At 41.1% G+C, this 81,955-nt stretch carries 72 protein-coding genes (1 of these 72 running past the window's edge); 29 read left to right on the top strand and 43 right to left on the bottom strand.

Annotated features, from left to right (window positions below; genetic code table 11):
* A partial coding sequence (gene envC / locus PR809_RS12015; RefSeq protein ID WP_272524530.1) for a murein hydrolase activator EnvC occupies positions 1 to 716 on the top strand: 716 nt, incomplete at its 5' end.
* A 48-nt stretch (positions 717 to 764) separates the two neighbouring features.
* The gene (locus PR809_RS12010; RefSeq protein WP_206276329.1) at positions 765 to 1,823 is read left to right on the top strand and encodes a divergent polysaccharide deacetylase family protein; all 1,059 of its coding nucleotides are present in this window, start codon (positions 765 to 767) and stop codon (positions 1,821 to 1,823) included.
* A gap of 67 nt (positions 1,824 to 1,890) precedes the next feature.
* Here PR809_RS12010 and tdh read toward each other — a convergent pair whose 3' ends face one another.
* Positions 1,891 to 2,916: an L-threonine 3-dehydrogenase gene (gene tdh, locus PR809_RS12005; protein WP_206276328.1), complete on the bottom strand. Its 1,026-nt coding sequence runs from the start codon at positions 2,914 to 2,916 to the stop codon at positions 1,891 to 1,893.
* 10 nt (positions 2,917 to 2,926) lie between these two features.
* Positions 2,927 to 4,123 carry a glycine C-acetyltransferase gene (locus tag PR809_RS12000; protein WP_206276327.1) on the bottom strand — a complete coding sequence of 399 codons (1,197 nt, stop codon included), beginning with the start codon at positions 4,121 to 4,123 and terminating at the stop codon, positions 2,927 to 2,929.
* 229 nt (positions 4,124 to 4,352) lie between these two features.
* Here PR809_RS12000 and rfaD point away from each other — a divergent pair, with 229 nt between their 5' ends.
* The 3 genes from rfaD to rfaC are packed head-to-tail and all read left to right on the top strand — an operon-like array spanning position 4,353 to position 7,326.
* Positions 4,353 to 5,291, top strand: coding sequence for an ADP-glyceromanno-heptose 6-epimerase (rfaD, locus tag PR809_RS11995; protein WP_166267118.1), 939 nt, complete (start codon positions 4,353 to 4,355; stop codon positions 5,289 to 5,291).
* A gap of 23 nt (positions 5,292 to 5,314) precedes the next feature.
* On the top strand, positions 5,315 to 6,361 hold the full coding sequence (gene rfaF, locus PR809_RS11990) for an ADP-heptose--LPS heptosyltransferase RfaF (protein WP_206276326.1): 1,047 nt from the start codon (positions 5,315 to 5,317) through the stop codon (positions 6,359 to 6,361).
* Complete coding sequence (rfaC, locus tag PR809_RS11985; protein ID WP_206276325.1) at positions 6,361 to 7,326, top strand: lipopolysaccharide heptosyltransferase RfaC; 966 nt, start codon at positions 6,361 to 6,363, stop codon at positions 7,324 to 7,326. The genes rfaF and rfaC overlap by 1 nt, the downstream gene beginning before the upstream one ends.
* 35 nt (positions 7,327 to 7,361) lie before the next feature.
* Here the strand turns inward: rfaC and PR809_RS11980 are convergent, their stop codons facing one another.
* Positions 7,362 to 8,822: a glycosyltransferase family 39 protein gene (locus tag PR809_RS11980; RefSeq protein WP_206276324.1), complete on the bottom strand. Its 1,461-nt coding sequence runs from the start codon at positions 8,820 to 8,822 to the stop codon at positions 7,362 to 7,364.
* 199 nt (positions 8,823 to 9,021) lie between these two features.
* Entirely contained in the window at positions 9,022 to 10,302 is a 1,281-nt protein-coding gene (gene waaA / locus PR809_RS11975) for a lipid IV(A) 3-deoxy-D-manno-octulosonic acid transferase (protein WP_166267124.1), read from the bottom strand.
* 191 nt (positions 10,303 to 10,493) lie between these two features.
* On the opposite strand from waaA, the gene coaD reads away from it, so the two are divergent.
* Positions 10,494 to 10,979 (top strand): pantetheine-phosphate adenylyltransferase, encoded by a 486-nt coding sequence (gene coaD / locus PR809_RS11970; RefSeq protein WP_166267218.1) that lies wholly within the window; start codon positions 10,494 to 10,496, stop codon positions 10,977 to 10,979.
* A gap of 10 nt (positions 10,980 to 10,989) precedes the next feature.
* Here coaD and mutM read toward each other — a convergent pair whose 3' ends face one another.
* Complete coding sequence (gene mutM / locus PR809_RS11965; protein WP_206276323.1) at positions 10,990 to 11,799, bottom strand: bifunctional DNA-formamidopyrimidine glycosylase/DNA-(apurinic or apyrimidinic site) lyase; 810 nt, start codon at positions 11,797 to 11,799, stop codon at positions 10,990 to 10,992.
* 107 nt (positions 11,800 to 11,906) lie between these two features.
* On the opposite strand from mutM, the gene PR809_RS11960 reads away from it, so the two are divergent.
* Positions 11,907 to 13,196 (top strand): O-antigen ligase family protein, encoded by a 1,290-nt coding sequence (locus PR809_RS11960; RefSeq protein WP_272524529.1) that lies wholly within the window; start codon positions 11,907 to 11,909, stop codon positions 13,194 to 13,196.
* Here PR809_RS11960 and PR809_RS11955 read toward each other — a convergent pair.
* Positions 13,183 to 14,202 carry a glycosyltransferase family 2 protein gene (locus tag PR809_RS11955; RefSeq protein WP_210848677.1) on the bottom strand — a complete coding sequence of 340 codons (1,020 nt, stop codon included), beginning with the start codon at positions 14,200 to 14,202 and terminating at the stop codon, positions 13,183 to 13,185. The genes PR809_RS11960 and PR809_RS11955 overlap by 14 nt on opposite strands.
* Positions 14,203 to 14,358: 156 nt before the next feature.
* Here PR809_RS11955 and PR809_RS11950 point away from each other — a divergent pair, with 156 nt between their 5' ends.
* Entirely contained in the window at positions 14,359 to 15,909 is a 1,551-nt protein-coding gene (locus PR809_RS11950; RefSeq protein WP_206277135.1) for a phosphoethanolamine transferase, read from the top strand.
* 45 nt (positions 15,910 to 15,954) lie between these two features.
* On the opposite strand, the gene PR809_RS11945 is transcribed toward PR809_RS11950, so the two are convergent.
* The 8 genes from PR809_RS11945 to radC all read right to left on the bottom strand — a co-directional run bounded on the left by PR809_RS11945 (position 15,955) and on the right by radC (position 22,535).
* A complete protein-coding gene (locus PR809_RS11945) occupies positions 15,955 to 16,932 on the bottom strand; it encodes a glycosyltransferase family 8 protein (protein ID WP_181489982.1) in 978 nt (325 codons plus the stop codon).
* Positions 16,933 to 16,946: 14 nt separating this feature from the next.
* Positions 16,947 to 17,951, bottom strand: coding sequence for a glycosyltransferase (locus tag PR809_RS11940; protein ID WP_206276219.1), 1,005 nt, complete (start codon positions 17,949 to 17,951; stop codon positions 16,947 to 16,949).
* A 24-nt stretch (positions 17,952 to 17,975) separates the two neighbouring features.
* Positions 17,976 to 18,773 carry a lipopolysaccharide core heptose(I) kinase RfaP gene (gene rfaP / locus PR809_RS11935; protein ID WP_206276220.1) on the bottom strand — a complete coding sequence of 266 codons (798 nt, stop codon included), beginning with the start codon at positions 18,771 to 18,773 and terminating at the stop codon, positions 17,976 to 17,978.
* Positions 18,770 to 19,891 (bottom strand): glycosyltransferase family 4 protein, encoded by a 1,122-nt coding sequence (locus PR809_RS11930; protein ID WP_195697943.1) that lies wholly within the window; start codon positions 19,889 to 19,891, stop codon positions 18,770 to 18,772. The genes rfaP and PR809_RS11930 overlap by 4 nt, the downstream gene beginning before the upstream one ends.
* Position 19,892: 1 nt before the next feature.
* Positions 19,893 to 20,957: a lipopolysaccharide core heptosyltransferase RfaQ gene (gene rfaQ / locus PR809_RS11925; protein WP_206276221.1), complete on the bottom strand. Its 1,065-nt coding sequence runs from the start codon at positions 20,955 to 20,957 to the stop codon at positions 19,893 to 19,895.
* A 198-nt stretch (positions 20,958 to 21,155) separates the two neighbouring features.
* The gene (rpmG, locus tag PR809_RS11920; RefSeq protein ID WP_004265124.1) at positions 21,156 to 21,323 is read right to left on the bottom strand and encodes a 50S ribosomal protein L33; all 168 of its coding nucleotides are present in this window, start codon (positions 21,321 to 21,323) and stop codon (positions 21,156 to 21,158) included.
* 11 nt (positions 21,324 to 21,334) lie between these two features.
* Entirely contained in the window at positions 21,335 to 21,571 is a 237-nt protein-coding gene (rpmB, locus tag PR809_RS11915) for a 50S ribosomal protein L28 (RefSeq protein WP_004265123.1), read from the bottom strand.
* A gap of 274 nt (positions 21,572 to 21,845) precedes the next feature.
* Entirely contained in the window at positions 21,846 to 22,535 is a 690-nt protein-coding gene (gene radC / locus PR809_RS11910) for a RadC family protein (RefSeq protein ID WP_375547321.1), read from the bottom strand.
* 159 nt (positions 22,536 to 22,694) lie between these two features.
* Between radC and coaBC the strand changes: the two genes are divergently transcribed.
* The 3 genes from coaBC to slmA all read left to right on the top strand — a co-directional run bounded on the left by coaBC (position 22,695) and on the right by slmA (position 25,165).
* A complete protein-coding gene (coaBC, locus tag PR809_RS11905; protein ID WP_181489985.1) occupies positions 22,695 to 23,906 on the top strand; it encodes a bifunctional phosphopantothenoylcysteine decarboxylase/phosphopantothenate--cysteine ligase CoaBC in 1,212 nt (403 codons plus the stop codon).
* Positions 23,893 to 24,348 carry a dUTP diphosphatase gene (gene dut, locus PR809_RS11900; RefSeq protein WP_166267142.1) on the top strand — a complete coding sequence of 152 codons (456 nt, stop codon included), beginning with the start codon at positions 23,893 to 23,895 and terminating at the stop codon, positions 24,346 to 24,348. The genes coaBC and dut overlap by 14 nt, the downstream gene beginning before the upstream one ends.
* 217 nt (positions 24,349 to 24,565) lie before the next feature.
* The gene (slmA, locus tag PR809_RS11895; protein ID WP_004265112.1) at positions 24,566 to 25,165 is read left to right on the top strand and encodes a nucleoid occlusion factor SlmA; all 600 of its coding nucleotides are present in this window, start codon (positions 24,566 to 24,568) and stop codon (positions 25,163 to 25,165) included.
* 50 nt (positions 25,166 to 25,215) lie between these two features.
* Here the strand turns inward: slmA and pyrE are convergent, their stop codons facing one another.
* Together pyrE and rph are read right to left on the bottom strand one after the other, a co-directional pair.
* Positions 25,216 to 25,860 (bottom strand): orotate phosphoribosyltransferase, encoded by a 645-nt coding sequence (pyrE, locus tag PR809_RS11890; protein ID WP_166267144.1) that lies wholly within the window; start codon positions 25,858 to 25,860, stop codon positions 25,216 to 25,218.
* Positions 25,861 to 25,972: 112 nt separating this feature from the next.
* Positions 25,973 to 26,686, bottom strand: coding sequence for a ribonuclease PH (gene rph, locus PR809_RS11885; protein ID WP_181489986.1), 714 nt, complete (start codon positions 26,684 to 26,686; stop codon positions 25,973 to 25,975).
* A 123-nt stretch (positions 26,687 to 26,809) separates the two neighbouring features.
* Here rph and PR809_RS11880 point away from each other — a divergent pair, with 123 nt between their 5' ends.
* From PR809_RS11880 to PR809_RS11860, 5 genes are all read left to right on the top strand, one after another.
* A complete protein-coding gene (locus PR809_RS11880; RefSeq protein WP_166267148.1) occupies positions 26,810 to 27,673 on the top strand; it encodes a YicC/YloC family endoribonuclease in 864 nt (287 codons plus the stop codon).
* Positions 27,674 to 28,172: 499 nt separating this feature from the next.
* Positions 28,173 to 29,483, top strand: coding sequence for an MFS transporter (locus PR809_RS11875; protein ID WP_166267150.1), 1,311 nt, complete (start codon positions 28,173 to 28,175; stop codon positions 29,481 to 29,483).
* A 44-nt stretch (positions 29,484 to 29,527) separates the two neighbouring features.
* Positions 29,528 to 30,175 carry an RraA family protein gene (locus PR809_RS11870; RefSeq protein WP_102140564.1) on the top strand — a complete coding sequence of 216 codons (648 nt, stop codon included), beginning with the start codon at positions 29,528 to 29,530 and terminating at the stop codon, positions 30,173 to 30,175.
* 9 nt (positions 30,176 to 30,184) lie between these two features.
* Positions 30,185 to 30,976 (top strand): carbon-nitrogen hydrolase family protein, encoded by a 792-nt coding sequence (locus tag PR809_RS11865; RefSeq protein ID WP_102140565.1) that lies wholly within the window; start codon positions 30,185 to 30,187, stop codon positions 30,974 to 30,976.
* A 161-nt stretch (positions 30,977 to 31,137) separates the two neighbouring features.
* On the top strand, positions 31,138 to 31,761 hold the full coding sequence (locus PR809_RS11860) for a GntR family transcriptional regulator (protein WP_102140566.1): 624 nt from the start codon (positions 31,138 to 31,140) through the stop codon (positions 31,759 to 31,761).
* A 75-nt stretch (positions 31,762 to 31,836) separates the two neighbouring features.
* Here PR809_RS11860 and PR809_RS11855 read toward each other — a convergent pair whose 3' ends face one another.
* From PR809_RS11855 to PR809_RS11845, 3 genes are all read right to left on the bottom strand, one after another.
* Complete coding sequence (locus PR809_RS11855; RefSeq protein ID WP_102140567.1) at positions 31,837 to 33,093, bottom strand: nucleoside permease; 1,257 nt, start codon at positions 33,091 to 33,093, stop codon at positions 31,837 to 31,839.
* Positions 33,090 to 34,007, bottom strand: coding sequence for a DMT family transporter (locus PR809_RS11850; RefSeq protein ID WP_102140568.1), 918 nt, complete (start codon positions 34,005 to 34,007; stop codon positions 33,090 to 33,092). The genes PR809_RS11855 and PR809_RS11850 overlap by 4 nt, the downstream gene beginning before the upstream one ends.
* 68 nt (positions 34,008 to 34,075) lie before the next feature.
* Positions 34,076 to 34,894: a purine-nucleoside phosphorylase gene (locus PR809_RS11845; RefSeq protein ID WP_102140569.1), complete on the bottom strand. Its 819-nt coding sequence runs from the start codon at positions 34,892 to 34,894 to the stop codon at positions 34,076 to 34,078.
* 297 nt (positions 34,895 to 35,191) lie between these two features.
* Between PR809_RS11845 and PR809_RS11840 the strand changes: the two genes are divergently transcribed.
* Positions 35,192 to 36,286 carry an ROK family protein gene (locus tag PR809_RS11840; protein WP_241098660.1) on the top strand — a complete coding sequence of 365 codons (1,095 nt, stop codon included), beginning with the start codon at positions 35,192 to 35,194 and terminating at the stop codon, positions 36,284 to 36,286.
* A 77-nt stretch (positions 36,287 to 36,363) separates the two neighbouring features.
* On the top strand, positions 36,364 to 37,134 hold the full coding sequence (thiM, locus tag PR809_RS11835; protein ID WP_102140571.1) for a hydroxyethylthiazole kinase: 771 nt from the start codon (positions 36,364 to 36,366) through the stop codon (positions 37,132 to 37,134).
* A gap of 67 nt (positions 37,135 to 37,201) precedes the next feature.
* Here the strand turns inward: thiM and PR809_RS11830 are convergent, their stop codons facing one another.
* The 9 genes from PR809_RS11830 to PR809_RS11790 all read right to left on the bottom strand — a co-directional run bounded on the left by PR809_RS11830 (position 37,202) and on the right by PR809_RS11790 (position 49,051).
* A complete protein-coding gene (locus PR809_RS11830; protein ID WP_102140572.1) occupies positions 37,202 to 37,906 on the bottom strand; it encodes a lipopolysaccharide core heptose(II) kinase RfaY in 705 nt (234 codons plus the stop codon).
* Positions 37,907 to 38,095: 189 nt separating this feature from the next.
* The gene (locus tag PR809_RS11825; RefSeq protein ID WP_102140573.1) at positions 38,096 to 39,262 is read right to left on the bottom strand and encodes a nucleotide sugar dehydrogenase; all 1,167 of its coding nucleotides are present in this window, start codon (positions 39,260 to 39,262) and stop codon (positions 38,096 to 38,098) included.
* Positions 39,263 to 39,306: 44 nt separating this feature from the next.
* Complete coding sequence (locus tag PR809_RS11820; RefSeq protein WP_102140576.1) at positions 39,307 to 40,308, bottom strand: NAD-dependent epimerase; 1,002 nt, start codon at positions 40,306 to 40,308, stop codon at positions 39,307 to 39,309.
* Positions 40,309 to 40,540: 232 nt separating this feature from the next.
* Positions 40,541 to 42,205, bottom strand: a complete 1,665-nt coding sequence (locus PR809_RS11815) for an LTA synthase family protein (protein ID WP_166267162.1) — start codon at positions 42,203 to 42,205, stop codon at positions 40,541 to 40,543.
* 69 nt (positions 42,206 to 42,274) lie between these two features.
* A complete protein-coding gene (gene selB, locus PR809_RS11810) occupies positions 42,275 to 44,143 on the bottom strand; it encodes a selenocysteine-specific translation elongation factor (RefSeq protein ID WP_206276223.1) in 1,869 nt (622 codons plus the stop codon).
* Positions 44,140 to 45,531, bottom strand: coding sequence for an L-seryl-tRNA(Sec) selenium transferase (gene selA, locus PR809_RS11805; RefSeq protein ID WP_272524528.1), 1,392 nt, complete (start codon positions 45,529 to 45,531; stop codon positions 44,140 to 44,142). The genes selB and selA overlap by 4 nt, the downstream gene beginning before the upstream one ends.
* Positions 45,532 to 45,553: 22 nt before the next feature.
* Positions 45,554 to 46,489 carry a formate dehydrogenase accessory protein FdhE gene (fdhE, locus tag PR809_RS11800; RefSeq protein WP_166267166.1) on the bottom strand — a complete coding sequence of 312 codons (936 nt, stop codon included), beginning with the start codon at positions 46,487 to 46,489 and terminating at the stop codon, positions 45,554 to 45,556.
* Between the two features lie 604 nt (positions 46,490 to 47,093).
* On the bottom strand, positions 47,094 to 48,287 hold the full coding sequence (uxuA, locus tag PR809_RS11795; RefSeq protein ID WP_102140031.1) for a mannonate dehydratase: 1,194 nt from the start codon (positions 48,285 to 48,287) through the stop codon (positions 47,094 to 47,096).
* Positions 48,288 to 48,304: 17 nt separating this feature from the next.
* Positions 48,305 to 49,051: an FCD domain-containing protein gene (locus tag PR809_RS11790; protein ID WP_206276225.1), complete on the bottom strand. Its 747-nt coding sequence runs from the start codon at positions 49,049 to 49,051 to the stop codon at positions 48,305 to 48,307.
* A 282-nt stretch (positions 49,052 to 49,333) separates the two neighbouring features.
* Here PR809_RS11790 and manD point away from each other — a divergent pair, with 282 nt between their 5' ends.
* The 4 genes from manD (at position 49,334) to PR809_RS11770 (ending at position 54,535) form a co-directional block, all read left to right on the top strand.
* Positions 49,334 to 50,548 carry a D-mannonate dehydratase ManD gene (manD, locus tag PR809_RS11785; protein ID WP_102140032.1) on the top strand — a complete coding sequence of 405 codons (1,215 nt, stop codon included), beginning with the start codon at positions 49,334 to 49,336 and terminating at the stop codon, positions 50,546 to 50,548.
* 24 nt (positions 50,549 to 50,572) lie between these two features.
* Positions 50,573 to 51,595, top strand: a complete 1,023-nt coding sequence (locus PR809_RS11780) for a Zn-dependent oxidoreductase (RefSeq protein WP_102140033.1) — start codon at positions 50,573 to 50,575, stop codon at positions 51,593 to 51,595.
* Between the two features lie 62 nt (positions 51,596 to 51,657).
* Positions 51,658 to 53,067 (top strand): MFS transporter, encoded by a 1,410-nt coding sequence (locus PR809_RS11775; RefSeq protein ID WP_102140034.1) that lies wholly within the window; start codon positions 51,658 to 51,660, stop codon positions 53,065 to 53,067.
* Complete coding sequence (locus PR809_RS11770) at positions 53,048 to 54,535, top strand: mannitol dehydrogenase family protein (protein ID WP_206276226.1); 1,488 nt, start codon at positions 53,048 to 53,050, stop codon at positions 54,533 to 54,535. The genes PR809_RS11775 and PR809_RS11770 overlap by 20 nt, the downstream gene beginning before the upstream one ends.
* A gap of 44 nt (positions 54,536 to 54,579) precedes the next feature.
* On the opposite strand, the gene PR809_RS11765 is transcribed toward PR809_RS11770, so the two are convergent.
* The 10 genes from PR809_RS11765 to fdnG all read right to left on the bottom strand — a co-directional run bounded on the left by PR809_RS11765 (position 54,580) and on the right by fdnG (position 68,739).
* A complete protein-coding gene (locus tag PR809_RS11765; protein ID WP_166267170.1) occupies positions 54,580 to 55,293 on the bottom strand; it encodes a YoaK family protein in 714 nt (237 codons plus the stop codon).
* On the bottom strand, positions 55,290 to 55,724 hold the full coding sequence (locus PR809_RS11760) for a potassium channel family protein (RefSeq protein ID WP_206276227.1): 435 nt from the start codon (positions 55,722 to 55,724) through the stop codon (positions 55,290 to 55,292). Before PR809_RS11760 ends, PR809_RS11765 begins: the two co-directional genes overlap by 4 nt.
* A 372-nt stretch (positions 55,725 to 56,096) precedes the next feature.
* Positions 56,097 to 57,830, bottom strand: a complete 1,734-nt coding sequence (locus tag PR809_RS11755; protein ID WP_206276228.1) for a nitrilase-related carbon-nitrogen hydrolase — start codon at positions 57,828 to 57,830, stop codon at positions 56,097 to 56,099.
* A gap of 225 nt (positions 57,831 to 58,055) precedes the next feature.
* Positions 58,056 to 59,312, bottom strand: a complete 1,257-nt coding sequence (frc, locus tag PR809_RS11750) for a formyl-CoA transferase (RefSeq protein WP_206276229.1) — start codon at positions 59,310 to 59,312, stop codon at positions 58,056 to 58,058.
* A gap of 75 nt (positions 59,313 to 59,387) precedes the next feature.
* A complete protein-coding gene (gene yfdV / locus PR809_RS11745; RefSeq protein ID WP_004906833.1) occupies positions 59,388 to 60,332 on the bottom strand; it encodes a transporter YfdV in 945 nt (314 codons plus the stop codon).
* Between the two features lie 105 nt (positions 60,333 to 60,437).
* Positions 60,438 to 62,141 carry an oxalyl-CoA decarboxylase gene (oxc, locus tag PR809_RS11740; protein WP_206276230.1) on the bottom strand — a complete coding sequence of 568 codons (1,704 nt, stop codon included), beginning with the start codon at positions 62,139 to 62,141 and terminating at the stop codon, positions 60,438 to 60,440.
* A 66-nt stretch (positions 62,142 to 62,207) separates the two neighbouring features.
* Entirely contained in the window at positions 62,208 to 63,458 is a 1,251-nt protein-coding gene (gene frc, locus PR809_RS11735; protein ID WP_102140041.1) for a formyl-CoA transferase, read from the bottom strand.
* Positions 63,459 to 64,079: 621 nt separating this feature from the next.
* Positions 64,080 to 64,739 (bottom strand): formate dehydrogenase cytochrome b556 subunit, encoded by a 660-nt coding sequence (fdoI, locus tag PR809_RS11730; protein ID WP_206276868.1) that lies wholly within the window; start codon positions 64,737 to 64,739, stop codon positions 64,080 to 64,082.
* The gene (gene fdxH, locus PR809_RS11725; RefSeq protein WP_102140043.1) at positions 64,736 to 65,680 is read right to left on the bottom strand and encodes a formate dehydrogenase subunit beta; all 945 of its coding nucleotides are present in this window, start codon (positions 65,678 to 65,680) and stop codon (positions 64,736 to 64,738) included. Before fdxH ends, fdoI begins: the two co-directional genes overlap by 4 nt.
* An 11-nt stretch (positions 65,681 to 65,691) precedes the next feature.
* A complete protein-coding gene (gene fdnG, locus PR809_RS11720) occupies positions 65,692 to 68,739 on the bottom strand; it encodes a formate dehydrogenase-N subunit alpha (RefSeq protein ID WP_102140044.1) in 3,048 nt (1,015 codons plus the stop codon).
* Positions 68,740 to 68,913: 174 nt separating this feature from the next.
* On the opposite strand from fdnG, the gene fdhD reads away from it, so the two are divergent.
* The 3 genes from fdhD to PR809_RS11705 all read left to right on the top strand — a co-directional run bounded on the left by fdhD (position 68,914) and on the right by PR809_RS11705 (position 71,262).
* The gene (fdhD, locus tag PR809_RS11715; protein WP_102140045.1) at positions 68,914 to 69,744 is read left to right on the top strand and encodes a formate dehydrogenase accessory sulfurtransferase FdhD; all 831 of its coding nucleotides are present in this window, start codon (positions 68,914 to 68,916) and stop codon (positions 69,742 to 69,744) included.
* A 161-nt stretch (positions 69,745 to 69,905) separates the two neighbouring features.
* Positions 69,906 to 70,310, top strand: coding sequence for a DUF6088 family protein (locus tag PR809_RS11710; protein ID WP_102140046.1), 405 nt, complete (start codon positions 69,906 to 69,908; stop codon positions 70,308 to 70,310).
* Entirely contained in the window at positions 70,297 to 71,262 is a 966-nt protein-coding gene (locus PR809_RS11705; protein WP_102140047.1) for a nucleotidyl transferase AbiEii/AbiGii toxin family protein, read from the top strand. Before PR809_RS11710 ends, PR809_RS11705 begins: the two co-directional genes overlap by 14 nt.
* Before the next feature lie 71 nt (positions 71,263 to 71,333).
* On the opposite strand, the gene mnmE is transcribed toward PR809_RS11705, so the two are convergent.
* The 5 genes from mnmE to rpmH form a co-directional block, all read right to left on the bottom strand.
* On the bottom strand, positions 71,334 to 72,698 hold the full coding sequence (mnmE, locus tag PR809_RS11700) for a tRNA uridine-5-carboxymethylaminomethyl(34) synthesis GTPase MnmE (protein ID WP_102140048.1): 1,365 nt from the start codon (positions 72,696 to 72,698) through the stop codon (positions 71,334 to 71,336).
* Positions 72,699 to 72,799: 101 nt separating this feature from the next.
* A complete protein-coding gene (gene yidC, locus PR809_RS11695; RefSeq protein WP_004906225.1) occupies positions 72,800 to 74,449 on the bottom strand; it encodes a membrane protein insertase YidC in 1,650 nt (549 codons plus the stop codon).
* 2 nt (positions 74,450 to 74,451) lie between these two features.
* A complete protein-coding gene (yidD, locus tag PR809_RS11690) occupies positions 74,452 to 74,712 on the bottom strand; it encodes a membrane protein insertion efficiency factor YidD (protein ID WP_102140049.1) in 261 nt (86 codons plus the stop codon).
* Complete coding sequence (rnpA, locus tag PR809_RS11685) at positions 74,676 to 75,035, bottom strand: ribonuclease P protein component (protein ID WP_102140050.1); 360 nt, start codon at positions 75,033 to 75,035, stop codon at positions 74,676 to 74,678. Before rnpA ends, yidD begins: the two co-directional genes overlap by 37 nt.
* A gap of 21 nt (positions 75,036 to 75,056) precedes the next feature.
* Entirely contained in the window at positions 75,057 to 75,200 is a 144-nt protein-coding gene (rpmH, locus tag PR809_RS11680; RefSeq protein WP_042846776.1) for a 50S ribosomal protein L34, read from the bottom strand.
* Positions 75,201 to 75,961: 761 nt separating this feature from the next.
* Here rpmH and dnaA point away from each other — a divergent pair.
* The 4 genes in view from dnaA to gyrB are tightly spaced (at most 18 nt apart) and all read left to right on the top strand, a layout consistent with a single transcriptional unit that may run on beyond the window.
* Complete coding sequence (gene dnaA, locus PR809_RS11675) at positions 75,962 to 77,353, top strand: chromosomal replication initiator protein DnaA (protein ID WP_102140051.1); 1,392 nt, start codon at positions 75,962 to 75,964, stop codon at positions 77,351 to 77,353.
* Between the two features lie 5 nt (positions 77,354 to 77,358).
* Positions 77,359 to 78,459, top strand: a complete 1,101-nt coding sequence (gene dnaN, locus PR809_RS11670; protein WP_102140052.1) for a DNA polymerase III subunit beta — start codon at positions 77,359 to 77,361, stop codon at positions 78,457 to 78,459.
* A gap of 9 nt (positions 78,460 to 78,468) precedes the next feature.
* Positions 78,469 to 79,563 carry a DNA replication/repair protein RecF gene (gene recF, locus PR809_RS11665; protein ID WP_102140053.1) on the top strand — a complete coding sequence of 365 codons (1,095 nt, stop codon included), beginning with the start codon at positions 78,469 to 78,471 and terminating at the stop codon, positions 79,561 to 79,563.
* An 18-nt stretch (positions 79,564 to 79,581) separates the two neighbouring features.
* A protein-coding gene (gene gyrB, locus PR809_RS11660) for a DNA topoisomerase (ATP-hydrolyzing) subunit B (RefSeq protein WP_102140054.1) crosses the window boundary here: on the top strand, positions 79,582 to 81,955 show its 5' portion. The gene runs 41 nt beyond the window's last position; 2,374 of the gene's 2,415 nt are visible here — the first part of the coding sequence; the start codon lies at positions 79,582 to 79,584; its stop codon lies off the right edge, out of view.

Below are 81,955 nucleotides of genomic sequence, written 5' to 3'. Positions count from 1 at the left end.
AACAAAAAACGACGCTGGCTCGCCAACAACAAGAAAAGCGTAAGTTGGATAACGCACGCACTTCGCGGCAAAAAACCTTGAATGTCCTTGAAAGTACATTAAAAGAAGACCAAAAAAATCTTGCTGTCCTAAAACAGAACGAAGCAAGATTACGCGATAAAATTGCCAAAGCCGAACGTGAGGCCAAAGCCAGAGCAGAACGAGAAGCTAAAGAAGCGGCCCGCATTCGTGTCCAAGTGGCAGAAAAAGAACGGCAAGCCAAACAGAAAGGTTCAACCTATAAGCCGTCAGAGAGTGAACGCTCACTGATGTCTCGTACTGGTGGTTTAGGGCGCCCTGCAGGGCAAGCTATTTGGCCTGTTCGCGGCTCATTGCTCCATAACTATGGCGATGTCATTTCCAGTGAATTACGTTGGAAAGGCATGGTTATCGCCGCTAACGAAGGAACCCAAGTCAAAGCTATCGCTGATGGGCGCGTACTACTGGCCGACTGGTTACAAGGCTATGGGCTAGTTGTCGTCGTTGAACACGGTAAAGGGGATATGAGTCTCTATGGCTATAACCAGAGCGCCTTAGTGAATGTCGGCCAAGAGGTTAGAGCAGGGCAACCAATCGCCTTAGTGGGGAGCAGTGGCGGCCAAGAACGCCCAGCACTCTATTTTGAAATCCGCAGACAAGGTAAAACCGTAAACCCACGTCCATGGTTAGGCCGATAAATATAGTTAGGGCGATAAATTTTAAATTCAATTAATTAGGATAACGTTATGCTGAAGCACTTACCCGTTCGACCACTCATTGTTTTCTCATTATTAATGATGTGTCTACCGGTGAGTGCGGCAAAGCTAGCGATTGTGATTGATGATTTTGGTTATCGCGTTAAAGAAGATAACCAAATTTTAGCCTTATCCCCCGCGGTGACTATTGCAATTTTACCGAGCTCTCCTCATGGCCGTGAAGTCGCAGAAAAAGCCCATCAGCAAGGCCGTGATATTCTCATCCATATGCCAATGAAACCATTGAGCAAACAGCCATTAGAGAAAGACACATTAGCCCCCTCAATGAATACAGAGGAAATTGACCGCATTATTAAAAATGCGATAAACCGAGTTCCCTATGCAAAAGGGATGAATAACCACATGGGAAGTGAGATGACATCTAACTTAGCAGGAATGCGTAATGTGATGCAGAGCCTGTCAAAGTCAAACTTATTTTTCCTTGATAGTGTGACCATTGGGAATACCCAAGCAGGTAATGCCGCTAAAGAATACGGTGTTCCCACGTTACGTCGCCATATTTTTATTGATAACCACCAATCGGAAGAAGAAACGCGAACTCAATTGAATAAAGCCGTTGCCTATGCACGTAAACACGGCAGTGCAGTTGCAATCGGCCACCCACATCCATCTACCGTTCGTGCGTTACAAAAATACCTTGCCCAACTTCCTGCTGATGTTGAATTAGTGGGTGTTAGTGCCCTGCTGAGCCCTCAACCTACAACGAAACAGCCAACATCATTAAGAATGTTATCTGAAGAAGCGAAAAAAACCTCAGCGCAGCCTAAAACTGAGCAAGCAATACAAGATGAGATCAAAACCCCTCTAACCGAAGATGCAGCAGTTGAGCAACCGGAAACAGCCAGCCAACCAGAAAATATGATTATTCCGCAAGAGCTCGGTATCTGTGAGTTTACATTACCCTCTTCGAAGCTACAGGGAATTGATTTTATTATGTTTGTTGTCGAGGGGATTTATAACGATAAGGCTTTACAACCTTTGTTGGTGCAGGGCGATAAAGCCCAAAAGCGCCCGCTTTTCAAACAATAGCAGTAGCTCATTTTCGATTCCCCTTCTTGGTTCAAAAAAGCCAAAAAGGGGAATTGAGATAATCAATTTAATCCCAGTTTAAAATCACTTTACCAGATTGGCCTGAACGCATGATATCAAAGCCTTTTTGGAACTCATCAATCGAGAATTGATGGGTAATTATCGGTGATAAATCCAAACCAGATTGAATGAGTGTCACCATTTTATACCATGTTTCGAACATTTCTCGGCCGTAGATCCCCTTAATAAATAGCCCTTTGAAGATCACTTGGCTCCAATCTGTTGCCATCGAGGATGGGGGAATACCTAATAAGGCAATTCTGCCACCGTGGTTCATGGTGTCTAACATGGTTTGGAAAGCTGCCGGGGCACCAGAAACTTCTAATGCTACGTCAAAACCCTCTTTCATTCCCAGTTCGTTCATCACATCTTTTAAATTTTCACGACTGACATTCACTGCACGAGAAACACCCATTTTTTTCGCCAATTCAAGCCGATAGTCATTCACATCAGTGATAACAACATGGCGTGCACCTACATGTCGGCACACCGCGGCTGCCATGATACCAATAGGGCCAGCCCCTGAAACCAGCACATCTTCCCCCACTAAATCAAAGGAAAGTGCCGTATGAACTGCGTTACCAAATGGGTCAAAAATAGCCGCGATTTCATCAGGGATATTGTCGGGAATTTTAAAAGCATTGAATGCGGGGATCACTAGGTATTCTGCAAAACACCCTTCTCGGTTAACGCCCACCCCAATCGTATTGCGGCAAAGATGGGTACGGCCACCACGGCAGTTTCTGCAGTGGCCGCAAGTAATATGCCCTTCCCCTGACACTCGGTCACCAATTTTAAAGCCTTTGACTTCCTGCCCAATCGCAACGATTTCCCCTATATATTCATGACCGACAACCATTGGGACAGGTATGGTTTTCTGCGACCATTCATCCCAGTTATAGATATGTACATCCGTACCGCAAATCGCAGTTTTACGAATTTTAATCATCACATCATTGTGCCCGAGTTCCGGTTTCGGAACATCTGTCATCCATATACCTGGTTCAGCTTTCAGTTTGGACAGTGCTTTCATAAAAGACCTTTTATTTGATTATTTTTAGTTTTCTACCAATGCGGGTGAATGCTTCAACAGCGTGTAAAATATCCTCCTCACTATGTGCTGCGGACATCTGAGTACGAATACGTGCCTGACCTTGCGGAACAACAGGGTAGAAAAAGCCCGTGACATAGATACCTTCATCAAGTAGCTCTTTTGCAAAAATTTGGGCAAGCTTGGCGTCACCTAACATCACAGGGATGATGGCATGGTCAGCACCTGCGAGGGTGAAACCTGCCGCTGTCATTTTTTCTCTAAATAACACGGCATTACGCCATAATTTTTCACGTAATGAATGGCCTTCTTTCATCATATCAATCACTTTGATAGATGCGGCAACAATCGCAGGAGCGAGTGAGTTCGAAAACAAATAAGGACGAGAACGCTGACGCAGCCATTCAACCACCTCTTTTTTCGCTGCCGTATAACCACCGGATGCACCACCCAAGGCTTTACCCAATGTCCCCGTGATAATATCGATACGGCCCATCACATCGCAGTACTCATGGCTACCACGACCATTTTCCCCAACAAAACCAACAGCATGTGAATCATCCACCATCACCAAAGCTTGGTATTCGTCCGCAAGGTCACAAATGGATTTCAAATCCGCGATCACACCATCCATCGAGAACACACCATCTGTTGCAATTAAAATATGGCGAGCCCCTGCGGCTTTGGCTTCTTCTAAGCGCGCTTTTAATTCCACTATATTATTATTGCTGTAACGGTAGCGTTTTGCCTTGCTTAAGCGAACCCCATCAATAATTGATGCATGATTTAATGCATCTGAAATAATGGCATCTTCTGCTCCTAATAAGGTTTCAAACAGACCGCCATTTGCATCAAAACAGGACGAATAGAGAATGGCATCTTCCATGCCCAGAAAATCCGCCAGTTTGCGCTCTAAAACTTTGTGGTTATCTTGCGTTCCACAAATAAAGCGAACCGATGCCATACCAAAACCATGGCTATCCATTCCTTGTTTAGCCGCTTCGATGAGCGCGGGGTGGTTTGCAAGACCAAGATAATTATTAGCACAGAAATTAATAACTCGCTGGCCACCTACAATTTCAATGTCAGCATCTTGTGAAGTCGTAATAATACGCTCGTTTTTAAATAATCCATCGGCTTCAATTTGTACTAACTGCTCTTGAATCTGCTGATAAAATCTTTCTGACATGATTTCTTCCTGAATAGTTTCTATTAATAGAGTTTAATAATAGTCTCTATGTGTGGCGATATTCACAGCATAAATAAGTCAAGTTTGTAGCCAAGATCACGATATTTACCTTGTTCTCATTTTAGCGCCAGTTCAATTCTCTTCTATCAATGCTACCGTCTGCGCCAAGAGATGTTATTATAGTCACCAATGACGATCCTATTTTCTTAACCCATTTGAGGTATACCCAATGATCATAGTCACTGGTGGAGCTGGTTTTATTGGCAGCAATATTATTAAAGCCCTAAATGCAATCGGCCGCACAGATATCCTAGTGGTCGATAACCTGAAAGATGGCACTAAATTTGCCAACCTTGTTGACCTTGATATTGCGGATTACGCAGATAAAGAAGATTTCATTGTTAGTATCATCGCGGGTGATGATTTCGGTGAAATTGACGCGGTATTCCACGAAGGTGCTTGTTCATCAACCACAGAGTGGGATGGCAAGTATATGATGGACAATAACTACCAGTTTTCTAAAGAGTTATTACATTATTGCTTAGAGCGCGAAATTCCATTCTTATACGCCTCTTCTGCAGCAACTTATGGCGGTCGTAGCGATAACTTTATTGAAGAACGTCAATTCGAAAAACCATTAAATGTTTATGGTTATTCAAAATTCCAATTTGACCAATATGTACGTGAAATTCTGCCAGAAGCCGATTCACAAGTCTGTGGTTTCCGCTATTTCAACGTCTATGGACCAAATGAAGACCATAAAGGCAGCATGGCAAGCGTTGCGTATCACTTAAATAAACAAATTAATGAAGGGCAGAACCCAAAACTGTTCGAAGGTAGCGATACTTTCCGCCGTGATTTTATTTATGTAGGCGATGTGGCTGCGGTAAATTTATGGTTCTGGGAAAATAATGTTTCAGGTATTTTTAACTGTGGTACAGGACGTGCAGAATCTTTCCAAGCTGTTGCTGATGCAGTCACTGAATTCCACAAAGACAAAAATGTGGCCATCGAATACATTGAATTCCCTGAGAAATTAAAAGGTCGCTACCAAAGCTTCACACAAGCTGACCTGACCAAATTACGTGCCGCTGGCTACACTGCGCCATTTAAAACGGTTGCTGAAGGTGTCACCGAATATATGCACTTGCTCAATAAAGACGCGTAACGCTTATTTCTGAAAAATCATTTATGAAAATATTGGTGATCGGCCCTTCATGGGTAGGGGATATGATGATGTCACAAAGCCTTTATCGCACGATCAAGGCTTTACATCCCCATGCACAGATTGATGTGATGGCGCCACAATGGTGCCGTCCTTTACTCGCCAAAATGCCTGAAGTTAACGAAGCTATTCCTATGCCGCTTGGGCATGGTGCTTTGGAAATTGGTGAACGTCGTCGATTAGGTAAAAGTTTGCAGGCAAATGGCTATGATCAAGCTATTGTATTACCAAACTCCTTAAAGTCTGCACTTGTGCCTTTCTTCGCAAAAATCCCCAAAAGAACGGGGTGGCGTGGAGAGATGCGCTATGGTCTACTCAATGATATTCGCCCATTGAATAAAGAAGCGTTTCCTTTAATGGTACAACGATATGTTGCTCTTGCTTATGATAAGCAAACTATTCAATCAGCTTCCGATATTCCGACACCCATTTTACCACCTAAACTAGTCACTGAACCGCAAGAAGTCACTGAAACTCTGCAAACCTTTGGGGTTGATGGCTCTCGCCCTATTATTGGTTTTTGCCCAGGGGCAGAGTTCGGGCCTGCCAAACGCTGGCCTCACTACCACTACGCTTCTCTTGCTCAAACACTGATTAGCCAAAAAGGCTATCAGGTGCTGCTATTTGGTTCGCAAAAAGACCACGAAGCTGGTGAAGCTATTCGTTTAGAGCTGACCGATGATGCTAGATTGCATTGCCATAATTTTTCAGGGAAAACATCGTTAGAACAAGCTGTTAATCTAATCGATGCCTGCCATAGCGTTGTCAGTAATGATTCGGGTTTGATGCATGTTGCAGCTGCACTCGGTAAACCGCTTGTCGCTTTATATGGCCCAAGTAGCCCTGATTTCACCCCGCCATTATCAGATAAAGCAGAAGTGATCCGCCTAATTACGGGGTATCACAAAGTGCGTAAAGGTGATGGTGAAAGTGGTTATCACCAAAGTTTGATTGATATCCAACCTCAATTAGTTATCGATGCGTTAGCTCGGTTAAATATAGGTATTCAATGATGAGAGTATTATTAGTCAAAACATCTTCAATGGGGGATGTTTTACACTCATTACCTGCACTGACCGACGCACAACAAGCCATACCCAATATCCAATTCGATTGGGTCGTTGAAGAAGGCTTCGCGCAAATCCCAACATGGCACAGTGCCGTTAACCAAGTGATCCCTGTGGCCATTCGCCGCTGGCGAAAAAATTGGTTTTCTGCACCGATCAGGGCCGAACGTGCGGAATTTCGCAAGAAATTACAAGCAACACATTATGACGCGATTATTGACGCGCAAGGATTATTAAAGAGCGCTTTTCTTGTCACCCGCTTGGCTCATGGTGATAAACATGGCTATGACCGCCATAGCATCCGCGAACCATTAGCCAGCTTCTTTTATGACCACCGTTACGCAATCAGCAAGCAACAACATGCCGTTGAACGTATTCGCCAATTATTTGCCAAAAGCCTTGGTTATACCTGCCCAACGCAGCAAGGGGATTATGCGATTGCTCAACACTTTTTGCAGTCACAAGAAGAGCCTCAAAGCCCTTATGTCATTTTTCTGCATTCAACCACCCGTGATGATAAACACTGGCCTGAAAAAAATTGGCGAGAACTCATCGGGCTAATGGCTGGGAGTGGTATCAAAATCAAGTTGCCCTGGGGTGCACCTCATGAGCAGCAACGTGCAGAACGATTAGCAAAAGACTTTGATTTTGTAGAAGTTTTACCCAAGCTCACTTTAGCCGAAGTTGCACAGCAAATTGCTAATGCTAAAGCTGTCGTTTCTGTCGATACTGGGCTTAGCCATTTAACCGCGGCACTTGATAAACCTAATTTTACCCTGTTTGGCCCCACTGACCCCGGCTTGATTGGGGGATATGGGCAAGGGCAGCATGAAATTAAGTCAGTTGATAATTCGATGGAAAGCATCAGCGCTGATGATGTTTATCAGCAGTTGACCTGCACAATTCTATAATGCAAGGAAGCGGCTAATAGCCGCTCTCTTACGTTTTACTTCTCTGGTGCAATAAACCCAAAGCACATGGTTTCAGGTGCGGCATCCGGTTCAGAACGATAAACCACATCTTCTTTTTCTATCGTAAATTGTGGCCAGAACTTACGTACCTTAGCGAAGTTTTCATGGGCGCAATCATCATATTTCTTACCCAGCAATAACGCCCCATGTTGGCGAATTTCAGCTTCCGTAATCTCACGGTTATAGATATTCGGTGGCATATGCTTTTCCATCGACCAAGGCTGAATGACATGTGGCCTATCCTTGCCATAAATAATAAACCATTGATATTGGTTATCTTCCCCGCCAACATATTTAACTGGCATACCATAGCGCTGATACCAGCGCTGCTCACCGTCTGCTATCAAGGTTTTCACGCCAATAAATTTTTGCCCTGCTCCGCGAATATTAGCTGCTTGAACAATAAGGTACCCCGCAATAACCACGCCACCAAAGATAGCCAAACCAATTAGCGATTTTTTCAATGGCTGTTTAGGCATCACTGTTATAGAGCCGACAAATAACGGTGCACTAATCGCCATAAATGGCTGCAGCCATTCAGTTATTCGGCCGCCATCGTGAAAAGAGAACCAACCGTAGATCACAATCAGAGGAAAAAGAAGAATAAAGTTAGCCATACGATTCGCTGCCGCTTTCGGCCACCCTAACTTTCCACCGCTGCAATAAATGATAATCGCTGCAATCACTAACGGATAAAACACGCTCAGCGCCGCTTGTGTGGTATGAAGATTAAACCCAGGGTCGATTTGTGAATCTACCCATTTGAAAGCCGAAAAGTCCGTTGCCATCAACCAAAAGAAATTTGGTAATACCAAAGCAAACCACAACGCAATCGCAAGGTAAAAAACAGGGTGGCGATAACTTTGGCGAACGTGTTTCACAAATATAGTTAACAAGAAAACAGACCCAACTAGCGCCAAAGTTGAGTATTTCCCCATTGTTGCAAGGCCAGCAAATAATGCAAACGGTAACCACCATGCAGGATTATCATCAACGGCACGTAAAAAGAAATAAATAACCCAAGGCCATAATGTCACTAAAATATAGTTATCATTATAAGGAATGATATCGAAATTAATGACACCTGATAAATTCAACATTAGCATTGCAAACCAAGCGAGGTCGCGGCGCCCAGTTAAACGAAAAGCCAGCTTCCACACGCCAAGTAAACCGAATGCAATACCCACAAAGTGGCTAAAATACCAATAAAAACTATAGGAAATATCAAGGTAAATTGCAGGCCACATCATGACGCCAACAAACCATGGGTTTTTAGGTGATCCCCACTCCCCGTTCATCCCCCAATTTACCGCTTCTACTGTGTCATAAGGTACGGTTGGGTCGAAATAAAAACTCGCTAAGATCCAAGCTATGGCATAGCTTATGACCCATACATAAACATATTTATTTGAAATTGATTGATTAGTGGCTGGCATATAGTCTTAGAAAAATAAACAAAAGTTCCAACATTCCATTTGGATACTACCCTAATAGTAATAAACCAAATCGAATGACTCTATAATAAGCAGGGAAGTCTACTATAGTTTAAATGCAATACTAGGATGTGCCAGAAAATATTCACAATCTATTGTTGTAATGTTCAAGTTAATATTCAAAAAAAGACATTACTTGGCATTATTGCTCTCGCGGAGGCAAATAGGGTTGCAATAATTTTAATAATCTTTGAAGGGCACCTTGGTTCTCATGAAGAACTTCGGCGGCATGACGTCCATAATATAAGCGGTAATCTTCATCAGAAAGCAAACTCGTCACGGCTTGAGCCATCGATTCACTGTCTGTTACCGTAATCAATCCATCGGCTTGAGTCAGTTTTCCGCAAATATCTTTAAAATTGAATGTGTGAGGCCCCATTAACACGGGGAGCGCATGGGCTGCTGCTTCGAGTGGGTTATGCCCCCCAGTTTCGACCAAGCTTCCCCCAACAAAGGCAATATCCGCAATTCCATATAACAGCATCAATTCACCCATCGTATCACCGATCACCACTTGGATATCTGCTGTAGGGATTGTATTAGCGCTACGACGAATAAACGTTAAGCCAGCTTTTTGGGTCAACTCTTCTGCTTTTGCAAAACGTTCTGGATGGCGAGGAACTAAAATTAAAAGCAAATCAGGAAAACGGGATAGCAATTTTTGATGGGTTTCTAATACAATGGCTTCTTCACCCTCATGAGTACTGGTCGCTATCCAGACAGGGCGATGTGCTGCCCATTGGCGGCGCAAAGTTATTGCCCTTACAGCTAATTCAGGCGTCACTGAGATATCAAACTTCAAGCTCCCCGTTACACTCAATTGCATCCGCCGTAACCCTAATTGAACGAAGCGTTCACCATCTTCCTGATGTTGTGCTGCAACCATCGTGACATTACGTAGCATACGTTTCACAAAGCTACCGAGCTTTTGATACCCCGCAGCAGAGCGCTCAGAAAGTCTCGCATTTGCAATAACCAATGGAATTTTACGTTTATGCAATTGATTAATCATGTTTGGCCATAACTCAGTTTCCATAATGATCACAAGTTTTGGGTCGACTTGTTTCAGGAAACGGCGCATTGAACCAGGGAGGTCATAAGGTAAATAGACGTGGTCGACATCATCACCAAACGCAGAAAGAACACGTTCTGAGCCAGTTGGCGTCATCGTGGTCACTGTAATTGGCAAAGACGGATAGTGATGGCGAAGTGCACGGACTAATGGAACGGCTGCGAGGGTTTCCCCGACAGAAACTGAATGTAATAAAATGCCTTGAGGTTTTACTTTTCCTGCACAAAAGCCATAACGTTCGCCCCAACGTTTACGATACGCAGGCGCTTTACGGCTGCGCAGCAATAGGCGAACCCATATAAATGGTTGGATAAGATAAAGAAGTACCTGATATAGACGCAGCAATAACATTCGATCTGATTCACTTACCAAAATTGGCGCTATCTTACCATAAAGCGCAAATAAAAGTGTGCAGAATATGCACCTAAAAATAGCGGTAAAATCTCATCTACAGTTGCAACCATGCTAGATAGCCGATAATGTTAGCGCTTATTCATGCTGTTTTTTCGAATAGAAAATACAAACAACGAGATACTATCGCCATGAAACATAAGGCTATTTACCCTGGTACGTTTGACCCTGTGACATCAGGACATGTTGATATTGTTACCCGAGCAGCAGCAATGTTTGACCATGTTTTGCTGGCTATTGCGAATAGTCAACGAAAAAACCCGATGTTTTCCCTTGATGAGCGCGTTGCCCTAGCTAAAGAAGTCACTTCTCACCTTGATAATGTTGAAGTTGTTGGGTTTTCTGAATTGATGGCTAGTTTTGCGCAAAAAAATGGTGCCAATATTCTTATTCGAGGGGTTCGTTCTGTAGCTGATTTCGAGTATGAGTGGCAATTAGCGAATATGAACCGCCATTTTGTTCCTGACTTGGAAACCGTATTTTTATTACCATCGCAAAGTTTATCCTTTGTTTCTTCTTCTTTGATCAAAGATGTTGCACTTCACGATGGTGATATTTCATCTTTCCTACCCCCAGTGGTTGCTGAGGCAATGCTAAAGAAACTCAATAAAAAATAGTAAAAGCGCACTATTTTTGACACTGTGGGCAAAAGAAGGTGCTACGTTGCCCCTGTTTAATGCTTTCTATTGGCGTACCACACATTGGACAGGGTTCCCCCTTTTTCCCATAGACAAACAACTCTTGGGCAAAGTAACCCGGCTTACCATCCGACTGTAAAAAATCTTTTAGTGTCGTGCCGCCTTGCTCAATGGAGCGTTGTAACACCTTTTTGATCTGTTGCACGAGCTCGGTAATTTCAACCAATGTTAATGTATTAGTGATTTTTTCAGGTGATATTTTCGTCGCAAATAATGCTTCATTGGCATAAATATTACCTACACCAACAACCACTTTGTTATCCATTAACCACGGCTTAACAGCCACTTTTTTCTTTTGCGCTAATTCATAAAGATACTGCGGGTTAAATGCGTCTGATAATGGCTCAGGGCCTAAGTGTGCAAGCACAGAACTATTTTCTAAATCATCACACCAGAGCCAAGCGCCAAACCGACGAGGGTCTGTATAGCGTAGCACTTTGCCATCTCGCATGACTAAATCCACGTGGTCATGTTTTTCCTCCGGTAATTCTTCGGTCAAAATACGCACACTACCAGACATGCCCAGATGAACAATAACCCAACCTTTTTGCAATTCAATCAGCAAATACTTAGCGCGACGTTGCACACTCAGAACTATTTCGTCTGATAAACTTTTAATCTGTTCACTAACCGGCCAACGTAATCGACTATTGCGTACAACTGCGTAAGATATTGTATTTCCGACTAAATGTGGCTCTATTCCACGGCGGCTGGTTTCAACTTCTGGTAGTTCTGGCATCTATACTCCTAATTCTTACCAAAAAATCTTACTTCTCTGTTTATATCACATAGGTTATCCTAATACAGTAGCCTTACTTATATTATAAATACAGAGTAAATATTTTGATGACTAAACAATTTTTTAAGAGCAATGGCCTACCGCAAGTACTAAATGGATATGTCCCAGCAACAATACTTTTGCTTTGTATCATATCCCTGATATTAGTCCCATTTAAGCCTAATATAACTAGCAAAATATTTAATTTAACAGGTTTCATTGCAATAGTAACTGTTTTGGCATCTCCAAAAAATTATTTTAAAAATAATAAATCACTAGTAATCGCTCTTCCATTATTTCTCATTGGGCTGTCCCATTTAGCTTGGGTTGAACTATATAAAACCAGCGACTCATTATATAAAAATGTTTATTATGGATATTTTCAAATGGGTAAAATTGCTATTTTTTGTAGTTTTATTTTATTATGTATAGATAAAATAAAGGGAACAATTAAATTAAGCCAGCTTCATTTTTACACAGCATTATTTACTCAACTGAGTGTTTTTCTATATGCGCTATATCAAGCAATTTACTTGAACTCCCCTCGCGTAGAACTATCATTTGGGAATGCATCGAATGCAACAGGAGCTGCTTATGCTATGATATTTTTATCACTGTATTTTCAAACTGTATTTCCACAATCAAAGATAAAATTTAATCACATTATTTATTTTACATCATTAGTACTTACTTATATATCTATTCTATTAACTGAAACCAGAGCTGCAATATTAGTTTATCCTTTCATTTCAATCTTCATATTTTTTCTACACTCAAGAGAAACAAATACTAGAATAAAGAAAAACAGAATTTATCTATTAATCCCAATTTTAGTTTTATTAATCTGTGGGTTATTCTTCTCAGATTCTATCTCTTCTAGAATGAACTTAGCAGCAAAAGAGGGAATGTTATATATAGAGAAAGGTAAGTCTTCTTCTGTTGGCGATCGATTATCTATGATAAAAGCTGGAATCTACTCTTCAAATGATAATTTCTTTTGGCAATCAGCAGAAGAACGAAATAATAAGATAAGTGAACTCGCTAAAATCGATAAAAGCTTACAAGGTGCGACAAAACACTTTCATGCACATTTGCATAATGACCTTGTGGAAAGTCTCTCGACCAAAGGTTGGATTAGCGGTGTAATACTAACACTAATATTTTATCTAGCTATTATCCTATATGGAATAAAAAGTGATAAAAACCCTTTTATATTAGGGGTCGCTATTAGTCTTATTACTTTAGGTTTTAGTGATGCATTAATCATATCAAAGCAAGTATCTTTAACATGGAGCTTAGCTTTAATATTAATAATAAGTTGTATCGCGATAAAAAATAATCGCATTACATCAACCTAACTTTTTTAAAGTTTAGCAGCCTAATTATCTTCCAGAGAGTGATATTATTTAACTGAAAAATTCTCACTCTTTTTTTATATTTACCTGATAAATTATTTAACTCAACACAGTCTTCTTTGCTTAAAAAATTATTTTCATATAACTCTTTAAGCTTATCATATTTTTTATTTAAAAATAGCTTCCAAATATATCTTAATTTCCTATCAAGAATATTATTTTTTAGCAAATTAAAAATTTCTTTTTTATCTTTTCCATCATAGCTTTTTTGTATTATTTCACTGAGCGTTTCCATTGCAAATATATCATGAAGATAATCTTTTTCACCCCATGCTGAAGTCGTTAAAGAACCCTCACGATAATTATGGTGATATAAATAATCTAAGCTCATTTTACATTTTGCCAATGTTAATAACTGACATATAAATAATATATCTTCAGCAAAGAATAATTTTTCATTAAACCGAATATTATGATAATCAATGAATTTTTTCTTAATTATCATTGAACCAATATGAAAAGAAATTTCACCAGATAAATACTTAGCTAACAAATGGTCATCACAATATAATGACGGCTGCTTATCTATACTATTCTTGTAATGTTTATAGTACCCACAAAGTTGTACATCTACATTATTTTTTCTTGCGTTATTTATTAGAATAGAAAAAAATTCCGTTTCAAGTTGATCATCACTATCTAAAAAACAAATGAATTCACCTTGAGCATTTTCAATGCCAATGTTTCTTGCTCTTGAAACTCCTCCATTTGGTACTGATATGATTCTAATCAATTGATTAAATTTACAGTATTCATCAAGCAAATCTAGAGTATTATCCGTTGAACCATCATCAACAACAACAATCTCAATATGATAATCGTCAGGAGCCAGGATGGAATTTATGGTATCTAAAATGAAATCACTGGAATTATACACAGGTACAATGACAGAAACGAGAGGTTTTTCTCTAGAACAATAGTTATCAATAAGAATATGTTGATTATTCATCATGTTTACCAGTAAGATACCCTTATACTTCCATATAAAATACTATCTTTATAGCAAGCTTCGTTTATAACAGCTAAACTATACTAAATCATTACAAATAAAACCATAACCTTATATAAAATTAATTGTTATCTTATAGGCCTTAGACACATAGCTATGACAAAAAAAATTGATATCAAAAAAATACTATTCAGCATATTAGCATTAGCTATTTTGATTATTTTTTCTAAAATGATGCTAAAAGGTTCAGGTATTTCTCACCCTAGTGTTCGAGATATTACACTAGTCTGCCTCTTTTTTATCATATTAAGCTCATCTCAAAAAGCCTATTGGGTAATCGGTTCGATAATAGTGGCAATATATGCATTGTATACCCCTATCGGGCTTACATTTGGAACTCCTACCTATCAATACCTTGCATCTTTAATTGCTACTGATGCATTAGAAACTGCAGAGTTCTTTACTCAGATCCCATTAAAAAATTACCTCTCTATTCTAGTTATTATTGGTGGTTTTATTTTATTTAGAAAAATAACTAATTCTAAAAAAATACAGTTTTATAAAAACAAATCATTAATTATATGTTTAATAATTATAGCTTTAATAGACCAAGTTCCTTTTAGAATATTTAATGAAGGTTATCAATCAATTAATAGTTTACAAAAAGAACTCGAAACACTTAGTCCTTATACCCAAAAAAGTAATTGGGGTGTGTCTACACTTAGAAATGATGAAAAACTTTATGATGATTACATATTAATTGTTGGTGAAAGTGTAAGACGTGATTATATGGGGATTTATGGGTATCCAATAAATAACACACCATTCTTATCTCATACAAATGGGACTATTGTTGATGGTTTAACCGCTCCAGGTACAAATACGATTTCTTCATTACGTCTTATGTTAACACTTCCTAATATAGCTGAGTGGACACCAAACTATGGCCTAAATTTTATTGATTTAGCTGAGTCTGCAGGTTTTAAAACATACTGGCTGTCAAATCAAGGTTTTATTGGAGAATATGACACACCTGTTAGTTTTATTGCAGCGAGAAGCTCCCTCAAAAGATTTATGAAAATTGGAGCTTATAATTCGAGTAATTCAAGTGATTTTGAATTACTCGATATTTTTAAAAAAGAGTTAAATACAACGGTATCGAAAAATCAAAAACGACTTTTCGTTATTCATTTGTATGGTTCTCACCCTGATACATGTGCTCGTATTGAAGATTTTGAAAATAAATACTTAACAGAGGATGATAAGTATACCAATATTTCTTGCTATGTTGCCAGTATTGAAAAAACAGATCAATTAATTAGCAAAATATATGATACACTGAAAAGCCAAGAAAATAAAAATAACCGTACTTTCTCTATCCTCTATTTTGCAGACCATGGATTGTCCCATAATCTTGTTGATAATAAGCTAAAAATGAGCTTGAGTAAGTCATCTACGAAGATATTAAACATTCCTCTAATTAAAATATCCTCAGATGATAAAGATAGAAATTATATTAAATCGAAAAAATCAGGATTATTTTTTACTGAGGGATTAGCTAACTGGTTAGGTATTAACAATGCTAAATTGAAAGAAAATTACAGCCTATTTTCATCATTAAAAGATGATGAAAAATATGATCCTATAGAGCAATATAAGGGATTACGTCAAGATAATGATGATGCAATTGATATTCGAGGAAAATGATATCTAAAATTAAAGGCCAGGGGGTATAAAACCCCTGGCCTTTAGTTATTTAAATCTTTTATATTCAAATAAGCTTTTTATACCGCTAATAAATTTACGTTGATGAAACTCGTGTTTATACCTTTCTTGATATTCTGGTTTTTTCTTCGCCTGCACTAACTGGCAATCTCGCCATGGAGAAGTATCAAAAGCAATCTTGAATGTTTCACTAGAAGGATATTCTGTTCCCCAGTAATGCCAAGGCTTAGTCGCCCCAGTATAGTGAATTAGCTTAGTTGAAGGTTTAATGAAATCTTTATAGTTAATTTTTTCTAATTCATTCTTTAATGTATATATACAGTTGTAATCTCTTGATAAATAAATATTATTACAATCAAATAAAATATTGAGTGCATCTTGATCTAAATATTTTAACGGTTTTCCTGTATGATTTTCTGTAATTAATTTAAATGCCTTTTTTGTGAACTGATTGGCATCCCACTTTTTTAGGTTTAAAAAAATCACGCCAGCATTAAAATATTTATTTTTTAGGCTTGTGATTTTTAATCTTGACTCACAAGACTCTTGCATACTAGGAACATCAGGAATTACTGCCGCATACTCACCTTGAAAAACAATATGAGTATAGTCTACTAAGCTTCCCTTACAAAATACATCAGCGTCTAAATAAAGAATCGACGGAATTACCTTACACAAATGGTCAAAAATAAAAAATCTAAAATATGTAGCATAAGACCATACGTGGGATGTAGGAAGCTTTTTTAGCTCTTCTGAATTCAAAACATATACATCAATACTTACCTTTTCATTTGAAGCTAACTTTGCAAGCTTCATTAAAAAGTCATCATCAATAAAATCTGTAAACAAATGAAACTTTAAATTGATATTTCTATTATTTATAATAATAGAGTTCATGGATATCCCAGAGCCAAACAAAAACCCTTTATCTACACCATAAGCGATATTTAGATCCGCTTCTATTTTGTTTTTCCCTAGCTCTATCTTTTCTTTTATTAAATCCACGTAACCACCTATTATCACTTTATTTTACTAATGAAGTATTGAATATATGAAATAAAACCTTTCATATATTTTCTTTGGTTTATTTGATGCTTAGCACAATAACGTAAATAATTGCTATTACTAGGAACCATTAAAGGAACCTGACTCCATGGTGATACTCGTCTTGCTCTATGAAATGGTTCTGCAGATGAGTAAGATGCCCACTCATGCCATGGTTTTGTTGGACCAACATAATGAATAAAAACAGTATTTTCATTCACAGGATAAACAAAATTATCCTTTAACTCATAATTCAAGCTAAACTGAGTATTAAAAATACCTTGGAGATAAATCACCTTTCCCATGAGTAAGATATTGAGTACATCCTGATCAGGATAACTGAGTTTAACAGCTAAATTTTCATCCATTAATAAATCAATTGATTTTTCAGTGATTTGTTGTTTTTGCCAGTTTAATAGGTTTATATACATGACACCACTATTAAAATAGCCCTCCGAAATTGCGAGAGTATCTAGAGAATTAGCTCGGTTTATCCACCATTTTTCATCTCGTTCAGCTACGACAGCTGCAACTTCTTCACTTAATGTTAGAGAAACCAGCTCATTAATTTTATTATGACAAATTATATCCGCGTCTAAATACAGTAAATAGTTAATTTTATTTTTAAAATACTCGGCGATAATAAACCGAAAATAAATTGCATGAGTCCAATTTTTGGTCGTTGGTAATTTATTGAGATTTTTTGCATCAATATAATACAAAGTAATCTTCGTGTTATAGGTTAAACAAATCTCTCGAAATCGCTCTATATTCTGATGATTCATAGAATCATCAATAAACACATGAAAATTAAATTTTTTATCTGGGTTTTGGGTTAAAATGGAAACTATTGAAATTCCGCAGCCATATAAAAAGTTTGTATCGATACCATACGCAATATTAATGTCATTAGGTATATACTCACCCTCATGCCCAAGGAATATTGCTTCTTTTATCATCCCATTAAATTCAATTTTCATAGCCATCTCTCGAGATTCAATTTCCTACAATCCACGCTTTTCTGTTCTGAGCCTAATTTTTTCAGCCTTACGACTAACTTTCTCGATAAAATTTTGCTCTTGCTTTAAAATCTTCTGCAAGGATAAGCCAAAATAAAACTTCATAAAACGAAAAATATCACGCTGAGTGAGCCCAATATTTAATGATGAATAATATAAACCAATTAAGTCTTTATTTCGCCAGCGAGTTGGAACAGAATTTCTGAGTTGTGCTCTGTGCAAATCAATAACCGATATTTTTAGCTGTTCTTCATTTCCCGCAAATGGCAAATGCAGTAAAAAATGGCAAATATAACAATCACGATGGTTAATACCAGCCGCGTGCATTTTACGCACCATCTGCGCGACTCGACGAATAATCATTTGTTTAGTACTAAACGTTGGCGGGTTATCTAGCCAATTCGCACAATAATCTTCTAAACTCACCGTCGGGGTTAAATCTTCAGTAATAATAAAGGAGTGGCGACGAAGAGGGTTAATCCCTTTTTGCCCAAAAGCTCGGCCATTCATAGTATCAACTCCCACTTGAGTAAGTCGATGAATAGCATTCCACTCTCTATCCGCCCCTAATACAGGCAACCGAAAAGATAATAAGTTTTTAAGGACTTCTTTCAGTGTAGTCCCATAATGAATTTTTATAAAATAGCTGCGCCCTTCAAGTTCAAAACGCAGCGTTTTACGCGTCTCTAACGCACGAAAAACTTCACCTTGTAACTTATCTGTCTCGATAAAAGGATCTTTGTTTTTCCACAATTCATTAAAAGGGGTTTTTAAGTCAATCATTTGTTTCCCCCTAAAATAATATCTGCGGCTTTTTCTGGTAAACTATACAAATCTTCTGTATCCGCAAAATGTCGCGCATTACTTGCCCATTGCGCTAATTGAACCGAATTCTTTAAGCTATCGACTAATGCCAAATTTAAAACCGTTTGTTCAAAGGGTTCGCTTATCACAATACCGCATTGAGCTTGGCTAATAAATGAAGCATATCCACACACTTCTGTGACAATAATCGGTAAACCTGCAGTAATCGCTTCTAATAACACAATACCTGCCGCTTCTTGATAAGCCGGGTGCATTAATATATCGGCTGCAGCCATTAATTCTGCAATATCATTACGGCCGCTAAAGAAAGAAACTTGCGAACCGATGCCCAACGTTTTCGCTAATTGCTGGTATTTCGCCGGTTTATCTTGGCCAACTACCATCAATAACGTGTTTTTCTTAATCTCATCGGGCAATGCCGCAATGGCTTTTATCGTACGGTCAACACCTTTGCGTTTGAAGTCAGAACCCACCTGTAATACTAAAAATGCAGACTCAGGTATTTGATTTTTTTCACGATAAACTCTTTTCGCATCTACAATTTGCTTATCATACTTTCTATCTTGGGCGATACCGGGAGGCAGCATATGGAAACGCTCATTTTCGGTTTCATAATGCTTTTTGAAATGACTAATTTGATGTGGCGTTAACATTAATAACTGTGTCGGTTTCCCCACAGCAAAAACGGCTTTTTCAAATTCGGCATAATGTTTATAGCGAGGTGTCAGCTTATAAAAAAAACCTTTTTCTTCAGCGACTTTCTGGGCATAGCAGACATCTGCTGCATAATACACATCCAGGCCTGGCATTTTATTGAAGCCAATTACCCGCTCAACAGGATGCTGCTTTAAATGCGCCAACACCCAGTCATAATATTGTGCATTGCGTCCGTGATTCGTCTTCGATGTCACCGGCACGATAATAATTTCAAAACCATCCGGCTTATCACCTTCCCATGATTGGGTATAGACACGTACGTGATGCCCACGTGATTGGCATTCGGTTGCAATACGTAGAAAATCCCGTTGTAACCCACCAAACGGAAAGTATTTATATAAGCAAAATGCCAAATTCATGTTAATACCTTGTCATCATAGAGCGAATATTCATCGGCAACATTTTCTCTGTTGCTTTAATTACATCGGATGCAGGGACAATAGATAAATATTTTTTACTGCGATCAAGTTCATTTCGCGGCGGCATGGGTTCATAGTCTCCCGCCCAAAATTGCACGCTATTATCGCTCCAAGGCCGCCAAAAAACATGATTTGTCGCACCGAAAAGGCACACAATGGGTGTATTGACGGCTGCTGCAATGTGCATTGGTGCAGAATCAACACCAATAAATAAAGCGGCATGAGCAATCAATGCGCCTAGCTCAGGAAATGAAGTTTTCCCTGCAAGTTCAGTAACAGGTTTTGTTTGGCAACCATTTGCAATCTCATCGATACATTCTAAATCTTCTTTACTCGGCCCCGAAGTTAAAACGACTTGATAACCACGAGATTGCAATGCATCGATGACGGCTGAAAATTTTTCATTATCCCAACACTTAAAAGCTTGGCGTGCTGTTGGTTGAATAACGACATAACTGCTATGAACCCCCAGTCTTAACAACCTTTCATCAATATTTTTCCAATCCTGCTCTGAATAAGCCATTGTTAGATGTGTTTTTAGTTCTTTTATTTCTAACGGCTTGAGCACTGATAAGTTATTTAGAACAACATGCTCGCCCTCAGGCTCTGTCAAATGCGTAAAACTGTTACGCCAATATTTAGAATCTCGATGGGCAAACTGATGGGAAATTTTTGTGCTAGCAGGAATAGCCCGAACCAATACACTCACCATCCATTGGTCTGCTAGATTAACAACTAAATCATATTTATTTTTACGCAGCTTTAGCAGCAACTTAATAAAATTACATGCTTTACTCAGCCCACCACTTTTTTTCCCAGATATGCCGTATAACGCGTTAATTTCAGCATTTTCAGAGAGAATGGGGATAGTATCCTGATAAAGTAAAACATCAATTTCAGCATCAGGATATCGGTGTTTTAATGAGCTGATAACAGGTGTTGTCAGCAACATGTCCCCATGAAACCTCATCTTGATCACAAGAATTTTTTTAAACTGTTTTTTCACCAGGCACTCTTAGTCAAGTCTATATGTAAAAGACGATAGTCATTCGACAACAAATATCATTATTAATTCAATGAATACTTACTATGTTACTACTTTCATAATCATGGTCATAGCTTCGAATGCACATATCAGCGACAACCCAAATTTTAGATAAAAAAAAACTCAGCCGAAGCTGAGTTTTTAACGCAGAAAGCAAAATTATTTGATTTTTGCTTCTTTGTAGATCACATGCTTACGAACAACTGGATCGAATTTTTTCAGTTCCAGTTTTTCTGGCATTGTGCGCTTGTTCTTCGTAGTGGTATAGAAATGACCTGTACCTTCAGAAGAGACTAGCTTGATTTTCTCGCGAATACCTTTAGCCATTTTTTAGCTCCTTAGTACTTCTCACCACGGGTACGCAGTTCAGCAAGAACAGCATCAATACCCTTTTTATCGATAACACGCATACCTTTAGCAGATACACGCAGTGTTACGAAACGTTTCTCAGACTCAACCCAGAAACGGTGAGAGTGCAGGTTTGGCAAAAAACGACGTTTGGTCGCGTTTAATGCGTGTGAACGGTTGTTGCCGCTCATTGGACGCTTGCCAGTAACTTGGCAGACTCGTGACATGTCTATTCTCCAAAAATCTAATCAGCTCGAGCTTTTTTGTTCTGGGTATGGCCGCCTCGTCAGGCTTAGGAGCCCATCTCAGCAAACTTTCATTGACTGAAAAAACCGTTGATACCTAAATAAAGATTTACTTTACTAAAACGTAAAAATTTACTGAGATAGGCCCTTCTCGCCAAACCCAAGATCCTTAAAGGTGGCGTAGTATACGCTTTACATCGTTTTCACTCAAGCCCAACGCAAAGAAAGTTGTCATTTTTTAGACAAAAAAATAATTTTATAACCATCCTCGCTCTACAAATGACACACATTGCTTGTGTCCGACGACAAAATGGTCAAGTAGTTTAATCCCCATAATAACGCAAGCACGCTGGATCCGTTCTGTCACCTGCCTATCTGCGGTGCTGGGTTCTGGGTTACCAGATGGATGATTATGGGCAAGTATAATCCCGTTTGCATTCATTTTTATGGCAAAGCGAATGATTTCTCTGGGGTGAACTTCAACTTTGTTCAAAGTACCTTTAAACAATTCCTCATGACAAATAATCTGATTTTTATTATTTAAAAATATCACGACAAAGACTTCGCGCTCTTGCCCTGCGAATAAATCCAGCAACTTTGCTTTCAATTGCTCAGGCCCAGTCATCACATCTTCATGTAAAAACTGTTCAGAGAAAAAACGGCGAGCCAACTCACTGACAGCCTGCAATTGGGTAAATTTACAGCTCCCCATTCCTTTACATTGTTTTAGTTTTTCGTAGTCTGCTTGTAAAAGCAAATAGACCGAACCAAACTCCTGTATTAAACGCTTCGCAAGTTGCAAGACAGGTTCACCTTGGCTCCCTGTACGCAAAAAAATAGCGAGTAGCTCAGCATCAGATAACGCAGCCGCACCGTATGCAAGTAGCTTTTCTCTTGGTGGTAAGTCTAGATGTTCACTCATCATATTCTTTGTCCCTAAATCCATTTCACCTTTTTTATCTAGCCTAAAAAACATTCACAACCCCTCGCATATGGGTTTGCGTAGCGCTTCGCAAAAATAGTACTGTGACGAAAAATCGAGCGCGCCACCTCTAGCTTCTCTGTGGTAATATGCCACCCATGTTGACCGTATTGGATAAAAATAATGAATCAACTATCACTATTAGGTAAGCAGATAGTTATTGGTATCAGTGGGGGCATTGCCGCTTATAAGATCCCTGAACTCACCCGCCGTTTGCGCGATAAAGGGGCAGTTGTGCGCATTGTCATGACTGACGGTGCAAAAGCCTTTATTACACCTTTAACCTTACAAGCCGTTTCAGGGCACCCTGTTTCTGATGACCTACTCGACCCAGCCGCAGAGGCCGCAATGGGTCACATTGAGCTCGCTAAGTGGGCGGATATTATTATTCTCGCGCCTGCTACTGCGGATTTAATTGCTCGCCTCAGTGCAGGAATGGCAAATGATTTGCTCACAACGGTTTGTCTTGCTTCCGCAGCGCCAGTTGCACTTGTGCCGGCAATGAACCAGCAAATGTACAGAGCAAAAGCAACGCAAGAAAATTTAATCAAATTGCAACAACGCCAATGTATGATTTGGGGGCCAGACGCAGGTAGCCAAGCTTGTGGTGATATTGGCCCAGGTCGCATGATTGACCCACTAGAAATTGTTCGTCTAACCAGTGAGTTTTTTACCCCTAAACTCGACTTACAAGGCATCAAATTAATGATCACTGCGGGCCCAACACGGGAAGCACTCGACCCCGTTCGTTTTATCAGTAACCATAGTTCGGGAAAGATGGGTTTTGCCATTGCTAAGGCTGCTAGCCAACGTGGAGCAGAAGTCACTTTAATTGCGGGCCCTGTAAATATTGGAACACCTGAAGGGGTTAACCGGGTTGATGTCATTAGTGGCTTAGAAATGTATGAACAAGTCCATAAAACGATTTCAACGCAAAATATTTTTATTGGTTGCGCAGCAGTTGCAGATTATCGAGCAAAAAACATTGCTGAAAATAAAATAAAAAAACAAGGTGATGAAGTTTCGATTACACTTATCAAAAACCCAGACATCGTCGCGAGTGTTGGAAATCTAAAACACAATAGGCCATATGTTGTTGGGTTTGCAGCTGAAACCCAAAATGTGGAAGAATATGCACGCCAAAAACGACAACAAAAACAACTCGACCTTATTTGTGCCAATGATGTATCACTAGCAGATAACGGATTTAATAGCGATAACAATGCGTTACATCTTTTTGATGCCAACGGTGATACCCGTTTGCCTCACTGTAATAAAAATGAATTAAGCCACTATTTACTTGACGAGATACTTCAACGTTATGAAAAAAATTGACCTAAAAATCCTTGATAGCCGTATCGGTAATGAATTTCCTCTACCAGCCTATGCCACCACGGGTTCTGCTGGTTTAGATTTACGTGCATGCATTGATGCACCAATTGATTTGGCGCCAGGTCAAACAGAGCTTATTCCAACAGGTTTAGCTATTCACATTGCTGATGAAAGTCTTGCTGCTGTCATCTTACCTCGCTCCGGTTTAGGTCATAAACATGGTGTTGTACTTGGTAACCTCGTTGGTCTCATTGATTCGGATTACCAAGGCCAACTCATGGTGTCTGTATGGAACCGCAGTGACAAAGCGTTTACCGTTGAACCTGGTGAACGTATGGCGCAAATGGTGTTTGTCCCAGTTGTTCAAGCTGAATTTAATATTGTTAATGATTTTGACGCAACAGAGCGTGGGGCTGGCGGTTTTGGCCACTCTGGCCGTCAATAAATAGAATATCCTGATAACGAATATGCTAGATAGAACCTGAATTAGGTTCTATCTTTATGAATAAAAACAATCAGCCGCATATTTTCTTTCAGGAAGCTTGCTCAACATTACTTACATTTTAAATATTGTTTAAATCCATTTTGCTTCGTAAGTCTCTTTACTAAGAGCAAAATTTTGGATAGTTTGTTTTGCTGTTTTAGCAGGGGTCTTATTAGACATGGCAGAAAAAGCGACAACACAAAAACGTAACAGGCGTGATGAGATTTTACAGGCTCTTGCGTTAATGTTAGAAAGTAGTGATGGTAGCCAACGTATCACAACAGCAAAACTTGCTGCTACGGTTGGTGTTTCAGAGGCTGCGCTGTATCGTCATTTTCCGAGTAAAATGAAAATGTTCGATAGCCTCATTGGGTTTATTGAAGACTCGTTGGTTTCGCGCATTAATCTGATATTAAGTGATGAAAAAGATACGATAATTAGAATTAAACTAATACTTGCCCTAATACTGGGTTTTTCCGAGAAAAACCCTGGGCTAACGCGTATAATGACCGGCCATGCTCTGATGTTTGAGCAAGATAGGCTGCAAGATCGTATTAATCAATTATTTGAACGTATAGAATCACAATTACGGCAAGTGCTAAAAGAGAAAAAAATACGTGATGGCCATGGGTTTATTCATGATGAGTCACTACTTGCTTCTCAGCTACTAGCCTTTTGTGAAGGAATGCTCTCTCGTTTTGTGCGTTCTGAGTTTCGTTATCGGCCAACCGTCGAATTTGAATCACGCTGGCCTTTAATTCTAGCTCAGTTACAATAACCGATTATTTATACTACTCACCCCGCCCATCATTGGGCGAGGGCTTTTTTTTATTCAATTCCGTATTGTTCACGGTAAGCCTTCATAGCCGCTAAATGTTCCTGCATACCTTCCTGCTCAGAGAGGTAAGTGATTAAATCGCTCATGGTAATAATTGAGTAAACTTTACAGCCATAGTCACGCTCAACCTCTTGTACTGCTGAAATTTCACCTTTCCCTTTTTCTTGGCGGTCAAGGCATAGCAGAACACCATTCAACGTAGCTTGTTGTTGTTTAATAATTTCCATTGACTCACGGATTGCCGTTCCTGCAGTAATGACATCATCAACGACTACAACACGCCCTTGCAAAGGACTCCCGACTAACATACCACCCTCGCCATGGTCTTTAGCTTCTTTGCGATTGAAACAATATGGCATATCGATATCATGGTGCTCAGAAAGCGCGACTGCTGTCGTCGTTGCGATTGGGATCCCTTTATACGCTGGACCAAATATGACATCACACTCGATGGCACTATCTTGTAATGCTTGTGCATAAAAACGACCGACAAGTGCCAGATCACGCCCTGTATTAAATAACCCTGCATTAAAAAAGTAAGGGCTTTTACGACCTGATTTCAGCGTAAACTCACCAAATTTAAGTACCTGTTTTTTCATGGCAAGTTCGATAAAATCGCGCTGATAGGCTTTCATTGGTCATTCTCCTCGTTGATGATTATTTATCTATATTCAAGGCTGGCTAATTGATTGATGAACCAGCAGGCATAAAAAAGGCGACTTTTCAGCCGCCTAATTAATGATTAACTTACTTCAGCGCTTCTCGCTGAGCTTCAAAAATGGTATTTAAACCTGTTTTAGCTAACGCCAGTAGGGCCAATAGCTCTTCATGACTAAATGGTTCGCCTTCTGCTGTGCCCTGCACTTCAATCATTCGGCCATCATCCATCATGACAACATTCATATCAGTTTCAGCCGCAGAATCTTCAACATATTCAAGGTCACATAGAGCGTCTTGATTGACAATTCCAACAGAGACGGCAGCGACCATTGATTTTAGTGGGCTTTTTGCAATTTTACCTTGCTCAACCATGTTATTCAGTGCGTCAACTAGCGCTACGCATGCACCAGAAATCGCTGCTGTACGCGTGCCGCCATCCGCTTGGATAACATCACAGTCTAAAGTAATTGTGTACTCACCTAATTTTTTAAGGTCAACCGCGGCACGCAAAGAACGTGCAATTAACCGTTGGATTTCCATCGTACGGCCCGTCTGTTTGCCTCGCGCAGCTTCACGTTGATTACGTGAGTTTGTTGCGCGCGGTAACATGCCGTATTCCGCGGTAACCCAACCTTGCCCCTGCCCTTTTAAAAAGCGAGGAACGCCTTCTTCAACAGTTGCATTACATAACACCTTCGTGTCGCCAAACTCAATAAGAACAGAGCCTTCTGCATGCTTAGTATAGTTGCGCGTGATGGTAATCGGGCGCATTTGGTCTGCTTGTCTATCTGCTGGGCGCATGGTGTTATCTCCATTATCAACTCAAATTGGGACGCATTATACGTTGTTCAAGCGATAATGCCTATCCTGTCATCCTGCATAGCGTTATAATCCCCTAAATTTTTACGATAATGGGAACGAATTATGATCCGTAGTATGACCGCTTTTGCCCGTCGGGATATCAAGGGTGAATGGGGGAATGCGGCCTGGGAGCTGCGTTCCGTAAACCAACGTTATTTAGAAACGTATATTCGCTTACCTGAGCAATTTAGAAGCCTTGAGCCCGTCATTCGTGAGCGCCTGCGTTCTCGCTTAACACGTGGAAAGGTGGAGTGTAGTCTACGCTTTGAGTTAGACGGTGCAAATCGTGGTGAATTAATCCTAAATGAGCAATTAGCACGCCAGTTAATCAGTGCAGCGAATTGGGTTAAAAATTACAGCCATGAAGGTGAAATCAACCCATTAGAAATTTTGCGTTGGCCTGGAGTGATGTCAGCTGGCGAACAAGATTTAGATGTCATCAGCGAACAATTAATGGCGGGTTTAGATGAAGCGATTGATGCTTTCATTCAAAGCCGTGAAGCTGAGGGTGCTTCATTGCATGCACTCATCGAACAGCGCCTTGATGGCGTCTTAGTTGAAGTCGCCAAAGTACGTCAACACATGCCAGAAATTCTACAATGGCAACGTGAACGCTTACAAAACAAGTTAGAAGAGGCTGAAATCCAAGTGGATAACAACCGCTTAGAGCAAGAGCTTATTTTATTAGCGCAACGTGTTGATGTTGCAGAAGAGTTAGATCGCTTAGAAGCACACGTTAAAGAAACACGTAATATCTTGAAGAAAAAAGAGGCGACTGGTCGCCGTCTTGACTTTATGATGCAAGAATTTAACCGTGAAGCAAATACATTAGCGTCAAAATCAATTAATAGCGAAGTCACAACTTCAGCAGTTGAACTCAAAGTATTAATCGAACAAATGAGAGAACAAATTCAGAACATCGAATAATCACTCTGTAACGGTTTTAATCTATAAAGAAGCCAACCGATGAAGTAATCTTATTGATCGTTTGGCTTTTCTCTTTGAAAAGATCTTCAAACTAACTCGAAATAGGTACCAATTTTCATGAACTTTGGGCTTATATTCCACAATAACCCTTCGAAGATATTAAAATTTTTTTATCCAAGCAGTATTAGGAGAAAAATGAACTACTGCCACAGTATTAATTATACTTTTCCAAATAATGAATAATATCGATTAAATCAACCCCTACAAAAATCACATAAAAACTTGATTTTTAATCGTAAATTTAATTTCCTCCCTGTTTTTTCCAAAAATAAGATCTCGCTCATAAATCAATCAAATGTTTTGAGTTCAATCACAGATAACAAAACAGATCTTTGACACCACAATAACTGCTTATTAACATCCATCTTGTATACAAGTTGAATTCAATATAAATACAATAAGGTTGATTACCTCGACAAACCAATAAAAAGGTAACTCTATGTCACATAATGATTCTGTTGTAACACCAGCAACAAAAGACTCACCAGGGCGTTTACGTTGGGGATTAGCAGCAATATTTTTTATTATCGGTTTGATTGCATATATGGACCGCGCAAATATTTCCATTGTTGCCGAACATATGATGACCGATTTAGGAATGAGCAAAGTTCAATTTGGCTTTTTGGGTGCGCTATTTTCACTTGGCTATGCGCTTGCCCAAATTCCAAGCGGCATACTTGCAGAACGGTTTGGTAGCAGGCTTATCGCAACTATTAGCCTTTACATTTGGTCCGCATTCACAATATTAACGGTCGTTGCCCCTACCTATATTTGGTTATGCATCGTACGCTTCCTATTTGGTGTTGGAGAAGCGCCGCTCTACCCTGCAAATGCCGTCTTTAATACATGGTGGTTTCGCCAAAATGAAAAGGCACGGGCAGCTAGTTTCTTACTTGCTGGTTCCTATTTTGGGCCTGTGATTGCCCCTACCCTTACCGTATTTATTATGATTTCATTCGGGTGGCATGCCGTTTTCTATATCTTCGGTGTGATTGGTATTCTTATCGGTATGGTTTGGTATTTCTTTGCCAGAAATAAACCTGAACAACATCCTAAAATTTCTCAAAGTGAAATTGCGTTTATCCAAGGAGGCCGAACAATTAGTGAGCAAGGCGGTGCTGATGTTAAAGCCCCTTGGCGAAAATTTATGAAAGAACGTCCGTTCTGGGCGGTTGGTTTCCAATACTTTTTTGTCGCCTATATGACCACCTTATTTATGATTTGGCTCCCCACCTACTTACAAGAGGCTCGTGGCTTCTCATTAACCGAAATGGGTATTGCTGCCAGCTTTCCTTGGTTAGCAATTTGTATCGCAGTACTCACTGCAGGTTCAATTTCTGATTGGTTACTCAACAAAGGATACTCACAGTTAGTCGCGAGGGGATATATCGCCATTACCGGTTTTATTCTATTTATCGTGGGTATTTGCGGTGCGGCTCAAACTGAAAGTGCCATTGCAAGTGTTGCATGGCTCACCCTCGCACTCGGTTCTCTAGGATTGCCAGTTGTGACCTCTTGGGCAATCGCTGCGGATAAGGGCCGCCAATATGCAGGCTCTGTCAGTGGATGGATGAATTTATGGGGCAATCTCGGTGGTGTTATTTCCCCCATTCTATGTGGCTGGCTTGCACAGCATTTTGGTTGGACCGTCGCTTTACTTTTCAATGTGATACCTATCAGTTTAGCGATTATTTGCTGGTTTTTTATTCAGCCAGATAAACCTTTAGCAGCTGCTGTTAACCCTGACTAATTTTCACCCAAAGCACATTATATTCAATAAATAAAGGTGTCCCTATGTTTACATTAAATCCTCGTGTTGCCTGTTTTAGCCCTGAAATTATCGAAAGTTGCCGTGATGTTTGCCCGTCAACTATCGGACATATGACTGACTTCGGTTTTCTCAAAACATTACGCCCACAAATTGAACAATGCCAATTTATTGGTAATGCTGTAACAGTACGTATTCCACATATGGACTCATCTGCTGTACATAAGGTGTTCGACATCGTGCAAGAAGGCGACGTTGTCTGTATCGATATGTCAGGGGATTATGATCGCGCTTGTTGGGGCGAGATGGTTTCTTATATGGCACGGGCAAAGAAAATTGCCGGCGCGGTTATTGATGGTTGTGTCACCGATATCAAAGCATTACGTGAGATTGGCGTTCCTATTTATGCACGTAAAGTGAGTCCGTTAACAACGCGAATTTTAGGTATTGAAGGCGCAATTAATGTGCCGATTAGTATAGACGGCGTAACGATCCATCCTGGTAATTTAATCATTGCAGATGGCGATGGCATTTTAGTCGCTGATGAAGTGACTCTGCAAGAGTATCGCCAACGAGCCCTTAATGCTCAACATGCTGAAATTGATGTTAAAAAGCGCATTGATGCTGGTGAAACATTAGCGGCAATTTCAGGTGCTGCGAAATTTTTTGAATAAGGAGACTCTATGAAGATTGCAATTGCTCAGCTAGCCAGTAGTCCAGATAAAGCTCAAAATTTAAAAAAAGCATGCGAAGCTATACAAAAAGCCGCTCAAGGTGGTGCCGACCTCATTCTATTGCCGGAAATGTTTATGGCTTTTGTTCCAGCAGATAGTGGTATTAGCTATGCTGATGTCGCAGAAGCTGTTGATGGCCCTTTTGTCTCTCAGTTGGCAAAAACTGCCCAACAATGCGGTATTTATGTGACTTGTGGAATTTATGAAAGTGCCCCGAATGAGCCGAAAAGAGCATTCAACACGACAATTATGTTGAACCGCCAAGGTGAGCTTATCTATCACTACCAAAAAACCCACCTATACGATGCCTTTTCATATCAGGAATCCCTTAATATCATTCAAAGTAATAATGAATTAAAACCTGTGGAAACTGAATTTGGCAAAATTGGCGTTTTAGTCTGTTATGAACTGCGTTTCCCTGAAGTTGCTCGAAAACTAACCTTAGCTGGCGCTGACCTTATACTCGTTCCCACAGCATGGGTAAGCGGGCCACTAAAAGAAGAGCATTACCAAACATTAGTTAAAGCACGCGCTTTGGAGAACACGATCCCTGTTTGCGCATGCGACCAAACGGGTAATATTTTTATTGGTCGCAGCCTTGTTTGTGATGCACTTGGCGTAACTATCGCATCTGCTGGCTACGATGAGACACTATTTTTTGCTGAAATATCAACACAGCATACCGCAGAGACACGAGAGAAATTACCTTGTATGCAAAACCGACGTCCTGAGTTGTATTAGTCTAGAAACTGGCAAGGATGCCGGTTTATTCAACAAGTTAAGTTCAATTACCCACCAAAATTTAACAGCATCCTAAATAATATAAAACTAGTGTATTACTTGTATACCAATCTATTCCTTTCTATACTCACTAAAATTTCTATTGTTAACACAAGATCCTGATGAAAGATAAACCACTAAGCCAACAAGCCTATACTGCAATTAAACATAAAATTCTCAGTAAGCAATTTGGAGAGGAAAGTTATACCTCTGAAAATAGCTTAGTTGAGGAACTCGGTATGAGTCGTACTCCAATTCGCGAAGCCTTATATCAATTACAGAATGAAGGCTTAGTCAAAATTATCCCTCGTAAAGGTGTTTTTATTCAGAAACTATCGTTAAAAGAGACCAGAGATAATTATGATTTACGCTTAGCAATTGAGTCCCATGCAATTAAATTAGTTCGTGAATATTTAACTGATGAACATTTTTCTATCTTAAAGGCTATTATTGAACGGCAAGATGAATTATTGAAGGGAAATGACTATCAAGGTTGGATAAAAGAAGATGAACGATTCCACCGTTTCTTCTTGGAATTACTGGATAACTCGGTTTTCTTAGATTTAGCGGATAATATTCGCCAGCGAGTCTATTTTCAGCCTGACCCTATTTATCGCAATGAATATTATTATGAGTCTACACGCCAACATCAGCAATTAATTGAACAACTCAAAGCAAAAGAATTTACCCTTGCGGAAGAAACGCTAACTGAGCATATTTTGCGCGGCAAACGTAATTATGTTTAGCGTTAAAACCCAAAAAAAGAGAAAACCAAATTGATGGTTTTCCCTTAAATTGAATGTTATTTCTAACGACTTATCTTAGCTAGATTTGGCTTCTTTCAATGCTGCGTCTTTATCGTGGTGATAATGGAACGTAAATTGGAAAATTATTGCTAAGACTACGGTATAAGAAGCAAAAACTAACCAAATCATTTGCCAATCTTTAATACCATCCACCGTATAATAGTCGACAACCAACCCACTAAGTATCGCACCGAAATAGGCACCAACACCGTTAACCATCGTCATAAATAAGCCCTGGGCACTCGCGCGCATACGCGTATCCACTTCTCTTTCAATAAAGATGGAACCTGAAATATTAAAGAAATCAAATGCGCAGCCATAAACAATCATCGACATGATCAAGAACATCAGCCCGATGGCAGACGGGTCACCAAATGCAAAGAAGCCAAATCGTAGTGTCCATGCGAACATGCTTAATAACATGACAGTTTTAATGCCATAGCGTTTCAAGAAAAATGGAATTGCTAAAATAAAACATACTTCTGCCATCTGAGAAATCGATAACAGTATCGATGGATACTGAACCACCAAGCTATCTTGGTATAACGGGTTCAGACCGAAGTCATGCAAGAATGGGTTACCAAACGTATTGGTAATTTGTAAAACCGCGCCAAGTAACATAGCGAATAAGAAAAACACTGCCATAATGGGCTTTTTGAATAACACTAAAGCGTCTAAACCGAGCTTACTGATCCAACTACTTGAAATTGCTTTTTTATTCACATCAATTTTTGGCAAAGTTAATGAATAAAGCGCTAAAAGTAATGAGCTACCACCTGCAATATAAAGTTGCATACTACTTAGCTCAAATTTCAATAAGCTAATACTCCACATTGCAACAATAAAGCCAACCGTACCAAATACCCGGATAGGTGGGAAGTTACTCACTGAGTCGAGCTGATATTGGCTTAATGATGAATAGCTGATGCTATTTGAAAGCGCAATCGTTGGCATAAAGGCCATTGCATTAATTAACATCACCCAGAACATAACGGTTGAACTCGTGACTGTTGCGGCATAAAACAATGCAGCAGCCCCAATTAAATGGCAAATCATATATAAACGATTTGCTGGAATATATTTATCTGCAATGATTCCGATAAGCCCGGGCATTAGAATGGCAGCAATACCCTTTGAGCTATACACCATACCGACTTCTGCACCTGAAAAACTCAATGTTTTCATCATGTAGGAACCGAGTGTGACTAACCAACTTCCCCAAACAAAATATTGCAGGAAAAGCATGATTTTCAAGCGGGATTTAATGTTCATACAAAGCTCCGTTTGGAGTTATATTTATTTGTTTTTATTTTCAACTCAGCAATGGCAACACCCATGAGGATGACAGCAACACCAACAAACTGAATTAATTCAAGGGGTAACTGCAATACTGTCACGGATAATAAAATCGTGACGGGCAGCTGCATTGAGCTAACAATGGTCGCTAAGCTGGTACCGATCAGCGGGGTTCCTTTAGCAAACATCCACATGCCAAAGAAAGAACCAAAGAAAGCCAGAGGTAATCCATATGAGAAAAATAGAGATTGAAACGTTGATGCACTCAGTAAGAATGTTGGCGGAACGACAATTGATGTCAAAATTGCGCCTCCTGTTACCATGATTGCAGAACGCATCATAGGATCTGTTTTAACCGCTAATGCACCACTGACATAAACACGAATAGCATTTGATAACGCTGCAGATAATCCTAATAACACACCAAGCCAGTGAAATACGATCTCGGAACTATTTAACAAACCTGTCGCTAATACTGTTCCGATTAATATCACCACAACAGATACCATGGTCATCACGGGGGGTATTTGGCGACTAATAAATGCGTTAATTGCAACCCCCATCCATGTAAATTGCAAAAATAAGACAACACCAAGTGCCGGAGACAAATACTGCAATGATGCATAATACAAAAGCCCGGTTAACCCTGTTGTCGTCCCAGTGAGTAACATTAATAGGCCTTGCCTGCGTGTTGGCCATACTAGACGCGCTTTTTTAACCAATGCACCCGTAACAACAAAAAACCACAGTAAAATCGCACCTAATACTGTCTGGCTACCGATGACATCATTCAAGGAATACCCTGCACGATAAGCCAACACCACAAGCGTTGAAAGAATGCCATAACTACAAGCGCCTAAAGAAACTAAAATCAGACCTTTAAATTTCATCTCAATATTCACCTTACTTTAGCGTTATGGACATCTTTATATTATTTTGAGAAAAAGAAATTATAAAACTAGAAACGAGCAATCACGCCAGTCACTAGTTTCAAGAAAGTCGCTTTAACTTTTTCTGCTGTTTCAATAACTTCGTCATGGCTAAGTGGCTGCTCTAAAATACCGCAAGCCATATTGGTTAAACAGGAAATACCGACGATTTTAATTTGTGAATGGTGGGCAACTAGCGCTTCTGGCACAGTAGACATACCGACAGCGTCTGCGCCTAAGGTTCTGATCATACGAATTTCAGCAGGGGTTTCATACGTTGGGCCAGTCCACCATGCATAAACACCTTCACGAACCGAGACACCTTGTTCAGCCGCTACATCTTTGATTGTTTGGCGTAATTCTTTGTTATACACCTCACTAACATCTAAGAAACGAACACCTAATTCAGGGTTGTTTGGCCCCATCAATGGATTATTTGCCGTTAAATTAATATGATCGGTAATAATCATCAGGTCACCCGGGTTGAAGTCAGTATTTACTGCACCGCAGGCGTTGGTGATAATCAATTTTTCGACACCCAATGCTTTCATCAAACGCACAGGGAAAGTGACTTGGTCAAGGGAAAAGCCTTCGTAGTAGTGAAAACGGCCTTTCATGGCAACCACATTTTTACCTGCGATAGTGCCGATCACCAATTCATTGGCATGCCCTACGGCTTCAGATTTGGCAAAATGTGGAATTTCACTATAAGGAATATGGACGGCATTTTCTAATGTATCCGCGAACGGGCCTAGTCCTGAGCCTAAAATAATACCCACTGTTGGTTTAATACCTGTGCGAGACTGAATAAAGCTCAAGCTTTCTAGAATATCTTTTGTATGATGCATGGTTGTCTCCAAATTGACATCGGCTAAAAATTGTTAAAATCGATCATAAAGCAATTTAAAAACAGAACAGCGATCTTAATCTCATTTTAAGAAAAAGATTTTAGCTATGATGTGTCACAAGAAGCAGAATCTTATGCGTATATTTGCTAATCTTTAGCGCAAGAATCGGAATGAAAAGGAGTGAGGCGCTTGTTACATACACTATTAAATGAATTTCGCACCTCAAAAAATTCAAAAACACAAAAACTGAAAACTCTTTACCGGTTAATTTTAAACCACGGCCCCATTAGGGCAGAAATGCTGACATCACTTGCCAGCATGAAACCTGCAACTTGCGCTCGGTTACTTGATGAACTGGGAAAAAACCACTTAATTTCGACCTCTGAACTCGGGGAGTCGACAGGAGGTCGTAAACCTATCCTCTACAGCATTAATGCTGCGGATGGTTACCTGATTGGCATTGAAATGAGTGATATATACTCAACGATTGTTTTACAAAACCTAAAGTTAGATATTTTAGGGATAGTAAAAGTGAAATATGAGCACCTAGAAACCGCAGAAAACATGGTGGACCATCTGCTTAATAAATTAGACGTTTTATTAGCTGAACATGGACTTAACGTAAAAAGTTTGTTGGGTATAGGAATCGCCATCGACCATATTTTAGAACGTGATAAACTGCCATATCATCAATATCACTCACGAATAAAAGAACTTCACGACTATATTTCCAATAAAGTCCCTTGTTTTGTATTACTCGGGAGCGGGATTAGTTTTGCCGCTTTTGCTGAGTATCGTTTACGCTATACTTCTGATAGCCAACGGTTTTTATTCACAACCTGTGATACTGATATTCGCAGTTGTACCATCATCAACAACCAATACGCTCCGGCTCCCATTAGTACTGCTCAAGCCTTTGGCCATACGACAATTGATATAAATGGCCAACGCTGCGAATGTGGGTCATTTGGCTGTTTAAAGCAATATAGTTCACTGTCTGCGATTAAGTCACGCGTGATCCAGCAACTTAGATTGGGTAAGAGCTCAATAATCAATGAATTAGTTAATAATGAGTCTGAAATTAGTTACCATACTATTTTCCAAGCACTTACATTGAACGATGCCTTGTGTTTCGAAGCACTTGGCGAAGCGGCCTATTATTATGGTATCGCCATCGCGAATGCTATCTTAACTACCCAAGCAGATGTGGTGGTATGCGGTGGAACTCTAACCCCTAAAAATCACTTTTTTGAGATGACCAAAAAGTCTATTGAGGAAAAACTCTCTATTTTTCCTCATATTAAGACACGTATTTATCCCGCCAATGATTCATACGAAATTGTTGCTCAAGGAGCCGGAGGAATGGTCATGGAGAAATACCTCGCAGATTAAGCCATTCTTTCATTAAAGCGGATAGAGTGTAGAATAAATCAACGAATCTATACTCTATCACTATCAATGAGGGGATCATGTTAGAATTTGAACACATCAGCAACACGACGAAATCACTGGTACTACAGCAACTTGCATCTCAATCCCCTCTGGTTCATTGCATGACAAACGACGTTGTTCAGACCTTCACTGCCAATGTCCTGTTAGCACTCGGCTGCTCCCCAGCCATGGTCATTGAACCTGAAGAAGCGGAGCAGTTTGCCGCTATCGCCCATGGCTTACTAATTAATGTCGGCACATTAACCACTGAGCGCCGATATGCGATGAAATGTGCGGTTAACAGTGCGGAGCAGGCGAAAAAACCTTGGGTACTTGACCCTGTTGCCGCAGGTGCACTCAGCTTTCGCACCCATTTTTGCCATGAATTGCTGGCTCTCAAGCCTGCTGCTATTCGCGGTAATGCCTCTGAAATTATGGCATTGGCAGGAAGCAGTGCTGGCGGCAGAGGCGTTGATTCCCTTAACTCCACTGATGACGCCCTTCCCGCAGCACAATTATTAGCGAGACAAGCTAAGACAATTGTTGCGATAAGCGGGGAAGTGGATTACATCACTGATGGAACACGCACCTTCGCGGTTACTGGCGGCCATATTTTAATGACTCGAGTGGTCGGTACGGGATGCGCTCTTTCCGCGGTGGTTGCTGCATGTTGCACTCTACCGGGTGATAGGCTGCAGAATGTTGCCGCGGCTTGCGCTATCATGAAACAAGCCGGAGAAGCCGCAACCCAGCGTTGCCATGGGACGGGCAGTTTTATCCCTGAATTTTTAGATGCGCTTTATCAATAGTTTTGTTGTGATCGATAGCTTTTGCTGTTTCGATAACTTTATTGTAATGAAAACTTGGCATAACACACTAGAGCCGAGTTTTCTTCCCTCTTACTTTTCTTGACCAATGACGGAAGTTATCTCTGAAACGAATAAATCGATAAGCAAAATTTTTACTATCGGGTTCGATATCGTAAAAACGCTGTAATGCAATTAAATCATTCGCTTTGCAAATAGCAAAATTACCATAGTCTGATAAATCAATAACCTTAAGCCCTTCATTGGTTATAACAAAATTCCCTGCATGGATATCATTAGAAGATAAACCATATCTATGTAATTGGTTTATAATGGCTTTCATCTCTGTATAGTAAGGCTTGATATCATCAATTTCAGATAAAACAGTTCCTTCTACATACTCAGCAATAATCCATGTTTCTACTGACTCACGACCGACCATTTTTTCAGCAACGAAATAGATGTCATTGGTTACCACACAGCCTTTGTTTTGAGCAGAGACTAATCGCATTAATAACTGTGAATAAAAAGGGCCTGAAATAATACGCATCAACCGTTTTTCAAAACGCTTATCACGTTCTTTCTCACATTTAATAATAAAATTTTGCCCATTAACTTGAATGCGAGCAACGCTTCTATCGATATTTCCGCTACTTAAATTCTTACCCGTGATCTTCCCATCAATATAATCATTAACAATTTGCCAAAAATCTATCTCACCTTCTTTTTGAAAGGTGATAAAACCGTCTCTTTGTTTTTTTATGATTTTCTGCATAACAAAATAGCCAATTTTTAATCAATTGACGGATGCTAGCAAATGGCAAACAACATTTCTTAGCGATTGTTGCAGAGTAGCGTTTAAAAATAGGTAACTTGTGCACTATGGCACAAAATAGATAAGGTTATTAGGTCTTAATATACAGAGGTAGGTTAGCACGATGCCAACCTACCCCATAAACGCGTTTTAATCGTTACCAAATAAATCGCGGGTATAGACTTTATCGGCTACATCTTCGATCTCAGGTACCATTCTATTTGCTAAGATGATATCGCATTGAGCTTTAAATTCCGCTAAGTCATTGACTACTTTAGAACGGAAAAATTCGGTTTCTTTCATTACGGGTTCATAAACGACAACTTCAATTCCCTTAGCTTTAATACGTTTCATGATGCCTTGCACTGCTGAAGCGCGGAAGTTGTCTGACCCTGCTTTCATCACTAAGCGATAAACACCGACTTTACGCGGTGCTTTAGCAATAATTGCATCGGAAATAAAGTCTTTGCGGGTACGGTTCGATTCCACAATGGCGTTAATCAAGTTATTCGGCACATCATCGTAGTTTGCCAGCAACTGTTTGGTATCTTTCGGTAAACAATAACCACCGTAACCGAATGAGGGGTTGTTATAATGGCTACCAATACGTGGGTCTAAAGATACCCCTTCAATAATTTGGCGTGCATTTAAACCGCGGCTTTCTGCATAGGTGTCGAGCTCATTAAAGTACGCCACACGCATCGCTAAGTAAGTGTTGGCAAACAGTTTTATCGCTTCGGCTTCGGTGCCATCGGTAAATAACACGGGAACGTCTTTTTTAATCGCACCTTCCAGCAGCAAATCTGCAAAAATTTTCGCGCGCTCTGAACGCTCTCCCACCACAATACGGGAAGGATGTAAGTTATCCCACAAGGCACGGCCTTCACGTAAAAACTCAGGAGAGAAAATTACGTTGGTATAGCCAAATTCTTCACGTAACCGTGCAGTAAAGCCCACAGGGATAGTGGATTTCACGATAATCGTCGCTTCAGGGTTGATTGTATTCACATCATGAATAACAGACTCAACCGATTGAGTATTAAAGTAATTGGTTTTTGGGTCATAGTCGGTTGGTGTCGCCACAATCACATATTGAGCCCCTGTATAGGCCTCAGTTTTATCTTCTGTTGCGCGAAAATTGAGGGTCTTTTCCGTTAAAAACTGCTCAATTTCTGCATCAACAATGGGTGATTGATGGTTATTTAACATCGCCACTTTTTCAGGGATGATGTCCACCGCAACCACTTCGTGGTGTTGTGACAGCAACATGGCGTTAGATAGGCCAACGTAGCCGGTTCCTGCGATTGCTATTTTCAAACTTGCCTCTCAAATCCTGCTAAAGATGTTACAGCTTATTGATATTATTGATGATAATAAGAACGGTACCAATCAACAAATGCCTGAACACCCTGTTCAATAGAAACTTGTGGGCGATAACCTGTCACATTAAACAAGTCTTCCGTATCTGCCCAAGTGGTGTACACATCACCCGCTTGCATCGGTAAAAAGTTTTTAATCGCTTCTTTACCCAGTGCCTTTTCCAATGCAGAAATAAATTCAATCAACTTAACGGGCTGCCCATTACCAATATTATAGATTCGATATGGCGCGCTGCTTTCTGCCGGTGATGCCGAATGATTATTCGGGTTTGCTTGTGGAATTATATCTGAAATACGGATCACACCTTCGACAATATCATCAACAAAAGTGAAATCACGACTGAGATTGCCGTTATTATAGACATCAATAGGCTCGCCCGCCAAAATAGCTTTGGTGAATTTAAATAGAGCCATATCTGGGCGGCCCCAAGGGCCATACACTGTAAAAAAGCGCAGTCCTGTGGTCGGTAGCTGGTATAAATGTGAATAGGAGTGCGCCATTAATTCATTAGCTTTCTTTGTCGCCGCATAGAGGGAAATCGGGTGATCAGTTGCCATGTCAGTGGTAAATGGCGTCTTATCAGTTACGCCGTACACCGAACTTGAAGAGGCGTAGACCAAATGTTTTACTTTTGCTTGGCGACAGCCTTCTAGAATAGCGAGGTGGCCGGTCAAATTACTATCTGCATAAGCAAATGGGTTTTCCAATGAGTAACGGACTCCCGCTTGTGCCGCTAGGTGAATGACTCGGTCAAATTGCTCTTGGGTACATAATACCCGAACAGTTTCACGATCAGTAAGGTCAAGATGAATAAAGCGAAATAAAGGAAACTGTTCCAGTAAATGTAAGCGGGATTGCTTAAGCCCCTGATCATAATACGCATTTAAGTTATCGATTCCGACAACCTCATGCCCATTCTCTAATAAACGTTGGCAAAGCTTAAAACCAATAAAACCTGCACTTCCCGTGACCAAATATTTCATATTCATTGTCTTCTAGCGTTAAACTATTCTAAAGCTCTAAATGAGCACCTAATTTCACAGAAAAATTAACTAAAATTAAGACAAAAAAAACAACGAATGGTTTTATTATTAAAACTAGAAAGCGTAAAAAAATAATAGTTTTTAAGAAAATATTAAGATTTAAGGTAGGGAATAGCAAAAAAGAGGGGATCAGCCGTAAATATCATAAATATCTACGGCTGATAATAACATTTTACTGAATATCACCTTTATTCGCATTGGCTGCGTCTAAAGTTCCATAAACATAGTTGCGGTAGCTATCAAGTAGCTTTTGATCTTCACAATCATTCAACTTGCCGTCACATAAGTGACGCATTTTGATGTTGGCCTCATAAAATGGAGAGATTTTTAGATTTGCCCTTTCTAATAAAATTCCGCCTAAGAAGGAAATATCCGTTAACTGGCCCGTTTTTATCGCAGCCCCTGATTTCAAATTATCTCGCAAAGTAAATTGTGTTAGATAAGCAGGTGATGAAAATGAAGAATTATACTGATTTAAACTAATGCCTGGCTGATGGTCACCAAAGTATAAAAACATCAACGGGCGCTCACGTTTTTCAATAAATTCAGCAAAATCACGTATTGATGTATCTGAGGTTACGATTTTGTCCATATAATGGCTAAATTCGCCTGCAGCATCGGGGTTTTTAATTTTGTCTTTTATGCCATAGTCATCACTGTGACTCTCTTTGTAAGGGCCATGCTCATACATTGTAAGAGAGAAAATAAATACGGGTTTATCTGTTTCTTTAGATAAGATTTCTTTCACGTATTTCAGCATGTCATCGGTGCTGATCGTCCATAAGTTATCTTGTAGTTTACCTGGATAGCCGAGTTCTTGTGGTTGAATAATTCGATCAACCCCAAGCGTTTCATAAGCATGGCCTGAGTGGTAAGCACCTTTATTAAAGGGGGTAAGTACCACTGTATAATAGCCATTAGCCTTCATTTCTTTGAATAGGCTATTTTTAAGGTGGTCAACGATAAAATAAAATACACCACTTTTTTGCGCACCGAAATCATCGCTATTTAAACCAGTTAGCGCTGAGAATTCAGATAACCAAGTCCCACCGCCAAAAGTTTGCACCCGCATCTGACTATGCGCACTCACGCCACTATCTTGCTGGAACATGAATAAATCAGGAAGCTTGGTTCCTTCAGGTAAATCATAAACATGTGGGTCAACGGTAGATTCTTGCAATAATAAAACGATGTCTGGTTTTTCTGATACCGCATTATTTTCTAAGGAAACTGCCGCTGCTTTTTCCACAAAATAATCGGCTGAACCTGCAAACTCAGGGGATTGATAACTCGCATTCTGTGCCGACATAATAATATTGGTCACTGTCCCACGGCCTTTTGGCAACGTCTGAGACCATCTGTCATAATAATGTGAGCTTGTTAAGTTAATACCGAAGTAACCTGCAACAATAAGAACAACACCAATGACGCGAGTAATTTTTGATTGACTCGGTTTGAGCAACCGCCAGCTAATAACCCCATTAATGACTAATAATATAAGCAACCCAACCAAGGCGACACCCGCTAACCAATAGTGGCCTAAAGTCCCCATATTGGAAGTGTCCGTCATGATGTTGATATCACTAAAGAAGAGTTGTTCTTTGTAATAATGAACTTTTAACTGATTCAGGAATTTTATGGTGATAAATAATGTACTGGTGATCACCGCAGAAAATAACCAACGAGCTGTTAACACCATTAAAATACCGAATAAAACGGCATATACACTGACCGATATGAGTGCAGGATACATTACGCTGCCTTTTTCAAAAACTAAGAAAAGGGAGCCAATAAAGATCAATGCCAGATAAAAGCCTGCAAATAACGTTTTCTTCATCAGTTTTACCACAAGTTTAATATTGGAGGTTGCTATGAGGCACTACTATAACGGATCCAAACACTCAATTTATTCAACGAAAATACCTTTGTCTCGTAAATGGTGCCCATCGCCTTTACGACGAGTAAAACCGCTTTTATCAAAAAACTCAAGAATTTGAATGGCGAGTTTCCGGCCAATCCCTAGTTCGTTACGAAAATCAGCGGCAAAAATGACCTCATTTTCTAAGCAATAACGATGAATCAGTGAAGCAAAATAGTTAATTTGCTCATGGCTATAATAGCGGTCACGAACTATCGCTGTAATTAATCCCATTTGCGCCGCCTTTTTTAGAACTCGACGTATCGTATCTTCTTCATGGCCACTTTCTAATGCTAAATCACGAACCCACCACGCCTCATTACGTGAAAATAATGGGTGTATTTGCTGCCAAATTAACTGCTGTTGCGCATCAAATACCAGCCCATGTTGAGGCATATGTAACCAACCTCGAGTTTGCTTAATAACGTTTTCATCAATTAGGTCATTAATGAATTTAAATGTTAACGCCTCACTCATTGAAGGCAAAGCCATACGTTTCAAACGTGCTTTGCCCACACCGATTTGGTCACTGTGTATTTCATTAAATTGTTCAAGTGCTTGAACGATACGGTCTTTCGCTATTTGCGCTTTAAATGTGGATAAAACATAGTTGCCCACACGCGCCACATCCATTTGTGCCAATAAATTATCTAATGCATCATGGGTGAGTTGCCGCGCCCAACTGTAATCCCGTAAATTAAGTTCACCTTGGGGAAGCTGTAACTTAAAGTGAGCCAGTTCGTCTTGTTCTCGGCAAAGCCTAGATAACCAATCCAAAAACTCTGGGAGCCTTTTACCTCGGCGTGGGGAAACCAAACGTATCACGCGAGCCCCACCTAACGTTTGCCGAGCACTAATATCACGGATGATTAACCGGTCATTCTCTACTAACCATAATGGGGTATCTAAAATTAACTCAGCAAGCACGGGGGTTTCCCCTTGCTCCACTAATAATGACACTCGCCCAGTGATATGACTTGCACCATGATAGAGATGCACAGGCTGCCAGTGCTTAATTAATGTATCGCATTCCAATTCGACAATAACCCGTGTTGCAATAAACGCAGGTTGCTCTGCAAGTAACCAATCGCCTCGGGTAATATTTTCTTTATCAATGTCGCCCGCCAAGTTTAAGGCTACGCGATCACCTGCAACAGCAAATTCAGATATTTGGTTTTGCCGATGAATACCTCTGACACGAACTTGCTTATCCGCTCCAGTCACCCAAAGTGACTCGCCAACCTGAATTTTTCCCGCTAACGCGGTGCCAGTCACCACAACCCCTGCGCCTTTTACCAAAAACACGCGGTCAATGGCTAAACGAAAACGACGTTGGATATTGGGATGTGAACCACTTTGCTGATGAAGCTGTTGTAGGTATAACCGCAGCGCATCAATACCACGGCCATCTTCGATAGAAGTAATAAATAATTTTGCATCAGGCCAACCTTGCTGAGACAGCTCTGAGGTGACTTGCTCAGTCACTTGTTCAATTCGCAGATGATCGACTCTGTCCGCCTTCGTCAATATGACACTGACATTTTCACAACCCGCTAGCCTTAAAATAGAAAGGTGTTCAAGGGTTTGCGCCATTACTCCATCATCACAGGCAACAACCAAAAGTGCATGGTTTATGCCACCAATCCCAGCCAACATATTGGCTAAAAACTTTTCGTGTCCTGGAACGTCGATAAAACCAATAGAGCTTCCATCTGGCTGTGGCCAGTAGGCATACCCTAGGTCAATGGTCATACCGCGCTTTTTTTCCTCAGGAAGGTGCGCGGTATTTACGCCAGTAATGGCTTGAATTAAAGAAGTTTTACCATGGTCAACATGGCCAGCTGTCGCAAAAATCATGAAAGTAAGGCCTGTAATAATGCGTGTTCATCATCAAGACAGCGCAGGTCAAGCCACAATTTACCTTCTTTCATACGCCCAATCACAGGTTGAGGTAACTGGCGCCACTGCGTAGCGAGTTGCTCTAATGTGCTACCTTTTCCATTTAGCGGTGTAAATGTTACCGCAAAGCTAGGAAGCCGGTCGATGGGAAGTGAGCCGCTCCCTATTTGTGAGAGGCAAGGCTCCACTTCAACAATAAATTTATCACCGTAAAAGGCTTGTAGAGCAACAACAATGCTTTCTGCACTACCACGGATCGTCTCCGGGTCTCGGGTCAACCAACGCAATGTGGGTAAATCTGTTGTGAGTTTCTCGGGAGTTAGATACAGCTTTAGTGTCGCTTCAAGCGCAGCTAAAACCATTTTATCAACCCGTAAAGCACGTTTTAATGGATGTTTTTGAATTGCATCAATCCATTTTTTCTTCCCTAAAATGATCCCTGCTTGTGGGCCACCAAGAAGTTTATCTCCAGAAATTGAAACTAAATCAATTCCTTGAGAAAGGTAATTTTGTGGCATCGGTTCTGCGGGTAGTCCATAAGCCGTCATATCAATCATCGAGCCACTACCTAAATCAATTGCTGTAGGTAATTGGTACTTTCGACCTAACTCTGCGAGTTCTTCACCTTCAACTTCAGCCGTAAATCCTTCAATGCTGTAATTGCTGGTATGCACTTTCATTAATAGTGCAGTTTGATCATTAATCGCATTCTCATAGTCACGTAAGTGAGTCCGATTCGTTGTCCCCACTTCAACTAATTGGCAGCCAGCCTGCGCCATCACGTCAGGCACACGGAAAGCCCCACCAATCTCAACTAATTCACCACGAGAAACAATAACTTGTCGACCATTTGCAACCGTTGCTAGCAATAATAAAACGGCTGCCGCATTATTATTAACAATACAGGCATCTTCGGCGCCAGTGAGCTCACACAGCAAATCAGCAATCGCACGGTCACGGTGCCCACGCATCGCACCATCTAGAGAATATTCTAATGTGACAGACGAACTCATCACTTGGCTAACTGCATTTTCCGCTGTGGTTGACATTACCGCACGACCTAAATTGGTATGTAGCACCGTACCGGTCAAGTTAAACACGTTCTTTAGCGCGCTTTGCCCTAAAGCTTGATGGCGTTGAGCTAACTCTTTTACCCAATCTTCTTGCCAAGCAGGTAATTTCCCTGCCTGTGCAATACAAGTTCGAGCTTGCTCTTGCATCTCACGTAAACATGCAGTGACCCAATGAGCCCCTGATTGTTCAACCAATATCTGCACTTCATCGAGCTGCAATAATTTATCAATAGCAGGAAGTTGACGATATAAAGCCAAGTCTGATTCAGCCATAGTCACAATTCTCTTTTACCGCTTATTTTTCACCAGGGAACAAGAACGGATTAATACTACTACGCGCAAAGCCTTCTTCTTCCATGCGAGCATCTAAAATAATTGATGCTAAATCATCAGCAACAGCTTCAACTTTGGCTTCTTTTTCTTGATAAAGAATTTTCAGATAGCTACCACAATCACCACAGCTTTCAGCTTTAACTGCTGCATTTTCATCATCTAATGACCAATAATTTAATTTACCTGTTTGCTCACAGTTACTGCATTTTACGCGCACCATATGCCATTCGGTTTCACATAAATTACAGTGTAAATAACGTAAACCTTGTGAGGTGCCAATTTGCACAATACTCGACACTGGCATGCTATTACATACAGGGCAGAAATGACGATGATCGCCATGTTCCGCACGTGCCTTACCAGGGATATTTGCAGCCATTTGCGCCCAATACACCGATAATGCAGCCCAAATAAACATCGATTTATCCGCAGGCACTTTTTCAAACTCTTCATTTAGCAACGCAGTTGCCATGGCTTCAAGTTCGGTTTCAGAGGCTTTATTCAGGTTTTCTAATGCAGGACGTACAGACTCAGGCACAACTGGCATTAATTCGGCAATAATTGCCGTCAATAGTTTGTGCCAATGTGTTGTACGCGGAAATGTTTTTGCATCTAATGGCGAATTATTGGTATTTGTTGAGCGCTCAAGGATAGATGCCATATCCATTTCTAATGGATTATCATGCTGCGCATTATTTTGGGCAGTTGCCACTTCAGCAGCAAAATTCAGATAATCTGCAAAAGGATGTTCTCCCGCACCAAGTTCTTTGAGCCGCTCAGCACGGCGCTGATATAAGCTTTTTAAGTTAGGAAACAGAACTGGTGGAATAAAACCAATTCCCTTTTCTTTCAATCTTTCTTGTCCTAACTCTTCTTTAGGAACGATACGAATACCCATTGCGTTCTCTCTTTTCTATTTTTTTATAACGACAATTCTCGAGAAAAGGCTATTTATTTTCTCGAAAGCGTTTTTGCTCATCATATTTATATCCGCGAAAGCGGTTCTCTAACGTTCAGGATAAAACAAAAGTCACCTTGAGGCTACTCTAGCCCCTGAATTATCCATTCCATTAACCCGTAGTAGATCAAGGTAAATGTAAATCAGGATGATGATTGTTTTATTTGATATAAATAAATTGTTATCACTAGGATAAAAATAGTGAAGTTGACGTTTGAAGTGATTATGACTGCAAGCTTATGATGCAAACAGCCTTTTATTTACAACAGGAATGGGTATTGCCCCCTTATCTCAAGGTGTTTTTTATTGTCATTGTTCAATAAGAAAGAAATAAAAACATAAATATATTTAATGCCATATCTACTGTGTCTTTTAGATAAAGATAAATATAAAAAGCATTTATAGTCAATAAAATACGCGACCAAATACTATTTAGTCGCGTAATAATGAAATAACAGTTTTGCTTCTTTAGGGGTATAACAGTCCCTTTGGTACAATCAAAATACCAAATGAAAAGCAGATATCGTTAATAACGAGATAGTCTTTAGACTTTCAGTAATTCAGGGTAATACATACGTTTAATTGCGAGCTCTAAACCTCTAACTTCCGCTAAACCTTTCAAGCGACCTATGGCGGAATAGCCTGGATTGGTCACTTTTTTCAAATCATCTAAAATTTGGTGACCATGGTCTGGTCTCATTGGAATCGGTGCAAGCCCCGCAGCATGGCGTTTTTGTTCAACCGCTAAAATGGCTTTAACCACTTCAAACATATCGACATCACCTGCAATATGATTGCCTTCATGGAAGGTATTTGGGTTGTTTTCTCTCACCGTTGAACGTAAGTGTGTGAAATGAATACGATCACCAAATTCATTAATCATTTTTACTAGGTCGTTATCGGCTCTTACGCCATAAGAACCTGTGCACATAGTAAACCCATTATGAATACTATCGCAGCTTTGCTTAATAAACCGCATATCTTCAATGGTAGAAACAATACGAGGCAAACCTAAAATTGGTCGTGGAGGGTCATCAGGGTGAATAGCTAAAACCACATTTTCTTCTTCACAGACAGGGACGATTTTCTGCAAGAAATAACCTAAGTTCTCACGTAACTGATTTTCATCAATATCATTATACAGCGCCAAGCGCTCACGGAATTGGTCTAATGTATAACCTTCTTCCGCACCTGGTAACCCTGCAATGATGGTTTTAATCAGGTTTTCGATATCATCAGATGACATATTGGCATAATACTCTGCCGCTTCTTTAACTTCTTGTTCTGAATAACTCGCCGTCGCATTTTCACGTTTTAAAATATGAATTTCAAACGCAGCAAAAGCAATATTATCAAACCGTAACGCTTTGGAGCCATCCGGTAGGGTATAAGCAAGGTCAGTACGCGTCCAATCTAGAATTGGCATAAAATTATAGCAAATAGTTTTAATACCACAGGATGCTAAATTACGAATACTTTGTTGGTAATTTTGAATATAGAGATCAAAATTACCTTGTTGAGTTTTAATATCTTCATGAACAGGAATACTTTCCACGACAGACCAAACTAACCCAGCATCTTCAATGATAGCCTTACGCTTTAAAATCTCCTCGACACTCCAAACTTCACCATTAGGAATATGGTGGAGCGCAGAGACGATCCCCGTCGCCTCTGCTTGCCTAGCATCACTTAAAGAAACAGGGTCATTAGGGCCGTACCAACGCCACGTATGCTCCATGAGTACTTCTCCTTCGATTATTCAAAAATAGTCTGATAAGGAATTGTTTCAAATAGGTAACCATCAAAATTGGGGTCATCAAAATCAGAAAGCTGCATTAGCGTATTTTTGACATTCTCTAAATGCTGCCACATCTCTTTTTTAGCCAATTCAGGATCACGTTTTTGTAGTGCATTTAAAATATTTTCATGATCAATCAACCACTTCTTCCGGTAAGTCGTATTGTCGATATGCTCATGTAGTTTATCCCACATAGGGCTTTGTAACCGCACAGCCCAGATATCATCAATAATCTTCGCCATCATGTCGTTCTTGCTTGCGCGAGCAATCAACACATGAAACTTATGATCATTAGCATCGTCACTTTCATTATTCGCGACTTTGATTCGCTCATCTTCTAATAATGCGCGGATCTCTTGGATATCGGCTTTTGTTGCTGACAAAGCAGCACATGCAGCTATCGCACTTTCAATCACTTGGCGAGCTTGCAGTATTTCAAAAGGGCCATGGTCTAAACTTTTAACGTCATCAATTAACAGATCTGGGTGGTTGATGACATAAACACCAGAACCTTTCTTGATAGAAACCAATTTTTCAATTTCCAACATGATGAGTGCTTCACGTACCAATGAGCGACTAACATCATATTTTTTAGCGATCTCACGCTCCGGCATTAAACGACTTCCTATCGGATATTCACCAGATGCAATGAGCTCTTTTAACTGCTGACCTAGGTATTGGTACGAGCGGTATTGAGTTTTCATATATATGTACAACGCGTTGTCGAATTAAATTTAGTTCTTCCATTGTAGATTATCGTCCCTCACCTCAATGGTCAACCAATTTATCCACTATTTCCGCAAAATTAGTTAACCAATTTGTGATCAGATTCACTTATTGTCGTCTTTTTAGCCATTGTTTTTTAATTTATCGATTGATAGAGTGAAAAAAAGAAAATTTGGTTAACCAATGTATAAACCAGTTTGCGTAATTATGGGTAATTTGGTTGATCAGTTGGTTAACAAGTAATAGGGATTTAGGCCAAAATGAAAATCATAAAAGCAGAAGTCTTTGTATGTAGCCCCGGTCGTAATTTTGTCACATTAAAAATTACCACCGATGAAGGCGTATATGGGCTAGGTGATGCCACCCTTAACGGGAGAGAACTCTCAGTGGCATCCTATCTTCAAGATCACCTCTGTCCTCAGTTGATAGGCCGTGATCCACATAAAATCGAAGATATTTATCAGTTTTTCTATAAGGGAGCCTATTGGCGCAGAGGCCCAGTTACGATGTCCGCTATTTCTGCGATTGATATGGCACTGTGGGATATTAAAGGCAAAGTTGCCAACCTTCCGGTTTATCAATTACTCGGTGGCGCTTCTCGTGAAGGCGTGATGGTTTACTGCCACACCACGGGTACCGATATTGCCGAAACACTAGATAACTACGCAAAATATAAAGAAAAAGGTTTTAAAGCGATCCGTGTGCAGTGCGGCATCCCAGGAATGGCAACCACATATGGGCAAAGCAAAGGGAAAAATCTTGCTTACGAACCAGCGACAAAAGGCCATCACCCTGAAGAGCAATTTTGGTCAACCGAAAAATATCTCGACTTTATGCCAAAACTGTTTGAAGCCGTACGGGACAAATATGGCTTCAATGAGCACCTTTTACATGATATGCACCATCGCTTGACCCCTATTGAAGCGGCTCGCTTCGGTAAAAGTATTGAAGATTATCGATTATTTTGGATGGAAGACCCAACACCAGCGGAAAACCAAGCTTGTTTTAGATTAATTCGTCAACATACCGTCACCCCAATCGCTGTAGGTGAAGTTTTTAATAGCATTTGGGATTGTAAACAATTGATTGAAGAGCAACTCATCGATTATATCCGCACCACAATCACGCATGCTGGCGGGATCACAGGTATGCGCCGGATTGCTGATTTCGCTTCACTTTACCAAGTCAGAACCGGTTCTCATGGTCCATCTGACCTATCCCCAATTTGCCATGCTGCCGCCTTACACTTTGATCTATGGGTACCCAATTTCGGTGTTCAAGAGTTTATGGGCTACTCCGAAGAAATGTTGTCCGTATTTACGACTAACTGGACGTTCAACGATGGTTATATGCACCCAAGTGATAAGCCCGGTTTAGGTATCGATTTTGATGAAAAACTGGCAGCGAAATACCCATACAACCCAGCTTATCTTCCAGTCGCTCGTCTCGAAGACGGCACGTTGTGGAACTGGTAATTTTTATTTTATTCGGAGTCAAATATGAAAGCTGTAAAATCGGTAGTAATTAAAGAACCCAATACGTTATTGATTGAAGAACGTTCAGTTCCTGAACCGGCTGAAAACCAAGTACGAGTAAAAGTTCGCTTAGCCGGTATTTGTGGTTCTGACAGCCATATCTACCGTGGCCATAACCCATTTGCAAAGTATCCACGTGTGATTGGCCATGAATTTTTTGGTGTCATTGAAAAAGTGGGTTCAGACGTAGATAGCAAACGCGTTGGTGAACGTGTCTCTATCGACCCGGTCCTTAGCTGTGGTCATTGTTACCCATGCTCAATTGGTAAACCAAATGTGTGTGAAACACTAGAAGTATTAGGTGTTCATACTGATGGTGGGTTCACTGAATATGTCAATGTCCCTGCAGCCAATGCTTATACCATTCCTGATTCAATCAGCGATGAATGTGCTGTTACCGTTGAGCCATACTCTATTGCCGCCAACGTGACTTCCCATGTTCATCCAACTCAAGATGATGTCGCATTAGTCTATGGTGCAGGTACAATTGGCTTAACCTGTGCGCAGGTTCTCAAAGGGGTTTACCAAGTCAAAACCTTAATTATGGTTGACCGCGTGGCTGAGCGATTAGCAAGAGCAAAAGATTGTGGTGCTGATATTGTCATTGATAACTCACAAACCCCATTACCAGAGCAACTCAAAGCACTGGGGCTTCGCCCAACGTTAGTACTTGATGCAGCTTGCCACCCCGCTATCTTACAAGAAGCCATCTTGATTGCGTCCCCCGCAGCAAGAGTTTCGATTATGGGCTTTTCAAGTGAAGCAAGTGCCGTTACACAGCAAAGTATCACCAGCAAAGAGATTTCATTGTTTTCTTCACGCTTGAATGCCAAAAAATTCCCAGAGGTGATTAGCTGGATAGAATCTAAAAAAATTGACCCAACGAAAATCTTGACACATCAGTTCCCATTCACTGAAGCGCAAGAGGCAATCTTAACCTTTGAAAAAGACCAGAAGACCTGCTGTAAAATTCTTTTAACCTTTTAATTTAATTAAAAAAACTAAATCCGATTTTGGATACTACCCTACGTGATTAATAGGATAATAATATGAATACTCAGTCAATTGACCCATCAGGGAAAGTGGAACGCAACTCTGGCGATCTGACCAAAGCTGCCGTTTCAGGCTGGCTAGGAACCGCTCTAGAGTTTATGGATTTCCAGCTTTACTCGTTAGGCGCAGCACTTGTTTTCCATGAAATATTTTTCCCTGAACAATCCGCTTCAATGGCATTAATTCTTGCGATGGGAACTTACGGTGCCGGATATGTCGCACGTATTGTTGGTGCGGTTTTCTTTGGTCAAATGGGCGACCGGATTGGTCGTAAAAAAGTACTCTTTATCACCATCACCATGATGGGGGTGTGTACTACACTAATCGGGGTATTACCGACCTACGCACAGGTAGGTATCCTCGCCCCGCTATTATTAGTTCTTTTGCGAATAATTCAAGGCTTAGGAGCAGGCGCTGAAATTTCAGGTGCAGGAACCATGCTGGCAGAATATGCGCCAAAAGGCCGTCGTGGTATTGTGGCTTCATTAGTAGGTCTGGGAACAAACTGCGGCACATTAAGCGCCACTGCGATTTGGGCGGTTATGTTCTTCTGGTTAGACAAATCAGACTTACTGGCGTGGGGCTGGCGTGTACCATTCTTGGCAAGCTTCGTGGTAATGCTGTTTGCAGTATGGTTACGACTGAACCTGAAAGAAAGCCCTGTATTTGAGAAAGTGCAAAATACGGAAGAACAAGAAGCCAAAACTGCAGTACAAGCACCACCGAAAGAAAGTTTCTTTGCCATGTTCAAGTCTAAAGCATTTTGGTTAGCGACTGGTATTCGTTTCGGTCAAGCAGGTAACTCTGGGTTAATTCAAACTTTCTTAGCGGGGTATTTAGTTCAAAGCCTATTGTTTGATAAAAGCATTCCAACTGATGCAATCATGATCAGCTCGGTTGTCGGTTTCCTGACTATTCCTGTTATTGGTCTGATATCCGATAAATTTGGTCGTCGTATTCCTTATATTATTCTTAGCTTATCTGCCATGTTGCTCGCCTATCCGATGTTATCTGTCATTGTGGACGGCGCAAACAGCGTTAGCTTGATTACCATCTGTATTATTATCGTTCATAACTGTTCAGTACTCGGATTATTTGCCTTAGAAAATATTACGATGGCTGAAATGTTCAACTCACGTAACCGCTTCACCGGTATGGCTGTGGCCAAAGAAATTGGCGGCTTAATTGCCTCTGGTTTAGGCCCAGTTCTCGCAGGTATTTTCTGTAGCATCACCGGAAGCTGGTGGCCGATTGCTATCATGATCATCATTTACTCCGCCATTTCATTAATCAGTGCCATCATCATGCCTGAAGTGAAAGATCGTGATTTAACCAGCACGTTGGATGCAGTTGAAGAGGCTGAACAACAAAAAGGTAAAGTGAAATATGCAACTGTCAACCAATAACCTAAACCAATTACCCGCCACTATCAAAGTACCAAGCTATGATAGGGAACAGGTAAAGGTAAAAATGCTTCACTTAGGTTTCGGCGCGTTCCATCGCGCCCACCAAGCCATCTTTGCAGATATCTTAGCCACAGAACAGCAGAGTGACTGGGGTTTTTGTGAGGTCAATTTAGTCGGTGGTGAGCAACAAATTGAGGATTTACTCGCTCAAGATTGCCTTTATAACGTAGTTGAAATGCAAGGTGATAACTGGCAAACCTGTACGGTGGGGGTGGTAAAAGAAGCATTACACCCGACTATTCATGGAATTGATGCCGTTATCAATCGTATGTTAGACCCTAACATTGCCATCGTTTCCATGACGGTTACTGAAAAAGGCTATTGCTATGTACCTGCGACAGGCTCGATTGATTTTGCTAACCCCGCAATCGCACATGATTTAGCCTCACCAAATGCCCCGAAATCATTACCGGGCCTGATTGTTGAAGCCTTAAAACGCCGTAAAGCACTGGGTATTGCACCATTTACAGTCATGTCCTGTGATAATATGCCTGAAAATGGCCATATCACGAAAAATGTCATTTTAGCGATGGCTGCAAAACAGGATATCGCACTGGCAAATTGGATTGAAACCAATGTCACTTTTCCCTCTACCATGGTGGATAGAATTGTGCCTGCCATGACACCAGACACTGCAGAGAAAATTCAATCTCAACTGGGCCCTATCGTCGACAAAGTCGCCATTGCCTGTGAACCATTTCGCCAATGGGTGATTGAAGACAATTTTGTCGCGGGTCGTCCTGAGTGGGAGAAAGCAGGCGCTCAGTTAGTTACAGATGTCATTCCATTTGAAGAAATGAAGCTACGCATGTTAAATGGTAGCCACTCTTTCCTTGCTTATTTAGGTTATTTAGCTGGTTACCAATACATAAATGAATGCATGCAGGATAGCGCGTATGAAAAAGCCGCTTATCACCTGATGGTCAATGAGCAGGCACCAACGTTATCCATCAAAAATGTGGATTTACCCGCCTATGCCAATGCCCTGATTGAGCGTTTTAAAAATACGGGGTTGAAACATCGTACTTGGCAAATCGCGATGGATGGAACGTTGAAATTATCCCAACGTTTACTCGATTCTATCCAAATACATCTGAAAAAAGGCCAATCATTTGATTATTTAGCCTTGGCTGTTGCAGGATGGATGCGTTATGTCAGCGGAAAAGATGATCATGGTGCAGAAATTCAAATCAGCGACCCACAGGCAGTAAAATTAGCTGAGCTCGTTGCAAATAGTACTGATGATGAAAGCCGTGTTCGCGCACTGCTTTCTCTCAACAGTTTGTTCACCGAAGAACTGGTTAATAATTCGTTGTTTACTGAAAAGGTGACAGCATTCTACCTTTCACTACGTGATAACGGTGCCAAGAAAACGGTTGAAGCACTCAACCACCAACACGCCTTGTAACAACATCTTAGCAGGCGGGGCTCTCCCCGCCTCTTTCACCCAAACTAGTTAGAATCTATTGGCATTCCTTTATTTTCTTTCGAAAACTGGTGGCCAAAGAAAAATATCAAACATAGTGGGATTAATGTGGCAAATAAAGCATATTCCTTTACATAATCAGCCAATAACACCATCATGAAAGCCCCGCCAGCAAAACCCAATAGCGTCAAAAAGTAACAATAACTTTTATATAACGCACTTTTTCTTTCTTGGCCTTTAAATGCGATGGACTCTGCCAATGAACTAAAGCCTAGTTGTACATTCAAAGTAACCGCAATATTGCCATATAGCATGCCATTAATCTTATGAAACGCATTACCTTGCATTCCGGCAATAAAAGAAAGAGCCCAAACAGCATGAAACCCATTAGAGTGAACATTAAAGAAAAAAATATAAACAATGAGTAATAATAAAAGGACAATTTCCAGTGATAATAATGTAAATGTCCATGTTTTTTCATCGGTATTATAGCGGTAGCGGATCCATGCCAACAGCATTGCCCCCGCACCAAAGGAAATAATGGAAACAATATAAGGCATCACTGCGGTTAGGCCATGCTTAGCAAACTCATAACCTAACATAATAATATTGCCTGACTGAAAAGTAGCGAATGATTTAGTCGTAAAGAAGGCATATCCATCGAGCATTCCTGACGCAATAGCTAATAAAAATGCGATCGTAGGTAACTGCATAAAAGGAACTTTTGGAGAGGAAATCATAGTTTACTTACCTGTCTTGATGATTCTTTTTCTGACTGACTTAGTCGACTAATAATCGAAGTGATATATACCGTAAAAATAGGAAAAACGGTCATACCCGTGGCTGCCAAAATAGTTGTAATCACTTTCCCTGCACTCGTCACTGGAATAATATTTGAACCCAGCGTGGTAACCGTCATTGCGGCCCACCAAATGGCGTCCCCATACGTCTTAACATCAACATTAAGACCCCGTTCGAAAATATAAAAAATTAAGCTAATAAAATAAACCGTTGAAAAGAGTAAAATCATATAAGATAAAAATAGTGCTGTCGTATTTCGCTTAACAACCATCATCATAAGCATGACAAACGCTGCACCACCACGAAATAAAGGAATAAACCGAATAAGATAAATTTGCTCCTCAGTAAATTTTATCGCGGTGTTATCCAATATAGTCAAATATGGAATAGATAACAGAACAATAATCGCGTATTTTTTAACAAACTTTTTTTATTTTTTGAAATAAATAAAAAAATAAAAAAATCACATGTAAAATAAATACAGATCCAAAATTGAATATCAAAGTAAATTGACCGCTTGAGAAAGGGGTCATGATTAAAGGTTTCAATAGAAATACTCGCTATTAAAACCAACGAGGCCACAATCCCTAAAAAATGAAGTGTTTTAATCCACGTTTTTTGACTACCAAACTGTCGAAAAGTCAGCATATTAATAATCTAATTATTGAAGCCATTAATAGGGCTTTTATTCATGATAAGATCCCGTTGCTATTTCTCTAACAACAACGGGAAAATATAAACATTACTGTGTTAACGGGGGAAACCAAATAGCTTGCTGACCACTCACCAACCGTTCTTGGTTAATCCACGTAAAAGGAGCAGGTACCTGAGCTTGCAAACGCACATCTTCAGCCCCTCGTTGTGCTGTTAAGGTTGGAGTAAGCACGACAGGCTCTGGTCCATAAATAGCCGCTGACGTAGAATCACGTTCGTTTCGCCCGCCACAAACCACCCATAACTGGTTTAATGTAGCGATAGCATAAGGAATAAAATCGGCACGCCCTGTCGGTGGCTCTTCAACCGAAAAAAGATGGCTATCAATCTCCACTTTTAAATCACTCGGCATACCCGCTGGCGCAGCAAGAATATCAGCGCGTAACGTACTATATAACCCCCCTAACTCAGGTACGTCTAATTCATGTGCGGCTGCCAGCGCAATACGGCCAATTGGCGTTGCTGTCACACTCACAGAACTACCCGCTGTTGCCCAGCCACTATCCCGCTCATTAAGATGTGTCACACGATAGCGCGCTAATATATCTCCTAACGGCCCTGCAAGTACTACCGTATGGAACAATCTATCCGTTTCAATTTCAGGGTAGCTTCCAACAATATACCCTTTCCCTTTTTGAGCGGCTTTACACAATGTTTGCTCGAAAATGCCACCTTGTTTTTCAGCATAAGACAAAACAATGTTGGGATCGTTGGTATAAGGTAGTGCGGAAAGCTCAGGAAGCACCAGGAGCTCATTTTCCCCCACTTGAATTGAGTCTAGTTTAGAAACCGATTTTTCCCACTGCGCTGCAATAAGCGTCGTTTGTGTTATTGTTGACGTGGCATTGATATCTGTTGGGCTGCGATGAAAAGCGAGTGTTGGGAAATATAATTCAGGGCGACGCTTCGCCAGTAATGCATCGCGTTGTGTATCTGCTTCATCTAAATCAATTGTCGCACTGTATATACCATTTAGCCCGGGTTCTAGCTCTAGCGGGCTAAGCACTGGAGATTGGGCCACTTTATGTCCTGATGGCGCCCATATGCTCGAACCACCATTATAATAAAGCTGCCCTTTAGTAATTGGATTGGTTTCAATTCCACTACGTGTTGCACAAATTACCCAGACACCGTTAAAAGCACTCATATGCTGCACATGTGCAACGGTTGAGTGATCGCCAAGCATTTCGGCAGGAGTCGCATTCGGCATCATACGGTCGGATACGGAATGCCAACCAATGATTTGCGCCCCTTCTAATGCAGCTAACCGAACATATTGCCAGTAAGTATCATCATAACAAATCAATAATGCGATACGGCCAATCGGTGTTTCAAAGGTTTTAACACCGGTATTACCCGGAGCAAACACTTTTTGATCTTGAGAATTCAGGCCTATTTTACGATATTTACCAATAATGCCTTCTGGCCCCATCAAAACAGCGGAATTATAGGCTAGCCCGGTTTCGCTATCCCGCTCCGCGATACCGACACTCATATACATCCCTGTACGAGCCAATATAGGCAGTATTGCCGCTGTCGTTTTGCCAGGGATGGTATCTAAATAAGGCGCTAATTCCGTAGAGTCAGAAAATAAATAACCACTCACCGCCGTTTCTGGAAATACAGCGTAATTAACCCCTTGAGCGGCCACTTTTTCTGTCGCTTCGACTAAACGTTGAATATTTCCATTTAAATCTCCCCATGCAGGAATAAAATCAACGGCTGCTACTTTACTGCTTTTTTTTATTTCAGCAATACTCATACAATAATCCTTATTCAAAGAATTTATTAGTAAATAAATAATTTTTTGCTATTGATAAAAATAAATATTAAATAGGAAATATATATCTATAATTCCAAGTCATTTAGGTCATAATAGCCTGAGTGTAGCGGCTATATTTGAATGTATCGAACATCTAAATATAGCCACCAATATTTATTTTCTTTTTTTAGAAAATCATATTAAGAGCGGATTTAATGTTATTAATTAAATAACATTACTTTTTGTCATTTCCATAATTTGTTCATCGCTATAACCAAGCTCTTTTAATACTTCGTTATTATGTTCCCCTAGCAATGGAGCACTTTTAATTTCAGGAATAAAGGCTGAAAACTTCATTGGGCAACCCACCGTTAAATATGAGCCTCGTTTTGGTTGTTGAACCTCAACAATCGAGCCACTACGACGCAAAGAAGGGTCATCTATAATTTCTTTCATACTTAATACGGCAGAACATGGCACATCAAACTGATCAAAATAATCGGTTAGCGCATGTTTATCTTTGTCTTTGGCGATCTCTTCGATTGCATCCCATACATCTTGGATATGGCTTGCGCGTGCCTGTGTAGTGGCAAAAGCAGGGTCAGTTTTCCACTCGGGACGCCCAATGGCATCACAGGTATTTTCCCAATTATGGTCTTGATTAATAAAATAAATATAAGCATTTGGGTCGGTATCACTGCCTTTACACTTAAGCATCGTTCCTGGTTGTCCTCCCCCACTCGCATTACCGCCGCGGGGAACCGCATCACCAAATGTACCATTCGGATACTGTGGATACTCTTCAAGAAAACCCAGCTTTTCTAGCCGTTGTTGGTCACGCAGTTTCACACGGCATAGGTTAAGTACCGCATCTTGCATCGACATCGTCACACGTTGGCCTTTACCTGTTTTTTCTCGGTGCAACAGTGCCGTCAGTATGCCAATCAATAAATGCATGCCCGTATTACTATCGCCCAATGCTGCAGCACTTACCGTTGGAGGGCCATCAGGAAAACCCGTTGTCGATGCTGAACCACCAGCAGATTGAGCAACATTTTCATAGGCTTTCACATTCGCATACGGCGAGTTCTCATTAAACCCTTTAATCGAACCAAAAATTAACCGTGGGTTGAGCTCTTGGATGTGCTCCCACGTAAACCCCATATGGTCGATAGCCCCCGGATGAAAATTTTCAACTAATACATCAGATTGACGTATTAGCTTCTCCATTACGGCTTTTCCCTCTGGCGTTTTGGTATTGAGCTCTAAAGAGCGTTTGTTACTATTTAACATCGTAAAATACAGTGCATCCACATCAGGAATATCTCGCAATTGATTACGCGTCACATCCCCAACCCCTGGCCGTTCAATTTTGATCACATCGGCACCGAACCAAGCAAGCATTTGTGTACAAGATGGGCCTGACTGAACCCCTGTAAAATCAAGAACGCGTATCCCATCAAGCGGTTTTGAAGAAGTCATAATTCACCTTTTTACAAAACTGCCATGACGTAATCTCTCACGCCATGGCAACTCATTTTGCCCCATTGACTCTTTCTATGAAACGAGTCGAGAGATATAGATCCACGCTGGAGCAGCAATGATAAAACCAAGTACACTCACCGCCAGCGACGCTGTTCCTGTGCGGGTATACAGATTAAAACGACTTGCAATAATGATCCCAGAGAAAGCAGGTGGTAACGCTCCGGCTAATACCATCATTTGCAGTTGCTCTGTTCCCATATTAAACATCATGCCTGCCAGCAACATTAATCCTGGCATTAACACTAGCTTTAATAACGTGTTATAGACAATCTCACCATCGAATTCGAACTTATTCGCGGCCAATGTCAGACCGGCAGCAAATACCGCAACACCTGAGTTTGCTTTCGCGATTAAATCAAATGTCGGGTCCCAAACCGTTGGAATTTTCACACCAACCAGTACCAGTGCAGTCGCAAGTACTGGGGCCCATACGACAGGTTCTTTAAAGGCTGATATTAATGCATCCATACCGCCACCGCCCTTTTTACCTTCCGCATCAGACGGGTTCAGTAAGAATAAGCCAATCGGAATTGTAATGGCATTAACGATGATGGATATAATGGCAACAACTAACCCCGTTGAAACGGTTTCACCATAAATAGGGTCTAAAACCGCGAACCCTAAGAAACCAATTGTCGGAGAACCTGCAATTAATGCACATACTGCGGCTTCGCCACGACTATGTTTAAAAATATATTTACAGCTAAAAAATGAGAAAAAGAAACAAACAAGTAAGACTACAAATGAAATAATAGTCAATTTAGCGTCTGCAAATATCATTTCTCGATTTGCGCGAGCGATAGAAACAAATAATGCAGCAGGTAATGCGTAATTTAATACCAACTTATTAAATGCTTTTGCTTGGTCACTGGTAAACACATTTCTTTTACCACTCACATAACCTAATACCATAATAATAATGATAGGTAATAGGTCGCTCATAAAAATCTTATACATAAAATCAGCCATAAGACCCACCTATTTTTGGCAATAAGACCCCGTACGCCACTCATTAAAAATGAGCCGCGTAGGGTTATCTTTGTTAGTTAACGTTATACTGCGTTAATTTTTTACGACAGACTTCGGATTTAAATTACCAATATGGCCGCTTTCCGTTCCAACTGCAGGGTCAATAACAACATTTATCAAGGTTGGATGACCCGATGTTAAACCGGCCTTCAAAGCCTCCTGTACTTCTGCAGGCGTTGTTGCTTGATAGCCAATGCCACCAAAAGCCTCAATCATTTTGTCATAACGAGCGCCGCCCATTAAAACAGTAGGAGAAGGGTCCTGGTCACCATGGAGATTTACACCATCACCACGGTAAATTCCGCCATTATTGAAAATCAAAATAGTGACAGGCAATTTGTAGCGACAAATCGTTTCAATTTCCATACCACTAAAACCGAATGCGCTATCGCCTTCAATCGCCACAACCGGCTTACCACTGGTTACAGCGGCACCGACTGCATAACCCATTCCAACGCCCATCACGCCCCATGTTCCACAATCTAAGCGTTTGCGCGGTTGGTACATATCAATAATATTTCGTCCATTATCAAGCGTGTTAGCGCCTTCATTGACGACATAAACGTCTTGGTGATCGACCAGCACATCTCGGATTGCACGTAACGCATTGAAGTAATTCATCGGAGAAGTGTCAGTGTTCAATTTAGCTGCCATTTTCTCGACATTAATTTTCTTGTGCTCATCAATACTAGCGAGCCATTCCGTTGGGGATTTAACAGGGGTTGATTTAAGCCCTGCCAATAAAGACTCAATACTTGAATAAATATCACCAACAACGGGGGCGGTTATTGGCCGGTTACTATCAATTTCGGAAGGTTCAATATCTAACTGAATGAATTGCGTTTCTGGCGACCAGTGCTTGCCTTTACCATGGTCAAGCAACCAATTAAGGCGTGCGCCCATTAACACCACAACATCCGCACTGGATAAGGCATATGAGCGAGCAGATGCCGCTGACTGTGGGTGTGTATCTGGTAACAGCCCTTTTGCCATTGACATCGGTAAATAAGGGATACCGGTTGTTTCAATAAATTGGCGAATATTGTCATCCGCTTGGGCATAAGCTGCGCCTTTACCCAAAATAATTAATGGCCGCTTAGCCGATGCCAGCAACTTAAGGGCTTTATTTACTGAATCAGGTGATGGAATTTGTCTTGGTGCAGGGTCTTCAACGGTAAAAATGGTTTTATCCGCAGCGTCTTTATCCATCACAGCAGATAAAACTTCCGTTGTTAAGTCCAGATAAACCCCACCCGGGCGGCCTGATACCGAAGCGCGAATAGCTCGAGCGAGTGCGATACCAAGATCTTCAGGTTTATTCACACGATAAGACGCTTTTACAAAAGGTTTTGCCGTGTTCATTTGGTCTAATTCTTCGTAATCACCCTGCTGCAAATCAATTATCGCTCTGTCGCTCGAACCACTGATTTGGATCATTGGAAAACCGTTGGTGGTTGCATTCGCGAGTGCCACCATGCCATTTAAAAAACCCGGCGCTGAAACTGTTAAACAGATACCCGGTTTCTGGGTAATAAAACCACTAATTGCAGCAGCATTACCCGCGGATTGTTCATGGCGAAATCCAATATAGCGAATGCCTTCAGCTTGCGCATGCCTTGCCATGTCCGTTACTGGAATTCCAACAACACCGTAGATTGTATCAATGCCATTTTTTTTAAGTGCATCGACAATGATATGCATACCATCAGTCAGGTTTTGGGTTTGATCAGCAGACATGTCTACCTCATAATTAACTGATTGAAAGATTAAAGGGAGCGATTTATCACTCCCAAATTTTTAAAGTTAGATCGCTTTGTTTGTACGCATAGCTGCAATTTCATCTGCGCTATAACCTAGTTCAGTTAGAACTTGCTCGGTGTGCTCACCCAGTAATGGCGCACTTTTGATATCCGGTGTAAAGGAAGAGAATTTCATCGGGCAACCCACCGTCAAGTAAGTTCCGCGTTTTGGCTGCTCAACTTCAACAATACTTCCACTCTTACGCAGAGATTGGTCTCGTGCAATTTCACGCATACTGAGTACAGGGGCGCAAGGTACACCGTATTTACTCAAATATTCGACCGCTTCATGTTTATCTTTATCCGCTAAGAATTTTTCAATTTCAGCAAAAATATCAAAGATATGAGGCTGACGAGCCTTTGGTGTATTGTAAGCAGGGTCAGTTGCCCATTCAGGCTTACCAATAGCGACACAGGTTTGCTCCCAGTCCTGTTCTTGGATAGTAAAATAAATATAAGCATTTGGGTCAGTTTCCCAGCCTTTACATTTTAAGATCCAACCTGGCTGCCCACCACCGCCTGCATTACCACCACGAGGAACAGCATCACCAAACGTACCATTTGGATATTGCGGGTATTCTTCAAGGTAGCCAATTTTCTCTAAACGTTGCTGGTCGCGAAGTTTGACACGGCACAAGTTAAGAACAGCATCTTGCATCGACATAGTCACTCGCTGGCCTTTTCCTGTTTTCTCGCGATGTAATAGCGCGGCAAGTAAGCCAATCAACAAATGCATACCCGTATTACTATCACCTAACGCAGCGGCACTCACTAATGGAGGGCCATCCCAAAAACCTGTAGTAGAGGCGGCGCCACCTGCTGCCTGAGCAACGTTTTCATAAGCTTTAACATCTGCGTAAGGCGAGTCTTCATCAAAGCCTTTGATAGAGCCAAAAATCAGGCGAGGGTTTAGTTCTTGAATGTGCTCCCAAGTAAAACCCATATGGTCAATCGCACCTGGGTGGAAGTTCTCAACGAGGACGTCGGCCTGCTTAATCAGCCGCTCCATAACCTCTTTGCCTTCAGGTGTCTTTGTATTTAATTCCACTGAACGCTTATTACTATTAAGCATCGTGAAATACAGCGCATCCACATCAGGGATATCCCTTAATTGATTACGCGTGACATCTCCAACTCCCGGACGCTCAATCTTAATAACATCCGCACCGAACCATGCTAACATTTGAGTACAAGATGGTCCTGATTGTACTCCAGTAAAATCGAGCACTTTTATACCTTGTAAAGGAAGATCCATGTATTACCTCTTTATTTAGCCATCGTATATGGAATGGAATGAATTATATTTAATAGAAAACTTGAATTATTTTAAATACAATAACAATTCACTCCATTAAATTATATTCAATAATTATCAACTATTTGTATTAAATATCACTATCGATGTCCAGTAATTAACTAATTAAATTTACTTTTAACTCAATAGCCCTAAAATAAAATAAAATACAGCAATTAATTTTATTACTGTTCAATAAATGAATAATGATAAAACCAAATAATCTATGTATTATTTAGATGCTCTTAATTAGACTTTATTTAACCCATCGAATAAAGACAAACAATAAAACCCAAAAAACAAATAAATAACAAATAGATAGAAAAACAAAATGTAAAAAAAATTATTATTAGAAATAATTCAATAATAACCGCGATTTTATTGAATCATTTCTAATAATTAAAATGCAAAAATCAGTTCAATGTTGAAAACGATTAGTTCTAAAAAATGTTTTTTATATTGAAATTAAATATAAAAATAGTAGCAGCTTAAAATAAGCACTATTATAGTAAAAAAAAACCCACAAAGTCGACTTTGTGGGTTTTAGATTTTTAACAAACATATACCGTTTGCTAAATACCTTTATGTATTCTTTTCTTGCTCTTGCTTTTGTTGCTTTTCTTTTTCAAGAAGTTGGCGGTACCACAGCGGGTGGTGCTTTCTTGCCCAGCCACGGGTAACCCAACCTTCAACCATCGCACGAACTGAGCCTTTCACCCAGATTGCTGCGTAAGCGTGAACCACAATCATGATAATCAGCGCAATTGCAGAGAGCGAGTGAATAAGGATCGCCGCACGATAAACAGGGATTGGGAAGTAATCTGCGAAATAAGGACGCCACATGATCACTCCTGTGACCACCAGCGCCAATAAACAGATAGTCACCACCCAATACACCCCTTTTTGACCGAGGTTATATTGGCCAACATCGCCCGTTTCTTCGTTTTTCAGTACTTTACCGATATTTTTTGCCCACTTGATATCTTCTTTATTAATGAAGTTATGGTGGAAATAACGGAAAAACATAAATACGAACAGCAAGAACATCGCCGTCCCCACGAATGGATGCAAAATTCGCGACAGCTGTGGCGTGCCTAAAATGTTCATAAACCAGTTTAGTGAAGGGAAAAAGAACCCTAGCCCACTGATTGCGGTGAACAAAAAGCAAATCACAACCGCCCAGTGATTGATCCTTTCAATCGGTTTATGGCGGATAATTTTGTCGTTATCATCTGGCATCATTTCTGATCCTCCCCTTCTTTTGATTTCGAAGTGTCAGATGACATTGCATTATGCAAATCTTCTAAAGCCTCTTCTTCATCTTTTTTGGAGACGCGGTTCGGACCAATACCCACATAGTGGAAGATGGCCGCCGCAAATGTTGCAGCAAAACCAACCGCTGCTAACGGCTTCCAGATACCTTTCCAGAAAGTCACTGTTGGGCTGATTGTCGGGTTCTCCGGCAATCCGTGATACAGCTGAGGTTTATCTGCATGGTGCAGAACGTACATCACGTGCGTACCACCAACACCTTCAGGGTCATATAAACCTGCGTTTGCATAACCACGTGTTTTCAGCTCATCAACACGCTCGCCAGCCATGTTAATCATGTCCTCTTTGCTACCAAAATGGATAGCGCCTGTTGGACAGGTTTTCACACATGCAGGTTCTTGACCAACTTCAACGCGGTCAACACACAGCGTACATTTGTATGCGCGGTTATCTTCTGGGTTGATACGCGGTACATCAAATGGGCAACCCGCGATACAATAACCACAACCAATACAGTGCTCTGATTGGAAATCAACGATACCGTTTTTGTACTGAACTATTGCACCTTCTGAAGGACACGCCTTCAGACAGCCCGGGTCAGCACAGTGCATACAGCCATCTTTACGGATCAGCCATTCAAATTTATCGTTCTCTTCCACTTCAGAGAAGCGCATTACCGTCCATGACTTAGCGGTTAAATCTGTTGGGTTATCATATACCCCAACGTTCGTGCCGATTTTGTCACGGATGTCGTTCCATTCGGAACACGCGACCTGACAAGCTTTACAGCCGATACAGGTCGTCACATCGATAAGCTTTGCAACTTCTTCCTTATAGTCCCGCACCTGAGGCGCGGGAGTCAGGGAATTGGTGGCAGAGCGACGAATAATGTCCTGAGATTGCATTGACATAATTTATCTCCTTACACCTTTTCCACATTGACAAGGAATGATTTAAATTCCGGTGTCTGAGTATTCGCATCACCCACATACGGGGTTAATGTGTTGGCAATAAAGCCTTTCACAGCCAAGCCTTCAAAGCCCCAGTGAATTGGAATACCGATAGTATCGATATCTTTTCCAGCCACTTTCAGCGTATGAATACGTTTGGTCACCACGGCTTTCGCTTTAATGTAACCACGTTTGGAGCTAACTTTCACCGTATCGCCTTGCTTGATACCTTTCTCATTCGCTAAACGTTCACCAATTTCAATGAACTGCTGTGGCTGAATGATGGCATTTAACAAGGCATGTTTTGTCCAATAGTGGAAATGCTCGGTTAAGCGATAAGTCGTTCCCACGTAAGGGAATTCTGTCGCTTTACCCATTTGCGCCCAGTCGTCTTTAAATACGCGTGCAGCAGGGTTTGAGACCACATTTGGATGCAATGGATTCGTATCCAATGGCGTTTCAATCGGCTCGTAGTGCTCTGGGAATGGGCCTTCGGCCATTTTATCCAATGCAAATAGACGCCCCATCCCTTCTGGCTGCATGATAAACGGACCAACACCACTACCCGGTGCAGCATTGCTATAGTCAGGAATATCCATGCCTATCCATTTGCTGCCATTCCACTCGAGGATTTGGCGTTTTGGATCCCACGGTTTACCCATTGGGTCTGCCGATGCGCGGTTATAAATAACACGACGGTTCAGAGGCCATGCCCATGCCCAACCTAATGTGTTACCCAGACCCGTTGGGTCAGAGTTATCACGGTTGGCCATTTGGTTACCTTTTGGTGTCCAGCTACCTGCGAAAATCCAGCAACCACTTGCGGTCGTACCATCATCACGCAATTGAGCAAACGAGCTCAGCAGTTCGCCTTTTTTCGCAATAACGTTGCCATCAGCATCTTTCAAGTCAACTAAGGCATAGCCATTGTTTTCTTGGGCAACTTCTTCTGGCGTTGGGTTATCACGGTCGAAGTAATTCCAAGTCATACTCAGAACTTGTTCAGGCACCGCACCACCTTCAGAGGCATACAGTTGGCGTAAACGGTGGAAAATACCGGACAGGATTTCACCATCACTAATCGCTTCACCAGGGGCATCTGCGCCTTTCCAGTGCCACTGTAGCCAACGCGCTGAGTTAACAATCGAACCATTTTCTTCAGCAAAACAGCAAGATGGCAGACGGAATACAGTAGTTTGGATTTCTGCCGGGTTCACATCATTCATTTCACCGTGGTTTTGCCAGAAATTCGACGTTTCCGTATTCAATGGGTCAACGGTAATCAAGAATTTCAGTTTTGACAGCGACTTAACAACTTTATTTTTATTCGGGAATGAGGCTAATGGGTTAAAGCCTTGGCAAATATAGCCATTCACTTCACCCTTATCCATCATCTCGAAATAACGCAGCACATCGTAGCCTTGATCCCATTTCGGTAATAAATCAAAGCCCCAATTATTTTCTTTCTGCGCTTTATCGCCATAGAACGTCTTCATCAAACTAACAAAGAATTTCGGGTAGTTACCCCAATAGTTTACCTGGCCTTCAACCGTCGCTTTTGGCGTGTTTGCAGCTAAGTAACTTTCTAATGTCGTTTGTTTGTCTGATGGTAAGGTTAAATAACCCGGCAAGCTTTGAGATAACAATCCTAAGTCAGTTAAACCTTGGATATTGGAGTGTCCACGCAGGGCATTTACACCACCACCTAACATCCCCATATTACCCAGCAGTAATTGGATCATCGCCATGGTACGGATATTTTGCGCACCCACGGTATGTTGAGTCCAACCTAATGCGTATAAGAACGAGGCAGTTTTATCTTTAGCACTGGTTTCTGCAAGGTATTCACAGACTTGCAAGAAGTCTTTGATTGGCGTCCCACAGATGTTATTCACCACTTCAGGTGTATAACGGCTGACGTGCTCTTTTAATAGGTTTAACACACAGCGTGGGTGTTTCAGAGTTGGATCACGCAGCGCAAGGCCGTTTTCATCCATCTCATAGTTCCACGTGGTTTTATCGTATTGACGTTTTTCTTCGTCATAACCTGTAAACAGGCCATCATCAAACCCATAATCTTCACGAATAACTAAACTGGCGTTGGTATACGCTTCCACGTATTCACGCTGAATTTTTTCATTATCCAGTAAATATTTGATAACACCTGATAAAAACGCGATATCAGTCCCTGAACGGATAGGCGTGTAAAAATCCGCCACAGCCGCTGTACGGGTAAAGCGTGGGTCAATAACAATTAATTTGGCTTTATTATGGATTTTAGCTTCCATCGCCCAGCGGAAACCGACTGGATGCGCTTCTGCCGCATTACCACCCATAACGACAACTAGGTTTGCATTTTTAATGTCAACCCAGTGGTTGGTCATCGCACCGCGACCAAATGTTGGAGCAAGACTTGCTACCGTTGGTCCGTGTCAGACACGCGCTTGGTTATCAACGGCAAGCATGCCGAGAGCGCGGGTGAATTTTTGCGTTACAAATCCGCTTTCGTTACTACCAGCCGATGCGCACAGCATACCGGTGGTTAGCCAACGGTTAACCGTCACACCATCTTTATTTTTCTCAATAAAGTTCGCATCGCGGTCTTCTTTCATTAGCTTAGCGATACGATCAAATGCGTCGTTCCAAGTGATACGTTTCCACTCATTCGTACCCGGCTCACGCACTTCAGGGTATTTCAAGCGGCTTTCACTGTGGATAAAATCGATAAGTCCAGCACCTTTCGGACAAAGTGCACCACGGTTTACCGGATGATCCGGGTCCCCTTCAATATGGAAAATGCTCTCTTTAGCATTTTTCGCGCCATCACCGAGGCTGTACATCAACAGCCCACAGCCGACAGAACAGTAGGTACAGGTATTTCTGGTTTCCTTCGCACGCAGTAATTTATACTGGCGCGTTGACGCTAACGCGGTGGCGGGTGCAAAACCCAAGGCCGCTGCCGTCGTACCTGCCATACCGCCAGCGCAGATCTTAAAGAACTGCCTTCTGCTGACTTGCATGGGGATCTCCTCATTTACATTGCTCATGTTTACCTAACGTCAATCGCGATAATCAGGTAAACTCTTCTTATTCAACGTTATCCTTACGTATCCAGGTTCATTGCCTGGCAAATGGTGTAAATTCTTTTTACCCATAATTAATATTATGTATCATTAATGCTAGGAATTCATCTAATGTATGAAACAAATACTACAAATGACTCCAAATTAACCAAAATGATTGGCTTAAACCACACAACTGTGCAACAAAAAGGCAACCTTGATTTGCCCGTTAATGATTACGTTGCGGAAGAATATCCTGTCGCTTTAGTATTTAATGGCATATCTCACGTGGTGATGATGGCAACGCCAAAAGATTTGGCGGATTTTGCTGTCGGGTTTGCCCTTTCGGAAGGAATAATACAGTCAGGTGATGAAATTCGTGGAATTGATATCGTTGAAGGCTGCAACCGCGGAATTGAAGTACAGGTTGAATTATCTAGCCGCCGATTTATGGAACTCAAAGAACGTCGCCGTAATCTAGCAGGGCGTACGGGCTGTGGCATTTGTGGTACAGAGCAACTTGACGAAATTTTCAAACCGATCGCCCCTCTGCCTTTTACTCAAACTTTTTCTTTATCGCACCTCGATAATGCATTACATGAATTGAAAAAAGTGCAAGAAATTGGCGCACTGACGGGTTGTACCCACGCTGCCGCATGGATATCTCCAGAAGGGCAATTAGTCGGTGGATGTGAAGATGTCGGCCGTCATGTAGCACTTGATAAACTTTTGGGTATGAAACATCGCAACCAATGGCAACAAGGCGCAGTACTAGTTTCCAGCCGCGCGAGTTATGAGATGGTGCAAAAAGCCGCCAGTTGCGGTGCTGAAATCCTATTTGCCGTCTCTGCGGCTACCGCCCTCGCTATCGAGGTCGCAGAGAAAGCCAATTTGACGTTAGTTGGATTCTGTCGTCAGGGGAAAGCGACAGTGTTTACGCATAGCTTTCGTATCAGGAACTAATTTTTAAAAATTAAATCTAATAATTGCAATATCATATAAATTATATCAAATTGAAAAATAATAAATATTTGTCATTTTAACTTATTATTTTTGTCGTATTTTCTCCATTGAGAAATGTCGTATTTTTGATTATAATATAATCAAAGCGCATAGGAGGTATAATGACAATACAAGACAGAATACAAAAAAAAGTAAAGCGTTCTAAACGTTCTGTTTTCCTACGCTCTGACTTTTCAAAAATAGCTGATTATGATCAAGTAGGCCGTATACTCAAAAAACTTACAGACAATGGTTTATTAATGAGAATTGGTTATGGTGTCTATGTAAGAGCCAGAGTGAATCGCATCACTGGTAAATTAATGCCAGATAACCCAAGTGGTGCTGATGGCGTTATTATCGAAGTAATGAAAAAACTCAATGTTGATTATACTTTTGATAAGCTATCTCTGATGAATTTGTCTGGTGAGAGTACACAAATTCCTTCTAATATTAAAATCATCCCTAAAAATCCTAAATTTACTCGTAAAATTAAGGTAGGGAAACAAAGTATCAATGAAACTCGATAGCTCTTTATTTATTGATGTTGCCGATGCCATAGGGCTCGGCAACCCAGCGATAGTTGAAAAAGATTATTATGTTGTTCAATTACTTAAACTCCTATCTAACTTTCAGTTTACATATCACCAAGCTATCTTTTCAGGAGGAACAGCTCTCGCCAAATCGGATATCAAAACTTATCGAATGTCTGAAGACATTGATATAAAACTAATTCCAAACCAAAGATATTCTGAATTAGCATCTCGAAATGCAAGAAAAACAGCCCGAAGAGAAATAAAAAACATTATTGAAGAAATAATTAACCAAAATTCTATTTTTTCTTTAGATAATGCGCCTTCTGTTAAAGATGAATACCGCTATTTTTCCTTTGATATCCGTTATCCTCAAGATCACAGGCAAGCACCATGTTTACGTCCTTTTATAAAATTAGAATTTATAGAGACAGACCTTCTTAGTGAACCCATATCTAGGAATATTCAATCTATCTATTCAAATGTTACAGAATCTGATATCGAAATTTATAACATGATTTGCTCGGCAATTATTGACACTCAAGCTGAAAAGTTACTATCGATGCTACGAAGAACAGCGAGTGTCGCAAGAAATGGCCAACGTGAAGATGATGAGACACTTATTCGACATGTTTATGATACTTTTCATATACAGCTATCCCAACCATCTAATATTGAATTCTTAAGTCAATTACTGAAAAAAGCACTTGATGGAGATATTACAAGATATGGAAATCAACATACACAACTGGTTGACTCGCCTATTACAGAACTTCGCTATGGGCTAAAATTATTAGTAGAAACCCCAAAATTCATAGAGCGTTATAATAACTATGTAAGTCCTATGGTTTATGCAGAAGTTCCTACTCAATGGGATGAAGCAATTATTGCTTTTACTAGCTTAGCTCATCAAGTATTGGATTATATAGAACAAGAACTTAATAAATAAACTAAAAGTTAGCCAATTTTTATTACCCATTGGCTAACCACTGTACCTTTTATCTTACTAGCTAATAGTCATCACTTCCCAATACAAAAACTTGAGAAGATACGGCCTAATAAATCATCAGAGGTAAATTCACCGGTAATTTCACTAAGTTCCTGCTGAGCTAAACGCAATTCTTCTGCTAATAACTCACCGGAGCGAGCATTCACTAACTGGTCATAACCCTGTTCTAGGTGAACGGCGGCTGCATTTAGTGCTTGTAAATGGCGGCTACGTGCTAAGAAACCACCTTCTGTATTGCTGTTAAAGCCAATGGCTTCTTTTAGGTGATCGCGCAGCAAATCGATGCCTTTTTCTTCGCGTGCAGACAAACGAATTAACGGATAACGCGTATTATCAATAAACTCAACGGGTTCACCCGTCATATCCGCTTTGTTACGAATTACGGTGACCGGAAGTTCATCGGGTAAACGCGCCATAAATTCAGGCCAAATCTCTTGTGGTTCAGTTGCATCGGTTGTGGTGCTATCTACCATAAACAGCACGTGGTCCGCTTGTTCAATCTCTTTCCACGCACGTTCAATACCAATTCGCTCAACTTCATCACTGGCTTCACGCAGGCCTGCGGTATCAATGATATGCAAAGGCATACCATCAATGTGAATATGTTCACGCAACACATCACGCGTCGTACCCGCAATATCCGTGACAATCGCAGCTTCGCGACCCGCCAATGCATTTAACAAGCTCGATTTACCTGCATTTGGGCGCCCGGCAATCACCACTTTCATTCCTTCACGTAATAAACTGCCTTGGCGAGCTTGGGAACGAACTTGTTCTAAATCTGCCACGACTTCATTGAGTTTTGCTTCAATTTTACCGTCAGACAGGAAGTCAATTTCTTCATCAGGGAAATCAATCGCAGCTTCTACATAGATGCGCAAGTGAGTGAGTGCTTCCACCAATTGGTGAATATGGGAAGAAAATGCGCCCTGTAGGGAGTTCATTGCAGAACGAGCCGCTTGCTCTGAACTTGCATCAATCAAGTCAGCAATCGCCTCTGCTTGGGCTAAATCCAGCTTATCGTTTAAAAACGCACGCTCAGAGAACTCTCCCGGATTCGCAATGCGAATACCAGTAATCGTTAATATTCTTCTTAGCAATAAATCAAGAATAACTGGGCCGCCATGTCCTTGTAATTCAAGCACATCCTCACCCGTAAATGAATTTGGTCCAGGGAAGTAAAGTGCAATACCTTGGTCAAGAACAGCACCGTCCACATCACGAAATGGCAAGTAGTCCGCATAGCGCGGTTTAGGGAGTTTTCCCAGCACGATTTCAGCAACTTGTGCCGCTTTCGGGCCAGATACACGTAAAATACCGACACCACCACGACCGGGAGGTGTTGCCTGTGCGACGATAGTATCGTTGATTTGCATGATGTTTCTCTGTCATTCCTATAAAAAAATTAAGGCGGTCATTAAATGGCCGCCTTAATATTATATCGATAGCTGAGCAGAAGGCTCACCTAAAATTCAATTTATTTCTTTTCTTTCTTATCGCGACTGTGTAGACCACGTTTTTCCAGACCACGGTAAATCACCTGCTGCTGGATAATGGTTACTAAGTTACTCACGATATAATACAGAACCAGACCTGATGGGAACCACAGGAAGAAGATAGTGAACACGACTGGCATGTAAGTCATAATCTTCTGCTGCATTGGGTCAGTGACTGCAGTTGGTGACATTTTCTGAATAACGAACATGGTCACACCCATCAATACCGGTAGGATATAGTACGGGTCTTGTGCAGACAAGTCTTGGATCCAACCGAAGAATGGTGCGTGACGCAGTTCAACAGAACCCATCAACATGTAGTAAAGTGCAAGGAAGATAGGCATTTGGATAAGCAACGGTAAACAACCACCCAGTGGGTTTACTTTCTCTGCTTTATACATCGCCATCATTTCTTGGCTCATACGTTGTTTGTCATCACCAATACGCTCACGCATTGCAGCCAGTTTAGGTTGCAGTAAACGCATTTTCGCCATCGAGGTGTACTGTGCTTTAGTCAGCGGGTACATAATACCACGAACGATAAAGGTGATAACGATGATGGCAATACCCCAGTTGCCCACGAAACCGTGAATGAATTTCAACAGTTTGAACAGTGGCTGAGAGATAAACCATAACCAACCATAATCAACGGTTAAGTCTAAATGTGGTGCAACTGCGGCCATTTCAGACTGAATTTCAGGACCAACCCATAATGTTGATGAATAAGTACCTGCACCGTTAGCTGCGATAGTCATTGGTTCACTCTTATAACCAATGATGGCAGATTTTTTATCAAGGTCGATGGTATAGAAAGTGCTCTTTTCCGCACTTGCCGGGATCCACGCCGTTGCAAAATATTGTTGCAACATTGCCACCCAGCCACCTTTGGTGGTTAAGTCGAGGTTTTTATCTTCGATGTCGCCAAAGCTATATTTTTTATAGTTGTTTTCATCAGAAGAATACGCCGCACCACGATAGGTATGCAGAGCAAAATTGCTGCTGCCTGTATCACGCTCTTTCGGTAACTCGATAGTTTGTTTTAACTGACCGAAGAAAGCGAGACTCAGTGGTTGAGCGGTTGGGTTTTGAATACTGTATTCAACTTCAACAGTATATTGGCCACGCTTAACAATGTACGTTTTCTGATACACAACACCGTTGTTATCAGTAAATGTCATTGGTACGCGCAAGACATCTTGGCCTTTCTCTAATGTGAAAGTTGTAGAATCTGCGCTATACAGCGGACGTTCGCCATTATTATTTGCTGGGTTGTCTGGACCATGAAGACCAATTAAACCACTCTGTGCCTGGTAGACAAAGCCTGGATTAGTTTCCAGTAAACGGAAAGGGCTTTCCGAATGAAGGGTCGCAGGATAGGCTAACAGGTCAGCCTCATCGATATCACCACCACGAGTATTGATGCGTATATCCAGTACATCAGTCTTGACTGTGATGAGCTTACCTTGCCCACTGCCAGTTACGGCTTGAGCATCACTGCTTGGCATATCCGCTTGTTGCGAAGTTTGAACAGTTTTAACGTCCTGAGCAACTTTATCGCTCTCCCAGGCCTGCCAAACTAAGAACGACACGAACAACAAAGCGATGAGTAGAAGATTGCGTTGCGAATCCATCGTTATAATTCTCTATTATCATCAGTTTTTCTAGGTGGGACAGGATCATCTCCACCAGCGTGTAAAGGGTGGCATTTTAATACGCGTTTCGCCGTTAACCAACTCCCTTTTAGCATACCAAACCTGCGCAATGCCTCAATTCCGTAATTTGAACAAGTAGGATTGAAGCGACAACGAGGCCCTAACAACGGGCTAATTGCCAGTTGGTAGCCTCTGATCAGCATGATCAGGATTTTTGAGCCAAGCGACGATGACGACGCCATAACTTATCCAATGCTTCCGTGATCTGTTGATTGTCAAGATTGGCGACCCCTCTCCTTACCAATAACACAAAATCCATTGGAGGCAAGTCGTGTTGATGTAAACGAAAGTATTCACGCGCTAATCGTTTAATACGATTTCGCTCATGAGCTCGTTTAACATTTTTTTTAGCGATGGTAAGACCGATGCGGGGATGCCCCAGCTCGTTTAGGCGACCAAGGATTGTTATCTCTGGGGAACTCGCCCTCTGCGGCTGCTTAAAGACATTATCGAAATGCCTGGGAGTTAACAAACGTAACTCCCGGGTAAAAGCGAGCGTAACCACTTGAATAGAGGGCTAGCTTTATTACTTAGATGAAACGGTCAGACTAGAGCGGCCTTTCGCACGACGGCGAGCCAGAACTTGACGACCATTTTTAGTAGCCATACGAGCGCGGAAACCGTGTGAACGGTTGCGTTTCAGTACGGACGGTTGAAAAGTGCGTTTCATAACGATTTCTACCTAACTTTAAAATTTATTACTGATTCAGTAAACGCGTTGGCAACCAGTGAAAACTGATTTACACCTGTGCCTCTATCGCAACAATATAGAAAGAGGCAGGATTGTAATAAAACATAGGGGGTCACGTCAATGAAATGACGCAATCAAACCACTTTTATTTATAGCCTGGCTGACCGGTTTGCCGACATATGTTGTGACAGCCGACGAATGATTACATTCGTATACTGACTGAAAACCTGCTTTTTGCCCCGCCCCGCCTAACATTAACGTTAAAATAGAGCGATATGACCCAACAAGTTTACCTCAGTTTCGTGTAAAAATCACATCTGTACTGTACACAGGGAGGAAGATTATACGGACTCCGCCCCAAAGCGCAAGGATCTTCAAGAGATCTAAAAATATTTTTTGATCATACAGAATATTTCCAGTAAATCGTCTAAAGTTATCCCCAGCATGTGGAAAAATGGCAGTAAATTAAGGTAGCCCAGTCTATTTCTTCTTTATAAGAGGTTCCTTATCACATTTACCTGTGGATAAAAAGCATAAAAACTGTGTAAAAGAATGGAGATCTCTGACTAATTTTGCGGTATGATCGCAGGTCTATTTCTGATCCATCGATCAGCGATATGCAGTAAGTAAGAGTTAACCTAAAACATTTTTGGGTCATTGCGATTAAACGTAAGCCCGAGAAAATTCTTTGTTTACATCCGTACTTCTTGTTCCATTGACCTTGTTTAGGGGAGTCCAACGTGTCACTTTCGCTTTGGCAGCAATGTCTTGCCCGATTGCAGGATGAACTACCTGCCACAGAATTCAGTATGTGGATACGCCCTCTTCAAGCTGAATTAAACGACAATACACTGGCACTTTATGCCCCAAATCGTTTCGTTCTCGACTGGGTTAGAGACAAGTACATCAATAATATCAATGAATTATTGAATGACTTTTGTGGAACTGACGCGCCTGCACTACACTTTGAGGTAGGCAATAAACCGATTACAGTCGCACCGGCAGCAGCACAAGCACGTACAGCTCAACAAGTACCTGCATTTGCCGTTCCGTCAGCCCCAATGAAACCGAGTTGGGACAATTCAGCCAAAGTACAGCCTGATGTTGCTTATCGTTCTAATGTAAACCCTAAGCACACTTTTGATAACTTTGTTGAAGGTAAATCGAACCAATTGGCTCGCGCTGCAGCGAGGCAGGTGGCAGAAAACCCAGGTGGTGCCTACAACCCATTATTTCTTTATGGTGGGACAGGTTTAGGTAAAACCCACTTATTACATGCTGTCGGCAATAGTATTATGCAGCATAAAGCCAACGCTCGCGTGGTTTATATGCACTCAGAACGTTTTGTTCAAGATATGGTCAAAGCTTTACAGAACAATGCCATTGAAGAATTTAAACGTTATTATCGTTCTGTTGATGCACTGCTTATTGACGATATCCAGTTTTTTGCTAACAAAGAGCGCTCACAAGAAGAGTTTTTCCATACTTTTAATGCGCTACTTGAAGGTAATCAACAAATTATTTTGACCTCCGACCGTTATCCAAAAGAAATTAACGGTGTGGAAGATCGCTTAAAATCGCGTTTTGGCTGGGGCCTAACCGTCGCAATCGAACCACCAGAGCTAGAAACTCGAGTCGCGATTTTAATGAAAAAAGCAGATGAAAATGAGATTCAACTTCCGGGTGAAGTGGCCTTTTTCATCGCCAAACGCCTTCGCTCGAACGTTCGTGAGCTAGAAGGGGCGTTAAACCGCGTGATTGCCAACGCTAACTTTACTGGCCGGGCGATTACTATCGATTTTGTCAGAGAAGCACTGCGTGACTTATTAGCACTACAAGAAAAGCTGGTAACTATTGATAATATTCAAAAAACAGTTGCTGAATATTATAAAATTAAGGTAGCAGATTTACTGTCTAAGCGCCGTTCTCGTTCTGTCGCACGTCCGCGTCAAATGGCAATGGCACTAGCAAAAGAGCTGACTAACCATAGTTTACCTGAAATCGGGGATGCCTTTGGCGGCCGTGACCATACCACGGTGTTACATGCTTGTCGTAAAATTGAACAATTACGGGAAGAAAGCCATGACATCAAAGAAGATTTTTCTAATTTAATCAGAACATTATCATCTTAATTGCTATGAAATTTACAATAGAACGCGAGCAGTTATTAAAACCGTTACAACAGGTTAGTGGTCCTTTAGGTGGGCGTCCAACTCTGCCTATTTTAGGTAACCTTTTATTACAGGTAAAAGAAGGCACCCTCCAACTCACTGGAACCGACCTTGAAATGGAGATGATGGCCAATGTTGCCCTAACAGGGGAGCATGAAATTGGCGCAACCACCGTGCCCGCACGCAAGTTTTTTGATATCTGGCGTGGGTTACCTGAAGGTTCTGAAATTCATGTAGAGCTGAATGATGACAGACTGCTCGTCCGCTCTGGGCGTAGCCGCTTCTCATTATCCACTTTACCCGCTGCTGATTTTCCAAACCTGGATGATTGGCAAAGCGAAGTGGAATTTTCTCTTCCGCAATCAATACTGAAACGTTTAATTGAAGCTACTCAGTTTTCAATGGCGCACCAAGATGTCCGTTATTACCTCAACGGCATGCTATTTGAAACCGAAGACCAAATGCTCAGAACCGTTTCAACCGATGGACACAGGCTTGCAGTCTGTTCGATGGATATTGGTCAATCGCTACCCTCTCACTCAGTGATAGTGCCTCGTAAAGGGGTTATTGAGCTAATGCGTTTGTTAGATGGCGGTGATACCCCTCTACAACTGCAAATTGGTAGTAATAATATTCGTGCTCACGTTGGGGATTTTATCTTTACCTCTAAATTGGTTGATGGCCGTTTCCCTGATTACCGTCGCGTATTACCCAAAAACCCAGACAAAACCTTAGAAGCTCGCTGTGATTTACTCAAACAAGCTTTTTCTCGCGCGGCTATTTTATCGAATGAGAAATTCCGCGGTGTGCGCTTGTATTTCAGTGAAAACCAATTGCGCATTACGGCCAATAACCCAGAACAAGAAGAAGCCGAAGAAATTGTTGATGTAAGCTACCAAGGTACTGAGATGGAAATTGGCTTTAACGTTAGCTACATCTTAGATGTCTTAAATGCGCTAAAAAGTGAAAACGTGCAACTTCTGTTAACCGACGCTGTTTCCAGTGTGCAGATTGAAGACGCTGATAGTAAAGCAGCGGTGTATGTTGTCATGCCAATGCGTTTGTAATCGGTATTTATGATCCTTTCGCGTTTATTGATCCGTGATTTTCGAAATATTGAAAACGCGGATCTCTCCCTTGCTAATGGGTTCAATTTTTTAATTGGCCCCAATGGGAGCGGTAAAACCAGTATACTGGAAGCCATATATACACTCGGTCATGGCCGTGCCTTTCGCAGCATTCAAGCGAACCGAGTTATTCGCCATGAGCAAGAACAATTTATTCTTCATGGTAAACTGAGCCATTTAGATGAACAGCGAAACGACCTTTCATTGGGTTTAAGCAAAAACCGCGATGGTGACAGTAAAGTCCGAATAGACGGCACTGATGGCCATAAAATTGCAGAACTAGCAAAATTATTGCCAATGCAACTGATTACCCCAGAAGGGTTTACCTTGCTAAATGGCGGCCCTAAATATCGACGTGCTTTTATTGATTGGGGTTGTTTTCACAATGACCCGCTATTTTTTTCAGTGTGGTCAGATTTAAAACGGTTATTAAAGCAACGCAATGCCGCTTTACGGCAAGTCACTCGTTATGAGCAAATTCGTCATTGGGACACACAACTGGCACCGCTTTCCGAGCAAATAAGCCAATGGCGCCATGACTATATTGCAGGTATTGCTGAAAATATTGAGCAAACTTGCCAACAATTTTTACCCGAATTTTCACTCTCGGTATCCTTCCAACGTGGTTGGGATAAAGAAATTGATTATTCAGAACAATTAGAGCGCCAATTTGAGCGTGATAGAGCACTAACCTATACCGCTTCAGGGCCACATAAAGCGGATTTGCGTATTCGAGCAAATGGAACCCCTGTTGAAGATATGCTTTCGCGGGGTCAATTGAAGCTGCTTATGTGTGCATTACGGTTAGCGCAGGGTGAGTTTTTCACCCGTCAGAGCGGGCAACAATGCCTGTATCTACTGGATGATTTTGCTTCTGAACTTGATGCCGGCCGTCGCCAATTACTGGCAACCCGTCTCAAAGCTACACAAGCACAAGTGTTTGTCAGTGCCATTACACCTGAGCAAGTTAATGATATGATAGATGCAAATAGCAAGATGTTTAGTGTAGAACATGGCAAAATAGAAGTTCAACCTCAGGAATAGAAAGAGCAGGAAACGTTGATGTCGAATACATATGACTCCTCAAGTATCAAGGTATTAAAAGGACTAGATGCGGTGCGTAAGCGCCCAGGCATGTATATCGGTGATACAGACGATGGAACAGGTCTTCATCACATGGTTTTCGAGGTTGTCGACAACGCTATCGACGAAGCCCTCGCAGGCTTTTGTGATGATATCGTGATCACTATCCATGCCGATAACTCTATCTCCGTACAGGATGATGGACGTGGTATCCCTACTGGTATCCACGAAGAAGAAGGCGTCTCTGCCGCAGAGGTTATCATGACCGTTCTGCACGCAGGGGGTAAATTTGATGACAACTCCTATAAAGTCTCCGGTGGTTTGCACGGTGTTGGGGTTTCCGTTGTTAACGCCTTATCTGAAAAATTAGAATTAGTTATCCGTCGCGATGGCAAAGTTCATGAGCAAATCTACAAACATGGTGAGCCTCAAGGGCCTCTGACTGTTGTCGGCGAAACCGACCAAACAGGAACCCGCGTTCGTTTTTGGCCAAGTATGGACACTTTTAAAGGTGTCACTGAATTTGAATATGACGTCTTAGCAAAACGCTTACGTGAGTTATCATTCTTAAACTCCGGTGTTTCTATCAAGCTCATTGATAAACGTGATGGCAAAGAAGACCATTTCCATTATGAAGGCGGCATTAAAGCCTTTGTTGAGTATTTAAGCCGTAACAAAACCCCTATCCACCCTTCTGTCTTTTATTTTTCAACTGAAAAAGACGGTATTGGCGTTGAAGTTTCAATGCAGTGGAATGATGGTTTCCAAGAAAACGTATACTGCTTCACCAATAACATTCCTCAGCGCGATGGGGGGACTCACCTCGCTGGTTTCCGTGCAGCAATGACGCGTACATTGAATAACTACATGGAAAAAGAAGGCTATCAGAAGAAAAGCAAAGTCAACGCAACCGGTGACGATGCACGTGAAGGCCTGATTGCGGTTATTTCAGTAAAAGTTCCAGATCCTAAATTCTCATCACAAACCAAAGAAAAATTGGTCTCTTCCGAAGTGAAAACAGCGGTTGAAACAATCATGAATGAGAAATTAGTTGAATATTTACTGGAAAACCCGAACGATGCAAAAATCGTTGTCGGTAAAATCATTGATGCAGCACGCGCACGCGAAGCAGCACGTAAAGCCCGTGAAATGACACGTCGTAAAGGCGCGTTAGACTTAGCTGGCTTACCGGGTAAATTGGCTGACTGCCAAGAACGCGACCCTGCGCTATCTGAACTGTACCTTGTGGAAGGGGACTCCGCGGGCGGCTCTGCAAAACAGGGCCGTAACCGTAAGAACCAAGCAATTTTGCCACTGAAAGGTAAAATTCTAAACGTAGAAAAAGCGCGTTTTGATAAAATGCTATCTTCACAAGAAGTGGCAACCCTGATCACCGCATTAGGCTGTGGTATTGGTCGTGATGAATATAACCCAGACAAACTGCGTTATCATAGCATCATTATCATGACGGATGCGGACGTCGATGGTTCGCACATTCGTACACTACTATTGACCTTCTTCTACCGCCAAATGCCTGAAATCGTTGAACGTGGTCATATCTTTATCGCTCAACCACCACTGTATAAAGTGAAACGTGGTAAACAAGAGCAATATATTAAAGATGACGATGCAATGGACGATTACCTGATTTCTATCGCTCTTGATGGCGCGGAACTGCATTTAAGTGCCGAAGCCCCAGCTATGAAAGGCGAAGAACTCGAAAAACTGGTTGTCGAATATAATGCTGCACACCGTATTATTCGTCGCCTCGAGCGCCTTTACCCTCAAGCTCTACTTAACAGCTTGGTTTATCAGTCAACCTTAACTGAAGATGACTTAAAAGCCAGCGAGAAAGTAGAAGAGTGGGCAAAAACACTGGTTAAACGCTTAGAAGATAACGAGCAATTCGGTAGCACTTACAGCTATACCGTTAACGAAAACCGTGAGCGTCAATTATTCGAGCCAACTATCCGTATTCGCACCCATGGTGTTGATACCGACTACAATCTCGATTTTGACTTTGTTCATGGCAGTGAGTACCGTCGCATTACTCATTTAGGTGACTTAATCAGTGGCTTAATTGAAGAAGGTGCTTACATCAAGCGTGGTGAGCGTCGTCAAGATATCGATAACTTTGAAGAAGCTTTGACTTGGTTAACGCGTGAGTCACGTCGCGGCCTATACGTACAGCGTTATAAAGGTCTTGGTGAAATGAACCCAGAACAACTTTGGGAAACCACCATGAACCCTGAGACGCGCCGTATGATGCGTGTAACAGTGAAAGATGCGATCGCAACCGACTTACTATTCACCACATTAATGGGTGATGCTGTTGAGCCACGTCGTGCATTTA

It is taken from the genome of Providencia sp. PROV201 (assembly GCF_028479545.1).
GTDB classification, from domain to species: domain Bacteria; phylum Pseudomonadota; class Gammaproteobacteria; order Enterobacterales; family Enterobacteriaceae; genus Providencia; species Providencia huaxiensis.
This window is presented reverse-complemented; position numbering and strand designations above follow the sequence as displayed.

Excerpts from the sequence above, each read along its gene's own strand:
- PR809_RS12010 (WP_206276329.1), top strand. The coding sequence starts at position 765 with ATGCTGAAGCACTTACCCGTTCGACCACTCATTGTTTTCTCATTATTA.
- tdh (WP_206276328.1), bottom strand. The coding sequence starts at position 2,916 with ATGAAAGCACTGTCCAAACTGAAAGCTGAACCAGGTATATGGATGACA.
- PR809_RS12000 (WP_206276327.1), bottom strand. The coding sequence starts at position 4,123 with ATGTCAGAAAGATTTTATCAGCAGATTCAAGAGCAGTTAGTACAAATT.
- rfaD (WP_166267118.1), top strand. The coding sequence starts at position 4,353 with ATGATCATAGTCACTGGTGGAGCTGGTTTTATTGGCAGCAATATTATT.
- rfaF (WP_206276326.1), top strand. The coding sequence starts at position 5,315 with ATGAAAATATTGGTGATCGGCCCTTCATGGGTAGGGGATATGATGATG.
- rfaC (WP_206276325.1), top strand. The coding sequence starts at position 6,361 with ATGAGAGTATTATTAGTCAAAACATCTTCAATGGGGGATGTTTTACAC.
- PR809_RS11980 (WP_206276324.1), bottom strand. The coding sequence starts at position 8,822 with ATGCCAGCCACTAATCAATCAATTTCAAATAAATATGTTTATGTATGG.
- waaA (WP_166267124.1), bottom strand. The coding sequence starts at position 10,302 with ATGTTATTGCTGCGTCTATATCAGGTACTTCTTTATCTTATCCAACCA.
- coaD (WP_166267218.1), top strand. The coding sequence starts at position 10,494 with ATGAAACATAAGGCTATTTACCCTGGTACGTTTGACCCTGTGACATCA.
- mutM (WP_206276323.1), bottom strand. The coding sequence starts at position 11,799 with ATGCCAGAACTACCAGAAGTTGAAACCAGCCGCCGTGGAATAGAGCCA.
- PR809_RS11960 (WP_272524529.1), top strand. The coding sequence starts at position 11,907 with ATGACTAAACAATTTTTTAAGAGCAATGGCCTACCGCAAGTACTAAAT.
- PR809_RS11955 (WP_210848677.1), bottom strand. The coding sequence starts at position 14,202 with ATGAATAATCAACATATTCTTATTGATAACTATTGTTCTAGAGAAAAA.
- PR809_RS11950 (WP_206277135.1), top strand. The coding sequence starts at position 14,359 with ATGACAAAAAAAATTGATATCAAAAAAATACTATTCAGCATATTAGCA.
- PR809_RS11940 (WP_206276219.1), bottom strand. The coding sequence starts at position 17,951 with ATGAAAATTGAATTTAATGGGATGATAAAAGAAGCAATATTCCTTGGG.
- rfaP (WP_206276220.1), bottom strand. The coding sequence starts at position 18,773 with ATGATTGACTTAAAAACCCCTTTTAATGAATTGTGGAAAAACAAAGAT.
- PR809_RS11930 (WP_195697943.1), bottom strand. The coding sequence starts at position 19,891 with ATGAATTTGGCATTTTGCTTATATAAATACTTTCCGTTTGGTGGGTTA.
- rpmG (WP_004265124.1), bottom strand. The coding sequence starts at position 21,323 with ATGGCTAAAGGTATTCGCGAGAAAATCAAGCTAGTCTCTTCTGAAGGT.
- rpmB (WP_004265123.1), bottom strand. The coding sequence starts at position 21,571 with ATGTCACGAGTCTGCCAAGTTACTGGCAAGCGTCCAATGAGCGGCAAC.
- radC (WP_375547321.1), bottom strand. The coding sequence starts at position 22,535 with ATGGATTTAGGGACAAAGAATATGATGAGTGAACATCTAGACTTACCA.
- coaBC (WP_181489985.1), top strand. The coding sequence starts at position 22,695 with ATGAATCAACTATCACTATTAGGTAAGCAGATAGTTATTGGTATCAGT.
- dut (WP_166267142.1), top strand. The coding sequence starts at position 23,893 with ATGAAAAAAATTGACCTAAAAATCCTTGATAGCCGTATCGGTAATGAA.
- slmA (WP_004265112.1), top strand. The coding sequence starts at position 24,566 with ATGGCAGAAAAAGCGACAACACAAAAACGTAACAGGCGTGATGAGATT.
- pyrE (WP_166267144.1), bottom strand. The coding sequence starts at position 25,860 with ATGAAAGCCTATCAGCGCGATTTTATCGAACTTGCCATGAAAAAACAG.
- rph (WP_181489986.1), bottom strand. The coding sequence starts at position 26,686 with ATGCGCCCAGCAGATAGACAAGCAGACCAAATGCGCCCGATTACCATC.
- PR809_RS11880 (WP_166267148.1), top strand. The coding sequence starts at position 26,810 with ATGATCCGTAGTATGACCGCTTTTGCCCGTCGGGATATCAAGGGTGAA.
- PR809_RS11875 (WP_166267150.1), top strand. The coding sequence starts at position 28,173 with ATGTCACATAATGATTCTGTTGTAACACCAGCAACAAAAGACTCACCA.
- PR809_RS11870 (WP_102140564.1), top strand. The coding sequence starts at position 29,528 with ATGTTTACATTAAATCCTCGTGTTGCCTGTTTTAGCCCTGAAATTATC.
- PR809_RS11865 (WP_102140565.1), top strand. The coding sequence starts at position 30,185 with ATGAAGATTGCAATTGCTCAGCTAGCCAGTAGTCCAGATAAAGCTCAA.
- PR809_RS11860 (WP_102140566.1), top strand. The coding sequence starts at position 31,138 with ATGAAAGATAAACCACTAAGCCAACAAGCCTATACTGCAATTAAACAT.
- PR809_RS11855 (WP_102140567.1), bottom strand. The coding sequence starts at position 33,093 with ATGAACATTAAATCCCGCTTGAAAATCATGCTTTTCCTGCAATATTTT.
- PR809_RS11850 (WP_102140568.1), bottom strand. The coding sequence starts at position 34,007 with ATGAAATTTAAAGGTCTGATTTTAGTTTCTTTAGGCGCTTGTAGTTAT.
- PR809_RS11845 (WP_102140569.1), bottom strand. The coding sequence starts at position 34,894 with ATGCATCATACAAAAGATATTCTAGAAAGCTTGAGCTTTATTCAGTCT.
- PR809_RS11840 (WP_241098660.1), top strand. The coding sequence starts at position 35,192 with ATGCTGACATCACTTGCCAGCATGAAACCTGCAACTTGCGCTCGGTTA.
- thiM (WP_102140571.1), top strand. The coding sequence starts at position 36,364 with ATGTTAGAATTTGAACACATCAGCAACACGACGAAATCACTGGTACTA.
- PR809_RS11830 (WP_102140572.1), bottom strand. The coding sequence starts at position 37,906 with ATGCAGAAAATCATAAAAAAACAAAGAGACGGTTTTATCACCTTTCAA.
- PR809_RS11820 (WP_102140576.1), bottom strand. The coding sequence starts at position 40,308 with ATGAAATATTTGGTCACGGGAAGTGCAGGTTTTATTGGTTTTAAGCTT.
- PR809_RS11815 (WP_166267162.1), bottom strand. The coding sequence starts at position 42,205 with ATGAAGAAAACGTTATTTGCAGGCTTTTATCTGGCATTGATCTTTATT.
- selB (WP_206276223.1), bottom strand. The coding sequence starts at position 44,143 with ATGATTTTTGCGACAGCTGGCCATGTTGACCATGGTAAAACTTCTTTA.
- selA (WP_272524528.1), bottom strand. The coding sequence starts at position 45,531 with ATGGCTGAATCAGACTTGGCTTTATATCGTCAACTTCCTGCTATTGAT.
- fdhE (WP_166267166.1), bottom strand. The coding sequence starts at position 46,489 with ATGGGTATTCGTATCGTTCCTAAAGAAGAGTTAGGACAAGAAAGATTG.
- uxuA (WP_102140031.1), bottom strand. The coding sequence starts at position 48,287 with ATGGAGCATACGTGGCGTTGGTACGGCCCTAATGACCCTGTTTCTTTA.
- PR809_RS11790 (WP_206276225.1), bottom strand. The coding sequence starts at position 49,051 with ATGAAAACTCAATACCGCTCGTACCAATACCTAGGTCAGCAGTTAAAA.
- manD (WP_102140032.1), top strand. The coding sequence starts at position 49,334 with ATGAAAATCATAAAAGCAGAAGTCTTTGTATGTAGCCCCGGTCGTAAT.
- PR809_RS11780 (WP_102140033.1), top strand. The coding sequence starts at position 50,573 with ATGAAAGCTGTAAAATCGGTAGTAATTAAAGAACCCAATACGTTATTG.
- PR809_RS11775 (WP_102140034.1), top strand. The coding sequence starts at position 51,658 with ATGAATACTCAGTCAATTGACCCATCAGGGAAAGTGGAACGCAACTCT.
- PR809_RS11770 (WP_206276226.1), top strand. The coding sequence starts at position 53,048 with ATGCAACTGTCAACCAATAACCTAAACCAATTACCCGCCACTATCAAA.
- PR809_RS11765 (WP_166267170.1), bottom strand. The coding sequence starts at position 55,293 with ATGATTTCCTCTCCAAAAGTTCCTTTTATGCAGTTACCTACGATCGCA.
- PR809_RS11755 (WP_206276228.1), bottom strand. The coding sequence starts at position 57,830 with ATGAGTATTGCTGAAATAAAAAAAAGCAGTAAAGTAGCAGCCGTTGAT.
- frc (WP_206276229.1), bottom strand. The coding sequence starts at position 59,312 with ATGACTTCTTCAAAACCGCTTGATGGGATACGCGTTCTTGATTTTACA.
- yfdV (WP_004906833.1), bottom strand. The coding sequence starts at position 60,332 with ATGTATAAGATTTTTATGAGCGACCTATTACCTATCATTATTATTATG.
- oxc (WP_206276230.1), bottom strand. The coding sequence starts at position 62,141 with ATGTCTGCTGATCAAACCCAAAACCTGACTGATGGTATGCATATCATT.
- frc (WP_102140041.1), bottom strand. The coding sequence starts at position 63,458 with ATGGATCTTCCTTTACAAGGTATAAAAGTGCTCGATTTTACTGGAGTA.
- fdoI (WP_206276868.1), bottom strand. The coding sequence starts at position 64,739 with ATGATGCCAGATGATAACGACAAAATTATCCGCCATAAACCGATTGAA.
- fdxH (WP_102140043.1), bottom strand. The coding sequence starts at position 65,680 with ATGTCAATGCAATCTCAGGACATTATTCGTCGCTCTGCCACCAATTCC.
- fdhD (WP_102140045.1), top strand. The coding sequence starts at position 68,914 with ATGTATGAAACAAATACTACAAATGACTCCAAATTAACCAAAATGATT.
- PR809_RS11710 (WP_102140046.1), top strand. The coding sequence starts at position 69,906 with ATGACAATACAAGACAGAATACAAAAAAAAGTAAAGCGTTCTAAACGT.
- PR809_RS11705 (WP_102140047.1), top strand. The coding sequence starts at position 70,297 with ATGAAACTCGATAGCTCTTTATTTATTGATGTTGCCGATGCCATAGGG.
- mnmE (WP_102140048.1), bottom strand. The coding sequence starts at position 72,698 with ATGCAAATCAACGATACTATCGTCGCACAGGCAACACCTCCCGGTCGT.
- yidC (WP_004906225.1), bottom strand. The coding sequence starts at position 74,449 with ATGGATTCGCAACGCAATCTTCTACTCATCGCTTTGTTGTTCGTGTCG.
- yidD (WP_102140049.1), bottom strand. The coding sequence starts at position 74,712 with ATGGCGTCGTCATCGTCGCTTGGCTCAAAAATCCTGATCATGCTGATC.
- rpmH (WP_042846776.1), bottom strand. The coding sequence starts at position 75,200 with ATGAAACGCACTTTTCAACCGTCCGTACTGAAACGCAACCGTTCACAC.
- dnaN (WP_102140052.1), top strand. The coding sequence starts at position 77,359 with ATGAAATTTACAATAGAACGCGAGCAGTTATTAAAACCGTTACAACAG.
- recF (WP_102140053.1), top strand. The coding sequence starts at position 78,469 with ATGATCCTTTCGCGTTTATTGATCCGTGATTTTCGAAATATTGAAAAC.